This is a genomic window from Candidatus Cybelea sp., assembly GCA_036489315.1.
Classification (GTDB): Bacteria; Vulcanimicrobiota; Vulcanimicrobiia; order Vulcanimicrobiales; family Vulcanimicrobiaceae; genus Cybelea.
The window spans coordinates 1-105,240 of the sequence record DASXFZ010000021.1 but is presented as its reverse complement, the minus strand read 5'-3'; the positions used below and the strand labels follow the sequence as shown (position 1 = coordinate 105,240).

Sequence of the window (105,240 nt, the reverse complement as noted above, 5' to 3'; positions counted from 1 at the left end):
CGACCAGGTGCGCCGCGACCCCCAGCGGGCCGTGGCCGGCGCCGCCGCCGCCATGCGGAATTGTAAAGGTCTTGTGCGTGTTGAGGTGCATGAGGTCGAAGCCCATATCGCCCGGCCGCGTGTAACCCATGATCGCGTTTGCGTTCGCGCCGTCGTAGTACATCAGGCCGCCGGCTTCGTGCACCGCGGCGGTGATCTGCGCGATCTCGTCTTCGAAGAGCCCGAGCGTATTGGGATTGGTCATCATGCAGACCGCGGTATCGGGGCCGAGGACCGCCCGAATCTCGCTGACGCCGACGCGGCCGCGCTCGTTGCTCGGCAGCGAGATCACCTTGAAGCCGCACATCGCCGCGGACGCCGGATTCGTACCGTGCGCCGTGTCGGGCACGATCACTTTGTCGCGCTGCGCTTCGCCGCGTTCCTTGAAGTACTTCTTCGCGATCAGCAGCGCGCCGAGCTCCGCGTGCGCGCCCGCCGACGGATTGAGCGAGAACGCCGCCATCCCGAAGAGTGAGCTGAGCGACCGTTCGAGCTCGTACATGATCTGCAGCGCGCCCTGTGCGAGCGCATCGGGAACGAACGGGTGCAGCTGCGCGAACTCGCGTTTGGCGACGATGGCATCGTTCACGCGCGGGTTGTACTTCATCGTGCACGAGCCGAGCGGATAGAAACCCAGATCGATGCCGAACGTGCGGTGCGAGAGCCGCGTGTAGTGGCGCACGACGTCGAGCTCGCTGTTGTCGGGCAACGGCAGATTCTCGCGCACGACGGATTTCGGCAGAAAGGCGTCGAGCGCTTTGCCTTCCTCGAGATAGCGGTTCGCGCGCCCCTCTTGGCCGAGCTCGAAGATCAGCGGCTCGGTCTTGCTAGATGTGAGCGTGGACATTGATTGCTCCGTCGAGGGCCGCGGCGAGGGCGTTGATATCGGCGGTGGTCGTCAGCTCGGTCGCGGTCATCAGAATGCACGAGCCAAGCTCCGGATAGAAGCGCCCGAGATCGACCCCGCCGAGAATCCCCAGCTCTTGGAGCGATTCGAGCACTTCGCCGGCCGGCCGGCCGACGTCGGCGACGAACTCGTTGAAGAACGACGTAGCGTACTTGAGCGTCACGCCGTCGACGTTGGCGACGGCGCTGGCGAGTTCGCGCGAACGCGCCAGATTGAGCGCGGCGGCATCGCGCAGGCCGGTCTTCCCCATCAGCGCCAGGTAGATCGTCGCGATCAGCGCGCAGTGGGCCTGATTCGTGCAGATGTTCGAGGACGCGCGCTCGCGGCGAATGTGCTGTTCGCGCGCCTGCAGCGTCAACACGTAGGCCGTGCGGCCGGCGTTGTCGACCGTCTTGCCCACGAGCCGCCCGGGGATGCGGCGCATGTGCTCTTTGGACGAGGCGATGAAGCCCGCGTATGGGCCGCCGTAGGCCTGCGCGACGCCGAAGCTCTGCGCTTCACCGGCCACGATCTGCGCGCCCCACGAAGCCGGCGGCTCGAGTGCGGCGAGTGAGAGCGCCTCGGCGACGACGGCGATCGGCACGGTGCCGTTGCTCGCCACCGCTTCCTGCGCGCCCGGCGTCAGCGTATCGACGCAGCCGAAGAAGTTCGGCGACTGCAGCGCGAGTGCGGCGTACTCTTTGCCGCCGACGGCAGTCTCAAGCGCGCCGAGATCGGTAACGCCATCTTCGGTAACGGCGATCTCATCGACGGCGACGTCGAGCCCTTCGCAATACGTTCGCAGCACCGCGCGGTAGTTCGGATGGATGGCTCGCGAGACGAGAATTCTTTGGCGCCCCGTCGCACCCAGCGCCATGATCGCTGCTTCGGCTAGCGCGGTGGCGCCGTCGTAGACCGAGGCATTGGCCAGCTCCATCCCGGTGAGCAGGCAGATGTAGGTCTGCCACTCGTAGATCGCCTGCAGATAGCCTTGCGAAACTTCGGCCTGATAGGGTGTGTAGGCGGTGAGAAACTCGCCGCGCATCGCCAGCGCCGCGATCGCCGGAGGAGCGTAATGGTTGTAGGAGCCGGCTCCGAGAAACGAGCGGTAACCGACGCCGGCGTTCTTCTCGGCGAAGCGGTCGAAGCGGCGTTGAATTTGATACTCGGGAAGCGCCGGAACGACCTCGAGTTTGGCTTTGAGTGCGATCTCGTCGGGAACGCGCAGCAGTGCGTCGAGCGACTCGGCGCCGACCGCTGCGAGCATCTCGTCGATGTCGCGTTGCGTGTGGGGTGCGTACATTCGAGTACGATGGTTGCGTCGCGAGGCCGTAGGGTCCTCCGTAAAGAAAGCGAGCGGCGTGGCGCGGCTCGGTATCGCACTGGTGGCGGCAGGCGTGTTGCTGCGGGCGGCGCTCTATTTTCCGCTCGCGCTCTTTCAGATCGATTCCGACGGCACGCTGGCGGGGCTCTGCGCGTTCCGCGTGGCAGCGGAAGCCTATCCGCTCTTCTTTCCCGGCTGCACGCGGCTGAGTGCCGCGAGCTGTTATGTCGCGGCAGGCTACTTCCACCTGTTGGGCGACGGCCGCGTCGGGTTGGCGCTCACCGGCCTGACCTGGGGTGCGCTCTACGTCGTCTTTTCCTGGCTCTTCCTGCGTGCATTGCTCGGCGACCGGCTCGGATGCGTCGCAATGATCTTTGTCGTCGTGCCGCCCGAGCAGTTCATGACGGTCACATACGTGCCATGGGCTTACGGTGAGATCATGGCGTCGTGCGCGGCGACGCTTTGGCTCGCGACGCTGTGGCGGCAAGAAGGGCGCGTCTGGCAGCGCGTCGCGTTTGGATTGAGCGCCGGCTTCGGCATTTGGATATCGCTGCAGACCCTGATGGTCTTGCTGCCGGCCTTCATTTGGATTGCCTGGCGGCGGCGTACGGCGACCGTACGCGAAGCTCTTGTCGCCGGGATCGGCTTTGTCGTCGGTGCGCTGCCGTTCATCATCGGCAATGCGGCAAACGGCGCGGCATCGGTGACGCACAACTGGGCATCGCAAGCAGCGCCAAATGGGGCGGTGGTCGTCGACAACGTCGTCTGGTTCGTGGTGACGCAAGTTCCCAAACTGCTCTTCCACGAACCGGCCGGCTGGTGGTCGCTTTCGACGCCGCTGATCCTCGGATATGCGATCGTCACGGCCGGCTTCATCATCGCGCGCAATCGCGACGGGAAATATGCGGAGGCGTGGCAACTAATCTGGCTCGTGTTCGCAGGAGTCTTCCTGCTGTATGTTACCTCGCAAGCGGGCTCGATGCGCGGCTGGACTGTGCGTTATATCGCGCCGCTCTATCTGATCGTTCCGATTGTGTGCGCGATGGGGGCTCAGACGTTGTGGAGTTTCCGGAAGTGGTTGGCGGTCGGGGCAGTCGTGCTCGTGACGCTGCCGAACCTTTGGCTCTACAGCCTGCCGGGAACGACAACGCGCGCCGAGCTCACGCAGGGGCTCAAGGACGACGAGCATTTACGCGCACTGCTCGCACGACGCGGCATCCGAATGATCTACGGCGACTATTTCTGGGTCTACCACATCAACTTCGATAGCCGCGAGCGCATCGCCGGGATTCCGTCTTGGGCGGGGGGCGATTATTTCCATTACGACCAGCAGCTCGGCAACGCGGAGGTTCGCTGGGCACTGCTCGGCGGCCGCGACGAAGTGCAAAACTGGGCGCGGGCCGTCGGCGCTCGGGGAACGCTAACCCCCGACGGCGGCCTTTGGGCGTTCGTCGCCGATCGGCCGGCGCGTGCCGACACGACGATCGCATCGCTCCGCCGCCTGTTCCACTAGGCGACTGATCTTGTTCGCGCCCTGAGCACATCGAACGTGTCACCCTGACCCTGTCGAAGCATCCGTGCCGACGACGAAATCTTCGCCCACCTCGGGATGAACCCGAATGCCATGATCGATGGATCGGGCCAGCAGTATATCGTGTTCGACGTTATCGACGACGCGGCGCATTCTTCACCGGAATTAGCGCCTGCCGGCCGCGGTGCGGCCGCTATTCGGCCGCGAGCAGCTCGTATTCGGTGGGGCTGAGGAGGTTGGCGGTTTCGCCGTTGTCGCGCAGGCGCACTTTGATCAGCCAGCCGGCGCCGTACGGCTCGCGGTTCACGGCGGCGGGATCGTCGTCGAGCGTACCGTTGATCTCGATGACTTCGCCGGAGATCGGGGTGAAGAGATCCGAGACGGCTTTGACCGACTCGACGACGCCGACGTTGCCGAACTGCTCGATCGTGGCGCCGACTTTCGGCAGCTCGACGAAGACGATATCGCCAAGCGAGCCTTGCGCGTAATCGGTGATGCCGATCGTCGCGGTGTCGCCGTCAAGGCGAACCCATTCGTGTTCCTTACTGTAGAGCAGATCCTCGGGCTGCGCCACGTTCTCTCCTTCTCGTTATTTGGGACGTTTATAAAAGGGCAACGGCACGACGGTTGCGTTGTGCAACGCGCCGCGAATTTCGACGCCAAGCGTCGTATTCGGGTGTGCGGAATCCCGCTCGACGAGCGCGGTCGCGATGTTCTTGTTCTCGACCGATGGCCCGATCGAACCGCTGCGAATCTCGCCGACCCGACGGCCATGATGCATTACGGGGTAGCCTTCGCGCGCCGGCGCGCGTCCGTGCATTACCAGGCCGACAATTCTCGGATAGTCGTCGCGGTCGATCTGCGCTTGCAGGGCTTCTTTTCCGATGAAATTTTCCTTGTTGAACTTGATCGCCCAGAGCTGGCCGGCTTGGACGGGCGTGATCTCTTCGGTGAGCTCGTGGCCGTAGAGCGGCATGCCGGCTTCGAGCCGCAGCACGTCGCGCGCGCCGAGGCCGCAGGGTTCGAGCCCCTCGCCCGCGTGCGCTTCCAGCAGCACTTGCCAGAGCTGCGAAGCGGAATCTCCGGCGACGAAGAGTTCGAAGCCGTCTTCACCGGTGTACCCGGTTCGCGCGATGACCGCCGGCACGCCGTTGACGGTACCGCGCGCGCTGAAGTAGTACCTCATCGCTGCGAGGCCGACATCGGGGACGTGCGGCTGCAGCATCTGCACGGAGAGCGGCCCTTGAATCGCGATCAGCGCGTCTTTACCATGCCGATTCTCCAGCGACACGCCGTATTCGGGAGCAAAGGCGTTGACGTGCTCCCACATTTTATCGGCGTTCGAGGCATTGACGACCAGCAGCCAGCGATCGTCGAGAGAATAAAAGATCGTGTCGTCGCGGGCGCCGCCGGCGTCGTTGCAAAAAATGTTGTAGCGCGCTTGCCAATCCTTCATCGTCACGACCGAGTTGATGGTCAGCGTATCGGCCCATTGCGCGACCGCACCGCCGGTGAGCCAGAACTGCCCCATGTGGGAAAGGTCGAAGAGGCCCGCGCGATGACGCACCGCGTCGTGCTCTTTGAGGATGCTCGTGTACTGGACCGGCATCTCGAAACCGCCGAACGGCACGAGCCGCGCGCCCGCGCGGGCGTGATCGTCGTAAAGAGCGGTTCGCTTTAACTCGTCGGTGGCCACGGCACCCCGTTTTCACGACAGCCCACGGTAAAAGCCTGCCGGGCAGGGGCCGGGTCAGGAGCGGTGCTTGTTTACGGTCGCGTAGGCGATGCGCTTCGCCTCTCCCTCGGACTTCCCGCGCTCTTCTTCCGATTCCACGATGTGCTGCGCCTGGCGGTCTTCCTTGGCGTTAAAGCGATGCTTCTCGGGGCTCTGCTTATTGACGGTTGCGTAGCCGATGCCCTCAGCCTCTTCCGGCGAGTGGCCGCGCGCCTCTTCGCTTTCCTTGATGTGCTCGACCTGACGATGCTCTTTTTCGCTGTAGCGATGCTTTTGTGGCATGCCCTGTTCGTACCCATCCTTCGACAGGCTCAGGATGACATTTCCTTCGACAAGCTCGCCCTTCGACAGCCCTTCGACTCGCTCAGGGTGACAACACGTTAGGCGGGGGGCGTGAAGTGGCCCGACTTCGCCGGCTTCTCCTTGGGGTAGCTGTTGAGGAAATCGAGCGTGGCGTGCGCGACGATCTCCGTGCCGCTGCGGACGTAGACCTCGCCGTAGACGATGCGCCGGCCGCCGCGCAGCACGCGCGCCTCGGCGACGAGATCGTGGGGCGGACCGGCCGGAGCGAGGAAGTTGCACTGCAGGGCGATCGTCGTCGTATCCTGCTCGCGGCCGTAGATCGAAGCGAGCGCAACATAGAAGACGGTGTCGCAGAGGCTGACGATCGCGCCCCCATGCACGGCGCCCGTGCCGTTGGTGATCTCGGGGCGGTACGGCATGCGCATCACGGCCTTGCCGTGCTCGACGCGTTCGAGCTTCAGATCGAGGAGTGCAACGAAGTTGCTCTTCTCCTTCTCCCAGGCATGGGGTGCGTGTGAGAAATCGATGCTCATTTCGTCGCCTTTCTTCGAGCTAAAAAGTATCCCCGCCGGATGCCAGCATCCGGCGCAGGTAGAGCGGCAGTGAAAAGAGCCGCCGGTGCGTTTGCGCGTCGTAGAAGAAGCTATCGCCGGCAAGCGCCGCGCAGTAGGTGTCGATGCGCGCAGCATCGAGCTGGGTGAGATCCACCCGATCGCTGCAGGCGAGAAAAGCCCAATCGGTATCGAACGCCGGCACGTGCGTGTAGAACGACGCGACGTACTTGTAGTGGCGTCGCAGCGTGCGCGACATCTTGCAGTGCAGCGCCGCGTTGTGCACGCCGGCCGTGCTCGCCTGCAATGCGTAGATGCCTCCTTCAAGCAAGCGCGATTTGATCAGCGCGAAGACCTCCTCGTTGAAGAGGGGATTGCTCGGCGAATCCTCGAGCGGCTCGGTGAGGTCGGAGAGGATCGCGCCGTAACGATCGCCGTGCTCGCGCATGTAAGCCAGCGCATCGCCGACGACGACGTGCGCGCGCGGATCGTCGAACGCACCGGCCGACCACTCCGGAAGAAATTCTTTGGAAAGCTCGATGACGCGGCCGTCGATGTCGACCATCGTACAGCGGGCGACCTCCGGGCAGCGCAGGACTTCGCGCAGCGTCGCGCCCTCGCCGCCGCCGAGGATCAGCACCTGCGAGCGATCGGCCGCGGCCGCCAGCGCGGGGTGGACGAGGCTCTCGTGATAGATGCGCTCGTCGACTTGGGAACTCTGTGTGTCGCCATCGATGACGAGCATCTTGCCGAAGACCGGCGAGCTCAGCACCGCGACCTGTTGAAACTCCGTGTGCCCCGAGAAGAACAGGTCATCGATCGCGTGACGATGCTGCTCGGTGGGCGCGAACTCTTCGACGTACCATTGCCAGTACTGCGTCTTGGGCATGCCCGCCCTAGATTGGCCGCCCAAAAGCAGAACCCCGCCGTTTCCGGCAGGGCTCTTTTCCGCTAACGAGATTCTGCTGCGCTATCGGTATCTTAAGCGTTCCAGCAGTTCACGCCGAAGTAGAGCGGCGTTTTCGGGGGAATCGCAAAGCCCTTCGGCACGGCGTACTGCGTGATCGTCACGGTGTTGCCTTTGGCGGTGAAGTCTCCCGGGAACGAGGACCAGATAAACTTTCCGCCCGCCTCCTCATTCAGCAGCGCGACGCCGCAGGTTTTGCCGGGAAGACCCTTGGAGTCGGTGACGATGTACTGCAGAACCGGCTTACCCCCACCGGTTATCGGCTTAATGATTTGGGTGCTGTGATTCACCGCTACTGCGTAGATGAAGGTTTTACCGCGAGCCAGATATTTCGGGAAGCTTTTGCCTTTCCAAGGCGTGATATCGCCGGTACCGGTGGCGTCGGCCAGCGTGATCGACGCCGTGCCTTTGGTGGTGTTGTGCCCGATCGTACCTTTGACGGTGATGCTTTCGTACGCCGCCAACGTGAAGGTCGCGCCGGTCGGCTTCAGCGTGATCTTCGGATCGCAGGAGCCTTTGAACAGCCACCAGTACTGCGGCGGACTTTTGGCGCAGGTCGTAATTTCGGGCTGAACGAGCGAATCGTTGAGCGCCGTGGGACTGAGCGCGCTTTGACCGAGCCCGCCCGCCGATGACGGCACGAGACCGTGGCTAGCGCATGCTGCTAGCGCCACGGTCGCCGCGATTGCGGCGATGCCGGCTCGAATCATATGTGAACGCATGAGAATCGTTTCTCCCTCACTGCTGAGAGCGGTAACCGTATTTTGTGCGTAAAGTAATTAGACGGCAGGCGCATTGCGCCTCCCAAATTACAACGCGATAAAAATGATTATTGTTACGCCGAAAGCGTTTCTGCGCTCGCGTTGCGATCGATGACGTGAGTAAACTCACCGTCGCTTTTTTCGATGCCGCGCTTGAGCTCGGTTGCCAGCACGCTCTTGGCAGCGAGGGTGCGAGCGGCGTAATCGCAAGCGAGCCAGGGGTCGGTATGCTCGCCACATGTATAAAAGTCCATCGCCGCGTAGCCCATTTCGGGCCAGGTGTGGATCGAAAGATGAGACTCGGCCAAAATGACCGTTCCAGAGACGCCCTGCGGCTCAAATCGGTGAAAGGCGCTCTCCATAATTGTAGCGCCGGCGGCCGTGGCGGCCGCGTTCATCATGGCGGCAATGCCGGTGATGTCGGAAAGTAATGCAGGATGACAGCCCGAGAGCTCGCACACGATGTGCCTGCCGAGTGCCTTCAATTTGTACAGGTCTCCTTGACCTTTGAGGAATCCCACCTCCGGACTTCGTCGGCTGGCGGCTGCGGTGCAACCGTTCCCCCGACCTATCGACGAGCTCTGCCGGCGCTTTTGTTCGGTGCGCGGGCGACTCGCCGCGATGGCGCGATGGGCGCGCCCTCCCTTTCAACCGTGGACCCCTAGCAGGTCTCGCCTTCGAGCCGGGCCGGGGACCTTGGTCCTACCCTAAAAAAGGACCGGCGCCAATCATACCCCCTACACCCCCCCGTGTAAAGGGCTTTTCCACGACGAATTCACAGGTATTTAACAGGTATTTAAAGGTAGCACTTCATTATCTTGACTATGTCCGTCCTGGGGGGTACGCTGAGATGGCCATGGCATTGAAGTTAGACGCTCCGGTGAAGCCGGCCCAGCTCATCGAGGATTACCGGCACGGGTTCCACGACACCGAAAACTACGTCTTTAAATCGGACAAGGGCCTGACCCGCGAAATCGTCGAGCGGATTAGCCGGATGAAGGACGAGCCCGCTTGGATGCTCGAGTTCCGGCTCAAAGCGTACGACCTCTTCCTCTCTAAGCCGATGCCGACGTGGGGCGACACCAAGCGCCTGAGCGAGATCGACTTCGCCGACATCCATTATTTCGTGAAGTCGACCGACCAGACGGAGCGCTCTTGGGACGACGTCCCGGAGGATATCAAGCGGACGTTCGATCGCTTGGGTATCCCCGAGGCCGAGCGCAAGTTCTTGTCCGGCGTCTCCGCCCAGTACGAGAGCGAGGTCGTCTATCACAACACGAGCAAGGCGCTCGACGAGCAAGGCGTGCTCTTCTGCGACATGGACACCGCCGTCAAAAAGTACCCCGATATCGTTCGGAAGTACTTCGCGACGGTGATTCCGCCCGGCGACAACAAGTTCGCCGCGCTGAATTCTGCGGTGTGGTCGGGAGGGTCGTTCATCTACGTGCCGCCGGGCGTCGAAGTGGCGATGCCTTTGCAGGCGTATTTCCGAATCAACGCCGAGAACATGGGCCAGTTCGAGCGCACGCTGATCATCGCCGACAAGGGCGCCAAGGTGCACTACATCGAGGGCTGCACCGCGCCGAAGTTTTCGACGTCTTCGCTGCACTCCGCGGTGGTCGAGCTGATCGCGATGGAGGGTGCGTCGATCCGCTACACGACGATTCAAAACTGGTATCGCAATATCTTCAATCTCGTCACCAAGCGCGCGATCGCGTACAAGGATGCCACCATCGAGTGGGTCGACGGCAACATCGGCTCGCGCCTGACGATGAAGTATCCCTCGATCTATCTGATGGGTGAGGGCGCGCGCGGCGAGATCCTGTCGATGGCGTTTGCCGGTGAGGGTCAGCACCAGGATGCGGGCGCGAAGGTTATCCACGCCGCTCCCCGGACGACGTCGGTAGTAACGAATAAATCGGTGAGCGCGCACGGTGGTAAAACGACCTATCGCGGGCTCGTCGAGGTGCATCCGGGCGCGGTCGGCGCGAAGACGCGCGTCCGCTGCGATGCATTGATCATGGATGAGGAGTCGTCGAGCGATACGAAGCCGACGATGAAGATTCACGAGCAGCGCTCGACCGTCGAGCACGAGGCGAGCGTCAGCAAAATCGGCGAAGAGCAGCTCTTCTACGCGATGTCTCGCGGTCTCTCAGAAGCCGATGCCACGGCGATGATCGTCAACGGCTTCTTCGACTTCTTCGTCAAGGAACTGCCGATGGAATATGCGGTCGAACTCAACCGCTTGGTGAAAATGGAGATGGAAGGCGCCGTAGGCTAGCGCGTTTCGCTCCCGCCCCATAACGCAAAGCGGCACTCTTACGAGGGCCGCTTTTGTTCGCTTCCCGGAAGAATATTGAGCACGGTCTCTTTCGCAACATTTTCTCAGCTTGCGCAGGGGAACGAGGGCTATGCTAGTCCACTCTCCCTGCTTTGCGAAAGGAACGGTAGGCAGTGCGCGTCGTTACCGGAATCGCGGCGGTTGCCGTGCTAACAGCCTGCCACGGAGCGGCGAACTCGTTGCCGGAAGCCTCGAACGCGACGTGCCGCCCGCACGCTGCGCCCAGCGCCACGAACATGTTGCAAAGCGCGATCACCTCGCCGCAGGTTGAAACGGCCGCGCGGTTAGGCCTCTGGCCGCGCCGCGGGCCCTCGGTGCGAATTTGCGGCGATGTGGGGCCGGGGTTTGCGCGTTGCCAAGCATGGCTGCGCACCGACGTTCAAGGTGCCGTTCGGCCAAACACTCCGGCCGGCTACGCGCCAAGTGACCTTAAGGCCGCCTACGAACTTACATCGGACAGCCTGAACGACGGCGGCGGCCAAACCGTCGCGATCGTCGACGCCTACGACGATCCGAACGTAGAATCGGATCTCAACGTTTACCGAAAGCAGTTCGGACTGCCGGCCTGTACCGTCTCCAGCGGCTGCTTCACCAAACATCAGTTCACATCGCAGACGAACGTGGGATGGGCGGGGGAAGATTCGGTCGACGTCGAGATGATTTCCGCGATCTGCCCGAACTGCAAGATTCTCTTGGTGGAGGCGGCGTCCGCCAGCATCGCCGATCTCAGCAGTGCCGAACAATACGCAACCGCCAACGCCGATTACGTCAGCAACAGCTGGAGCGGCAACGAGGGCAGCCAAACGTACGATGCCGACTATCGGTCCGACTGCGGAGCGATCGTAGCCTCGACCGGGGACCACTCGTTCAACTCCGTCGCGCAGTGGCCGGCGGTCCTGCCACGCGTCGTCGCCGTCGGCGGGACGAGCCTCACCTCGGTCAGCCCGCGTGTGGAAACCGCTTGGCAGCGTGCCGGGAGCGGCTGCAGCAAGATTTACGCCAAGCCCAGCTTTCAAAGCGCGTTGAACACCGGGTGCGCAATGCGCGCAGACGCCGACATCTCGGCCGATGCAGATCCTCAGACCGGGGTTGCGATCTACGACACCTTCCGGCACCGGGGCTGGCTGGTCTTCGGTGGAACCTCCGTCGCCACGCCGATCGTTGCTTCGATTTTCGCCCTGACGGGGAGCACGCGCACGAACCTTTTGGGAAACCTGTACGCGCACGCTGCGGCTCTGAACGACGTCGTATCGGGGAGCAACGGCGCGTGCGGACCACCCCTATGCGTTGCCGGACGCGGCTGGGATGGTCCCACGGGCCTCGGAACGGCAAACGGGACCCAGGCTTTCTAAGCCCACGTCAGGTTGCCTAGAGCGTCGTCGGGTAGAAGGTATCGATGATGTGCGTGTGCGATCCGGAGAGGATTCTCTTTGGCGCTACGTTTCCGCTCGCGTTGTGGGCAAAGACGATTATCGAGAACTTGAGGTTTGGAATATCGATGACGTTCGTGCCGTAGATACTCCCATTTGCATCCGTACCTAAGGTTGTTAGATCGACGATCGTCGTCTTGTTCCCCTTGATCGTGGCGGCCGGCGAGACATTGCCGTGGGCACCCGCCGCGAATATCTCGATACAGCCCGCGTTGGGAACCATAATGCGGTTGTGCGGGTCGAGCACGACGTCGGATATCCCTAGAAGCTTCGTATGGCTGCCGCCGATCGTCGCGATCGGGGCGACGTTGCCATTCGCTCCGGCGGCAAACTCCTCGACCGGAGCGGTCGAGTCGTGGCCGTTCGCAACGTAGAGATGGCCGCTTGAATCGAACGACATTCCTAAGGGCTGCACGAGTTCGGTCGCGACCCCAGCGATCGTTCGAATTGGAGCGGTATTGCCGCTGGCCCCGGCCGCGAAAACATAGATCGCCTTAGCGGTGTAGTCCGATACGTAAAGCTCGCCGTGAGCGTCCACGGCGAGGCCCTCGGTGTTTTGGATCGGCACGCTCGAGCCTCCAAGGACTTTCGGAGCGACGTTGCCGTTGGAGTTCTTAGGGAAGATCAGAATTCGATGATCGCCATAGTTACCGTTGGCGACGAAGAACGTCCCTGATGCGGAATCGATCGCCAGCGCATCCGGCTGATCCAGGTTCGTCTTCGAACCGCCAACGATCGCCGTTGGCGCAACGTTGCCGTTCGCGGCTAAGGGAAATCCGAGAATCTCGTTGGTTTCGTAGGAGACGACGTAGGTGAGCGAGGCGCTGTCCGGCTGCGGGGACGACGCCGCGGGCGTGGAATCAGGCGCGGTTGCCTGCGGAACGAATGCGCCGGCGTCAGGGCGGTTCGCCGTACAGGCGGCGAGCCCGGCGGTTATCGCGAGGATCGCAAGGCGGCGATGGCAAGGCAGTTGGTTCACGGTAGGGCTCCTCAAAGTGCTACAAGTGCTGTTGGGCACATCGTAGCGATGTGAGCGTCCGCAAACGCCCGCCGGGAGGCCCACCGCGCCAAGCGCCTAGGGACCGCCTACGTCTTCAGGACCTTCAGCACAGCCTCGATCGTACTCCAGTTTCGCGTCGTGACCGGCACGCCAAGCGCCTTGTCGATCCGGCCGAGATATGAAATCGTCTTCATATGGCGCCGGTAGACGCCGAAAATGAATTGCTTTTTCCATCCGACGATGCGCACGTACCAATCGTCGTTCGAAGGGATTCCGAACGGCATCGCGGGCAGCCGTCCCGGCGGCGATCCGAGGACGATGCTGACGAAGCGAACGTGATCCCCATCGACCGGGATTCGCTTGAACGGCGGGCGCGTCTCGAGGGCGAGCAGATCCGTACCCTCGCACAAGACCACTTGCGCGTCGAACGGCAAACGGCGGACGAACTCCGAACGAAATGTTTGCGCCGCGCCAGGGTTGCGAACGACGAACAGGCCCGTCGCGCCGACGTTGACGACGTCGAAGCGCTCTAACTCCTTGGCTAGGAGCGAAGGGCGAAACCTTCGATGTCCACCCACGTTCGCGCCGCGCACGAACGCCACGATTGCCATGCCGTCCCATTTCGGGCTGGGCGCCCTTAATCCGGCGGAGGGTCTTAGCTCGACCCAAGGAACGCCTACGGCAATGGACGATGCTCGAAGACTCGCTGCCGCGCTCAACGCGCTCGTGAAATCGCCGCAGTTCTCGAACACAAAGGTGCGGGGCGCCGCGCGCCAAGAACCGGCCGTCAATTGGCCCGCGACTAAGCAGCTCAACGAAGACTTCAACGCGGAGGTCGACGGATGCGAATCGTTCGTCATGAACGACGGCAGCGTCTGCGTTTGGAAGCCGGGGCAGTTCCGTTACGCGGCCCAAGGCCGGCTCTAACGATGTCGATGAACGCAACCTTCGTGCAGGTGGACAGCGCCGAGCTTTCTCGCTTCGTTGCCGCACCCGAGTTGGTGGAGTCGCTCTTCCAAGAAGATGCGGGCGTGCCCGATGCCTTCAGCAACTTGGCGCAAGCGATGCGGGATCGGATACGGACTATCGGTCCGCAGATGCTCGCCGACACGGCGGCGCGCTTGGGCAAGACCCCGGAGGAGTTAACCGCGGCCCTCGGGAGTGACGATCTTTTGAAACTCTTCGAGGCGCGCGCCGCCGCGCAGCCTCCGAACCCATCGGGCAAACGCGACGTCCTTTCGCTCGACAAGGCGTGGCACGGCGTGCACTACATCCTTTGCGGTGAACCCGAGCCCGGGCCGGCACTCTTGAGCCAGGCGGTTCTTGGCGGCAGCGCGCTCGGTGACGACGACGAAGGCTTCTCCGGTTACGGCCCGGCGCGCTATTTCACCGCGGAACAAGTAGCACAGCTCGCCGAGCAGCTGAGTGTCCCCGGCCTAGAAGCAGAGGCCGCGGGACGCTTCGATGCCGCGCGAATGGAGGAGCTCGATATTTATCCGGGCTGGAAGAGCTCCGACGCAGATTGGGTGACCGACGGCTTTCGGCGCCTCCGCGACTTCTATGCAGACGCGGCGAAAAAGGGGCGCGCGATCCTTACCTGCCTCGTTTAGCGCTCCGCCGGCTACTTGGCCTTGCTTATTGCATTTGCTGCGGGCACCGGGTCGGTTTCGAGATCGCCCGGAAGCGGGATGGGGGATACCGCCGGGCGCACTCGAAATTACAGACGATGATACGCTCCTTGGCTGTCGCAGGTGCAATCGCTCTGACAATCCTTACGCCGGCGATAACGATCGCGGCGCCGCCCACGGTAGTCGTGCCCGTGTACCGCGGAGCGGCTCCGCATCCGCAGGCGCGTTCTGAGGCGGGGCGTGCAACCGAGCGGAGTGTGTATCGGACTCCCGAGATCAATCTGCACCCAAGATCGCTCGAGCCGAATGGTGGAACGCTCTATCCCAGCTGGCGTGGAACATCGGAGCCGAGCCGCAGCTATGTTTTATATCAGCCGCCGCCGTGGCTCCAAGCGGGGTGTCTCGCAAACAACTTCGCCCCGTCGGCCGCACCGGCGAGCGCGTATGCGCCTCCTGCGAACACAACGATCGGATCGCTCGTCGATAACCAATCGAAGGATCTCTTCTCAGCGACGCCTTCGCATCGCGCCAACTTAGCGTCGAGTGCCGGCGCGACGGCGGCGACGAATACGCCGGGGTTCAGTCTGCAGTTTGTGCCGTCGCAGTGCGCACCGGCTAGCTCGATTACGTTCTAGCAAACTCTTTATTATGCGTGCGTTAAGGCGTTAAGGCGCGGCGGGAGCGTTGCCTCCGGCGGCGTAGGGAAGGGGCAGCGAACCTCGACTGAAAGGAGCAGCCCTTGAACCTCAAGCACGTGACGATCCTCGCGATGCTCGCCGGCGCACTCGCAGGATGTCAGGCGATCGCCGCAACGAGCCCTTCGCAGCCGGGGACGAGCGTCGCGCAAAACATTCCAGTCGGAGCGGCAAAAAAGTTTACAACGAAGTACGTCCAGCTCGTTATTTTTGAAAATCAATCCTACGACGAAGTGATCGGCAATCAGCACGCGCCCTATATCACGAGCCTCTCGAAGACGTGGGCGAACATGACGCAGAGCTTTGCGATCACCCACCCCAGCGAACCGAACTACCTTGCGCTCTTTAGCGGTTCGACCCAGGGCGTCAACGGCGATCAGTGCCCCGTCAGCTTCGGCGTCGACAACCTCGGCAGCGAGCTGCTCGCGGCCGGAATCTCGTTCCGCGGTTACGCCGAGAGCATGCCTTCCCTGGGCTTCACGGGATGCCAAGCCGTGCCCGACAAACTCCCGAGCCGCTGGCTGTATATGCGCAAACACGTGCCGTGGCCCGACTTCACCAATCTGCCCGCGTCGGTTAGCTATGTCTACAAGAAGCCGCTGACGAAGGTGCCCGCGCAGTTTGTCTGGATCACGCCGAACATGTGCAACGACATACACGACTGCTCGATCGCGACCAGCGACAAGTGGGCTTCGAAGAATCTGCCCAAGCTGATCGATTGGGATACGGCCAACAACGGACTGCTGATCCTGACCTTCGATGAAAACGACGGCAGCCCGGGCAACCAAATTCCCACGATTCTGATCGGCAACGTCAAGGCGGGACAGTTCAGCCAAACCGTAAACCATTACAGCGTGTTGCGAACGATCGAGGATATCTTCGGTGTCAAAGCGCTCGGATCGGCCGCGTCGGCCTCGCCGATCAAGGGCGTCGTCAAATAGGAGGCTGTCTCGACTAGCATCTCTATGCGAGCGATCCGAATGCGGTCGCTCGCATTTCTTTTTAGCGGGCTCGTCGTAACGACGGCGCTCATCGGCTGCGGTTACGCCAGTACGCGCCACGACGTCGTTTACAACGGGACCTCGCTCGCGATCGACGGCCGGCAGGTGGCGCTGTCAGCGGCGCAGTTCCACTATTGGCAGCTTCCGGCACCCCAGCTTTGGCCGGAGGTTTTCCGCCGCATCAAGGCGGCGGGGTACAACGCCGTCGCGCTCGACCTGTACTGGGGCTACCACTCCGCGCGGCCGGGAACGTACGACTTCAGCGGCGTTCGCGATCTCGACACCCTCTTCGACGAAGCGGCGCGGGCCGGTTTGTATATCGTCGTGCAGTCGGGGCCATACATCGATGCGGGTGCCGATGCGAGCGGGCTTCCGGATTGGATGCTGGCGCGCACGGCCAGCCGCAGCCGGCTGCGCGCGCGCTATCTTCGCGAGTCTCGTGAGTGGTTCGCGCGCATCGATGCGATCGCCGCGCGCCATCAGCTGGCCAACGGTACGGGCAGCGTGATCCTCGACGAGATCGGCGAGCGCGACGCGCCACGTACCGCACGTTTGGAGCGCGTTGTGCGCGAGGACGGAGTCACGGTTCCGTTTGGAACGACGCTATTCGCCGAGGCGTATCGGGGAACTCCCTGGGGATGGACGAGCGCCGGCCCCTCCGACGCTTGGGCGCCCTCGCCCAAACAGGTGGAGTTTCCGGCGATTACCGGCTGGCGCCGGCATTCCGACGAGACGAGATCGAACCCTCGTTCAACGATCAGGCGTGGCCGCCGTTGCTGGTCTCGCGACCGTTCGATCGCGACGACCTGCAAAACGGCTTGCCGGTAAGCGGAAATTTCTTCGGTGTCGACGATTACGGGTTCCATCACGGCGCCGTCTGGTATCGCGGGCACTTTACTGCGACCGGCACCGAGCGCGCGTTCGTCGTTGACGCGATCGCCGGACGCGGCGGCGCGTGCGGTGCGTGGCTCAACGGCGCGTCTCTCGGAAGCGCAGCGGCCGATATCGACGGGTTGATTCGCGTTTCGCTGCCGGTCGAACCCACGATGCTGCGGCGCGGCAAAGCAAACGCGATCGCGGTGCTCTTCGAGAACGCGCCGCACGACGAAGACTTTAACCGCGACAGCACGCGCGTGCCGCCGCGCGGTATCTTGCGCGCGCGGCTCGTCGGCGGCGCGGGGAGGATCGCCTGGCGAATTCTCGGCAATGGCGAGTTTAACAGCGACCCCGTGCGCGGACCGCTCGATGCGGGCGGACTTGCCGGCGAGATCGCCGGATGGCAGGATCCGGCATTCGACGATCGTTCGTGGGCAAAGGCGACGCTGCCGGCGCGCGCCGGCCGCGCGGGCGTCACGTGGTATCGCGTACGGGTGCCGCTCGACGTCACCCTCCCAGGCGACACGTTCGCGGCGGTGCGGGTCGACGACGCCCCCCGCGCCGACTATCGCGCCTCCATCTTCGTCAACGGCTGGCTGGTGGCGCACTACGCAAGCAGCACCAGGCGGTCCCACACCTTCCCGCTACCGACCGGTATCGTCGATCCACACGCCGAGAACACGATCGCAATCGCGCTCTGGAGCCTCGACGACGCCGGCAGCCTCGGGCGCGTTGCGCTGACAACCGTCCGCGCGTTTGTCGATCCCCGGTCGCCGATTCCGGACGTGCCGGAGGTGCGGGCGCTCAACGGAGTCGCACGGCTGCAGCTGGCCGTGGCCAGCGACGCGACCAATCCCGCGCCGCACTTCGTCTACCGGGGCGCCGGCGCCGCGCCGACGATCCGCGTACGCCCCGGCGACACGATCGAGATCGCGCTGCGCAACCAGCTGCCGCGTTCGACCAGCACGGCGAATAACGTCAACCTGCACTTTCACGGCCTCAACGTGGCGCCCGCGCCGCCGGGCGACGATGTCATGACGACCCTCGCCCCGCCCGGGACCTTGCTGCGCTACCGCGTGCGCGTACCGGTTACGCAGCCGCCGGGACTCTACTGGTATCATCCGCACGCACATGGTGAAACGTATTGGCAGGTAACCAGCGGCATGGCGGGCGCGATCGTCGTGGCGGGGTTGCGCGAACGAGTACCGTTGCTGCAAGCAACGCGCGAACGAACGATTATCGTGCGCGACGTCCAGAGGGTCCCGAACATCATGGCGATCCCCTGGTACGCGCGCAAGATGACGCCGCGCTTGGCTCACGCGGTCGATGCCGACGACAACCCTGGGCCGAACGCGTCGTGCCTCCCCGAGCCAGGCCTGCACCTGACGCTCAATGGACTTTCCCAGCCGCAGATTGCGCTCGCGGACGGCGAACGGCAGCTCTTTCGCGTACTCAATGCGTCTGCGAGCCGTATCCTGGATCTCGCGGTCGACAACGAGCAAATCGGCGTTGTGGCGATCGACGGTTATCCGATCGCTTCGTATCCGGGGAATCCAACGATTCTGTGGATGCCGCACGTCGTCGTACCGCCGGGAGGACGCGCCGAGTTCGTCGTTACCGGCTTAAAGCTGCCGACGCTGCTGCGGACACGCTGTTACGAGAGCGGCGCCGGCGGGGACCGCGATCCGCAAGCGGTGCTCGCGGCGATTTCCAGCCAGGACTCGGATGCCGGCGGCGCTGCGCCCAACGATGCGCCGGAGCCGCCGGAAAAAGCTGCTTCAATAGCGGCGCCCCCGGCAAGACTGCGCCGCACGATCGTATTGACGGAGGACGCGGATGGCTTTTACATCGATGGCCGCGCGTTCCGGATGAACGCACCGGCCGCCGTCGTCGTACGCGCGGGTACGGTCGAGGAGTGGACGCTGCGCAACAAAACCGACGAGGTGCACGACATCCACATCCACCAGGTGCACTTCCTCGTCGAATCGATCGGCGGGAAGAGCGTTTACCCGCGTCTGTGGCGCGACACCGTGCTCGTACCGGTCCAAACGCGCGATGGGGTCAAAACCACGCCCGGCATCGCGCGCATTCTCGTCGACTTTCGCAACCCGGCGATTCGCGGCACGTTCGTCTTCCACTGCCACATGCTCGATCACGAAGACGGGGGCATGATGGCGAAGATCAAAGCGATTTGATGACAATCGAAGCAATCTAGATAGGATGCTCGCTTCGCCGAATGAAGAATCATCGCCGGAGGAGCATGGAAAACTCGCGCTTACAGGCCTTCGCAGCGATCGCGCTCGCCCTCGCCGCCGGGTGCGCGGCAGTGCGCCTCGCACCGCCGCTGCCGCTCGGTTCGGCGAATAAAGGGAGTACCGGCCTACGAGTGGGCTCGGCGCTGCTTCGTCGCTGTCTCGGTGGCGACTACCAGTGCGGGACGGTACAGGTCGATCTCGATCCGGCCGGTCGCGTCCCGGGCAAGATCAACATCGCCTTCGCGTGGCTGCCGCATTCGAATCGCTCCGCACGGTCCGGCGGCACGATCGTCGCCGTCGAAGGCGGTCCCGGCTATCCTTCGATCGGCTCCCGGTCACTGTACCGCGAGCTTTACGCGCCGCTGCTCCTCACGCGCGACTTGCTTCTCGTCGACAACCGCGGAACGGGTCGATCTGAGGCGATCGTCTGCCAACCGCTGCAACGCGTGCACCTCATGCAGCTGCGAAATGTTACCCGGTGCGGGCAGCAGCTCGGGCGCACCTCGGACCTGTATGGAACGGCAATCGCAGCCGACGATATGGCAACCATCCTGTCAACGCTGCGCATACGCAAGGTCGACCTTTACGGCGACTCATACGGTTCGTTTTTCGTCCAAGCCTTCGCGGGGCGGCATCCCGATCGCGTTCGCTCGATTGTGCTCGACGGCGCTTATCAGGTGACGGGCGGCAGCCCATGGTATCCCAGCACCGCCCGCGAGCTGCGAAGTGCCTTTAACGCAGCGTGTACTCGCTCACCAGTCTGCGCGGATTTGCGCGGCTCGTCAATCGATCGGATCGAAAGCCTGCTCGCACAGCTCCGCACCAATCGCGGCCGCATTACCCCGACGAATATTGCGTTCGTCATGGATAGCGCCGGGCTCGATCCGCTCGCGTATCGAGATCTCGACGCCGCAGCGCGCGCGTACGTAAACGCGCACGACACGCTGCCGCTCGAGCGGCTCGTCGCCGAGGCCTACGCCGAGGAAGAGGGCGCCGGCGGCCGAGCACGAGGCTACAGCCAAGGGCTCTTCGCCGCAGCGAGCTGCGCGGACAATCCGCAGGCCTACGACATGCGCCTGCAGCCGCCGGAGCGCGTCGCCGCTTGGCATCGGGCGCTCGAACGGAAACGCAAGAGCGATCCCGCGCTCTACGCTCCATTTTCTGTCGACGAATATCTCGGCATACCGATCGACTACGCGTACCTGCAGCTCTGCACCACGTGGCCGGTCGCCTCAAAGCAGCACCCGGCCGGTCAGCCGGTACCGCCCAATGCGCGCTTTCCAAACGTGCCGGTCCTCGTGCTTAACGGCGATCTCGATACGATCACCACGCCGGAGGAAGGCGCGCGTGCGGCGGCGCTCTTCGCGCGGGCGACGCACGTGATCGTCGCCAACACCGGACACGTTACGGCGCTCGACGACTTCTACGGCTGTGCGGCCGGCATCGTTCGCCGCTTCGGGCAAACCGGAAAGGTCGCCGCGCAGTGCGCCGCGCGCGTCCCCGCACTCCATCTCGTTCCGGCATTCTCTCGCACGCTCGATGAAGTCCATCCGGCCAGTCCATCGCACGGGAATCGCGCCCCCACACGAGAGTTGCGCGCAGCTGCGGCCGCGCTGCTTGCCGCTGCCGACGTTCTCGCGCGCTCGTACGAGTTCGGACTCACCTCGGGCTCGGGTTTGCGCGGCGGGTCGTACGCAGCGACTCCAAAGAATGCCACGGACCGGGCGATGCTTTCCAGCATTGGGTGGACCAAGGATCTGGCCGTTTCCGGCGCGGCCGACTTCGACGCGCGCGACGCAATGGCGCACGCTCATCTAACGGTATCAGGTGCTGCGGCCGGCAACCTCGACGCCGCATGGCCGACGGCCGGCAGCAGCGCCGCTGCGCGGGTCGACGGAACGATCGACGGCTATCACCTGGAAGCGACGATGCCCGCCCCCTAGTCACAAGACGAACGCGTCGTTTCAGGGCGTGGCGGCGCGAACATCGCGCCATGCATGTCGTATCGTAAGAGGTTCGGGAGCTTAGCGCAGCCGTAGAGCATTACCCCGCCAGTTCGCCGAGGTTCCCTTGCTAATGGTCACACCGAAGAGCTCGCCGAAGCCCGAAATCTTTTTGATCGGTTCGCTCCCGTGAGGATAACGCCAAATGCCGACCGTATTGCTCGTGACAACCGGCACAACGATTCTTCTGCCTTGAATCCAAAAGCCGCCGGTGCGTTCCCCAACCAAATTGAGATCTATCATTTTTATAACCTGTCCGGTGGCGCGGTCCACGCGATAAACGTAACCTGACTCTCCGTCGGCTACGGTAAGGTCGCGGCCATCCCACTGCACGCCGCCCGGCGCCGCGACCGGTACACTCAGCGTGATGTTGGACAACGACCCTTTCCCTTTACGCAGCGCCGCGAAGACGAAATTCGAAGACGGCCCTATCCCATCAACGAACAGGTCGCCCTTAGGATCGTATCCGCAGAACCACGCTTTGGCCATCGATGGATCCGTGTACGCCGCCGGCGAACCGCTCGCGTTGGGAAATACCAACACGTGACCCGAGAGACTCGTCACCGCCAAATCGCCGGTCGCCGGGCTGATGGAACAGTCGATCGGAAATTCGCCGGGGACGGAAAGCCGATTAAACGGCGTACTGCCGCCATGTGCGAACTCAAAGATTGCGCCGGCGCTCCCTGCGGTTATCCAGACGTTTTGGTTGCGATCCGTGCACATGCCGGCCGGCGTGCTCTCAAAGCCGGTCAGCACCCCGACCTTCCGTAACGAAGGATACGAATACAGATCGACGACGTCGGTCTCCTGATCGGAAACGTAGAGCAAGTCGCCTCCCCTTTCCCCCGGGAGTGCCGGCGACGCGCCGCCCATTGCCGGTCTCGGAAGGGAGTCCATTGCTGGGGCTTGCCCTTGCGCGCAGGCCGCGAGCATGACCACAATGCAAAAACTCAGGGCTTTCATTTAGGCCCTCCTCACCCGCGCAATCATTGCGCCAGGCAGTGCGAACCTCCTCGCCGCCCGAAGTCAGCTTGCGCGCACTCAAACGCTCCGCGGCGTTGGGGAGGCCCTGAGGGTTTTGTTTCAGCCCCTAAGGGAAAGACGCGGTAAAGCCTCATGCATAGGCGTCGGCCCCAATCGCATCGAGTGCCTCGATTAGCGGCCCGGCTCCACGTATAGCCAGGACTTCAATCGGCCGCGCATCGTTGAGAAAGGGCTCGTGCCCCACGAGCCACTGGGTCGCGACCCCGGGAGTAAAGACTTGGAACGCTCGCACCAGCACCGCATGTACATCGAGTATGCGGAACGACATTTCCGCGCTGATCTTTACCCCGCCGTTCCATCGTGGCAGCATTGCTGCGTCGACGTCGAGCAGCCCGGCCAACGCGTTATGGCCGTAGGCTTCGATCAGTCGCGAAAGCAGTGGGCGAACATCGCTTAGCGCTTGCGGATCTTTCGGCTTTGCAAGGGGATCGATCAAGGGGGTCCATCGCCGCCCGCCCATGCGATTATCGTAGCCGATGCTAGGACTTCAGTCAACGGATTTCGTTCACTAACACGTCCTTCGACAATCCTTCGACAAGCGCAGGATGACACGAGCACGGTCAGGGTGACGCGGGTTTACGCTGTGCTTCGTAAATCGAAAGCTGCGCAAACGCCGCAGAGAGCAGCGGGAGCTTCAGCCCCGCCGCCTCACCCCGCCGGCACATATCTCCCAGTATCGCGTCCGCCTCGAGGGCCGCGCCTTTCTGCAAGTCGCGATACATCGATGACGCGAGCGGCGAGCCCGCCTCCGTTAGCGTTGCGCGGCTGCTTTCGATCGCCTCGGGCCGCGGCGCGAACCCGGATGCGGTCGCGACCGCGACGCACTCGCCGTGCATGGTCAGCGCTAGCTGGCGGCCGCCCGGCGCCGCCGTAATCTCGCCGATCGTCCCGCGCAGTAGGCACGTGATGCCGCCGAGCGCGGCGATAAACACAAACTTCTCCCACATCTCGAGCAGAATATCGGAAGAGACGCGCGCGTCGAAGCCGGCGCCTTGTAGCGTACGATCGACTTGCTCGATCCGCTCCGAGTGCGAGCCGTCAAGCTCGCCGTAGACGAGCTTCTGTGTTCCGGTCAGCTGCACGATTCGCCCCTGCGCGTCGAGCGTGGTCGCGACGATGCAAACGCCGCCCAGCACGTGCGCTTCGCCGAACTTCGCTTTGAGCTCGTCCAGATGACGCATGCCGTTGAGCGTCGGCAAAATCAGCGTATCGGCACCAACCGCCGGCGCGATATCTTCGAGCGCGCCTTGAAGCGCATAGTTTTTGACCGTCAGGAGCACCAAATCGTATGGCTGGGAAAGCTCATCGCGGGTGACGACCTTGGGGTGTAGCGTCGCGTTGCCGTTGGGGCTGACGATCTCGAGGCCGCGCTCGCGTAGCTGCGCCGCGCGCTGCGGCCGCGCGAAAAACGTTACGTCGCGCCCCGCTTGCTCCAGACGGCCGCCGAAGTATCCACCGACGGCACCGGCGCCGACTACGAGCAGTCGCATTTTACACCGTGATTTCGTAGACGAAGGTCGGCGCGTCGAGGCTGTCGAGGCGCTGGCCGTCGACTTCAGCTTGCGGATACATTAGGAAAGCAACCGTGTCGCCGGTCGAGCCGGGAAGCGCGATGTCGTGGCCGTCGTTGTAGACCATGTAGTTGCCCTCCCACGATCCGAAGAGCAGGCGCCGGGCTTCGACGACCTTTGGGTCGCTCATGCTCAGGCTGCCCGGCGGCTCTTCGAGCACGACTTTGCGTACGTCCGCGGGATCGAGCGGTATCCAGCCGTAGCCGTTCACGAATGCTTCGGCGCGGCAGTGCTGCGCTTTGGTAATCGTCGTGCCATTCGCGCCGAGCGCCTTATAACCGAGTTCCGACGGCGCAACGCGAATGCCGTACAGATCGCGCGCCGGAATGCCGGACGCGCGCGCCAGGCCGACGGCTAAGCCGTTGATGTCGGCGCATTTTCCGGTGAAGTCGCCGCTCTCGAGCAAGAACGAGATATTACCGAGCCCGCAGCCACGCGTCTTGGGATTGCGCGACGTGTTCGCGACGATCCATTCGTAAATCTTGCGCAGTTTCTCGAGATCGCTCGTCGCACCGGCCGTCGCGGTGTCGGCGGTGCGTTTGACGATGCCATCGGTCGGAATGTACTTCGAGGGCGCGGTGTAGAGCGCGATCTCCGCTGCCGATAGCGTAACGTTGCGATCCGGCTTGGAGAGATCGACGCCGAGATTGCGCGTCGTAACGTGGGAGACGACGGTCAGATCGCCGCCGCCGTGCGTGCCTTTCGGCCACTGCGCGTAAACCATCTGCGTACCCCAGCTCGGGTCGGTGACGATCGCAACCTCGCCGGCGTTGCCGCGCCACGTGCTCGGCCCGGGCCGCATCCAGCTCGCTTCCTTAAACGAAGGAATTGGAACCCACGCCTTCGCGTTGCTGCCCTTGGGCAGTGTTATCACCGTCGTAACTTCGTACGAACGCCACGGGCCCGGTTCGATCTCGGGCGCGGCCGCGCGGGCGGAGCGCGCCATCAGGGGCGCAAGCGAGAGGGCCGCAGAGGCGAAGACGAATCCCTTTCGTTTCATAGCCTTCGCAAAAACGTGGATAGGGCGGCTTTGGTTTCACGGTTCATGGACCGCAGAGGCGCTGACCGGAGGGTTCGGGCGCGACGGCGTCGACGCTTCTAACTAAAAGGAGCGTCATGCCGTCGATAGCCCAAAACGTCGAGATCCTGCCGTTCGATGAAGCACGCGATTCCTGCGAAGGGGTGACCCGCTTGCTGCACGCGGCCTACCGCGGGCTGGCCGAGATGGGGCTCAACTACGTCGCAGCGACGCAGGATGCGAAAACGACGCGCGGGCGCATCGCGGCCGCGACGGCCTGCTGGGTGGCGCGCCGAGCGGGCAGCACCGTCGGCACGATCTGCTACTACGCCGAGTGTCCTTCCGCACATCATCCCGACTGGTACCGGCGAGGCGACGTGGGTTTCTTCGGCCAGTTCGGCGTCGAACCGTCGCTGCAGGGTTCCGGCATAGGCTCGCGGCTGCTCGCGGCAGCCGAAGCCCGCGCGATCGCCGGTGCGAAGAACGAATTTGCGTGCGATACCGCGGAGCCCGCGCAACAGCTCGTCGCGTACTATTTGCGGCACGGCTTTCGCATCGTTGCGCGGCATCGCTGGCCGCACGCCGTCTACGACAGTTTAATTCTGAGCAAACGGATCGGGCTCACGATCCGCCGCGCTACGAACGCAGATGCTTCGGAGATCCTACGGATCGCGCACTCGATGCCGTGGACGCAAGACGAGTATCTGCAGCATCAGCTCGCGGCGGGCTGCGTCGACGCCGCGTGCGACGCCAATCGCATCGTCGGCTTCGTCACGTGGAATCGCCAGTTCTTCGCGCGGCCGTTCGTGTGGTTGTGCGTAGTCGATCCGAAATACCGGCGCAGCGGCGTCGGGTCGCTGCTGTTCGCACACGTCGAGCGCGCCTGCGAAGGCGACCGCCTCTATTCATCGGCGAATCGCAGTCGAGCAGGGATGCACGGCTTCTTCGAACGGCGCGGCTACGTTCGCGCGGGAGAGGTCGACCTCGACCCGGGCGACCCGGAGGTTTTCTACTTCATCGACTTGTGATACGCGATCGCTAGAGAATCAGGTGCACGTCGCCGAACTCGTGGTAGAAGTACCCGTGTTCGCCGGCCTGGGAATAGGCCGACTCGAGCAATTCCGCGTCGGCGAAGGCCCGCAGCATATCGAGATGCGTCGCGCTGGGGCCGTGAAAGCCTGAGAGCAGCGCATCGACCGCCCGCGGACGGTACGCGGCGTCGATGAAGAGCTCCGTCCAGCCCGCAGAAGCGATCACGCCCTCTTTCGTCGCCGCGCTCTCCAGTGCACGGACGACCGTCGTTCCGACGGCGACAACCCGTCGTCCCTCGCGTCGTGCGGAATTCACACGCGTCGCCGTTTCGACGGGAACGATGAAGCGCTCCGTTCCCGGCCGCTCCGGCGCTTCGAAGCTTGCGATGCCGCAGTGCAGCGTAACGGTCGCGAACTCGACGCCGCGATCGCGCAGCCGGGCGACAACGCTCGGCGTGAAGGGCCGAGCGGCCGACGGCATCTCCGAAGACCCGGCGTTACGCGCAAAGAGCGTCTGGTAGTCGGCAAGCGGAAAGCGCCGATTGAGATACGCATAGGTAATCGGGGCGCCGAACTTACCGAGGTGTCGCTCCATCGGTGCGTCGAGCGCGAACGTCGCGTACCACAAGCGCGGGCGCTGCGGCTCGACCGGCGCGAGCATCGTCCCCGTCGCTCCGCCTGCAAGCGCGAGCACTTCACCGGCGACGACCGCGGCGCGCGGCTCCACCATCCACAGACGCGCGTCGATCTTCGTGCTGACGTGCAGCGGAACGGCGCTGCCGTCGGGCCGGTGCGCCAGGAGCGCCGCCGGCAGCGTCGCCGAATCGTTGACGACCAGAAGATCGCCCGCGCGTAGCAGCGACGGCAAATCGTAGAACCGCGCGTGCGATTGCGAGCCGTTACGGCGATCGGTAACGAGCAGCTTTACCGCATCGCGCGCGACGCCGCGATACTCCGGCGGCTCGGTCGCCTCGACCAGGCCGCCCGCAAGTGCCGCCGCAGCGGTCACGCGGGTACCAGATCCGAAGCGCGAACCCGGGCGTAGCCGCCCTCCATCCCAGCGACGGCGCGCAGGAGCGCGCGGGCGGAGTCGGCGGGATCGCGCAGTTCGTTTGGGTCGGCGTGAGGAATCGCGGCGCGGTGCATCGCGGTATTCATATCGCCGGGATCGAAGACGAGCACGCGCGTCGAGCGTCCCTTGAGTTCGACCGCGAGCACGCCCGAGACGTGTTCGAGAGCGGCCTTCGTAGCGCCATAGCCACCCCAGGTGGGGTAGGCTTCCACGCCGGCATCCGATGTCACGTTCACGATCGTGCTCAGTTCCGATCTAACCATCAGTTTGAGCGCGTGCTGCATCAGATGAATCGGCGCAAACACGTTGACCTCGAAAAGCGAGTCGAAGCTGCGGCGGTCGAGCCGGTCAATCTCGGGAAGCGGCGTCTTCCCGAGCGTTGACGCGTTATTCACGAGGAGGTCGAGCCGGCCATAGCGTTCGGCCGCCGCGATCATTGCGTGCACGTGATCGGAATCGGCCACGTCGCCGGCGATTGCGACGATTTCGCCGAACTCCGCCAGCTCCCGACGCGTCGCCTCGAGCTCGACCGGATCGCGCGCGTCGGCGATGACGCGCAGCCCTTTGACGAGCAGTTCGTGAGCGAGCGCCTTGCCCAACCCGCGCGAGCCGCCGGTGACGATCGCCACTTGTCCTGATTGAAACCATTCCATAACGAGGAAGAGTCTACAACCTAAAGTATAGTTGAGGTCAAGAGATGGAATACCTTACCGTCGGTGAAATTGCCAAACGCAGCGGCTTGCCGGTTTCCACCATTCACTTTTGGGAACGCAAAGGGTTGATCCGCAGCACCCGCAGCGACGGCAACCAGCGTCGGTTCGCCCGCGCCGAGTTGCGCCGCCTGGCAGTCGTCAAGATCGGCCAGCGCGCCGGCATTCCACTCGCGGAGATCCGCGACGTGCTCGATACGCTGCCGGCCGATCGCGCGGTCTCCGTGCGCAGCTGGTCCGCACTTTCGAAACACTGGAAGCAGAGCCTCGATGACCGGATCGAACGCTTGACCGCGCTGCGCGATCGGCTCGGACAATGCATCGGCTGCGGCTGCCTCTCGCTCAACAAATGCCGGCTGCAGAACCCGTACGACGAGCTCGCCGAAGAGGGTCCCGGCGCGCGCCTTCTCAATTTCGAAGAGTAGCGCCGTTCCCCCGGAAACCCAACCTGGCGAGAAGGTTTTAGGTCGACTATGAAGGTTCGCAGGCTCAATCACGCGGTGCTGCGCGTTCGCGACGTCGACCGCAGCCTCGAGTTCTACACCCCGGTGCTTGGTTTTGAGACCGTCGCGCGCATCGGACACGCAATGGCATTCCTGCGTGCGCCGGGCTCGGAGAATCACCACGATCTCGGGCTTGCGCGCGTCGGCCCAAATGCGCCGCCGCCCAACGAACGCGGAGTTGGGCTCTACCACCTCGCTTGGGAGGTCGACGAGGTCGAATCGCTGCGCGAAGCCCGCGACGCACTGCAGCAGCGCGGAGCGATTAGCGGCGCGAGCGACCACGGTGTGACGAAATCGATCTATGCATACGATCCCGACGGCAACGAGTTCGAATTGATGTGGATGGTCCCGCGCGAGCATTGGGGCGAGTACGAAAATGCCGCGCCAACGCGACCGCTCGACCTCGAGGCCGAGATCGAACGGTGGAGTAGGGCGACTTCGCATTAGAGGCAAGCTCCCAACGGGCGCGAAGTACCGCTCATTGTGGGATCGTTATGCAAGCGGTTCGCTTGGGCCATTTCCGCGCTAGTTTGCGCGATCGCGACGCCGGCACTTGCCGGCACGACGCCGGGAGGCCTCGCACCCTCGCAGGTTGCAAAACTGCACACCCAGCCGCTGCCGGTTGTCGTTCCCGGTTACGTGCCGGCCGGCTTCCGGCTCGCCCGCGTGGACGTGACGAACCTCAAATCGAAGCCGACCGCCGCGAACAGCTACGTCCTACGCTATCGGTCGAGCGACGGGCGAGAGTTCACGATCGATGTTGGCGACAGCGATTTCGGCGACGTAGCACCCGATACGTCGTCCTTTCGCCGGCCCTTCACGGCAAGCTCCAAAGCCATCGGCCCGACGACGTTTAGCCCCTCGAAGATTCTCGTACACGAGCAGGATGCGTGGATCTACGCCTCCGATTATCGGTCGTTGGGACAGCTGGGCAATTCCCGGGCAATGCTGATCTTTAGCACTTCAAATGTATCGCCGGACGAGATTCGCCGGATCTACTCTTCACTTCAGCCGCTCTCGCACTAACTCGTGAGCGCGCGCAGCAGCTGCGCGATCATGGCGGCGCTGCTCGTCGTCTCCGCCGTCTACGCCGTCAAGGACGTCATCGGCGGCACGATCTACCTCATCGACGAACCGTACGACGCGTACATGCGGCTTTTCGCGATGAGCCGGCTCATTCTCATCGCCCTTGCCGCTCTCATCGCGTGCAAGCCCGTCCTTAGCCGTTCGGATCGCCTGCTCTTCGGCGGGATCGTTGGGCTTTCGCTCGACGTCTATTGGCAGTACGTTCCGACCGGCAGCTTCCTGTTCTGGTTTTCGGCGGCGCTGGGCAACGGCGCGATCGGGTACGGGATCGCTCAGCTCGTCCGTTACGCGGCCGAGGATCACCCCAGCCCAACATTCAAGCGTCGGGCATCGATTTGGGCCGTCGCGATCGGGGTAACGATTGCCGTCGCCGGATTCTCCATCATTGCCCTCGGCTATGTAAGTATCGGAAGCTGGCGCGTTGACGACGCAGCGTTCGCCGCGGTCGCACCGTGGCTCGATCGGCTTCGCTGGTTGGCGATGCTCGCCGGGTGCGCGGCGATCGAGGCGTTTGCGGTCGCGTCGCTGCGGCGCACGCAGCCCGAGCGGCACGCGCATGCGCTGCTGGTGGTTGCGAGCTTCGCGCCGCTCGCGCTGGCGACCTCAGTTCACGCGCTCGTGCGAATCGCCGGAGCGCACGATCTTGCCGCCGCGCGTGACGTCGACGCACTTGGGAACGTCGTCACGGCTGCCGGGCTGGCGTATGGGGCTTTGTCGCGGCGACTCGTCGATGTCGAATTTTACGTTAGCGCCGCGCTCGCAGCGACGATCGCCGGAGCGGCGCTTACGCTGCTCGGCTTTCTGGGCGAGCATTTCTTCGTTCCGTGGGTCGCCGAATCGGTAGAACGTCTTCCCGTGTTCGCGCGCTACGGACCGGCAATGCAGATCGGCGCGCAGTTGGTAACGGCCTTCGCGGCCTACCTCGTCCTCACCAAAGTCTACGACGAAGCAGCCCCACGGGTGCGCAATGCAATCTTCCACCATCGTGAGGAACACTTGGCCGCCCTGCGTGAGTTCGCCGAGACGGTTACCACGCTGAGCGTGGGCGAAGTCGCGCCCGCGCTGATCGAGATCGTGGAGCGTCACGTGTGGGCGACCTTCGCCGGGCTCTACCGGCGCAGTGGCCGAGACTTTTCGCTTCTCGAAGGCGCCGGGGAACCGGCGCCGGCGCTGCGCCTCGCGCACGACAACCCGCGCGTTCCGGCGACTCTGAAACCTCACGTTAACGAGGACGGCAGCGCGGCGTTTGCGATGCCGCAGAATGAGCGAATCGCCGGCTTCCTGCTGGCAGGACCAAAGCGAGACACAACCGCCTACGCTCCCGACGAACTGCGCGCGCTCGCGCTCGCCGTTCGAGAAACGGGAATCGCCCTGTCGCGGATTACCAGGAAATCACCCTAACGCCGTTGCCTGCCGCATGCCCGAAGTAGCTCGGTAGAGGAAGGCAGCCGCGCAACGAGAAGTACCCCAGCAACCGGGGCGCCGGATTCGAGCGAACTTCTAAAAGCCCGCTCAGTCTTCGAATTCCGACACCTTGGCCGCGCCTTTTCTCAGAATACAACCTTCTTTGGGCGGCCGAAATGCGAGAGATTGCTCATGCAGTTAAATCACCTCGTCGTCCGGCTATTGGGTCCTTTGGCCATCGCGGCGATCTTGACCGCGTGCTCGGGCTTGGGACGTTCCGGGTCGATCGTACCTTCCACCACGCCGGCCGAATCGCCGGCGAACCGGGTACGGAGCGCGCACACTACTGAGTTCGTGTACGTCACCAATTCCGATGCCGGCACCGTTTCCGGCTACGCCGTTAACGCGAATACCGGCGCGTTAAAGAAGGTAAAGGGGTCGCCGTTTAGGACCGGCATCGATCCGCATGGAGTAGCGGCCGATCTGGACGGCCGGTATGTTTACGTGACCAACGCCCACTCCAGCAATGTGTCCGCCTACGTCATCAACGCGGGCAGCGGTGCGTTGACGCCGGTGAAGGGGTCACCGTTTGCGGCGGGCAGCGGGCCCGTAGCCGTGACGGTCGATCCGTCGGGCAGGTTCCTCTACGTCGCCAATGCAGTATCGAGCAATATTTCCGCCTACACGATCGATGCGGGCACCGGTGCTTTGAAGCCGGTCAAGCGGTCTCCGCTAGAGACAGGGCCGTTGCCGTACGCCGTCACCACCGATTCTGTGGGCGACTTCGCCTACGTTGCCAATGCTCTTTCCGACACGCTTTCCGCTTACACTATCGACGCGTATACCGGCGCCTTGGCGGCGGTGAAGGGCTCACCGTTCAAGGCGGGCCACTTCCCCCGTGGGGTGGGGGTCGATCTCGGATACGTCTACACGGCCAACCGTGCTTCCGCTAATGTCTCCGGCTACAAAGTCAACGAACGCAGCGGGGCCTTGCGGCCGGTGAAGGGATCGCCGTTTGCCGCCGGCACCTATCCGAGCGCGATTGCAATCGATCCGAGCAACGGGTGGGTCCTCGTGACCAGCACCGGCTCCGACACCGTCTCCGTTTACGCCGACAATGCGGTCACCGGCACGCTGACGCCGGTGAAGGGGTCGCCGTTTCGGACGGGCATCGAGCCGGAAGGAATAGCAATCGATTTCACCGGCCTCTTCGTGTATGTGACCAATAACGGAACGTCGACGATTTCCGCCTACAAACTCAACCCGATCAGCGGCACCTTGACCCGAGTAACCGGATCGCCTTTTAAAACGGGCCGCTCGCCGCAACAGGCGGCAGTCGTCCTCGAATAATAGATGGATACTCCGAGCGGACGTGCCGGTCGTGTGTCGTCGCGTAAAGATCGGCGTTTGCCGTCTTCACAAGCGCCTCCGGATTGGAGATCTTCCGGTACGAAGGCTCATTGGCTTCGAGTGTTACAAGCGACCTAGCCTTCTAAATAAAAGGTTATCAAAATCGAGGGGCTCTCACGCCTGGGTTTCCAGACGATGCCGTCGAGCCTTTGCCGTCGGGATTCGAACGGAATCGGCGAGCGACAGCAGCGCTAATATCTTCACGTTCCACCAAGTGGGATCGAACTCGAACCAGCGTAAACCGTGACGTGCGGAGTACGGAAATGCGTGGTGGTTGTTATGCCACCCCTCGCCCCAGGAGATCAGCGCGACCCACCAGCAGTTCGTCGACCGGTCGGCGGTGAGATACGTTCGATATCCGAGCGAGTGTGCGGCGCTATTGACCAGCCACGTTGCGTGATAGCTGACGACCAGCCGAACGAAGATGCCCCATATGACCCAGGTCCAGCCGCCGAACGCGAACAGCAATCCGGCAAGAGCGATCTGCAGCGGCAAGTGGAGATATTGCAGCAAGCGGTAGAATTTCTGCGCGTGAAGATCGGGTGCGTATCGCAGAACCTCGCCCTGCTCGGGAACCGCTTCGTTGACTTCGGTCAGCCAGCGAACGTGAGCCCAGCGGAACCCCACGTTGCGCCCGTGGGGATCGCCCGCGGCATCGGAATGCGCGTGATGCTTGCGGTGCGTCGCGACCCAGGTGATGGGATCCCCCTGCAGCGCCAGCGCGCCAAGGATCGCAAACGCGTACTCGAGCGGTTTGCGCATGCGTAGTCCGCGATGCGTCAGGGTGCGGTGGTAGCAGAGCGCGATGCCGAGGCCGCCCGTGAGGTACAGCACAACCGCGGCGACGATCGGCCCGCTCCAATTAAACGTGCCCGGCAAGAACGCCGCCAATGCGCCGATGTGGATGCTCCACAGCCCAGCGCGATTCGTCCACGCGCGAAGACGGGCGCTCACCGGATTAACGGTAGCTGGGGCGCGCTGCGAAGCAGTTCCGGCAATAGACGGGCCGGTCGCCGCGCGGTTGGAACGGAACCTCCGCTACGCCGCCGCACTGGCCGCAGGTCGCCTTGAACATTTCGCGCTGACCGTAGCCGCTCGTTCTCGAACCGCCGCCGGTAGCCGCCTTACGCGCCGCCCGGCAATCGCCGCACCGGCTGGGTTTGTTCGTGAATCCTTTGCTTGCAAAGAACTCTTGTTCGTTAGCGGTGAACTGGAATGAGCGTGAGCAGTCGACGCACGCAAGGGTTTCGTCAGTATACATTTTGGGTCTCCTTGGTTTTGGTTATTTAAGTTACTTTACCGGCGCCGGCGGCGCTGGAACGTCCGGCGGCGCAGCTGGGGCGCAACGGTGGGCGCCCGAGCACCCGCCGGCTCCATGAAGTCGTGCTCGCTGCGCTCGAGAGGCGTGCCGATCGCGCGTTCGATTCGCGCAAACGAGGCTGCCTCGTCGCGCGAAACGAACGTAATCGCGTCGCCCGCTTTTTGAGCCCGCCCCGTGCGTCCGATGCGATGAACGTAATCGGTAGGCTCGGCGGGGACGTCGTAGTTTATGACGTGTCCGAGATCCTCAACGTCGATCCCTCGCGCGGCGATGTCGGTGGCGACTAAGACACGATGCCGCCCTTTTCTGAAGGCCTCGAGGGCACGCGAGCGCTGCGCCTGCGAGCGATCGCCGTGAATCCGCTCCACATCGACGCGGTGCCGCATCAGCGCGCCGGCGACTCGCTCGGCTCGCGATTTGGTTCGTGTAAAGACGATTGCATTGAAGACGCGCCCATCTTTGAGCAGGTCCACGAGAAGATCGGTTTTCTTGTGCGGCTCCACTTCGTAGACCCACTGGGTTACCGTATGCACAGGCTTCGTCGATGGCGCAAGGTCGATGCGCACGGGGTCGCGGAGAAAGTCGCGTGCCAGCGCAAGCACCGCGCTATCGAGAGTCGCCGAGAAACACAGCGTCTGTCGGCCGGCTGGGAGTTTGGCGACGATGCGCTTCACGGCCGGCAAGAACCCCATATCGAGCATCCGGTCTGCTTCGTCGAGCACGAGGACTTCGACGTCGCCGAGACGAGCTTCGCCGCGCTGCATCAAATCGATCAGCCGCCCGGGCGTTGCGACGACGACATCGGCGCCCCGGCGCACGGCCTTTATTTGCGGCCCCATCGCCACGCCGCCGTAAATAGGCGTGATGCGTAAGCTTGTGTGCTTTGCCAACTGCCCTAGGTGCAGTGCAACTTGCTGGGCCAACTCGCGAGTCGGAGTCAAAATCAGGGCCGAGCCGCGGCCGGTTCGCCGCTCGAGCAGCTTTTGCAGAAGCGGAATCCCGAAAGCGGCGGATTTGCCGCTGCCGGTCGGCGCGCTCGCGAAGACGTCGCTGCCGGCGAGAGCAACGGGAATAGCCGCGCTCTGAATCGGCGTGGCCTCTACGTACGCAAGATCTTCGATGCCGCGAAGTATCGCTGCATCAAGGGGAAGTTCTGAAAAGGTGGAGATGTGGAAACCTATCTTTCGGTGGGCGCAACTTACGACCACTCGAAAGATCGCGCTTGGGGACTGCAAGGAGTCTCTCACAGATTCCCTACCTACGCAAGGCTCTACACCTCCGAGGCAAAAATGGTTGCAGCTCCGGCCCTCCGCCGGTGCGCGGCGCTGCAGCCCTCGCTCGACGGGCCTACCGCAGCAAAACGAAGCGGCCTCCATCGGTGAAGAGGATGACGAGCAGCATCGAGACCAGCGTTAGGTCGTAGGACCAGCCGAGGCCGCCCTTGCCCCAGAAGCCCGTCTTCCAGACGAAGATCTTCTTTTGAATCGCGCCCAACATGATGAGGATCAGCCCGATCGCGGCAAGTTGCTGCAGCACCCCGAAAATCAGGGCGGCCGCGCCGGCAAGTTCGGCGACCGCTATGACCATTGCCAGGGGCTTAGGCAGGCCGATGCTGCGCGCGCGGGCGTCGGGATCCTTTAAATCATTGTAGCCGCTGTCGGCGTAGGTTGCCGCGACCATCAATCTCAAAAAGAGCAGGCCGTAGTCGGTCAGGTGGGCGAGATGAAACATTCAACCTCCTCGAGCGGAGGCGATTCGAGGCGGGGGCCTGCCGGTCCGCGTTGCCGCCCTCTGCGCTAGGCAGAGAGCAGCAGGTCGGCGTTCTCGTCGACGAAGGTGGCGAGCTCCTGCAGCGGTTCTAAGTTCTTCGCGCCCGGTGAGCGCTCGGAATAGACGAGAAAGTGCTCGAGGCTGCCGATGGCGTCGCGCCAGCGCGGGTTGACGGGATCGCCCGCCGCGTGATGAAAGGCTGCCGCAACGTCATGCGTCGCGCGGGCAGCCGCGTAGGCCGCCGTCGGCGTCGCGGGCTTCATGCTGAGCAGCACGCTCGCGATATCGTCACAGATGTGGTCGCAAATGGTCTCGTATTGCACGGTTTGCACGGTCTTGAACTCCTATGGTTGCCGGCGCGCGAGAAGCAGTACGCCGGGGGTTACGAAAAGCGCGGCGACGCCGGTCAGCAGAAATGCGTCTGCATAAGAAAGCGCGGCTGCTTGAGCTTGGACGGTTGCCGCGAGCTGTGCGAGGCTGCCATGCTGCACGAACTGCGCAACGGGCAGCCGCGACAGCGCGGTCTGCGCGGCCAGAATCGTCTGATGAAACTGCATGCGGCGCTCGAGGAAGGCGACGACCGAGGCCGACGAGATCGAACCGCCGAGCTGAAAGAAGAGCACGATGAACGACGCAGCCTTGGCAGCGGCTTGCGGCGGCACCGCGCGCATCGTCGCCACCAACAGCGGCGTATAAACGAAGGCCGCACCGCTTCCGATGAAGATCAGCGGCACGGCGAAGGTCATGAAGCTGCTATCGGTACTGAGCGTTTGTGCCAGCCAAACCGAGCCGAGTCCGCAGACCGCCAGTCCACCGCCGATCGCCCAGCGCAGATCGAAGCGCGGGAGGCCGGCGAGGCGTGCTACCGGTATCGTCAAGAGGAGGACCGGCAGCGCGCGCGCGCCGATGAGCAGCCCGGCGTCGGTGCTGGTGAAGCCGAGGTTGTCGACGGTGAACTGGGGCAGCAGCAGCAGGCTCGGGAAGATGATCGCCGCATAGGCGGCTGCGATCGTCAGTGCTGCCGCAACCGCCGGTTTGGCGATGACGCGCAGGTCGACGATCGGCTGCGCAACGCGCAGTTCCCACCAGATGAAGGCCGCGGTTGCACCGGCGGCGAGCCACGTGCAAACGACGATCATCGAGTCGGAGAACCAATCGTCGTGCTGTCCTTGATCGAGGACGTACTGCAGGCAGCTGACCGCTACGACGAGCAGTCCGATGCCGGCGACGTCGACCGGCGCGCGCTCGCGCTTCCCGTCGTCGCGCATGTAGCGCCATAAGAGAAAGAACGCAAGGGCACCCGGAACCACGTTTACGTCGAAGATCCACGGCCACGAGAAGTTATCGACGAGAATGCCGCCGAGCGTTGGCCCAACCGAGGGACCGACGATCGTTCCGAGCGCGAAGATCGACTGGCTCGTCCCCAGCTGTTCGATCGGGAACGTTTCGCGCAGCACGACCTGCGCGGTCGCGAGCAGGCCGCCGCCGAACGCGCCTTGCAGCACCCGGAATAGAATTAACCCGACGAGCGAGGTTGCCATCCCGCAAAGCACCGATGCGAGCGTGAAGCCGGCGATCGACGCGAGAAAATAATTTTTACGGCCGAAGCGCAACTGCAGCCACGGCGTCATCGGAATCACGATGACGTTAGCGATGACGTAACCGGTGAGCACCCAGGTGCCCTCGTCGACCGTCGCGCCGAGGTTGCCTTGAATCGTGGGCAACGCGACGTTGACGATCGTGAGATCGACCGTCTGGAGCAGCGCCGCGAGCATCACCCCGATGACGACCAGGTAGCGGCGCACACCGTACTCCACCAGCGACGCGCCCCCACCTTGTGGGCTCTCGGAGCGCTTGCTTGGAGTCGGCGCGACGGGTCGCGCGGGAAGAAGAACCCGCGTTGCGGGGATAGTTTCAGCAACCGGCATTTAGGATTTTGGGTCTCTACGAGAGTGGCTTGCGCTCAGCGTACTGCGTGTGAGATACTATGACTAGAACCCGCCTTATCCTAGTACTAGCCGGTACACCCTGAAAGGGCTCGCGATGAATTCGACTCTTGAGCGCCGCTCCGAGCTGAGCGACTTTCTGCGGACGCGGCGCGCAAAAATTCTCCCCTCCGACGTCGGACTCGCCGACGGCGCGCGTCGTCGCACGCCGGGTTTGAGGCGCGAGGAGGTCGCGCTGCTCGCCAACATCGGGGCGACCTGGTACACGCGGCTCGAACAGGGCCTGCCGATCAACGTCTCTGCGGAGGTGCTCGACGGCATTTCGCACGCGCTGCGCCTGACCTCAGACGAGCGCCGCCATCTCTTCCTTCTCGCAGGCCTTGCGTTTACGCGCGCGCCGCTAGACGAAGAGCACGTAAGTGAACTCGTTCACCGCGTACTCGACGGACTGGATCCTTTGCCGGCGTACGTGCGCGGACGGCGCTGGGACGTACTCGCGTTCAACAGGAGCTTCGATGCGCTCACCGATTTCTCCAGCGCCGCAGGGCCGGCACGCAACCTGGTGTGGCGCATCTTCCTCGATCCCGAATCGCGCTGCCGCTACGGCGATCCGGAATGCACCATGCGGCGAACCGTCGCGCAGTTTCGCGCCGTCGCCGCGAAGTATCCGACCGACCCCCGTTTCGCCGAACTGATCGCGGATTTACAAACGAACTCTGCGGAGTTTCGCCGGCTCTGGGCCGAGCACGATGTTCTCGGTTCGACCGATGGGCTCAAGCGCTTCAATCACCCCGAGGTGGGTGAGCTCATTCTCGATCATACGACGCTCGAGCTCCCCGGTGACGGCGATATTCGGATGATCGTTTTAACGGCTGCGGCGGGATCCGACACCGAGCAAAAACTGAAGCTGCTCAGCGGCGATTTGGCACTACGCTAAATACTACGATGGAGGCGTATCAGCGTTCTAAGCGGCAAAGCGCTTATCGAACCGCGTTTGCGCTTCCTTGACCTCGTTCATGTGGTCGTGCGCCCATTGGGTGAGCGAGCCGAGCGGCCCGCAGAGGGTGCGCCCGAGCTCGGTTAACTCATATTCGACGCGGGGCGGAACCTCCGGGTAGATGGTCCGCTTCACCAGCCCGTCGCGCTCGAGGTCGCGCAGGGTCTGGGTGAGCATCTTCTGTGAAATTCCGCCGATCGAGCGGCGCAGTTCGTTGAAGCGGCGGTGCTCGGATTGCTCGAGGATGCCCATGATGAGAGTCGTCCATTTGTCCGCGATCCGGTCGAGTATCAGCCGCGAAGGACAAGCCGCTTGGTTGTAGACGGTGGCATCGGTCGGAAGCGGCGGCAGTTTAATAGTTTCCATTGGGTTCCTAGGCTACTTTAGAGTGCGTACTTGTATTAGGGATGCTAGTATGCAAAAGTTACTTGCATAACGGTAGCACACTTCGACGCTATCGGCAACTATAAGGAGCCAACCAGACCAACATGACGACCCAACTGCAAGAAAAAAGCGTCTACGCCCTCGATGCCGCCCACACGACCGTCGAGTTCGTGGTTCGCCACCTGATGATCACGAAGGTTCGCGGCCGCTTCACCGCCTTCGACGGGCACGTCGAGTTGGCGGCGGGCAACGATCTTCCCATTTCAGTCACGGCGACGATCGACGCCGGCTCGATCGACACGCGCGAGGAGCAGCGCGATGGGCACCTGCGCTCCGCCGACTTTTTCGACGTGGAGAAGTACCCCAAGCTGAGCTTCGAGAGCACGCGCATCGACGGCACGCCCGACGAGTTTATGATCGACGGTAAGCTCACGATTCACGGTGTCACCCGCGACGTTACGCTCGCCGCTACGTTCGAGGGGCGTATGAACGATCCGTGGGGCGGAACGCGCATCGGCTATAGCGCGAACACGACAATCAATCGCAAGGACTACGGCTTGACCTGGAACGCCGCGCTCGAGACCGGCGGCGTGGTCGTCGGTGACGAGGTTCGCATCGAGCTCAACGTCGAGGCGGTCCTCCAGCAGTAGCCAAAAATCCGCGCGTGCTCGGGACAACCCTTCGACACGCTCAGGGGGACCGCGAGGGCGCGCGCGTTTAGGGTGACGCTACGCTGAGGGCGATACGCTATCGAGTTCTTCGCAGTCTGCGGCGCTGAGTTTGAGCAGCGCCGCCGCGGCGTTTTCCTCCAAATGCGCGACTGACGAGGTACCGGGAATCGGCAGCATCACCGGTGACTTCGCGAGCAGCCACGCGATCGCAACCTGAGCGGGCAGAACGTCGAGCCGCCCGGCGATGCGTTCGAGCGGACCGCCGGGTTCGGCGAGATCGCCCGTTGCCAGCGGAAACCATGGGATGAATCCGATCTCTTCGCTAGTGCAGTACTCGAGTTCGTCTTCCGATTCACGGTCTACGAGATTGTAGCGATTCTGCACGGAGACGATCGTCGCCATCTCACGCGCGGCCTTGAGGTGTTTGACGTCGACGTTGGAGAGTCCGATGTGGCGAATCTTTCCCTTGAGTTGCAGTTCGACGAGCGCGCCGACCTGCTCCGCGAACGGCACCTTCGGATCGGGACGATGCAGTTGCAAGAGATCGATCGTATCGAGGCGCAAGCGTTTGAGGCTGCCGTCGACCGCCTCGCGCAGGTGCTGCGGCCGTCCGTCGGGCACCCACTCCCCCGGGCCCGGCCGCAATAGACCGGCTTTGGTTGCGATCACGAGATCGCGCGGATACGGATAGAGCGCCTCAGCGATCAACCGCTCCGAAACTTCGGGCCCGTACGAATCGGCGGTGTCGATCAGCGTAATCCCCAAGTCGAGCGCTGCCTTCAGAACCGCGATCGCCTCGCCGTGGTCGGGCGGCTCACCCCAGATGCCGTGGCCGGTGACGCGCATCGCGCCGAAACCCAGCCGCACGACGGGCAAGTCGCCGCCGAGTAAAAAGCTTCCACTGGCCGCAGCCGGACGTTCGTGCTGCATGGTTTTTGACGTACTCATGTGCCTGTGATGCCGGCGCGCTTGCCTTTGGTTTCAGAGGGGTGCCAAAGTGCTGTGCCGCAGAAGCTTGCATGCGGCAACCGCTCTCGCGCGGACTCTTGGGCCTCGTAACGCTCGTCGTCGTCATCATCTATTACCTGCCGATCGGGCACGTCGACTTCGCAGAGACATGGGGCGAGGCAACGTACGGGATTTACATTCCGCCGCGCAGCTCGGCGATCGCCAGCGTTCTCCGCGGCTCGCCGGGCGATCGTGCCGGCATCCGCGTCGGCGATGCACTGGTCGACCACGGCGACTACGCAGTCTCGTCGCGTATCCGTTCGCCGTATCCAGGCGAGCGAGAGAGGTTTACGCTGCGCCGGGGACCGCTCGTCTACAACGTGACGTTAACGGCGATTCCGGATCGGCGCTTCGGATTCTGGCAGCGGGTTGCCGGTGTGCTCGCCTATCTTCCGCCCACCGTCTTTTTGGTCGTCGCGTTTCTGCTCGTTTTCTTGCGACCGTCGGTGATGTCGTGGTCGCTCTACGTTTTTGCCGTCGGCTACTTCGGCACGTCGCCGCCCTACATGTATTGGTCGCACATCCTCAACGCCGGCGCATATCGCGCGCTGACGTTCGTCCTCACCGTCGTCTTTGGGGCGTGGAGCGTCCTGCCGCTGCTGCCGTTTCTCCTCCGCTTCCCAAATGGCGACGTGCTTGGCTGGCGCCGGCGGATCGATCCGTTCGTCTGGGGATTTCTGGGCCTTTCATTTCTCGCGTACGCCGCCGAATGGATCGTTTACGAAACGACGGAAACCGTGCCGAGCTGGGACATCGTTTTGGGCACGATCGTCCCGCTGCTTACCTTCATCGTCGCGGGACTGATTCTCGCGAAGAATCTCGCGACCGCGACCCCGAGCAATCGCCAACGCTTGGGATTCGTTGCGATCGGCACGTTCGCGTCTTTCCTTGCCTACGCCATCTATTACGTTCCGGGCGTCCCCTTTGCCGTGGGGCAGGTCGTCGGCTTCGGCGTCGTGCTGATGCCGATCTGCATCGCGTATGCAGTCTTTCGGTTGCGGGTGCTCGACGTCAACTTCGTCCTCAACCGCGCCCTCGTCTACGGTCTGCTGTCGCTGGCCGTCATTGCGTTCGTTTCAATCTTGGACTGGTTCTTCTCGCGCGTCATCGCGATCGGCCGGCTGGCCATCGGCGCCGAGCTGCTGGTGACGATCGCGATCGGCTTCTTGCTCGATCGGATCAACCACGCGGTCGAAGGCTTCGTCGAGTCGGTCTTCTTTCGTCACCGTCGGGTCGCCGAGAGGATTCTGCGCCGCGCCGCCTTGGCGTTGCCGTACGCGACCGAAGAGAGCGCGATCATCGACGGGCTCGTGCAGGTTCCGGTCGACGCGCTCGAGCTGGCCGCCGCGGCGCTCTACCGGCGTTCGGCCAACGGCGCGCGTTTCGAAGGCGTGGCCACATCGGCGCAGACGACGATCGCGCCGCCCGGTTTCGACGCCAACGACCTGCTCGTACGCATGCTGCTCGCCGACGAGAGCATCGTCTGGCTTGACGAGCTGCGGACGCACCTCGATCCACAGAACGCGGGCATCTACACGCTGGCCGTGCCCGTTACGGTGCGCCACGAACTTGTCAGTTTTACGCTGTACGGCGCGCATGCGAACGGAGCGCAGCTCGACCCCGATGAAGTCGTGCTGCTCGAAGAGCTCGCACGCGAAGCCGCCCGTGCGTACGACCACGTCGAGGCCGAACGCGTGAGAGAGCGCTACGCGCGGCTTACTCCGGCTCGTCCTTGACGCGGATCAGCGGCTCGAAGCGGCGGTCGGGAACGAACCAGATGATCGCGACGACGACGAAGATGATATCGGAGGCCAGCGGCGCGAAAAACGCGAGCGTCAGCGCGAGTACGTAGAGCACGATCGAGCCATAGCCCTTGACGTCCGTCTTGACGGCTTGGGCGAATGGTCCGTCACGGCCGTTGACGGTCAGCAGCGCCTGCTGAAGCAGGCTATAGGCGATGGCGCACATCAACAAGACGACCGCGTAGACGGCGGTTGGCCCCTTCGCGGTCGGATTGCGCCCCATCCAGGCCGTAGTGAACGGTACGAGCGAGAGCCAGAACAGGAGATACAGGTTCGTCCACATTGCCCGTCCATCGATACCACGGGTCGCGCGCAGCATGTGGTGGTGATTGTTCCAGTAGATTCCCACGAACGTAAAGCTCAGCGCATACGCGGCAAACGTCGGCCAGTCGTCGAGCACCGCCGAGAGACTGGTCGAGCTCGGCGGCCGAAGCTCGAGCACCATGATCGTGATGATGACGGCGATGACGCCGTCGCTGAAAGCTTCGAGGCGATCGCTTTCGGTGTAAAAGCGCTTCACGTCGTCAGAACGACGCGGAACCTGGCCTTTCCGCTCATCGTGCGCGCGTACGCCTCGGCAGCCCGCGCCAGCGGATAGGTTTCGATCGTCGGCCGAATGCCGGTCATCTGGGAGAACTCCAGCGTGTCCTCCGAGTCCGCCGGAGTGCCGGAGGCCCACCCGGCGACGCGCTTTCGTCCGGAGATCAGCTGGTTGGGCGAAACGTCGATCGAATCGGGCGACGCACCGACGATCAGCAGCACGCCATTGGGACCCAGCCCGTCGACGAGCCCGGCCATCGCCTTGCCGCTCGGCGCGGTCGTGAGAATTACTTGGGCGCCGCCGAGCTTTTGCAGCTCCTCGACAGCGTTGCTCGCGACGCTATCGATATATATCGAAGCGCCGAGCTTCGTCGCAAGCGTCGAGTTCTCGGAGCCGCGTCCGATGGCCGCAACTTTGTAACCAAGCTTTTGCGCGAACTGAATACCGAGGTGCCCGAGTCCGCCGATTCCTTGTATCGCCACGAGACTAGGCGGCAGCGCTCCGCTGCGGCGCAGCGCGTTGAAGGTCGTAATGCCGGCGCACATCAGCGGCGCCGCCTGCGCCGGATCGAGCGATTCGGGCATGTGCGCGAGGGCCTCGACCGGCGCGACCATATACTCCTGATAACCGCCGTCGTAGCTGACGCCGCAGATCTGCATGTTTTCGCAGTTCATGAAGTCGCCGCGCCGGCAGGGCGGGCAGGTCCCGTCGTGGCCGCCGTGCCAGCCGACGCCGACGCGCTCGCCTTTCTTCCAAGAAGTTACGCCGGCACCCAGCTCGTCGATCGTGCCCGCAATCTCGTGACCGGGAACGCGGGGATACGCAAGCGGCAAGATGCCTTCTTTGACGACCGCGTCGCTATGGCAGATACCGCACGCGAGCACGCGGATTCTCACCTGTCCGCAAGCGGGCTGCGGTATCTCCCGTTCGACGATTTCGAAATCGCCGCCGGGCCGAGAAACTTGGACCGCTTTCATTATCCAGCCCTCCGAGTCGCTAGCGCACTAGCTGACGCAGGCAATTATTGCCTGAATTACGGCTTTGGTTTCGTTGGGGTCGCGCACTTCGATCGTGTCGGCGCCGGCCTCCACGGCCGGGTAGTCGTTTCCGCCGGGGAAGACGGCGTCGCCGATAAAGAGCATCTCGGAGATCGGGATTTCCAGCACGTGGCGCAGCTTGCGAATTCCGTAGGCTTTGTCGATGCCCGGCCGCGTCACGTCGATCGAGGTCGTGCCGCCGAGCCGAACCGAGAACTCGGGGATCGTCGTATCGAGAATCGCCTTGATCGCTTTGCGCTTGGCGAAATCCGGATCCCATTTTTCCTTCGCATCGAGCGGCGCTTGCTGCCCGAGCGCCGAGTAGGTTATCTGAGTTCCGCGATCCTCGATGCGTTCGCCCCAGGTCTGCTGCGGCTGAAAGCCGGTCTGGGCGACGGCGCTCTCGAGGGCATTGTCGATCTTTTTCTTTTGTTCGTCCGTGAGGTCGTCGGAGTAGAGCTTGGTCCACTGCCCGTCATACCGAAAGAACTTCGTTCCCGAGGTCGGCTGGAGCGACAGGTTCGCGAAATCGCTGCCGGCCGGGATACGGTCAATGACCTGTTTTTGGAACTGCGGAAAGTCGCCGCCGGAGATAATCGCAACCTTAATCACGGCGAGCAGACGTTCGAGCAGCGAGGCCATTTCGTCGTCCAGGGCCGCCTTGCTCAGCGCGAGGGTACCATCCAAATCGAAGACGATAAGACGTTTCATACGCCGCGCCAGTTCGAGGAACCAAACGCGGAGTCTTACGTGGCGGTGCCTGGCGAGGTCCCAAGCAAACCGCCCGAGACGTCGGACGCCTGCTAGGCATTTGCGGCCGCTGCGCAAAGCATCCCGGATGATGCGTCCTCAATTTTATCGTTTCGCCCTACCCGCGTGCGCAGCCGCGGCGCTCGCCGCCGGCTGCGCGAACCAGCAGTCCGGCGGTACACCAAGCGTCGGCTCAGCGAATGCAGCGACGGCGCGCAGCGCGCTCGGATCGTGGATGAAGCCGTCCGCCAAAGGCCAGCCGCTCGTGTACGTCTCCTCGGTACTGACTAACGACGTCTACGTCTATTCCTATTCCACGCAGCAGCTGGTCGGCACGCTGACCGGATTCTCGACCCCCTACGGCCTCTGTTCCGATAAGAAAGGCCACGTCTGGGTCGTCAACGACGGCGCTTCTCAGATCGTCGAGTACGCACACGGCGGCACGACCCCGCTCGCAACGCTGAACGACAGCGCAGAGTATCCGGAAGGGTGCGCCGTCGACCCGAAGACCGGCAACCTCGCGGTGACGAACTTCTATAGCCAGAGCGGCGGCGGCAGCGTCGCGATCTACGCCGGCGCCAAAGGCACGGCGACGCTCTACACGGATCCGTCGATCGCGCAGTATCGTTTCTGCGGGTACGACGACAAAGGCAACCTCTTTGTCGACGGCGCCACGGGGAGCTCGGCGTTCGCGTTCGCCGAACTGCCCAAGGGAAGCGGCACCTTCACCGACATCACGCTTAATCGGAGCGTGGAGTGGCCGGGCGGCGTTCAGTGGGACGGCAAGTACGTCGCGGTGGGAGATACCGATGCGGGCGTAATCTATCGTGCCCAGCCGAGCGGCAAGGTGAAGGCGACCACCGATCTGGGCGGCTCCAACTACGTCAACCAGTTCTGGATCACCGGACCGGCTCGCAAGAAGCATCACAAGGACACGGTGCTCGCTGCAAGCCAAGACGCCGGCGTGCTCGGCTACTACAACTACCCGGCGGGCGGCGGAGCAACGCTCACGATCGACGTAAGCGAGCCGTTCGGCGTAACAGTCAGCAAGTGATCGCGCTCGTGGACGGCGGCTAAGGCTTCGGCAGCGCGATCCATCCGTTGTTCGCGCGTATCTGCCAGCCTTGCGCGTTACCGGTGCGGCTGCGATAGGTCCCGTCGCCGCCGGCGCAGCCGCCCCCGGCCCCGATTGCCTGGGCACAGAAGCTCACGAGGATATACTTGCCGTCGTACTTCATTTGCTGCGAGGTGCAGCCCGTCGCCCATTTCGGGTAGCTCGACATCCCCCAATCCGAGGCCAATACGACGTCCCACCCGACGATGCCGGCATGCGCCGTTTGCGCCTTGTAAAGGATGCAGTCGTTCAATCCGAAGATCATCGGATCGCGATTCGTCTGGGCGACACGCAGGACGCGGCTGCCAAACCGGGCTTGGTCCCCCTCCGACAACTGATAGGCGACGTGCGGCGCGCAGGCCGCAACGACCAGCAAGAGAACCGCTGCCGGCGCCTTCACAAGGTTGCGACTTCGGCGGAACAGCCCTAACCCTTCCCCGGTAGTTGCTGCGAAGGCCAAGGTAGAAGCCTCTCTTATGGGGCGAACGGCTTGACGTGACCGCAATCATCGTCGTCTTCCTCGCGATCATCGTGCTGGTCACGATCGCAAACCGCATCAACGTCGCCTATCCGATCGTGCTGGTGCTGGGCGGAATGGCGATCGGCTTTATCCCCGGCGTACCGATCCTTCCGCTGCCGCCGGACCTCGTGCTCGTCGTTTTCCTACCGCCGCTTCTCTACTGGGAGAGTGTGACGGCCCCGACCAGCGAGTTCCGCGCTGGGGCGCTGTGGATCTTCCAGATGGCCTTCGGCCTGGTCATCCTCACGACCATCGTCGTCGCCGTCGTCGCCCATTCGATCGTCCCCGGAATGCCGTGGGGAGTGGCATTCGTCCTGGGCGCGATCGTCGCTTCGACCGACGAGGTCGCCTTCGCGGCGATCGCCGACCAACTCAACGTCCCACGGCATATCATCGGAACGATCGAAGGCGAAAGCCTCGTCAACGACGCGACCTCACTCATCCTTTACGGAGTCGGCATTGCCGCCGTCGTCGGCGCGTCGTTCTCGTTTTGGCACGCCGCCGGCGCGCTTGCAGAAGAGATCGTCTTGTCGGTGCTGATCGGTCTGGCGGCGGCAGGGCTCGCGTACTTTGCCTGGCGCGCACTCAAAGACGAGACGCTGCAGGCGACGATCTCCATCGTCGTGCCGTTCATCTCGTACTTGCCCGCGTATTATCTCGGCGAGTCGGGCGTGCTCGCGACCGTCACCACGGGTCTGGCGGTCAGCCGCTTCTCGCCGACCGTGCTGCAGCCCCGGGCGCGCGAGATGCTTACCGGCTTCTGGGTAACGGTCGTCTTTCTGCTCAACGCCTTCATCTTCACCGAGGTCGGCATTCAGTTCCGTTCGATCATCGCCGGACTCGGTCACTACTCGCCCGTTCAACTGATCTTTTGGGGCACCGCCGTCGCGCTCGTCTGCATCGTGGTTCGGCTCGCGTGGACGTTCGCGCAAGGGCTCCTGCCGGCAACCAACGAGCCCGAACACGTCGAAGGCAAAGCCGACTGGTCGCACGTCAGTTTGCTTGCATGGACGGGCATGCGCGGCGGCGTCTCGCTCGCCGCAGCGTTGGCCATTCCGCTCGAGACGGCGGCCGGTCCATTTCCGTTTCGCGATCTGCTGATCTTCATCACGTTCGTCGTTTTGCTGGCGACGCTGATCGGGCAGGGCGGCACGCTGCCGTGGATCATACGCTGGTTGAAGATCAAAGACGACGGCGCAGCGCTGCGCGAGGAACGTCTAGCAATCGTCGTCACGGCGCGCGCGGGCCTGCACTGCATCGACCGGCTCGCCCAAGAGGGGACCTATCCACCCGACATCCTCGGGATTCATCGGTTTCGGCTGGAGGCGCGTTTGGGGGAGTTTACCTCGCCCATGGCCGGCAAAGAAGCCTCGAAAAACACCGCGCTGTTTCGCCAGTCCTACAACTTGATTATTGAAGCCGAACGAACCAGATTGATCGAGCTGCGCCGCCTTGGAAAGATCGACAATACCGTGCTGCGGCAAGTGCAGCGCCTGCTCGATTTAGAGACCCTCGAAGTCGAGATGCTCGGCTCGACCGGGCACTCCGAAATCGACGAGTGAGTTAAGGACGAGCCGTGCTTACTGCTGCGCCGCGGGCGGCCCCGCCGTGAGGGTAAGGTCGTATCGTTGGGTTTGGTCGGCGTAGACCGAGTAACCGGCGAGCGTCTTGGTGACGTACCCCGTCTTTTCCAGCGTGAACGTGTAGTCGTCGGGCTGGAGCGAAAAGGCGATGTAATGGCCGTGCGCGTCGGTCGTGACGGTGACCGCATCCGACGGCGAAGTGATCTTCACCTTAACGTCCGAAATCGGCGCGCCGGTCTGCGAGTCGGTAACGATTCCCGCAATGCCGCCGCTCGTTCCGGCGAGGGCCCACGTAGACTGGCTCGCGAACGCAACGAGCAAAGCCGCTGCAGCAAAGGAAACCCTAAGAAAAACTGTCCGTATCAAAATATCTCAATCCTGTTCCGCAAAGCGATTAGCAAGTCACATTGGGCATTACACGCCGCGACTGCGCCGGGTTGCGAACGCGCAGAGAACGCGGCTCGATCGTTCTGAGTACGGAGCAACCGTGCAGAGACCGCGCTGGCGCGTCGTTACGAAGAGGTCAGCTCGCCCCGCAAAGCGATCTCGGCGATCAGCGCCGCGCGGTTGTTGACTTGGTATGCACGAAACACGGCCTTGAGATGGTTGCGGATCGTATGCGGACTCAAGCCGAGGAACTGCGCGATCTCTTCGGTCGACATCTTACGGCAGAGCAAGTCGAGGACTTTACGCTGCATCGGCGGCAGCTTCACGACCGGCACCTCAGGCTTTCGCTGCTCGGCAATGCTGCGTGCAAGCCACGAGCGGGGGTATGGCTCGAGCTTATCCTCGGCGAGGTGTCCCCAGCGTTCTTTCTTGGTCGCTTCCAGCAGGCGCAGCGCCGTTCGGCCGGCGCGCCAGTCGTAGCCGATGCGATCGAAGACGACCCACGCTTTGCGCAGTGCCTCTTCAGCCCCCGGTTCCCCGCTCTTCAGCCTGACCACACCTTCACAGTTGTTGGCAAAGGCCTCGCAGCGTTGATCAAACGCGAAGAGGTGCACGGCCGAGCGAATACGGTCGAGGCTCTTGTAGCGCGCCAAGTAGAAGTGCGCCTTCTCCGTGTTGTACTCGGCCATGGCTTCGGCGAGCAGGAGCAGGCCGACGCGCTCGTCGCCGGCCATCTCGTTCCAATCGATGCGATCGGCGATTGCCTCGGCCTTAGCGACTTCGTTGGCCGCCCAGTTGTGTTCGCCGACGATCCGTGCGAAGTACGAGCGATCCACCAGGACCATTGCCTCGAAGGCCAGGCTCGCTTCGGTGCGCTCGGCGGCGCGGAGATAACGGAAACACCCAAGCAGATCGCCGCGCAGAGCGCAGGACCAGCCGACCGCTTTGAGTGCGTGGAAGTGCTGGTCGGCGAAATCCGGAGGCCACTCAATATTCTGATCGACTTCGGCTCGCGCCAAGTCGACGGCCTCGGGAAATACAAGCTCGCGACCCAGCAGCGCGAGATTCTGAACGGCGTGAAACCACTCTTCGAGGTGTTCTTCGCGATGCTTGCCGATGAGCTTGATCGCGCGCATCAAGCTCTCGATCTCTTCGCGGTAGCGTTCTTCGTGGCTGCAGATAAACGATTCAAGCAGCTCGTGGCGGATCCGCGCGGCAAGCCCTTTGTCGACCGCCATCTCCGCGGCCCAGCGGCGTGCTTCGTCGAGCCGCTTTTCGAGCATGTAGCGGCGCGCGAGCTGATAGGCGAGGGCCGCTCGATCTGCCGGCGCGCTGACGAGGCGCTTGGCCATGTCGAAGTGATGATCGGCGCGTTCGAAGTCGCGCATTCGAGCGTATCCGGTCGCCAGCTGCAGCGCCCACTCCGCGCGCTCGCGCCGCGCGTTTGCGCGCGGCGGCCGGCGGATGAGAAATGCGACCGCGCGGTTCTCGTCGCGCTTGAGCAGGACTCGCGCGGCGAGAAGCTGCGCATCGTAGGGAGGGGTCGCGCCGGCGTCGATCGCCGCGTCGTACACGTCGCCCGCGGCAAGGAACTGAGCCCGATTGAAGAGGGCGCGCATCTCCGCAAACCAGCGCTCCGAGGCTAGCTGCTTTCTGGCCATGGCCAAATAGATTAGTCCGACGACCGCCCCGGCCCCGCCACCGGACGAATCTATCGCTGCCGGCTTTTAGCCGCCTCCGCCTTGGCCGGGCATCGAGCCTCCGCCATCGGTCGGCATCGACCCGCCTCCGTCATCGGGGCTCGATGTCTGAACGTATCCGGCTGATTGGAGATAGCCGCTGCCGCCGTCGTAGCCGCCGAAAAGGCCCATGAGTGCGAATGTCAGGGCGTGGAAGAACACAACCACCGCAAAAATATCCTTTCCGCCGCGTGCCGGCGAATACGGCATAGCAGCTAGCCTACTTAGCTAGCTAATTGAAATTATCGGACGCTAGGTGGGTTCGGCACAGGGTCGACGAAACAATTAGGGCTTAAGCCCTAGTGCTGTCTTCGGTATGGCTAGAACGCTTTGCTCTGAAAGCCTTGCATCAGCATGAAGCGCAGCGTGGTCGGCCCGTACGGTATGATCGGACGCAGGCCGATGTCGCTGTTCGCCAGCGGCGCGGCGATGCCGGCCCCGTAGAGCAGATACGGGCGCGAGTTGGCATCGAAGAGATTGTCGGCCGAGATCTGGATCGCCGTTCCGCTGGCTCCGAGCGGCTGCCGGTATGTCGCCGTACCGGTGATGAAGGCCGGAACGTCGTACGTATTATTCGAGCCATAGTACGTCAGGCCGAGCTCGAGATACTGGCCGTACTGCCCGCGCCGATGGACCGCGGCATACATTTGTGAGTACGCCTCGCTCTTGTTCGAGATGCCGTTGAACCCGGTCGAGGTCCCGAAGTAGTTGATCCCCGAGACGACACCGAGGTTCTGCGTGTACGGACCAGCGGGCCCATAGTAGAAGCCCGGCGGTACGTTGTACGCGTAGGCGCGCTGCAGCGCGCCCGCGAGCGTAAAGCCGTAGCCGCGCGGCGGATCGTCGTTGTAGGTCGCTTCAAGGCCGGTGTAACGGCTCTGCGCGAGGTTCTCGTTCGTATTGATGAAAACCGGGACGCCCTGATAGCTTTCACCGCTCGGGTAGACGACGCCCACGAACTGATTGCGGATGTTCGTCAGGTACAGGTCGGTCGAGAGAATGCCGTAGGGCGCGAGGCGGGCGTCGCCGCCGACGTCGTAGCCGAACGAGGTTTCGGGCAAGAGGCCGCCCGCGTTCCTCGTAATCGTCACCGAACTCGCCCCGGGCGTGTAGACCTGTGCCGGAGTCTGGTTATAGACGCTGATCAGCGCGGGATAGGGCGGCGCGATCGCCGAGCCGGTCGAGAGGCGCAGGTTCACATCGCGCGAGGCGCGGTACGAGAGGCCGATCCGCGGATCGTCGTGCGTCGTGAAGCTGCTCTGAAAAATTGCGTCGTTGGTCGGAGTCGTACCCACCGCGTAGTTGCTGTCGAAAGTGCTGTAGTAGTTCGCCAGCGTCAGCTGGGTCTTGGCGCCGAAGTTGAGGATGCCGCGCAGCAGGTAGGTGGTAAAAACTTGGCGCGTGCCGCCGGGGACCGAGATCGAGAGGTTACCGTCGGCGTTCGTGGAGCTGCCGGTGACGCGGTAGACATTGGTGAGCGCCGTATTCGAGTCGACTGAGAACGACAACTGGTCGGTGCCCAGCGGATGGTCCCACTCGAACGAGGTGCCGTGCAGGTCGTCGTGCTCGACGGAGTTCGTGTAAGGGGTCGGGATCGTGACGTTAGCCGTTGTGCCGTTGAAGACCATCGGCGCAGCGCTCGTACCCAACAGCGCCGTGCCGTAGAGCGTCAGCGGCGTGCTGTAGTTCGAGGAGGGACTCGTCAGACTGGAGGCCGTGATCCTGCCGAGGATCGCGCTATAGTAGCGCGCGAGGAGCGTGTCGTTGCCGAGCGTCGTGCGGAGATCGGCCTCGAACATCGGTTCGTTGTCGAGCAGCTGCGTGTCGGGCAGCGTCGTCGTGTTATTCAGCAGTAGGCTCTGGCCCGCGGCAAACGGCAGATTTCGTCCATTGTAGCCGGCGGCCGGCGCAAACGTCGAGTCGAGCTGCGTGAACGCCGAAGCAGCTCCGTCGTAGCTGCCCTGGATTCCGATAAACCCCGCCGAAAACGAGGTCGCGCTCGAAAAATTATATTGCAGTTTCGCCAGCTCGCCGTGGACGAGGTAGTTCGAAGTTACGTTTTGACAGCAGGCCACCAGCGACGTGTAGGCGTTGGCCGGATTGCCGATCGCGAACTTGATGGGATAGACGCCGTGATAGCCGTTGATCGGGGTGCCGCTGGTCGTCGGCGCCGTCTTTTCGATGACGCCGTAGCCGCCGATGTTCGTTCCGACGGGTAGAAAGATCGTGCTCGGATAGCTCTGCAGCGGGCCCTCCGTACCATAGCTTACGTACCCGAAGAGATAGCCGAGGTGTCCGTTGGCGACGGTGTCGGAGATGCGGAAGCTCGCATACTGCCCCGAGGTGGTGTCGACGCCGAACATCGAGCTCTCGGTGAGATTCGGCGTCGGCTGTCCGGTTCGAAAGTTGAGCGTTCCGCCGATGCCGTAATCGATCTCAGGTGCGTAGGCCGTCGGACCTTTGACGACTTCGATGTCGTCAAAGAGCATCGAGTTCACGAGCATCGTCGGATAATCGCCGTGCGATCCGTTGATCAGCGGATGGCCGTCGATGAGGGTGGCCTTCTCGTAGTCGAGCGCACCGCGAAGATTCGGCGAGGTAATCGATCCGGGAGCGGCGGGGTTGGCGCTCGCAGGCCGAGCCGAAATGATTCCCGGCACTTGATCGAGCACGTGACCGATCTGCAGCTGGCCCTGCTCGCCGAATATCGTGTTGGAGAGATAGGTCACCGACGACGAGCTCGTATTCAAAGCACCCCGTTGCGCGGCTGAGACCGACGCGATCTGCTGCAGCGTCGAAAGCGATGCGGTCTCCATCGAGACGTCGACCTGAGCGCCGCTCGCGCCGACCGCAATGTCGGTGATCGTACGCGGAACGTATCCGGCTTTCTCGACCGTGACCGAATAGATGCCCGTCGAGAGCCCCGCAATCTGGAAATTGCCGCTCGAGTCGGTTTTCGTGCGAAGCTTGGCAGAAGGCGTCACGGTGACGTTTGCACCCACAAGCGGCGCGCCGCTCACGCCGGTCACGCGACCGCTCAGCGTGCCGGCGGTCTGCGCATCGCCGACGGCATGCGTCAACGTATAGAAAAGGGTGAAGCCGATCAAAAGCCGGAGTGTACGCAGCATGCCCAGACGTTCTGCGCGCCGGGTTGCAAAATTCCTGGCGGCGCTCGTCGTGATTTTCTCTCTCTTCTCCCCCATTTTCGCGCGTGCGCAGAGCCTCGTATTGAGCGGCAGCCTACGCAACAATGCGGGGCGGCCCGTCGCATCGGCCGTGGTCACCTTGTCCGATAGCACAAAGCGCCTGGTTGCTCGAAGCGACGCGCGCGGAAGATTCCATTTTACGATCTCTGCTCCAGGAACATATACGCTGGGCGTTGCCGCGAGCGGCTTTCTCCGCTATAAGCGCTTGATAAATATAGCGGGTTCACTCGACGTTGCGGTGACGCTCGAGCCCAGCACGCTCCCGGTCATAGGCTCGGTGATGGGCGTGGCACGCACGCCGTTCAACTCGACGCCGCTCGCGCAGCGCGTCTTTCCGCGCGAGGCCTATCGCGATCAAGGGCAGCCCTCGGTTACGAGCGTTCTCGATCAAACGCCGGGAGCTATAGTCGCACGCTCGACGGCGGCAAACGATGCGGCGCCAATCGCACCGGCAGCTCCGCTCGTTCGTGGAGGTCTACCATTCGAAACGCCGGTCTCGCTGGACGGATCGCTCGTTTCACTTCCCTCGAGCGGCAGCTTCGATCTCGCGCTCATTCCCACGTACGTTTTGCAGGAGGTCGAGGTACTGCAGGGTCCGGGCGATCCCGCCGGCGCGGGCGGCGGCGTCGGCGGAGCATTGAACTTGCGCACCGCCGAGCCGACGCTGCCGGTTCGCGCGATGCTGGAAGTCGAAGGCGATTCGCGCGGCGGACAGTTTTCGGACCTTGCGTACGACGGAACGCTTCCCGGCGGCAAGTTCGCGTTCGCGACGATGGCGTCGATCGACGGCTCTCCCGGCTCGCTGAGCGGCACGAGTTACGGAGTGCCCAGCGACGCGCTGCGTAAAGCGCTCTTGCTGAAGCTGCGAATGACGCCCGATCCCTTCCTCACCGTCACCGCGAACTTTCTGGGCGTCAACCTGCAGCGCGCGCTCGGCGGCGTCGATGCCGTTCTCTTCCCCAACGGCAGCGTCGGTGGACTGCTGCCGTCGCTCGATTCGACGCAGTTCGAAACTCTTCGCTTCGGGCAGATCCAAGCGCGGCTCGATCACGGCACCGACGGCTTCGATGCAAAACTCTACGGTCTCGATCTTGCGAACAGCGCGCAATCGGGCGCTGGGGGCATCACGTCGGCGACGCAAGAAAAGGAACGAGGCGCCGCGTTCGTTTGGCGGCACCAGGCCACGCGCAGCCTCTTCTCGCTCTCGTTGTCGGATAGCCGTGGAACCGCCGCGAGCAACGACGTCTACGCGATTCCAATCGCCTCGGGATCCGATCTCAACCTCTTGACGCTGCGCGGAACCGCAACGCTCCATCCGACCGATGCCGATCAACTCGACCTCTCGGCTGAAGGCGGCAGCCTCGCGCAGCACGCCGCTCCGAACGGAACCACGTTCAACTCCTACACGTGGGCGCCGACTGCGGTGCGCGCCGGCTACTCGCATTCGCTGGGCCGCGAACTTTCGCTGCGCGCGGCCGTCGGAGCGAGCGGGGTAACGCCGCCGGTGATGGCGCTCTCCGGCGGACCGGCGGTGCTGCAGCAATACGTCGGATTCCCAATGCGGGTCGTGGGATTCACCTCCGCCGTCGACCGCATGGAACGCGCAAACGGCGAAGACGTCGGCGCTGAGTGGCGGCTGCACGGCGAGACGACGACCTTTTCCGCCGACTGGTATCGGAGCAACACCTACAACGCCTACGTTCTCGAAAGCGAGCCGCAGAGCCAGGGGGCGATGCTCGAACGCTGGTTCAACGGACCGCCGATGGTCGACGAAGGCGTACAGTTTTCTCTCGTCCAGTTCAAGCCGGTCGGCATGGGATTCATCGCGCAGATGGCGTTTCCGCGAACGTACGTTTCCGGCCCGTTGCCGCCGGGCTTCTACGCAAACGGCAACCTCGCCGTGATTCCAGGGCAGAACGTATCGGGCGGCGCGTTCTTCACCGCCGGTGAGAACGATGTCGCTCCCATCCGCGTACCGTACGCCGTCGGCTACGGCGAGATCAGCTATAAGTGGCCGCGCGGTTCGCGTTTGTCGCTCGGCGCGTTGTATGAAGGAGCGAATAATCCGTACGCCGCGCCCGCCTTCGTCACGTTCAACTCCAATCTCGAGCTCTCATTAGGTCCCAAAGCGAAGTTTCAAATCTCGGTCGAGAACCTGACCAACGAGCTCGATAACCGCTTGCCGTTTGCCTTCCAGGGCATCGGCGTTCCGCTTGCCGCCGGCGGCGCCGGCTTGACGAACGCCAACGCACTGCAGCCGCGAACCTTTCGCTTCATGCTTCGCCAATCGTTTGGCGGCGGAGCGATCTACGAGCACTAGGCGCTCTCGGCCGCTTTAAGGCGAAGCGTTCGGCTCAGCCGGACCCTTATACGTAATCGCACCGTCGACGTCGATGAGGTACCGTTGCCCTCGCGCAATGACGATGCTGGGCAGATGCGGCTCGCGCGCGAGGACGTGAAAGACATCGGTGTCTTGCGGAACGTCGGCGAGAACCTCCTTGAAGACATTCGCGACGAGCCGGCCGCCGTTCGGGCCGACCGGTGAGGCAGTCCTGGCGAAAATAACGCCTTTGTGCATACGATGCGTTTCGAGGATCTGCGTGCCGTCCGCGGAGATCGCGTAACGAGTGTCGCCGCCGACAGGGTAGACGTTGAGTTTCGCCTGTGCGGGATAGAGATAGACGTAGAGCGTCCCGTCATCGTTGGGGAGGACCGCGACGTTGTACGCGTACCCCTCCACCGGAACGAAGGCTCCTTTCGCCGTAGCGATGGCATGCGCCGCAGCAACGAGGAAGCCCGTCTCGCTGCGCGGCGGCGCAAAGATTTTGGCCGTGAAGTGCCGCCCGTCGGTGATTTGCGCCTGCGCCCGGATCAGAAAGGACGTACCGACGGAATCGAGCGCGCCAAAATCGACCTCCCAACCCGAAGGCGTCTTGCGCGCGACGTAATTCTGCAGACCGGCACTGTCGCTTCCCAGCAGCGCGTGCGCCGCATCGGTGCCGTGCCAGGCGGCCTGATCGTAGGCATAGAGGTTGCGGCCGCGTTGCGTGATCGCCGCCAGCTGATCGGGCGTTGCCGGCGACTGTTGTGCGCCGGCGGCTCCCGCCGCCGCTGCGAGCCATGCGGTCAGAAAAATGAACCGCAAAAGAGCTTTATCCATGAGATCCTCTTAACGAAACGCGCCTGCGACGCCGCTGGTGACGCCGGAACCCGTGCGTTCTTCACCTCCGCGAGTAAGGTTCACTTCTACAAGCGACGAACTCCAAGCCTTCGGGAGGGACTCTTTGGCGATCGAGATTCAACGAGTTGTCAGCGAACGCGACTACGCGCGGCTGCATGAGCTTTTCGTGGCCTATGAGGACGATCTTATCCCGGAGCTGCGCCACGGCGACGTGCCGCCCATCGACGAGCTGCAGCGGATGTTCGGCGGCGAGGACGCGGCGTTTCTGGCCAACGGCGAGCAACGTGCGGCGGGCTGTATTGCCGTGATGCGCTTCGATCGGCGGACGGCCGTCATCCGCCACCTGTTCGTCGATCCGCAGGCGCGCGGCGCAGGTGCGGCGCGGGCGCTCGTCACTTCCGCCATCGAGTTTGCTAGAGATGCGGGGTGCGAGCGCGTCGTCCTCGATACGGCCAAAGAGCACCTGCCGGTTGCGTACCGGCTCTATCTTTCTTTGGGTTTCCGCGAGTCGGCACCATACACGACGGTGAACTATCGCTGCCCGACATTCATGGAGCTTAAGCTCGCGGAAGATCGCAAAGACGGCCGCTAAGCGATGCCGAGCACCGCGCGCGCGTGCGACCCGCCGTCGAAGCGTTCGGTCACGTTGAAGTCTTCGCTGAGCGCCCAGACGATGTAGAGTCCGCGACCGCGCTCGCTCAGAAGATCAGAGGGCAGCTTCGGGGCAAAGGTAAAGCCCGGCCCGCGGTCGAGCACGTGCAAGACCGGCGGCCCTTCATTCCAGTCGAAGATGATCTCGATCGGACCGGGTGCGTAGCGCACGACGTTGCCCAGCAGCTCGCCGAAGACCAGTTCGGCCGCATTGAGGCTGTCGCCCCGCACCCCGTTGTTTCGCAGCGCGTCGACGAACGAGTAGCGCGCACGATGCGCGATCGAGACGTCGTGGGCATCGAATGCCCACTTGAGCGTGTGCAGCCTGCCGTCGTCGGCGACGGCCTCCTCTACGGAGCCTCCAAGCTGCATCGTGAGCACGACGACGTCGTCGCTGCTCTCGCCCTTGAGCACCGCGCGGTAGAGGGCGTTGGCCGGATTCGACTCCTTGACGACGTCCGCCCGTTCGAGCGCAGCGACGAGCCGATCGTGCCCGCGAATGATGTCGCGGTCCGCTTCGATGAGCCCGTCGCTATAGAATACAACCAGGCAGCGCTGGGGAAGTTCCGCAACGCCGGCGGTTTCGCCGCGCACGCGCAGCCCGAGCGGAAGTCCGCTCGTGCCGAGCTCCGAGACCATCCCTTTCTCGTCGCGCAGCAGCGGCGGCGGATGGCCGGCGGACGCATGGGCCAGCGCGCGCGTAACCGGGTCGAAGACCCCCACAAAAGCGGTGACGAACGTATTGGGATACTCTGTTTTGAGCGTGCGATCCGCCGCATCGAGCATCGCGATCGGATCGGCATAGACCTGCGCCACGCCGCGGATGACCTGCCGCATAGACGCCATGATCACCGCCGCGGAGAGACCGCTTCCCGCGACGTCACCGATCGAGAGGACGATGCGTCCGTCGGCAAGCCGCAACGCATCGTACCAATCGCCGCCGAGCTGCTCGCGATCGCTGGCGGGAACGTAGATGCCGTCGAACGCGACGCCCGGAACTTGGGGCAGCGAGATCGGCAGCGCGGCCCGCTGAAACTCCGCGGCAATCTCGCGTTCGCGCTCGTAGAGCCGTGCGTTCTCGATGGCCACCGCCGCGCGTTTCGTCAGCTCCTCGAAGAGCGGAAGGTCTTCGTCACCGTAGCGGCGCGGCGTCTCGGCCCAAAACGCGACGAGCGAACCGATCGTACGGCCGTGGGTGCGCAGCGGGACCGTCATCGCCGATCGCGGCGCCAGCTCACGAATGACGGGCAGGAGGTTAGGGGCTGCAGATCGTTCGACGAGCTCCTCGCGGACTTCGCGCACGATATTCGCTCGCGTCGTTTGCAGGACGGCGACGATATCGGGCTCGACGTTGGGATTGTGGTTGTAACGGCCGAGAAGACGCTTTACGAGGCGCATCTTCTTCGAATCGGAATGAATGACCGCGAAGGTCTTGAGGCGGCCGGTTTCGTCGACGAGATCGATCGCGGCCCAATCGCCGAACTCCGGGACGATGATCGCGAGGAGCCGGTTGAGCGTCGTCTGCAGATCGAGCGATTCGGCCAGCACCTCGCCCGCCTTCGCGAGGAACGCAAAGCGCTGACCCTGTCGCTTGTAGTCGTCGATATCGGTGCAGATTCCGAGCCAGCCCTTCGCTTTCGGCGCCGCTAGCAGCGGCGAAACTTGCAGGGAAAACCAGCGGTTCTCGCCGTCGGCGCGGCGCAGCCGGAGTTCGAGCTCAAAGTGCGCGAGGCTCTTGACCCCTTCCCGCACGGCCTGGCGCGTTCGCCGAAAATCCTCGCGATAGACGGCCGCCGCCCACTGTTCCTCAGAGCTCTTTGCTTCGGCGCCGGCTGAGTTGGGCTGCCCGGTGTACTGATACCACTCGCGATTGAACCACGCGATACGGCCGGCCGGTGTTGCGGTCCATGCGATCTGCGGAATGTCGTCAATAGCAGGATTTGGGAGGGGCATAAGCAGCTATCGACCCTTTTTCGTTACGGGAGCGACTTTCATTCTTTGGAAGGCTCTGCCGGGTAGGGCCGACAATGGCACGTTGGTCATGGAAGGCCCGCCGAGCTCGTGGAAAATTGTGATGCTGCTCGCCGACAGCGCGCAGGCAGTAAACGGTAAGCTCTATATTCTCGGCGGCGGCTGGTCGATGACGGGGCCCGCGCCGACCCCGTCGGCAATCGCGATCAAATTCGAGGTGCCGTGGGAAGTCGCCAATCGCAAGCATCAGGTACGAATTGAGCTGCTCGACTCGGACGGCAACCAAGTTCTCGTCGCCGGGCCGCAAGGCCCGCAGCCGATGCTGATTGCGGCGGATCTCGAAGTCGGGCGTCCCCCGGGTCTGACGCCGGGCGCACCGCTCGATTCCCCGCTGGCGATCAATATCGGGCCGCTTCCGCTCGGCCCCGGACGTTACGAATGGCGCTGCACGATCGTCGATGCGAGCGTGAGTCAATCGTGTGCGTTTACGTTCCGCGAAACCCCCTTGACGGTGCGCGTCCCTCCGGCGGAGTAGGCGTTGCCGCTCGCGCCGCCTCGTGGGTAAAGGGCGACTTCTAACAGAACTCACGCGCGATGACGAAGCAAATCATTGCGAAGCTCTCGGAGATCGCCCCAGGCACTACCAAGCGTGTCGAGGTCGACTCCTGCGGTATTCTGCTTTGTAACGTCGCCGGCTCGATCTACGCGATCGAGGACGTCTGCACGCACGACGGCGGCCCGCTCGATCAGGGAACGCTCGAAGGCGAGTGCGTCGTCTGCCCCCGGCACGGCGCGACGTTCGACGTAAAAACCGGCGACGCGCTCACGCTGCCGGCCGTCGTGCCGGTCATGACCTATCCGGTTGAAGTCGTGGGCGACGACATCTTCGTCACTGTGGACTAATGCTATTCGGCTCCAAGCGCGAGGGGCGAGAAGGCGCGATCGCCACGGGACGCGACGTCGTAGAGATCGTCGCGATCCTCGCCGCGGGCGCCTGGGCCTTCTACGTCTTTGCCTACGAGAACCGAATCAAGCCGTCGTGGGCGAACCCGCAGGTCAACTTCTCTGCATCGCTGCAGCGCCTCGGTGAGCGCAACGGATTGATCGCGCTGCGGCTGCATCAGCGGCTGCACAACTTCGGTACGGTTCCGGCCCACTTTCTGGGTGTCGCGATCAACGTCTACGGGGAGCGCGTCAGCTACGCGAGCGCCCGGCGAGTCCCGCCCGCCCCGAGCACGACCTACACATACAAAGCGTTCTTCCAAACGACCCGCGAAGATCCGGTCTACAGCTTGGCCTACGTTACGAAGCTGGGCGATCCGCAAAGCACCCAGATCACGAAGCTCGATCCGGGCGACACGCTCGAGAACGACTACACGCTCTACGTTCCGCGCGGGCGTTACGATTTGCTGACCGTCGAGATCAGCGGGGTCTTTACGAAAAGCGAAGGTCCGGTCATCCCGACGCACATCGAGAGATCGCCGCAGGGCGCCGCCAAGCTTGTTACGTCGGACATCACCAAAGCGACCGTGGCCGACACGAATCCGGTCACCTCACTGAGCCTTTAGCGAATCGCCGCAAGAAGCCGCTACTCCTCGGGCCGAAGCGAGCGGGCGCCGATGGCGACGGCACGGTCATTTTGGGAACATACGGATCGATGGGCGAACCCACACGAGACGGCACGAAGGCGCCCTGCACCCGGCGAGGGTTCGTCGCCCGAGCCGTAAGCACAAGCGTCGCGCTGCCGTTGATTCTGCGGCCGCGCGAGGCCGCTGCAAGCGAGGAAGGCACAAACGAGATGCTCACGGCGCCCAATACTACCGAAACCACGATCGTCTTGAACGTCAACGGGGCGGAGCACCAGGTCGCCGTCGAGCCGCGCGTCACGCTGCTCGATGCGTTACGCGATCGTCTCGGGCTAACCGGCACGAAGAAAGGCTGCGATCACGGGCAGTGCGGCGCCTGCACGGTGATGGTCAACGGACGCCGGATCGACTCGTGCCTGACGCTCGCGGTGATGCACGAAGGCGATCGGATCGTTACGATCGAGGGGATCGCGCCAGAGGGCGAGCTTCATCCAGTGCAGACCGCCTTCATCAAACACGACGGTTTTCAATGCGGATACTGCACGCCGGGACAGATCGTCTCGGCGGTCGCGCTGCTCGCCGAGGGAGTGGCGGCCGAACGCGGCGCCATCCAAAAGGCGATGAGCGGAAATCTCTGTCGCTGCGGCTGCTATCCCCACATCGTCGACGCGGTCCTCGAGGTGCAAGCTCAGCGGTGAAGCCCTTCACGTACGTCCGCGCGCAGAGTCCGCCGACCGCGCTGAGCGCGGCCGGGCGCGAGTCCGGCGCGCGCTACATCGCGGGTGGAACCAACCTGCTCGATTTGATGAAGCTCGAGGTCGAGTCTCCGCCCCTTCTCGTGGACATCAATCCGCTTGCGCTGCGCGGGATCGAAGCGCGCGCGGGCGCGCTGTATATCGGCGCGCTGGCTCGCCTAACCGACGTTGCCGGGAACGCACAGGTTCGCCGGAACTTTCCACTGGTCGCCATTGCCTTGGAGGAGAGCGCGTCCCCGCAGCTGCGCAACATGGCGACGATCGGCGGAAACTTGATGCAGCGCACGCGCTGCGCCTACTTTCGTGATGTCGCGACGCCGTGCAACAAGCGGCGCCCGGGAAGCGGGTGCGGGGCGCTCGACGGCGAGAACCGCCGCCAAGCGGTGCTCGGCACGAGCCCGCACTGCATCGCCGTTTCACCTTCGGACCTTGCGGTCGCGCTCGCGGCGCTGGACGCGACGGTCCACCTCAGCGGCTCGAACGGAGATCGCGAGATCGAGCTGGCCGATTTCTACCGCCTTCCGGGCGACACGCCGCAGATCGAGACCGCGCTCGAACCGCACGAGCTGATCGCCGGCGTCTCGCTCCCGCTCCTTCCGTTCGCTTCGCGGTCGACCTACGTGAAGGTTCGCGACCGCGCACAATACGACTTCGCCTTGGCCTCGGCGGCGGTCGCGGTCGACCTGCGCGGAACGACGATCCGCGAGGCTCGAATTGCGCTCGGGGGAGTGGGCACAATCCCGTGGCGCTGCGCGCAGGCCGAGCGGCTTCTGGCCGGCGCGCCGGCGGACCGCGAGAGTTTCGAGCGCGCAGCGCAGGCCGCGATGTCGGGTGCGGGCGGACGAGGCGCGAACGACTATAAAATTCCGCTCGGCCGGCGCACGCTCATCCGCGCGCTCGAGAGTGCGGTGGCACTGTGAGCCAACCACTCATCGGCGCACCGCTCGATCGGGTCGAGGGGCCGCTGAAGGTTCGCGGCGAGGCCAAGTATACCATCGATATCGCTGTCGAAGATATGCTGCACGTGGTCGTGGTGCCCAGCACGATCGCCAGCGGACGAGTCGTGGAGGTTGACGATGCGGCAGCGCGCAGCGCCTCCGGAATCGTCGCGGTGATGACGCACCGCAACGCGCCGCGCGTCAACCAGTCGCGGACGGCGCCCCATGACACGAACCTCTTTCTTTTGCAGGGCGATATCATAGAGTTCGATCGTCAACCAGTCGCGCTGGTGATCGCAACGAGCTTCGAAGCCGCAACCTACGGCGCCTCACTCGTACGGGTGCGCTATGAATCCAAGCCACTCGAGATGCAGTTCGATTCAGCTCCGCGCTACGTTCCCGAAGACATCTTCGGCGAGCCAGCAAAGCATCAGCGCGGCGATCCGGCTCGGGCGCTCGCGAACGCGGCGGTCGCAGTGCATCAAACTTACCGCACGCCGACCGAACATCACAATCCCATCGAGACGCACAACACGGTCGCCCAGTGGCAAAACGGCGACCTGACACTGCACGATTCGAGCCAGTGGGCCTTCGGCGTGCGCCGCCGGATCGCGGCGGTCTTCGGAATCGACGCGGAGCGCGTTCGCGTCATCGTTCCCTATGTCGGGGGCGCCTTCGGCAGCAAGGGCACGATGTGGTCGCACGTAGCCCTGGCCGCAATGGCGGCCAAACTCGTCGATCGGCCGGTGAAGCTCGTCGTCACGCGCGCGCAAATGTTCGGCTGGATCGGGCATCGGCCGCAGACCGAGCAGCGGGTCTCGCTGGGCAGCGATCGCGATGGGCGTCTCGTCGCAGTAACGCACGACGTGCTCTCGGAGACGAGCCTCCACGACGAGTTCGTAGAAGCCTGCGGCGTCTTCAGTCGCGACCTTTACGCCGTGCCGAACTACGCGATGTCCCACGCGCTGCCGCGCTTGAACATCAGCAAGCCGACGTATCAGCGCAGCCCCGGCGAATCGACGGGCTCGTTCGCGCTCGAGTCGGCGCTCGACGAGCTGTCCTACGAGCTCGGCATCGACCCGCTGGAGCTTCGTCTGCGAAACTACGCGCAGCACGATCCGAATTCGGGCAAGCCCTATTCCAGTAAGCATTTGCGGCAGTGTTACGTTGCGGCCGCGCAGCGCTTCGAGTGGAGCCGCCGCAAGCCGCAGGTTCGCGCGACGCGGCGCGATGGAATGCTGGTCGGGCTCGGCATGGCGACCTCTTCGCGCTCGACGTTTCGTTCGGCGGCCAGCGTACGCGTGCAGCAGCACGAAGACGGCCGCGTCGTTATCGGCTGCGGGACGATCGAACAAGGCTGCGGCTCGCCAACGGTCTACGCGCAGCTGGCGGCTGAGATTCTCGAGATCCCTTACGAACGCGTGCAGTTCGAGTTCGGCGATACCCGCCTGCCGCCCGCGCCCCTCGCGGCCGGCTCGCAGACATCCGGCAGCGTCGGCTCGGCAATCGTCGTCGCGGCCACTCAACTGCGCGAGCGTCTCGCGGGCAACCGCGGGCGCGTGCCGCCCGGCGGCATCAGTTTTGAAATTGAGGAGAAACCCGAGGAGGAAGAGCCGTACGCGACCCAGAGTTTCGGCGCGGGATTCGTTGAGGTCGAGGTCGATCCCGATCTCGGCGAGGCGCGAGTCGTGCGCTACGTCGGGGCCTTCGACAGCGGCCGTATCCTCAACGCAAAGACGGCGCAGAGCCAGTTCGTCGGCGGCGTCGTCTGGGGCATCAGTATGGCGCTCTTCGAAAAGACGCGCTACGACCGGCGCACCGGGCGGGTCATGAACGCCGATCTCGCCGAGTATCTGGTGCCGACCAACGCCGATATCCCCAATCCCGAGATCATCATGATCGAAGAGGACGATCCGCACATCAATCCGGCGCACGTCAAAGGCATCGGCGAAGTCTCGATCACCGGAGCGGCTGCCGCGATCGCCAACGCCGTCTATCACGCGACCGGCGTGCGCGTGCGGGAGCTGCCGATCACACCGGACAAACTTCTTACGTAAGTCGAAAGGCCGCGTTTCGACGGGACGGCCTATACTTCCGTAGAAGGCCCTCCGCAATGGCGCGCCTTCTTTTGCGGACGCTGCTCTCGGTGCTGGTTATTCTGTTGCTGGTCGTTGCGAGCTATGCGCTCAACGTCACGATCGGCATGCACGCCCATCCGCGGGAGAACGGCTCAATCTCTGGCCTTCCGATTCACGCGCCGGTGACGATTTTGCGTGACGATCGCGGCGTACCGCACGTGGTTGCCGCGAGCCGGCACGACCTCTTCTTCAGCCAGGGCTACGTCGAAGGCGCAGACCGGCTCTTTCAAATGGACCTGCTGCGCCGTTTCATGCTCGGCCGGCTCGCCGAAGTCTTCGGCAGATCGGCGCTCGCGCAGGACGAGAGCCAACGCAACGTCCCGGTGCGCGAGATCGTGCAACGTCAGTACCAACGGCTCCCAGCGGCAGAGCGCGATCTGCTAAATGCCTTCAGCGACGGCGTCAACGCGGCGATGTCGCGCGAATCGCTGCCCGTCGAGTTCCGTATCCTCGCCTATCGGCCGCGTCCCTGGACACCGCAGGATTCGCTCGCGGTCGCGATGGCAACGGTGCTGGACCTCACCGATACGTGGAACGACATCGCCCCGCGCAACGCGGCCTACCGCAGCGGCGGTCTCGCGCGCCTGAACGCGTTCTTTCCGCTGACCGACCCGTGTTACAACGCGCCGGTGCTGCTGGGGCTTGCCGCCATGGCACCCGGGCCCGCCTGCCGGCGCAACGTCGCGCTCGCGCGCGAACTCGCCGATCCGCGCGCGCCGGTCGGCAGCAACGAATGGGCGGCCGGCGCAGCGCACACCGGCACCGGCCGCGCTTTGCTCGCCAACGATCCGCATCTCTCGCTGGAAATGCCGGGAGTGTGGTATCTGCTCGACCTGCGTGCGCCCGGGTTCCACGCCGCGGGCGCAACGCTTCCGGGCTGCCCCGGCATCGTTCTCGGGCATAACGAGCACGTAGCGTGGGGAGCGACGAACGGCACCGTGACCTCGCTCTCAGCGTATTTGCCACCGTCGCATCTCGACCCGGGCGGCTGGCAGAGCGAACGTTTTGAGGTGCGCTTCGGGCGCAGCGTCGAGGCGAAGTATTATCGGACTCGCGACCTCTTCGGCGCAAAAACGAAGCGCGACGGAGTCGTTATGGTCCGCTGGGACGCCTATACTCATCCCGATTCTCCGGCATCGGCGTTCCTCGAGCTCGATCAGGCCGCGACGATCGACGCGGCCGCCGCCGCTCTGAAGCGCTATCCGGGGCCGACGCAAAACTTCGTGCTGGCCGATACCAGCGGCCGCGCGGCGTACTATCTCGCCGGTCACATTCCCAACGATCCCGCGCGCGGGCGCTGGTTTCATCCGGCGGCCGATCTCGCGCAACGCTATCCGATCGTGCCCTTCAAGCGCCTGCCGAGCGTCGCCCCCTCGCGCAACGCCATCGTCTGGACCGCCAATAACCAGATGTACGGTCCGTCCTACCCGCTGCAGCTCAGCCCGCAGTTCGCTCCGCCCTATCGCGCCTACCGCATCGCGCAGCTGCTGCGCGAACGCCGCACGTACGACGTCGGCTACTTCACGCGAATGCAGCTCGACGTGCTCTCGCTCCCGGAGCGCGCGATGGCGCACGAGGTGGCCGCAGCCGTGCGTGCGCGAGACGCGCAGCTGGGTGCGGCTCTGGCTGGGTGGGACGGCGAGATGACCGGCTCGTCGTCGACGGCCACGGTCGCCGAAGCGTTGCGCGTCGCACTCACGCACCACCACACCGGGCGAATGCCGACCGTACTCGCCGACGTCGCGCAGACGCGCAAGGCGGTGCGCGGCATCGCTTTGCCGTCGCCGTCGCCTTGGCAGGTGGCTGGCGCCGATCCCGTACCGCACGCGCTCTCGGCTCTGGGAGTCTCTTTTCTCGACGGGGTAACGCTGCCCGGCAACGGCGACGCGTTCACGCTGCACATGCAGTCGCCGGGGTACTCGCAGAGTTTCCGCGCCGTGTGGGACATCGGTAACTGGGATGCGGGCGGCATCACGATCCCGCAGGGCGAGTCGGGCGAACCGGGCTCGGGACACTACACCGACCAGGCGCAGGCATATATCTCCGGGCGCCTATGGCCGCTGCCGTTCAGCGACGCGGCGGTCGCGCGCACCGCCGTCAACCATGAGACGCTGCTGCCGTGATGCCGCGCCGGCGCGGTCCCTGAGCCGGTCGCGCGGACGAGCCCAGGGCACGCGCTTTCGGTTTTCTACGAGCCTGAGTGCGCGGCTATCGCTTTGGCGATCTGCTCCTTCACCGCTTCGAGGTTGAACGATGCACCCGGCTGCATCGGCGGGAACTCGACCGCGGATTGCGCCGCCTTCGCCACCACCTCTTGCACGAGTACGAAGCGCCAGAACTGGTAGACGAAGAAATGGTAGTAGTTCAGCGATCCGGCGATTCCGGTTCGCTCGAACGGATCGAGCCGGAGATTGGTAAGCATCGGCCAGTCGACCTTCACCGTTCCGCCGAGCCAGCCGCCGGGCTGGTCGATGAAGCGGTACTTATAGTCGCCGACACGTACTGCTCCCAGCGTTCCTTCCGCGAAATAGAAGATCTCGCGACGCTTCGACGGCCCTGAGCCGGTGATCAGATCCATCTGATTGTAGCCGTCGAGGTGGACCTTATAGGTTCGCTCGCCGAGCTGTTTACCGGCCTTGAGCTCCTCGACGATGTTCGGATCCCCCGCGGCCGCGCAGAGCGTTGGGAACCAATCGAGTCCGGAGAAGATGTCGTTAACGACCTTCCCGGCCGGGACTTTGCCGGGCCAGCGTACGATACACGGTGCTCGGAAGCCGCCTTCGAGAACGGTGCCCTTACCGCCGGCAAACGGCGTTTGCCCACCGTCGGGCCAGGTGAAGTTCTCCGCACCGTTGTCGGTGGTGAACATGACGATCGTGTCGCCTTCGAGCCCTTCATCCTTGAGCTTCTGGAGAACGCCGCCGACGATGTCGTCGAGCTGCGCCATGCCGGCTTCGGATTCTGACCAGCCGTTCTCCGGCGTGCGCATCTTCTGGTATTTTTCGGAGAGATGGGTCACCACGTGCATACGCGTCGGATTGAGCCAAACGAAGAACGGCTTGTTCTCCGTCTTGGCCTTGTCGATGAACTTGAGCGTGCAGTCGAGGATCTCGTCGTCGACCGTCTCCATCCGTTGGGGATAGAGCGGGCCGCAGTCTTCGATCTTCTGCTTGCCGACTTTACCCCAGCGCGGCTCTACGGTCGCGTCGTCGGTGTCGGTCGCCCAGCTGTGGAGCAGGTTGCGCGGGCCGATCTTGTCTTTAAGTTCTTGAGGATAGTTTGGATGGGCCGGGTCCTCCATCGCGTCAAGGTGATAGAGGTAGCCGAAAAATTCGTCGAACCCGTGTACCGTCGGCAAGAAGCGATTGAGATCGCCGAGGTGGTTCTTGCCGAACTGGCCGGTGGCGTAACCCATCGACTTGAGCGCCGTGGCAATCGTCGGCGCCTCGTCGGGCATGCCGATCTGCGCGCCGGCCTGACCCACGGTCGTAAGCCCGGTTCGAATCGGCAGTTCGCCGGTGATGAAGTTTGCGCGGCCCGCGGTACAGCTCGCTTCCGCATAGTAGTCGGTAAAGCGCATTCCTTCGGACGCGAGACGGTCGAGGTTCGGAGTCCGGCTCGCCATGATTCCCTGATGGTAGGCCCCAACGTTAAACCAGCCAATGTCGTCGGCCATGATGGCGACGATGTTCGGCTGTGACTGACCGGGCATAAAACAGCCTCCTGAAATTATCAAACGCTGTGGTTGTGAAATTAGACCGGCCTCAAGCGTAACAAGAGCCCAAATCGTGAGCAATCCGAAAAGCGCAAACCCGGAAAATTCGGCCCGCTCCCGCCTGCCTGCTTAAGGAAGGCGAAGACTTATTGACAGTACGAGGAGGGGCCGTGTTCGGCCCCTCCTCGCTTTCCTGCTACCCCATACGTCTGTTCGGTGTTAGATTTTGACCTGCGCGTTGAAGTAGACATTGATCGGCGGAACGCCGCCGCCGATTGCACCCGAGGTGAGGTTGCTCGGCAAGTAGCTCTGGGTAAACGGCGTTCGCGCTTTGTTGGCGGCAAAGTCGTTGATGCCGGTGCCGTTATAGAAGTTCGCCGGATACAGCGTGCTGTTGAGCGAACCGCCTGCAGCGGTATATCCGCAAATCACGTTGCTGGGCGGATTTGCCGCCGTCCACGGTTCGGCCGATCCGCCGAAGCACGCATGGAAGAGCGAAGCGCCAAGGATCGTCAGCTTGATCCGCGGACTAACATCGTAGGAGACCTGCAGGTTGCCGACGATTTGACCCGGCTGATGCAGATTGTCGTAGTAGAACGAGCCGGTCTGCGGATCGGGGATGTAGAGATACGCGAACTGGCCCGTGCCGAGGCCGCTCATCGTGAGATAGTTGCACTGCAGCGGATTGGTGTGCGGTGACACCTTCGTGATACCGGTCGCGCGCGAGTTTAGCGTACAGGCGCGGGGATCCATGCCGGTCTCGTCCAGCGGGGTCCCGTAGAAGCCGCCGTTTTGGAACGTGAAGCTCGGTGTAATTGCGAGCTTGTCGTGCCGCCAGTTGAGGATGAGCGACGAGACAAAGGGGGCGATGTAGCTGCCCAGCAGCCCGTTGAGGCTCGGCGCGATGGCCGTGCTGTAGGGATTGTACCAAGCGCCCGTGTTGAGAAGTCCCTGCGGCGACTGATTATAGTAGGGATTGAGGATCGCATCGTAGGTCGTCCCATCGATCGTGACCGGCTTCGCGGAACACTTCACCCGGTCGCCGGCGCGGTAACAGGGGCTGCCGCCACCCATCTTGGTCAACGAATTGTAGTTCGCAATCACCTGATTGAGCACGGTGAGCGTGCTGGGGATCGTTCCACCCGTACTGAGCCCGACGTTCTGGAACAGCACCTTCGAGTCAGTGTAGGTGAAGGCGAACTGGCCGGAGAGGCCGTTACGACTGAAATCGCCTTTGTTGAACTGGAACTCGAAGCCCTCATTACGATTGACGCCGACGGGGACTTGCGTCACGAAGCCGGAGCCGATGAACGTCTGCTGCTGCCATCCCGAAACCCAAGTGTAAAATGGCGTAAGCTTAAAGCTCATGTCGGTTCCGCGGAAATGCTGCTCGTAAGAGAGATCGTACTGCCCTGACGAGATTCCGGGAATCGGGTGAAATGGTGAATAGAAGCCGAGATTCATCGTGTTGTTCCAGACCGACCGGTCGTCGCCCGACGAGCTGAGGTACTGGACCGACGCCGAGATCGGCGGCTGGGTGAAGCGGCCGGCCGATAGACGCCACACGACGTCGGGCGACTGCGTGTAGGTCATCGAGAAACGCGGCTGCCAGTAGTTGAGGCTGTACGAGCTGGGCGATGAAGCGGTGAAATTCGGCGCCGCGACGCCGTCCTGGGTCGTTCCGTTGGGATGGACCCAGCCGGTATGCGGGCCGTTCGGATGCAGCGCTGCCGCTTTATTGCAGTCCCCTTCCACGTACTGCGCCGCGGCAGGCGGCACCGCGCCCGGAGGCAGCGGTTGAACCAGAACCTCATTGTTCGCTGCGAGGACGCACGTATAGTTCGCCGTCATGTTCGCGTAGAAGGCATCGGCCGGTCCCGCCGAGTCGGGGAGTTGATAGGTGAAATTGTCGTAACGAATTGATGCGTTGAACAAAAATCGGTCGCTCGGCCTGAACTGATCGGATATCGATGCGTTCGTGAATTCCGGCTTGACGGTATTGAGCGAGCCGGTCGCGTTGCCTTGCCAGAGGCTGTCCCACGTCGCGCCGGCCTTGACTGCGGCGCTTCCCTTGGGAGCGAATCCCGCTGGGCCCGATGCCGCAAGGCTCGTCCAGGTTGGAGCTTGAGTCGCGCACTGGCTGCCGGTAACTACACAGTAGGTAGCACCGGCGGGTAATGCCAAACAGGGTACCGGCTTGCCGCTCGTCGGATCGAAGCAGCGATAACCGGCGCCGCTCTTAGCCATATACCCGATGGGCGAACAGGAATTGGAATAGTTAAAGCCCTGTATCGTGCAACCGGCGTAGGCCGAATTGTTGCTAAAGCGGTTGACGCTTGCAGTCGTGTAGTTGCCGCCGATGCTGATAAGGTTCTGGTCGTTGATCTGATCCTGAAAATCCAGCGCGCCTCCCGAGGTGTGAGTGATGAGGGTGTATTGCGCCGCCACGGGGGAAGGCAGCCATGCGTCGCTCGATCCGTAGGTCGGGTCGTCTTGCAGCCAGTCGGAGTAGAACGTATATCCGTACGCGCGGAGATACGCGGATTGGCTTAGGGCATAGGTGTATTGCAGCTTCGTGATGCCCGTATCGTTGAGAATGGTGTTGAGATTCTCGTCGTTGGCCGGAATCGGGCCGCCAAACGGATGCGCCGGAGTGTTCGGTGCCGTGTAGACGCCCGGAGCCTTTACGTTCGTGGCGCTCGTCGCAATCGGCGTACCGAACGGCACGTTATAGGCGACGTTGTCCGCATAAGGAAGATAGGTAAATGCGCAGCCGAGCTGCGCTGCCGGGCTACGCGGATTGCACACGGCTTGCGAACCGAATAAGGGCAAGAGCGACCCGATCTGTCCGCAGTTCGGATAGCATGGGCTTATACCGTTAAAGTTGGTCATGCTCGAGCACCCGTTGACGGTAAGGCCTGGGCCGACTTGGAGCGGGCCGCATCTTGCCGGGCCTCGCGCCGTCGTTCCGAAGTACGATTGAATGAACTGACTGTTACCCGGGCCGATGTCGTTTTGGCTCTGGTAGAAATAGTTGTTGAGTGCCGATGCGCTCCAGAGAAACTGCACGTCATCGCGCAGTCCATTGGCCTTCGGGATTCCCATGTGCAGGTTGATCACGTCCTCACGATCGCTGATCTGAGAAGGGCTCCCGGTGGTGCCGCTATAGAACTGCCAGCAACCCTGCTGCGGGATATCGAACTTCGCTCCTACGAGCGGACAAACCGGTTTGACTCCCTGGCAGGTGCTCGAAAGGCACTGAGCGCCGACGCTTAGGAGCTGATCGCTCCCGAAACCGTAACCGATGCCTGCGCCCAGCGTGTTGCCTGAGAATATTCCGCCGGGCGTCATGTAGCCGGCGCCGTTGGAGTTGTCGAAGAGACGGTAGTCCTGATTGTAGCCTAAGAGGCCAACGTAGTAGCTGAAGGTGCGATCCGGCGTCGAGCCTCCAATTTCTACGGACGCTTGATGGTAGAACACCGGCGAGCCGATACCGAGATTCGCGGTGGCAAATCCCGGGTACGCGCCCGTCTTGATCACTTGGTTGATAAACCCGGAAGTTCCGGCCGAAGCGACCGACGCCGGGCCGCCGCCGGTGTAGACTTGCAGCTCGGAAAGCCCGAGGCTCGACTCCGTCGACGAGTTGTAGTTATCGAAGGCACGATTAACCGGGATGCCGTCGTATTCGTATCCCGTGTAGTAGGAGTTCTGACCGCGAACGTAGGTCGCGTTGAAATTCCAGCCGATGCCGCCTTGCGACGTCTGCACGCCGGGAACCGACGCCAGCGCCGAATAGGCGTTGTTGAGATTGCCGCCGCCGCCGAGCGAGGCCGCTGCCGCGGCTTGCGCCGCGTTGACGCTATAGAGATCGCTTCCAACGCCCGACTTCACCAGCGAGGAGCCGGACTGCGCGGTTACGCGGCCGATGGTCACGAGCGCTTTGCTTAGCGTGTACGCGACCTGCTGGCTCTGATCCGCGAAGACCACGACGCCGGGAAAGGACGCCGCTTGATAGCCGGCTTTGGTGAGATTGAGCGTATAGGTGTCCGGCGCGAGCGAGAGAATGACGAAGTGCCCGGCTGCGTCGGTCGTGGCGCTTTTGCTCTGCGAAGGCGAAACGGCCTGCACTTGTGCTCCGGCGATCGGTGTGCCGTTCGTATCCTTGATCGTCCCCGCGATATTGCCCGTCACGCCGGCCAGTGCCCATGTTTCCTGGCAGGCGAAGAACCCGAGCAACGTCAGCGCGGCAACCAGCGTACGCGGCAACGAAAATCGTTTCATGCGTGTGGTTTCCTCCAGTGCAACGTTACGTGTGTTAATGCGGAACATTAGCCGCACACGCACGCGCCTTCAGCCTTCCAAACCTGCTTCCTATAAAGCTGAGTAAAGTGTCAGCACCGCAGTCACTCTTAAACGATGACGCGCGCAGCGAATTATCAAACGCCATCAAAAACAATGAAACGAATTACGCCATGCCGGCCGGCTAGCGTTGATGAATCGTTGATGACGCGGGTGCCTGCCTGGGTTTATACTCGCATGCATGGCGACGTTGCCGCTGCTGTCGATGTATGGATCGTACGCGGCGCCTCAGCCGCGCTTCGAAGCCGAGGTCCGGCGATTGTTGCGCCGCTCCGGCGACCCGTTCTTTTTGGCGACGAGCCCGCTGGCGCAAGCGCTCTGCCACGCAACCGGCATCCCGAACGCAAAGCACGCGCTGATCCGCGCGATCGACGGCGCGTTTGCGCAACGCTCGGGAGAGTCGCGATTGCGCGCGCTGCTGCACGCCCCAGTGGAGGGAACACCCGAAACCGACCTGCCCGACGCACTGCGCGTTTCGCGACGCCATCTGCTGCGGCGGCGCGCGAAGGCGGTCACGATTTTGGCCGCGCACATCCGGCGAATCGTCCGATGGTCGGCGCCTACGGCGCCTCCCGAAGAGGCGGGCTCGGTCCTGCAGCCGCTCGACGCAATCGGCGAACTGCTTTCGCTCGCGATTCGCGAGCGTGTCGAGATGGGCGCCTTTGACGAGCGGCTTACCGATCTCGAGCATTACGTCGATCCGGCGCTCTACGCCGTCTTCGCCGCGCAGGCGCGGCAGATCGCCGGACTCGACGCCGGTCCGGGCGCGCAGTCGCAGCTCGCCTTCGCCGCCACGGGCAGCGCGGAGACTCGCTTCGAGTTGGAGACGCTTGCCCTGCTGCGAGCGCGTCACGGCGGCAACGCCCGCACGCTCGAGGCCGTCTCGCGCAATCTGAAGCGTCTAGCGGGCGAACGTCCGTCGTGGCTTTTGCGGGCGCTGCTCGCGCAAGCGGAGTCGTCGCTTCGCCGAGGGTGTCTACAAGAAGCCGGCGCCCAGCTCGACGCGATCGATCGAAAAGGCGTTGCGAGCTTCGCGGCGTTCGAGCCGGTCTGCGCGAGCATGCTGCGCGGCGAGCTCGCGTTCGCGCAGGGCGACGACGCGCTGGCGGAGCGTTTTGCGTCGGCCGCATATTTGGTTTTGCGCGGGCGCCACTTCAATGCGTACAAGTGCCAAACGCTCGTCGCGCGCGCGCGCCTGCGCCTGGGCATACCGTGGGCGGCTCCGAACGATGCCGGATTGCTCGCCGCGCCCGCCTGGGATCGCATTGCGCTCGACGTCGAGCTCGCGCGCCATCTCGCGATGGCCGGCGACGCGGCGCGCGCGAAGAGTTTCGCGCGGGATTCGTTCCGAGTCGCAAGCGTCCGCGGCTACCAAACGCTCGCGGCGCGAGCGGCCGCGACCATCGGTGCGCTGCTTGGCGGCAAAGAGCGCCGAATGTGGTATCTGCGCGCGCTCGCTCTCGCGCTCCCGACCCGCGACCGTTCCGCAGTACTCGATCTCTTTGCGCTGGAGGCGACGCCGCTGGCCGCGACGCTGAGACTCGCAACGGCCCCCGCCGATTTCGTCGACATGCTGTACGACGGCCTGATCGCCGCCATACCGCCGTTGCGCGACGGCGGCCGCAGTGAGGCGCCGGCTGCGAACGCTTTTCTGCGAAACCTGGTCGTGAGGCTGCTTGACGCGCCCGCTCGGCCGCGCGGAGCGGCCGAAGCCGCGGCCGCCCTCATCGACGAAGCTCCGGCGTTTGCCCACGCCCTCGGCTACTTTGCCGCGAGCGCTTCGGAGCTGATTGCCACCGTCATGCAGGCCGTCGTGGGTTTCGGCGAACGTTCGAAGGTGCAATACCGCCTCGACGAGGCCTTGCATGAGGTCGAACGGCACGCGACGGTACGCGCCAACCCGTTACGATTCTTGGTCGGGTGAGCCGGCCTCGACGCGTTCCACGATGCGCTTGAAGCGCGCGTCTCCCGCAATCGCGACAAACCACGGCAGGCTCTTCAAGAACGCCAGCGTCGACTCGTGCCGCTCGCAGGCCGTTTCGAGATACGAGAGGGCGTCGGCGTAGCGCCGCAAGCCGCAGGCCACGATGGCGAGATTCCAGCAGACGACGTATCCCGTCTGGGCGAGGCTCTCCAGCACGCCGAAAACCTCTGCGGCTCGCCGGCTCTCTCCCGCATCGGCGTAGGCGCGGCCGAGCATCGGCAGACGAAAACTCGGATCTTCGCTTTGCTCTTGGGGCAGAAGCTCCAAATCCCCGATCGCCTTTTCGGGCTGCGCGTCGAGCAGGTAGGCTTGCGCGCGATACCGGCGCGCGATATAGAACGCCGGGCTCGTCTCCAGAATGTTCGACATCAATGCGATCGCTTCGGCATACCTTCCCGAATGAAGGAGCACCCGCGCAACGAGCAGCTGCAGGGAGAGCGACGACGGCTCGAGCGTAAGGGCGAGCTGCGCTTCGAGCAGCGCCCGCTCGAAGCGCCCGGTGCAGACGTGCACCCAGGCCGCGTTGGTGCGAACGAAGGTCGAGCCCGGATTGAGCCGTATTGCGAGCTCCGACTCGCGACAAGCGCTCTCCCAATCCCACTTCCAGAAGCAAAGCAGCCCGGAGCGCACGGCGTGCGCGACGGCGCTCGCCGGATCGATCGCCAGCGCCTTTTCGACGGCCTCGAGCGCCGCCGGAAACGTGAGATTGGGCGGCACGTGAGATTGGGCGGCACGTGCCAATAGGTGCCCAGGAACTGACGCGCGCGCGCGAGGCCGATCAGCGAGGGCACATAATCTCGATTCGATTGTAAGGAGCTTTCGAAAAACTCCGCCGCCCGGCGAATCGCGGGCGCCGTTCGCTGCTCCAGGAAATAGCTTCCTTGGCAGTAGGCGCGGAACGGTTCGAATTGTTCTCCGGAGACGATCGCACCAAGGCTCGCGGCGTCGGTCGTAAACGTCTCGTTCAGCGACGGCTCCATCACTTCGACCGGGACGGCGAAGCGATAGCCGGTGCGCGGAACGCAGAGAATGTGCGAGCGGTCCTTAGTCTTTTCGCCGAAGAGGCGCCGCAGCAGATAGATGTGCTGAACGAGATTTCCATCGCTCACCGCATCGTTCGGCCAGACCGTAACCGCCAGCGTCTCTTTGCTCACGACGCGCCCGCCGGCTGCAAGCAGCTGCGTGAGGATGAGCGCCAAGCGTTCCGCGACGGGGGTAACACTCGAACCGCGCAAGAGTACGCGGCGCATGGGGTCAAAGCAAAACTCACCGAACCGAAAGAGCCGAGCCTGCGGGAGCATCTATTACGATTGACGCCCGAACGACTGCCGGAGTTTCATCTGCAAACTTTGATAAGATTTGATTTCGGCGAAATGCTACAATCGTAGCCGTGAATAGATCCGAGTTTCTCAATGCCTGCTGCGCGGTTGCGGCGATCACCCCTGCGCAGGGCCTGCCGAAAAGCGTTGCCGGCGTCGCCATCGTGGATACGCCGCTTGCACTAGAGGCTACCTCGACCGCGCTCGCCGCCGAGCCGGCCGAAATCTTCAATCACTCGTTGCGTACATTTCTGTTCGCGGAGCTCATCGCGCGCGCGGACAAAATCGAACACGACGCCGAAAGCGTGTACGTGGCCTCGATCCTGCACGACGCGGGGCTCAGCGCAACCTACATGAGCCCGAGCCGCCGCTTCGAGGTCGACGGCGCGAACCTCGCGCGCGACCTCGCGAAACGGCACGGGCTCCCCACGACACGCGCGGAAACGATTTGGGATGCGATCGCCTTGCACGATCAAGGGAGCCTCGCACGCTGGAAATCGAACGAAGTCGTGCTCGTCAACGCGGGCGTTTCGGCGGACTTCGGCGCGTCGCTCGGTGCGCTGGCGCGCGACGATGTCGTCGCCGTATTGAAGGCGGCCCCTCGTACCAACTTCGTCCCCGCCTTTCTGCAGGCGGTTGCGGCGGTCGCCCAACGTAAGCCGCAGGCGACCGGAAACTGTTTTGTCGTCGACGTCGGCTACCGTATGGTGCCCGGCTTCCATCTCGAGAACTTTTGCGACGAGGTCAAGACCGATCCGTTCGCCGGGTATGCGTGACCCGCGGTGGATGGTCTTGCCTTCGTCCGTTCGCTGCTCGGCGCCGCTGCGATGCCGATGGCCGAACACGTCGACTTCGTGCTCGATGAGGTTGCCGCCGGCAGCGTCCGCGGCCGGGCGACGCCCAAGACGCGCCATGAGAATCCGTTCGGCGTCGCCCAGGGTGGATTTGCGAGCACCGTCTTGGATATTGCGTTAGGGCTCGTATCGATATCGGTTCTCGAAGGCGACGCGACGGGCGTGATGACGCTCGATCTCGACGTGCGGTTTCTTTCGCCCGATCCTTGCGAGGACCGGCACGATGCAGGTGAAGGCCGAGGTGATCCACGCGGGGCAGACGATCGTGGTCGGCGAGGCGCGGCTCGTCGACGCGGCCGGCACGTTATACGCCGGCGCACAATCGACCAGCATGGTTGGACGCCGGTAAGCCGCCGCGCGAAACAATCGCAAGCAGCCGGTGGTACCCTCAACAAAGCCGCTCGCGAGGATTGCTCTTGCCGCTTGCTCCGCCGCTAAAGACCTGGTATTGCCCACTCCAATATTACGTGGTACGATATATTACGTGGCACGTAATGAGAGAACGTCCGCACAAGCGAGCGCTAGTCGTTTCACCGAGCCCGCGCTTTTGATCTTGGCATCGCTCTCCGCGGGTACCAAGCACGGGTACGCGATCATCGCCGACGTCGAAGCGCATACCGGAAAGAGGCTCGGTCCGGGCACGCTCTACGGTGCGATTTCCCGGTTGGAAGGACTGGGATTCATTGAGGGGAGAGCCCTCGAAGAGCGCGGCCGGCGTCCGTACCGCATTACCGCCGCCGGCCGCCGCGCCTTCGCCGAGCAGATGAGCGAACTGCGGGAGTATCAGATGATGCTCCAAGGACTCGCGACGTAGGATGGAGGCACGCGTTGCCCGGGTGCTCGCGCAGATGCACTCCGCCGAATGGAAATCACGCTACGCCGAAGAGTTCGAAGCGTTGCTCGTCGATCTGCCCGCCTCGCCGTCGGTGATCGCCGACGTCGCCGGCAGCATCGTGACCTCACGCCGGCGCCCGGTCCTGATAAGCCTGGGAGTTCTGGCCATTTTCGCGGCTATGCTCTGGGGGCAACCCAGATACGAGATTCAGACCGCGATCACGATGGCCAAGCCCGCAGTCGGCCTCCTGGCGACCTGCCTTCCCCCCACACTCCGGGTGAGCAAATCGAAGTCACCCTGTGCTTTAGGCTAGCCCTTAAATAATTAGTTGACACCATGCGCAACACCGTTTATCATTCAACTAAAGATTTAGGAGATGTGAGGGCAGTGAGCGTCGTTGGGTTGATCGAGGAGCCTCGGCCGCGGGCCGGATCTTACGCGTACGGTTTTGGCGACTGCCGGTTCGACCCGGCACGGCGCCTGCTCTTTCGCGGGGAGGAGGTCACACCGATCCCCGAGCGTCTGGCGGTTCTGCTGAGCGAACTCGTCGCGGCCAACGGCGGCCTCGTCACCAAGGAGCGGCTGGCGGAGAGGATATGGCAGCAAGATGCCGTCACCGACGGCAACCTCGCGCAGCACGTCTACATGCTGCGCCGTCTGCTCGGCGAACGGGCGCGCGATCATTCCTATATTCTCTCGGTCTCCGGCGGATATCGTTTCGCGCTGCAGGTCGTCGAGATGCCGATCGCTCGCGAGGAGCCGATTCCCGACGCGGCGACGATCGGCGACGCGCTGCTGCGCAGCGGCGTCGATCCGTTTCGGAACTACTGTCAGGGCAGCTTCTTCATCGAGCAGCGGACGGCGCCGGCGATCAAACGCGCGATCGAGTTCTTCGACGCCGCGTTGCGCTCGAATCCGAACTACGTCCCCGCGCTGATCGGGCTCGCGCGTTCGCGCGCCCTGCTCGCCGAGTACTGGCACGCACCGCCGGGTCTCTCGTTTCCGCTTGCGAAGAAGGCGATCGCGCGCGCACTCGCCATCGACCCGACCTCGGCCGTCGCGCACGCCGTACGCTCCGGCCTCCTCTGCTTCTGCGACTGGGATTGGAAGGGCGCCCAAGAGGAGATCGACCTGGCGATTCGCTTAAATCCCGGATCGACGTTCGTTCGCAACAACGCTGCCTGGCTCTACGTCTGCACCGGTCGATACCACGACGCGCTCGCGCAAGCAGAATGTGCGCTCATGATGGAACCGTCGTCGCTTCCGCTGCAGCTGCTGCTCGCCCGCGTGATGCTGCACTCCCGCGATTATTCCAACGCCATCGCGATCATGACGAGCCTGCTCGAGACCGATGACACCTTTTACATCGCGCGACGGTACCGCGCGCAGGCGCACCTGCTTGCCGGCGACCCGGAGAAGGCCATGGCCGATTTGCTGCTGCTTCCGCAGGAACGCTCGGAGGATCTCAGCTTCCGCCTGCCGATGCTTGCTCGGGCCCATGCCGACATGGGTGAAACCCAGCGGTCGGAACAGGTCTTCGAAACGCTGCTGATGATGGCGCGTACCGATTACGTCGTCAGTTGGAATCTTGCGATCGTCGCTGCGGGGCTCGGCCGCGTGGAAGAGGCAATGGCCTACCTCGAAGCCGCCTACGAGCAGCACGAATCGACGCTGCCCTTCTTAAAGAGCCTCCCGTGGTTTGCGGCCGTCGCCGCAACGCAGCGCTACCGCACGCTCCTCATGAAAACCGGTCTGGTCCTCTAGGCATTCGAAACGATGTTGAGTACAGCGCTCTGTTTTGTCGGCTACTGGCTCGTAGTTCTCGCTTTTCGATGACGTAAGCGCGTTCGTCCGCCGGCGCTCGCACCTGCCGAGGCGGCGCTAAGCGCTGCCCCGAACTATCGCCGCAGCTATGGGTCATAATCGCCGCTCTCGCGCACGGTTTCGCCCGCCAACCAGCGTGACGATCGCGGCTTTGGGGCTCGTGCTGTCTGCCTGCGGTGGAGCTGGAAGTAACGCGCAGCCGGTGCCCGTCGGTGGGCTAGCAGAGCTGCCGGCGACGCACTATCGTCAGATCCACCACGTCGTCGTCGTGATCCAGGAGAACCGCTCGGTCGACAATCTATTTGCGGGGTTCCCAGGTGCGCGCACGCGGCCGTACGGTTTCAACCGGCTCGGGGAAAAAATCACGCTGAAGCCCGTTCCGCTCGAGGCAGCGTGGGATTTCCAGCACGATTCCACGAGTTTCCTAGCGTCGTGCGACGGCCAGGGCGTATACCCCGGGACGGACTGCAAGATGGACGGTTTCGACAGAGAATCCTGGGAATGTGGGAAGCCGGGCTATCCGAAGTGCCCCAACGCAAACCCTCCGTACAGCTACGTGCCGCGCTCCGAGACCAAACCATATTTCTTCATTGGCGAACACTACGTCTTTGCAGATGAGATGTTTCCCTCGAACTTCGATTCGAGCAGCTTCGTCTCTCACCAATACATCATCGCGGCTCAAGCCAGTTCGACCGTCAACTTTCCCATCGGTCCGTGGGGCTGCGAAGGGCCATCTACGATTCCGACGGTGACTCAGCAAAGGACGATCGGGAAGAGCGTCGCCCCATGCTTCAATAACCGGACCCTCGGCGACGAGCTCGACAAGGCGGGAGTTACATGGCGTTACTACACCTCCACGGTAACCGGCGGGGGCGGTACGTGGAGCGCCTATCAAGCCATCGAGCATATCTATAAGGGCCCCGACTGGAGCAAGGACGTTATCAGGCCGCAGACGCGGTTTTTCAGGGACGTCGCAAACGGTGTTTTGCCGGCCGTAAGCTGGGTAACTCCAACCTGCCGGAACTCCGATCACGCCGGGTGTCATTCAAATACCGGCCCCGCTTGGGTGGCATCGCTAGTCAATGCGATCGGCGAGTCGAAGTATTGGGATTCGACCGTTGTCTTCATTTTCTGGGACGACTACGGCGGTTGGTACGATCACGTTGCGCCCGGCATGGTTGACTACGATGGGCTGGGCATTCGAGTTCCGCTGCTGATCGTTTCGGCGTACGCCAAAGCGGGTTGCGTCTCGCATGTGCGTTACGAACACGGCAGCATTCTCAAATTCATCGAGGATCAATGGAGCCTGCCGCGACTCTCGGCAAGCGACACGCGCGCCAATCCCATTGCGGCAGGCTGCTTCGATTTCGCGCGGCCGCCGCGAAGCTTTACGACGATACCGTCGCCGCACGGAGTCGGAGACTTTCTGCGGCAACCGCTCGATCCGCGCCCGCCCGATACGGAGTAGCAGGCGCCGGTCAGCCTCGGGGCGCCGCAGCTTGGTTTGGGTCACAGTACGTCCCGAACGACGTTACAGATATATAGTCTATATAGCCGCTGCTGCGTCCCGGAGGGCCGGCGGCGGCGATCGCCATGCACCCGAGGAAGGAAGCGCGCGTGTTACAGCCCCAAAGCAAACACCCTTACGCCGTAAGGGCTTCGGTCTGGAGCCGACGGCCGGACTTGAACCGGCGACCTATTGTTTACGAAACAATATAAGCCCTGCTCAGGACTTATTTTATAAGGTTTTTTCGCAGATTTTCTCGGGGACAACGAAAGGGTTGTCCCTGGACCCGGGGGACAACTTTCGGCCTCTACGGGAGTCCCGCATCCAGGTGCTTTCCAAGCAGATCGAGAGCCCTCTCTTTGAAGTAAAGGGTCGCAGCAGTCTCCAGGTTAGCGAGATAGTCAGTGAGCTTGAAGGTGTCGAATGGAGGGCTAAGATAGAGCGCGGGCTCGCCCAAGGTTTCGTTGACCATCCATGCGTGTATTTCCAAATGCGTAAGATGTGCTGGACGCTCCGCAGTCCCAACGTCTGCAAGAGGCGTGCCTGCGAAGAACTCGCGCGTCGCGTTATCGTCACTCTCATACCTGTCGTAACGCCTCATGAGTATAGCTGCTCGATCGGAGACCGGGAATACTTCACCAGCGATCGCCATAAGGCTCTCACGTCCTGCTTCGATATGCTCGTCATCGAAAATGCCGCCGAGATCGTTAAAAGCCCCAAGACACTGCCGCCACGCGAGGACAGCCGCTAGATCGAGGAAGATCGCGAAGTCCTTGCGACATACGGAGCCTCTCCAAGGCGGGTATGCATCGCCCGGGAAGGCCGCTCTCGCCACGTGCTCGGGTACCGTGATACCGAGCGCAACCGTGTAAGCTCGCACGAACGCATTACGCTGCGTAAAAGACGGGTGCGAAGCAGGGTTCACTGCGATTGCTGAGAGCCTTTGCATGATCTGTTCAGGCGTATGCGCTTTTCTCCCGGAGCCGAAGGCTGCGCCAAACAGTCGTTTCATTCGCGCATCATACCATGCCTACCCTCGTACGCGGCGTCTACCGCTTCAAAAGTCAGGGCGCCGATTCGATCGTAAACAAGTCTCATGGCATATTCGCCCGAATCTCCAAAAATAAAGAGGCCGTATCCCCAAATGTCGTACAAGTTGACTCTAGATATAATGTCTCTTGATAATACAAGAATGCCGCTCTGTGTTTTGGATGTACCGTCCGCTGGGGCATTTTGCGCCTGACCATCGAACGTCAAATCGCTAATCGTACAGTCAGTAACGGAGCTGTGATTCTTGTCAAGCATGTAAGATTTCGAAGTGTCAACCGGCGAGAGCGCTCCGCTCCAATGTTGCTGGTCGAGTCTAATAACGCTGGCGCCTTTGCTGTGTCCTGTGATTGCGGTATATGCCTGGAGTAGCCGCAGAGGCGCCGAAATAAGATACGTGCCTTCAGGAAAGAAGACGATGCCGCCGCCCTGCTTTAAGCCGACCGGGCCAGGAATCATCGCTATGGTGTTTTGTATCGCAGCGGTATCATCCGTAGCGCCGTCCCCGACTGCGCCGTGGTCCATAACGTTGAATACGGGGAGAGAGTCGTAATACATACGTTTCGCCTTTCAGCTTAGTAAAACATCCCTATAAAGAGTTTGTCTCAGCGGCCAACGCTGAGAGCCGAGCCTATAGGTTCCGTGAGTCCTGTGATTGCTCCGATAGCATTGCCAAAGCGAGGATACTTCCAAAAGGTGACTTGCGAAGCGAACTGGTCCGGACCAATGAAGCGGCTCTTGTATATCGTGAACTGCCGAACGAGTTCTGCACCCTTTAGACTGGAGGCGCTTACAACGGTCCCGACGGTTCGATGAACGTGGATACGGTAGTCGATAATAGCAGAAGTGTTGCCGTTCGTTATGGACAGATATTTGCCGTCCCAGGCGAAGCCCTCAGTAGGGTCGATATGGCGCGAAAGTTTGATGTTCGTGAATGTAGACGTGCCCTTCGGAAGTTCTGCGATGTGATTAGGAGTGCCACGCATGAAGAAGTTTCCACTTCCATCGTACGTCCCGCCCAAATAGCCGTAGCCGTACGGATTGTTGTAAATAGTAGCTCCGGAGCCCTCATGCTTAAAAATATAGAGACTGTGAGTACCGTCCGGCTGAACGGCGAGGTTCTTAGTTCCAGGGTCTACCGAGCAGCTAATCGGGTGCCAATCTTGGCTCGATTGCGTAAACATCGCAATCGGTTGTGTGTCACCGTGCGCGAACTCAGAAACCTCCTGGAGGTAGCTATCGGTGACAAAGATATGCCCCGCTTTGTCGGAACACAGCCCCTCTGGACTGATGAAGCCGCTAAGTTGCCCCACCAACGTATTCGCCGGGTAGCTATAGACGTACACGTAGCCACCGGCCGTGGAGATATAGAGCAGCGCGTCTTTCTTTGCGTCCAACAACATCCACGAGCCAGTGCGAGCGTCCACTTGCGCTCGCTGAGGAGCCGTGCTATTCGCACTCGGCGCCAAAGAGCCGCAGCCTGTGAGGAGCATAGCAGTAAAAGCGGCGTAGGTAGCATGACGCCAGCGTCGTCCGTTCATCTATAACCTTCCATAAGTCTCGTGTCGCTCGGTTTCTGCTTGAGAGTTCGAGCGGCTAACCTACGACTCCGCTCGTTCAGATAACTCAGTTTACCTAGGAAATGTGCGGGGTTCAGCATAAAAACAACACTCAGCTCATAACAAATCCGTGCGAAGGTTCGACTTCCTTTTCTAAAGTCGCCGCGATAGTTGCCTTAGCGGTCTCAGGCAGCAACGAAGCAAGGGCGTCGATATCGCCCTCACTCAGTCGATAGTCTATATCGTGCGCGAAGTCATTGCGTATATCGGCAAATGCTCGGAGCAAGGTCCCTAAATCAGTCGAAATAAGTGTACGCTGCACACCCTCTTGAATCAGTTTGCCAAGCGCGTTATAGTTTTCTTGCTGCCTTCTTCAACAAAGTATCCGCAAAACTGAATGCCGAGCCAAAGCATTCCCTCGACTGTGGCGCCTGTAACAAGCGTTGCGACAAGGTCCTCAAACTGCTCGTCTTTGAACGCACCAGGCGGAAACGAGAGACCTCGCTGGAAGCGGCGCCACCAACGCTTAAGAACCGAATCGGCGCCTTCTATTTGTTCGTCCTCACCGATTGTGTGTTCGACATTTTACCAACTTTCTAGAACCACGGACGGTCCGCCGGGCAAGTGTAGCACCCAAAGCTACACTCGCAAGTCCCGGAGGGCCTTAACGCCAGCCTATCACCGCAAGGAGACCCCATGATGCCCACCGACCCTAAACCGCTCGGCCTTATTATCTGCATGCCAACACGCGGCGCCATTTCGATCGAAACTGAATCCTGTACCCGAGAGCACCTCGACGGGTACCCGCACCGCCTGCTAACCGTTGTGGGCGAGCCCGTCGTAGGAGCCCGCAACCAACTCGCCAGAGAAGCGCGCGAACTAGACGCAACCGCACTCGACTTCGACCCTCAGTACGTCCTCTGGGTAGACGATGACGCATGGTGGCCTGTCGGTAGAGTCGATCGTGCCGTCAAGGCTCTCGAAGAGAACGAGTGGGTCACAATGGTCGCCGGAGTTTACTCGAAGCGCGAGCCTTACTCCGACGCCGTAGCCGTGACCATGGAGACCAAGACCGACGGCGCAGGAGGAAAGCTTTATGGTTACTACTTCCCGCTCAAGTACGCGCCAGGAGAACTCACCAAACTACGATTCACGGGCGCACATTGGTTTCTAGTCCGCCGCGACTTTCTAAATCTCATGGGCGACGAGCCGTTTAAGCGCCGCACAGCCTTCCGAGAGACGCTCGCGGGCGACAAGGTCGCAGACCCTAACACGCTCGCGTCAGAGGACATTAGCTTCTGTGTGCGCCTCCGTGAAGCGGGCGGAACGATCGTCACTGAATGCTCGCTCCTCATCGGCCATGTGGACGTTACCACCGGCAAAGTGTACTTCGTCAACTCGCCGGCCCAGATCGCCAACCGCGCCGAAGCGCCTATCTATGCCAAAGGCTACAAGCAAACGCCCTATGACCACCGCACCTACGGCGAGGAGCACGCTGCGCTGATGCAGGCGTGAATGCCGCGATGGAACCGGGGGGCGGGCACCGAACCCCTCTTTTGTGCGCCAGAATTTCGACCCGATTGTGTTGCAAGCGTTACACGGCCCCGACGAGTTACTTAAAGCGAAGTCGAAACGAGCATTTCTACGGGGCCTGGAATGGAACGCGACGAGGACAAGTTTCTGTGCGGCGCTAGTCGATTCGCCGGCGGTCGTTTTTCATATTTGGCTTGGGAAACTAAGCCAGGAGCGCGCGGAGCAAGTTCGAGCCTTCCCTCAAGACGCTCTCAAGGCTCTGGCGGACTTCATTGCGTGGCTAGTTTTATTCTGCTACCGGCTTGCCAATGAAGTAAACCAGAGACCAACTACGTCGTCTTCACATTCTACGACGAACTTTTCCCCCAACGGCTTGGCTTTAGCAGAGCGGGTCTAGATTTCTTTCGCGATGCTGATAGGAAAATAACCTCGCTGAATCCGCTAGACCTCGATCGTATGTCGGAAGAGGAGCGTTGGACGGTGGAGCATCTGGCTTTCCTGCGTCCGACCGTCGCTACGCTTGCCAGACTCGCCGGGTTTGGAGAAGTGGAGAAACAGGAGGCTCTCGACATGCAGATGGACTTGGCTCCCACGTTAAACAGTGCAGTTCTCCATTTCGCGAACGCGATGGGTGTCAAAGCAAGGCCCCTGGTGCCGTTATAGTGTTCCTCGCTGCTCCCCCTAGGTTTACGCTTTAAGTGGGGACCGAAGAGTACGAGGCTCAGCTTTTCGAAGTCGTGCAAAGGCGAGCACGCGAGCAGCTTTACGCGCAGCAGGAAACGCTCCGGCTACTTTTCGACCGTGCCAGGGACGCAAACGAGGCGCAGCCCCTATTTCCGCCCGTCAGACTTGACCGGCTTACCGACGAAGAGGTTCAGGCGCTCTCGGACTTCTTCGATCAGGACGGTAGAGCGCGGGGAGCGCGTGACGCATTTGCGACGGCAGTCGTCATTTTCTTTGACTTAATGTTCAAGGAGTTGCGTACGTTTTACCGGCGGATTCCCCAACGTGCGCCGGTTACTGCGGGTGTGAACGGGATAGATCTCGGAACGATATTTCGCCACACTGCAAACAACGTGCGGCATTACCTAGATTGGCGTGTACCGCCGTCGCAACTCACAAACGCAGATCAGGCCGTCGCAGCCGCTACGACGATCGCGACACTTTTAGGAAGGGAACTGCCTACGCGAGACACCGTAGCGGTATATGCGAGTAACTGGGCATGGCCGGTCATCGCAAAGATAAGCGGCAGAACCTTCGAGGGCTTAGTTCAACTAGTTGAATGCTCGTTGGATGAGATGCTGTCAAACGCATGGGAGGCGGGCAGACGCCCCGATACCGCCTAGGTCTCGGCCCCCCTCCCTATCATTGAGACCCCCTCCCGGATGAATGGAGAACTTTGTCTACCGGCTTTGTGCTTGATCCGGAACGGCTTTGCAGGACGATGTGGACCCCCACTGGGCACAGCCATTTCCATTTTGAATCTCCCCCCGATTCAGAACCCTCGCTCAGTCCCCGCCAATCGCGCAGGAACGGCGATTAGAATCGGTCGGGATGAGCCCGCGGCCCAAGACACACGAAGAGGCCGGGACCGGAGTTTTGCCCGGTAGCTGAGTGGATTACAGACCTAGGATAGGCCCTCAGCGATCCGGGGTTGTAACCAAAACCGCCCGGAAGGAGGGCCCTCAGTCATGAACGCGGCTTTTGCAGTCTATGCCGCTGCTACGGCGGCCACGGCAGGCTTTGGATGGCGCTCTTTACTCGCTCGTACCTGCAGTTCGCGCTGAGGTTCAGGGCTGCAAGATTTATGATGATAGGTCTAGCTTCAACTGAGGATGCGCGGTCCGAATCGCTGCGGGTGCGTACTCAGATCGTCGGCTATCTTGTGCTCGTCATTGCCGCAGGATTGATATCCTTGCTGGTCCATATCCTGACAACCTAAGCACAAAGAGAGAACGGCCCCGCATACTGCCAGGGCATGTGCTTGACGGAAGGCGTTCGATCGAAACGGTGTGCTCAGGCCGCGCGCTGTAAGAGTCTTAGCACTCCCGTCGGGTTCCAAGTTTTGCCGGTGCGCGTGAGGACGCCGCGAGAGTCTAGTTCCGCAGCTATCGCCGGTAGGGACAACCCACCTGCACGAAGCTCGACGGCGATCACTGTAGCCTCTGCGTTCTCTTCGCGCGCGATCGTAGCTGTGCGCTCCGAGCCCTTGCGAGCCGCCTGAGCCGTGAGCTTGCGGCAAGCCGGGTTAGCAGCGCCGAGAAGCGTCCCACGAGCCTTAGCAGCCGCCAGAGCGTCACAGGTGCGCTGCGATATCTTGCGAGCTTCCTCCTCAGCGACAGCTGCGCGGATGTGGAGCATAAACGGATCCTTGTCCGGGTAGTCGCAAGCCCGAAAGTCCACTTGCTCCATAAGCCTTGAAATGAACGACACCGACCTGGCGAGTCGATCGAGCTTTGCTATGACCAACAGCGCGCGAGCAGCCTTCGTGCGCGCGATCGCCTTCCGCAGTATAGGGCGTTCGTTATTGCGCCCGGACTCGACCTCACGGAACTCCTGTAGTAAATCGTAGCCGTTGGACGAGCAGAACAGTGCGATCGCTGCCTGTTGTGCCTCAAGCCCAAGACCGCTGGCGCCTTGGCGTTGTGTGCTAACTCGAACATAAGACACGACCTTCGTCGTCGTGCGGTTACTTGGCTTCGTCATTTTGCGTCCCATTCAACTATCTTAGCACTGCTAGGACGTTCGTTCAAGCCCTGCAAAAGCACTATTACAGGATTACAGTGTACACCCGAAAACAGAAATAGAAGCTCGTGACTGCTGGACGCGGAGAAGGTTTACTCGCTCCGCGCGGCTTAGGGACGCAGTATGCCAGCCAAACCTCGTCGCTCTGTAACGCCAGGATTCATCAAAACCAGCTATGAGATAACCGAGGCCGCGAAGTATGCGATCGAGGACCTGCGTACCGCTTTGCGGCGGGATGGGTACACGGGCCTAGCGGAAGCGGCGCTGGTGGAAGCTCTGTTCCTGACCGCTAAACGCGACGGTGTAGACCGCGCCGTGCTCGACCGGGTCGTACGCAGTCGCAGGGGCGCCCTGGATCGCGTGGCCAAGGAGCGGCGCAGACCCTAGCGCCTGCCACACTCCAACGATCGCAGAGCGACTACAGGATTACAGGCTCCACCGTTTTCGAGCTGATTGCAGACCTTTGCCATTCGGTTTCCTAGCGCCAGCGACTCCAGAAGTCGCGGGCTTGCATTTGCCGATCGCGCCAGGCTTCGAACGGCCTGCAATCAGCCGCGAGCGAGGCGCCGAAGGCAACCACAACGGGGGATAGGTTGCAGCCAAATCACGAATAGATCGGCCGCCAGCGCGAGCTACCACGTCCGCGCATCGCTCTCTGGAATGCACCTCACAAGAGCCGCGCAACGGGGCGGCCCCAGCAGGCCGGGGTTTGATTTCAAAGGAGCACCGTGCCAACAAGCGAGCCGAGGCTGATGAGAGCGATCCCGAGAACTGAGCCGTTTGGCCGAATGTTTGGTCGCCTCTAAAAGCGACATAGCCCTTCCTTGCCTAAGTGTCCCGAACCATGGCGAACGTGTGTTCGCTTTGGCTGGCACTGCAGGCTTGCTTGCCAGCTCCATGCTGCAGCGGTGGTCTCTGCCGGGCCTCATGGTTACTCTTATATACCCGTACACGGACATTGGGCCAGGCTGTATGACCAGTGAGAGGCACCCACTTCTTTGGACGCGGACCAGGACGTCGTGGCTGCATGCCTGACGACCGGGGCCGAACATCAGACCCCGCTTGGCGGGGCACCGCCTGGCTAGGAATCGCATCAAAAAGATACTGCGGGAACGCCTGCTCGTGGCTTCTGGGCGTACGCTTGAGATTAAACTGGCGGAACACGGGCCGCATTGGATGCAGGAAGCGTGTGCCCCACACATCGTGACCGCTGCCATTAAGGAGCTCTTTCGCTTCGGCGACATCCGCGTCGTAGCAGGCCCGGATTTCCCTGAACCCTACCACTGTCCGTGTAACCTTTTTACTCTCGCTAGTCTGTCCGACGCGGACATCGCGACGGCTCTCGAACGTCGAATCTCGCTGCAAACGCTCTATGATCAGCACGCGCGCCGCGCGGCCGGTACAGAAGATACGATCGGGCGAGCCGGAGAGACGGCCGTGCGAACCGCCGTTGAGCGTTCCAATCGCTTTATTATTGGGCATGCCTGGGGGGACGTTAAAGACCAGCGTATAGTGGGCGCGTCCGACGGGCTGATCTACGATCCCCGACTGCCTGTGAATCAAGCCGGCATCCTTGTCGAGATAAAGAACTGGCGACGGTGGATTTATCATGATACGCAAGAACTCTGGAAACACATACGCAACGCCTACGCCATGGACACTGTGCCGCTTTTCTTCGCGCGGCGCATCTCCAAGCACACGTTCGATTACGTGTTTAAGCGTGTCGGCGGCCTCGGCGTCGAGATGCGGACGCAGTTTGCACCCCCAGATCTCGAAGACATTCTCGCCAGTGCCCGCGACGCCGACGGGCTTGATTACTTCGACCTGCGCTTCACGACTGATCCCGGACCGCGATTCTGCCAGCGCGTCTCGAAGCTCGCGAGTAACGTGGAATCGGCTAGGAGGCGTATGGACCTCGCGCTACCGATCGTTGAACCGTTTCTTGACCGCCTGGCCGACGAAGGGGTCCGCGGGAACGCTAGAGCCACCGTGTACTGGGGTCTGCAAGCCGCTCTTAACGCCGCGAACATTGACCCGTTGAGTCTCAACTTGGGCGCGCCGCTGAATCTCGAATGAGGGGGGTCCTGGCTCACACCCCTCTCGATTACCCTTCGACCCCCTCAAAAGGGCTCTTGACCCTCTCGAAATACAGGCGGACCCCTCTCGATCTGAAGACCCCTCTTGAACCGAAGAATCACCGTAGCTTAGGCGCCGAAGGATCTTGGGACGGTTGCATTCCGGGTGATGTACGGCCCCTCGCGCGCGCGTTCTCAATCACATCGCTGCATCAGGGCCTCCAAGCGCGCGACTTTGTCTCGATTTGAACCTGGGCGTGGCACTACAATCTTAGGACGACGCGAGCCACACCGTGCCACTCCTCGCGAGTCCTCGCCCAACCTAGCGTCGAAAATCGACCCGCGCATCCTCTCTGGTGAGAGTGACTTCGGATTCGGGAACGCGCCCGTAACCAACGCCCTTGCTTTGTGTCTGGCCCAGTGTACACGTGGCATATCGGCACGTCGAACGCGACCTTCGTCTAACCTAGACTCCACCGAAAAAACTCGTTATTCAGCACCGCTCTTCATCGGTCCGTTTTTGAAGTATCCGCGCTCAAGTGCAAAGTACCTGACTCTCCATTTGTGCTATGCGGAGTGAAAGCCGCAAGTGCGCTCGCTCTTACGAGCGACGACGAAGGCGATCGACTCTCGTCGACGAAGCGGACGGCTCAAATGCGATCACGACCGAGGAAGCGCAAGATCGGCACGTCAGTTTCCGTCGCAGGCCCTGCGTGGAATCCCACGGTAAGCGTCGAGGACAAGTACGGCAGGGTTCCAGGCAGTGGCACCTACGACACGGTAACGCGCAAGGGCAACACGTATCAGAGGTGGCGCGGTTGGGTTGAAAACTTGAAAGGCGTACAGGTTCGCAAGAGTGTCTATGACAAAACCGCGGCCGGGCTCCGACACAAGGTTAAAGCGTTGCTCGCCGCTCCGGCACAGGCGAACGCAAAGAACGTCACGATCGAGGACTTCTTCGAGAACCGCTTCCTCACCGATATGAAGTCACGTCTCAAGTACAATACTCTTTCGACGTACAAGACAGCGGTCAAGGAGTACATTGTGCCGGAGATAGGCCGTGCGCGCCTCGCCACTTTAAAGCCTGCTAACGTAGCCGCATGGCTTGACGGCCTAAAGGTCGGCGCACGATCGAAGCAGCTCGCCTTCGCTACCCTGCGACGAGGCTACAGCTACGCCGTGGAGGTGGGTTATTTCGAACGCAACCCACTTGCTGACATGAAAGGCCCTCGCGTACCCAAGACGGAGAAGCCGACACTAAACCTCACTGAACTCCGCAAACTCCTCACCGTCGCCAAAGCCTCGGAATGGTTCCCGCTTGTCTACCTCGCAACGACTACAGCCATGCGCGAAGGCGAAATACTCGGGCTAACCATCGGTAATCTACATTTGAACGACGGCTACCTATTGGTACGCCACAACCTAGCTCGAACCGAGAATGGGCTCGCGTTGGTCGAGCCCAAGACCACAACGTCTCGTCGTCGCGTGGATCTTTCGAAAGAAGCGGTTAAGCTGCTCCGTGATCACCTCAAGCGGCAGCGTGCCAACGATCTTGGCCTTGTATTTGCGTCGAAGAACGGGACGCCAATCGATGGCCCAAACCTGTTGAGGCGCGTCCTTCGACCGCTCCTCAAGGAAGCGGGTCTGCCCCCTGTGGATTTTCATTCATTGCGTCACACGGTGACCACACAGCTCGCTCAAGCGGGTACGCCCTTAAAAACGCTCCAGGCGTTGCTCGGCCACGCCAGCAGCAAGACCACGATCGACGTCTACAGCCATCATGCACCGTCCGAAGGCCGCGCCGCGGCAGACCTTATCGGCTCGATGGTCCGGAATCGACGTGGGACAAAACGGGGGACAACTGCCCGCCGAAAGACTTCTAAGACGGGCGCGAGGACAAAGAAAAAAGCCTTATGAATAAAGACCTTTTAGACTGGAGCCGACGGCCGGACTCGAACCGGCGACCTATTGTTTACGAAACAATTGCTCTACCAACTGAGCTACGTCGGCGCCGCAGCCGCCGCTCTTTCCACGGCTGGCTTGCCGTCGCCCTTCTTTTTTTACTTGCCGCCCCGATTCGGGCTCTAGCCGACCAGCAGCCGACCTACTTTGGGAAACCCGATGCCGCCGAGAGCGCCTGGGTCAGCCAGATGTCCGCCTACGTCATGGCGCACTATCCGACGGCCGCCGACGCCGAGAAGGCGGGCTACGTACGCTACACGTCCCCCGATGAAACCGGCGCAATCAGCTATGCGAACAAGCAGTGGGAGTCGAAAGACTACGAGCATCCAAGCCAACTCTGGTACGACAAGAGCGGAAAGCTGATGGGCGCCGACTACTCCGTGCTCACGAGCACGAGCCCGTCACGCCCGAACTTGTGGGGGATCAACCCCGGCCGCTGGTATCAGTTCAACGCCCACGTGCACTGGGTGCAGCGCGATCCGGCAACCGGACAGATAAAATACGATCAGTGGGCGTGGGACGGCGACTTCAACTCGTTCCCCGGCGCCGACGCAAACAATCCGAGCGCCAGCACGATCGTCGCGATGAAAAAAGTCGCGAATGCAAGCGACGTCGTGACGATCTTCAACTTTCCCAGTCTTTGGGATCTCATTGTGTGGGTCGTTCCCAATCCGCTGGGGGCTTTTGCCTGGCATAACCCCGACGTCAAGCCATAGGCCCCGCTACGGGTCGGTATCGTGGAAGGTGCCCCGCTTCGCCGTCTCGTCGAGCTCGAGATCGTCGAGCAGATAGTAGACGATCTTGCGATCGTCGAAGCCGACCTTCGCTAACGAGCGTCCGGCGATCTCCACGACTTCGTGGATGTGCCCGGTTCGGCCGGCGTAGAGATAATTGACCTCGGTATAGCTCGGATCGCCGGGTTTGGGGTGGGGAACGGCCTTGACGCCGCGCAGCGGCGTCCGGTGACGATGCATGGCGGCGAGGTTCGACGCGCGTGCCTGCGAAGCTTCGCCTCATGATGATCGAATATCGGGGCAAGCTGCCCAAAGTCTCTGGCTCGGCGTTCGTGGCGCCCAACGCTATCTTGATCGGCGACGTTGAGGTCGGCGACGAATCGAGCATCTGGTTCGGTGCCGTCTTGCGCGGCGACAACGGACCGATCAGGATCGGGCGGCGAACCTCGATTCAAGACAACGCGGTCGTGCACGTTAGCGAGGGCGGCGGCACGTACGTCGGCGACGACGTAACCGTCGGGCACTGCGCGGTGATGGAGGACTGTACGATCGAACGCTACGCGCTGATCGGCAGCAACGCGACGCTGCTCAACGGCTGCACGATCGGGGAAGGCGCGCTGATCGCCGCCGGCAGCGTCGTCGGCCAGAAGGCGGCGATTCCGCCGCGCGTCGTTGCGGCCGGCGCGCCGGCGGTGGTAAAGAAAGCGGTCGAGGGTGAGGCGGCGACGTGGATCGAGGTCTCGGCCGAAGAGTACGTCAAGCTCTCGCGCATGTACCTCGCGCAGAGCCTCGGTACGCCCGAGGATCAAGATTTAACGATGTAGCGTCGTCCAGATCAAAAAAGCATTGAGCGCTATGATCCCCACCGTCGCGCATGCGGCCAGCGCCGTCACCCATGGTGCGTTGGCCATCTCGCCCATCACGCTCTTGCGCGAACCCAAGAGCACGAGCGCGATCACCGGAACCGGAAGTACGAAACTTAGCACGACCTGACTGAGCACGAGCGTCTGCGTGACGTTGACGCCGGCGGCCGAGACCGCGACGGCCGGTGCCATCGTGACCAGCCGGCGCAGCCAGAGCGGGATCGTAAATCCGACGAAGCTCTGCATAATTACCTGCCCGGCCATCGTGCCGACGACCGAGCTCGCGATGCCCGACGCCATCAGCGAGATCAAAAAGACGACCGCCGCCAGATTCCCCAGCAAGGGCGTCAGCGTTCGATACGCCGTCGTGATGTCGGCAACGGCCGTGTTTCCCGTCGCATGAAAGACCCCCGCCGCCATGTACATCATCGATAGATTGACGAGCCCCGCGATCGTCAGCGCGACGATCACGTCGACGTAAGAGAAGCGCACGATGCGCGCGGCCTCGCGGCGCGTTCGCGGGACGATGCGGCCCTGCGTCAGCGCGGAGTGCAGGTAGATCGCGTGGGGCATCACCGTCGCGCCGACGATTCCAACCGCGAGCAGCACGCTCGTCGGGCCGCCGATCCATGGCACGACCGAGTGGTAGAGCACCTGGTGCCAGTTCGGCCTCGTCAAGATCGTCTCAACGATGTAGCAGACCGCGATCACGCCGACGAACGAACCGATCAGCGTCTCCATCGCCCGGAAGCCGAAGCGATGCAACGCCAGAATCGCGTAGGTAACGGCACCGGTCACCAGCGCACCGGCAACCATCGGAATTCCAAAGAGCAGATAGAGCGCGACGATGGCGCCCAAGAACTCGGCGAGGTCGGTCGCCATCGCTCCGAACTCGTTGACGAGCCACATCGCGTAAACGATCGGTTGCGGGGCGTGATCGCGCGAAAGCTCGGCGAGATTCTTTCCCGTCGCGATGCCCATTTTGGCGGACAGCGCCTGAAAGAGCATCGCCATCAGATTGGCAAGCACGACGACCCAGAGCAGCCGGTATCCAAACGCCGCACCGCCCTGAATGTTGGTGGCAAAATTTCCCGGATCCATGTAGGCGATCGATGCAACGAACGCCGGGCCCGCAAACGGCAAGAGCGCGCGCAATCCGCGCCGATCGCCGGCGAGCGCCTCTCGCGCCGCGGCAACGACGTGCGGGCTCTCCGAACCCACGCCGAAGCTACGTTGCAATACGCACCATCTCGGCGTGACGCCGCTGCAGGGCGATCGTGCGCTTTCCGCAGCGCAGACGAAGCCGCTTCGCATCGGCGGCCACGACGCGTACGGCCGTTCCGGGAAGAAGCCCGGCCGCGGCCAGCGTCTTCACGCCTTCTTCATCGCGGTCGTCGAGGCTGACGATGCGCGCCCTGCCCCCAGCGCTAAGTGCGGCCAGCGTCGGCAGCGGCTCGCGCGTAGCGTACGCGTCTTCGTACGGTATCGGGTGGCCGTGTGGATCGCTAGCCGGGCGCCCCAGCAAGTCGGCGATTCGCAGCGCGACGTCGTCGGAGATCACGTGCTCGATGCGCTCCGCCTCGGCGTGCACGCGCTCGAGCGGAACGTGCAGCGAGCGATGCAAAAACGTCTCGAGCAAACGGTGGCGCCGCACCATCGCAATTGCGAGCGCCCGGCCTCGCCGGGTCAGCGCGAGCGGATCCGAGGGAGCGCGCGCAGGTTCGATCAAGCCGTCGCTCTCGAGGACCCGTTTCGCTTTGCTGACCGAGACGCGGCTGACGTCGAGATACCGCGCGACCGCCGCCGCGCGCACCGGAGCGCCGCCGCCGATTTGGTAGATCGCTTTGACGTAGTCTTCCCGAGCGCGCATCGGCGATCGATCGGAACCGACCGTAAGGAGGTCGACCTTGCCCTTGTTAGCCATGGTTAACGCTAACCATGGTTAACAACTTGGCGCCGCCCCCCAAAGCTCCTCCCCGTCAGAACGGGGTCTGTTTAGCTACAGCCTATTTCTTCTAAACGCGAGCGTCGGGCCGGTTACGTTCTGACGAGGACCGTCTGACCGAGGGCCGCAGCCGGATGCGGAAGGCCCGAGGCAGACGATAGGAGGGCCACACGGATGTGGCCCGACGAATGTGTCCGAGTCGGAATGTAACCGGCGCGACGCTCGCGTTTCCCCCTAACTCGGGTAGTGCGACTCGTCGGCGTACGGCAAGAAGAGCGTAAACTCGGGACGGAAGCGCAGGTTGACCGTGCCGGTCGGGCCGTTGCGATGCTTGGCGATGATGAACTCGGTCAGATCCGGTTCCGCCGTCTCGGGATTGTAGTAGCCGTCGCGATAAAGGAAGGCTACGACGTCGGCCTCCTGTTCGATCGAGCCGGAATCGCGCAGATCCGAGAGCAGCGGCCGCTTCGTTCCCGCGCGCGCTTCGACTGCCCGATTGAGCTGCGCGAGCGCAATGATCGGCACCTCGAGATCCTTGGCCGTCACCTTGAGCGTGCGGCAGATCTCCGAGAGCTCCTCATTGCGATTGACGTTTCGCGTAAGCACGCCCGGCCGCAGCAGCTGCAGGTAGTCGACGAAGACGGCTCCCAGCCCGACCGTAGACTTTAAACGCCGGCAGCGGCTGCGCACATCGTTGACGGTGAGCGCGCCCAGATCGTCGAGATAGATCGGCAGGTCGTTGATCGCACCCATCGCGTTTGAGATCAGCTCCCACTGGCCGTCTTTGATATTGCCGCGGCGCATATGGTTCATCGAGATGCGCGCTTCCGAACAGATCAGGCGCTGAATCAGCTCGTTGTTCGACATTTCGAGTGAGAAGAACGCGACCGGCGCACCTTCTTGCCGCGCGGCGGCGACGGCCATGTTGAGGGCGAAGGAGCTCTTCCCCATGCCCGGCCGGGCCGCAACGATCACGAAGTTGCCGGGCTGGAAACCGGTCGTCATCTCGTCGATATCGCGGAAACCGGAGGTGAGCCCGGTCCGATCTCCGCGCATGTGGTAGAGCCGGTCGATGTGGTCGAAGGCGCCCTTCATCAGGCGGCTGACCGGCATGAATTCGGTGACGCCGCGGCGCTCGCCGATCGTATAAACGAGCTGCTCGGAACGGTCGAGCGCGCCCGCGACGTCTTCTTCGCCTTCGTAGCCGAGCCCGGTGATCTGGGTGCCCGCGTGGATCAGCGAGCGCAGCACCGATTTCTCGCGCACGATCGTTGCGTAATAGCGCGCCGAGGCAGCCGTCTGCACGGTATCCATCAGCCCGCTGATGTACGAGACGCCGCCGACTCGCTCGAGAACGTTGCGCCGCTTCAACTCTTCGGCGACGGTAATTTTGTCGACGGGTTCGCCTCGCTCGTAGAGCTCGACGAGCACCATGAAGATCGTTTCGTGGACGTGCGCGTAGAAGTCGTTCGGCCGGATGATCTCACCGACGGCGGCGAGCATCTCGCGGTCGACGAGTACGGATCCGATCAACGCCATCTCGGCCTCGAGATTGTGCGGCGGTATGCGATCGATCGTCGAATGAAGCGGCGCAACGGTCATGAGCGACCCGCTGTGCGTCGCGGCGCCGGTGAACGCCTTGTGGGTCGCTTGTGCATAACGAAAAGAATTACACGTGCCTGTGCCATGCGTCGTGGCACAGTGCTCGAGTCAGCGCCGGCGTTTCTTGGGCAAGTCGCGCAGCACTTGCGCGACGCTGGTTGCCGGAACGATCTCCAAGCCGCCGAGTGCCGCGTCTGTCTCGCGCAAATTCTCTCTAGGAACGAGCACGCGGCGCATGCCGGCTTGTCGCGCGGCATAAATTTTTTCAGGAATTCCCCCGACGCCGCGGATCTTGCCCTGTATAGTCAGCTCACCGGTCATCGCGACGTCTTGCGGAATGGGCGTTTTGGTCACCGCCGAGTAGAGCGCCAGAAAGAACGCGAGCCCAGCCGAGGGGCCGTCGATATTTCCGCCGCCGACGACGTTGATGTGCAGATCGAAGTCAGCAACATCGAAACCCGTAACCGCGCGTAGGACGCTGGTTGCGTTGAAGACCGAGTCTTTGGCCATCGAGCCCGCGGTGTCGTTGAAGCGAATCGTTCCTTTGCCCGGCTGCGACGCGGCGAAGGCGACCGCTTCGATCTCGATGATGCTTCCGAGATGGTGCAGCACGCCCAAACCGAAGGCCTTGCCGATCTCGCGGGTCGCGCGCCCTTTGACGAGCGTTTGCCGCACGAGCCGGCTCGCGCGCGCGACCGCGCGTACGTCCTCTTCGGTTATCGAAGGGTTCCTCGGCGTCTCGACGCGCTGTTTGCTTGGGTAAAGGCGGAAGAGCGCTTGACCGTAGGCATCGGCGACGATCTGCACGGCCTTGCGGCCTTCGATCGTAAACGACGAGATCAATTGGGCGACGCCGCGCGCCGCCTTTGCGCCCAGGCGGCGGATCGCGCCCGCAACGATCGAGCCGATCTGATGCTGGGTCAGCGGCGAGAAGTAAATCTCCGCGCAGCGCGAGCGAATTGCCGGGTCGATCTCGTCGGGTTCGCGCGTGGTCGCGCCGATCAGGATAAAATCGGCCGGTGCGCCCTCTCGGAACAGGCGCTTGACGTATTCGGGGACGTTCGGCGCGCTCTCGTCGTAGTACGACGATTCGAACACGACGCGCTTATCCTCGAGCACTTTGAGCAAGCGCATCTGCAGCTGCGGGTCCATCTCGCCGATCTCATCGATGAAGAGCACGCCGCCGTGCGCGCGGGTGACGAGTCCAAGCTTCGGCTCCGGAACGCCCGCCTCGGCGAACTCGCGCCGGCTGCCTTGATAGATCGGATCGTGCACGCTGCCGAGCAGCGGATTGATCGTCTCGCGCGGATCCCAGCGCAGCGTCGTTCCACTGGCTTCGACGAAGGGTGCGTCCTTGGCAAAGGGAGTGTACGGGCGGAGCTTCGCGACCTCGAGCACGAGGCGCGCGACCGTCGTCTTGCCGACGCCCGGCGGACCGTAGAGGATCGCGTGCTGGGGGTAGGGCGAGCTGATCTTTGCGAGTAGCGCGCGGATTGCGGCGTCCTGTCCGACGACGTCGCGCAGCGCCTGCGGCCGCAGCTGCTGCAGGGCGGAGGCGGCGAGCCCGCGTTCCGAGAGCGCCTGCAGCTCTTCGAGCTTAGCTTGCGACGCCGGTGTCTCGGGGCCGCCGGTCTCCCGCAACGCTTCGAGCTTGAGATCCTTGACGTACTCCTGATGGCGCTCGGCCATCTTTTCGTTGACCCGCCGCTCGATTGAATCTTCGGCGTGGCGCTGGGCGATGACGTCGGCCATCGCCTCTTCGATCTCGGAGATGACCTTGCGCTGCTGTGCGCGCGTCGTGGCGCGCTCCAGGGTCGGATCCTCGAAGACGAGGCGCTGCAGACCACAGAGGCGGTCGGGCAGGTTCTGCGAGCGCATCAGCTTCAACGCGTTGACCTTCCCGGCGCGCAGGACGAGTTTGTCCTGGCCGAGCACGGCGACCAGCATGTCGTAGAGCGCGCCGACGTAGCGGCTGAGCTCGCCTTGCGCACCGAACTTCCGCCGAAAGCGGGCCGTGTAGACCTGCTGCACGGACTAGGGGCGCCTGCTAAGCGGCGACGACGTCCACCATGGTCTTGGCGACGACGCCCTTATGCAGCTTTATCTCGACGGGATAGGATCCGAGCGCCTTGATCTGACTCGTCATTTCGATCTTGTGCTTGTCGATCTCGATGGAGAGGGCGCCGGCAATCGCCGACGCGACGTCGGCGTTGGTCACCGCTCCGAAGAGCTTGCCGTTGCCGCCGGCCTTTGCCCGGACCGCGAGTTTGGCCGACTCGATCCTGACGGCCAGCGCCTGCGCCTCCGCTAGCTCGAGAGCCGCCTTACGTTCGCGCGCCTTCTGCTGGGCGTCGAGCTGCGCCAGGGCGCCTTTGTCGGCCTCACCGGCGAGCTTTCGGGGGAGCAGGAAGTTGCGCGCGTAGCCGTCGGCGACGTCGACGAGGTCTCCCTTTTTACCGAGCGCTTTGACGTCGGCGAACAATACGAGCTTCACCCGGCTACTCGGAGCCGAAGGGAAGGAAGGCGATGAGGCGGGCGCGCTTCACGGCGACGGTCAGCATCCGCTGGTGCTTGGCGCAGTTGCCCGAGATCCGGCGCGGTACGATCTTCCCGCGCTCGGAGACGTACTTTCTGAGCCGGCCGGTATCGCGGTAGCTTACCGCGATGGCCCGCTCGGTGCAGAAACTGCACGGCTTACGCTTGGGCCGCCGGTCCTTGGCGGCGCGTTTGACTGACGTCCTTTTCGGTGGCATTGTGTCCTTTCGACTAGGTGGTTGCCGGTTTCGCTCGACCCCGGAAGGGGCGTTGAAACCCTAGCCAGGTGGGGCGACAACCTCGCTCCACCACCGGGACCTCCGAGCCGAACTCGGGGCGCCGGATTTCGGAACGTACGTTCGAACGGCCCAGCCCAAGCTCCTGGCCCCGGAGGGCCGATGCCGTGACGCTGGCCCGCGAATGGTGTATAGTAGTCTGGTTACCCAGGTTTCGAAGTCCGCGAGGTTCCTAAGGCGCCCAAGCGAGTCGGATCCGGAGAACAACCTCACCTCTACTAGGAGATTCGCTCGCTAAATGTATACAGACGAAATGCTCACGTGCGTGGACTGCGGACAGCAGTTCCCGTTTACCGCCGGAGAACAAGAGTTTTTCGCAATGAAGGGCTTTACGAATAAGCCGAGCCGCTGCACGGATTGCCGCGCAGCACGCAAGGCCGGACGCACTTCGAACGGCGGCGGTGGCGGCCGCAGCAGCCAGCGGGAATTGTTCAAGGCAACGTGCAGCCAGTGCGGCGGCGTGGCCGAGGTACCGTTCCAGCCGCGAGGCGACAAACCGGTGTACTGCCGGGACTGCTTTGCCAGCCGTAGCTCGTCGTACCGTTAATCAATAACGGAACCGACACACTCTGGGGAGAGCCCGCGAAGGCGGGCTCTTTTCAATACAAGCCCTCGCGAGGAGCCCTCGCGCGTGATGCGAACGGATGCAGCGATGAATCGAACGGCAAGGTACAGTACCGGCGCCGCGCTGGGACTTATTCATATTGGTGCGCTGGCAGCATTCGTGCCGGCGTTTTTTCATCCGTCCGCGATATTTGCCGGCGCGATTCTCGCGTGGGCTACCGGAGTTCTGGGAGTGACGCTCTGTTATCATCGCGTGCTGACGCATCGCAGTCTGCGCTTGCGCAAGCCCGTCGAATATCTCTTCGCGCTCTTGGGAACCCTGGCGCTGCAGGGCGATCCGATTCGCTGGGTCGCGATCCATCGCAAGCATCACGCGCACGCCGATGAGGACGAGGATCCGCACAACATCCACTTAGGTTTTCGCTGGGCGCACGTCGACTGGCTCTACCGTCAGAACGTCGCGATGCCGTCGGAAGAGGAGATCGCGCGCTACGCTCCCGATCTGTACGCCGATCCGTTCTACCGCACACTGCAGTGGCTGGGCAATCCGCTGCAGCTGGTCCTGGCCGGTCTGCTTTTCTGGTTCGGCGGGTGGAGCTGGGTCGTCTGGGGCGTCTTCGTTCGGCTGGTGATCGCCTACCACTCGACGTGGCTGGTCAACAGCGCCGCGCACATGCTCGGCTATCGCACCTACCGGACCACGGATTGCTCGACGAACTGCTGGTGGGTCGCCGTCTTATCGTGGGGCGAGGGGTGGCACAACAACCATCACGCCTTCCCGTTTTCGGCGCGCCACGGCCTGCGCTGGTTTGAGCTGGATATGACCTGGTGGCACGTCCGGGCCCTGGAACTCCTGCGCCTGGCCGATCGAGTTCGTATTCCGAGCGAGGTCATGCGCGCGAAGCTGGCGTATACGACGGTACGCCTAGAGCAGAAGTCATCCCGAGGAGTACCCGCATGAAGGAACTACGCGCCCGTTGGCAGCGCCCAGATTTTCAGGAACACCCGCTCGGCGCCGAGGTGACGGCCTACCTTAGCGCTCCCGCGCGGGAGCCCAAGCTCTAACCTAGCGGCTGCCGTAGCCGCCCCCGGCCTCGTCGAACGGCTGCACGCCGTCGGCGATGAGCACTATCACGACAAGCACCCGTTTCACCAACGGCTCGTTTCGGGTATTCTCGACCGCGCGCAGGTTCGTGCTTGGGTTGCAAATCGCTACTACTATCAGACGCAGATCCCGGTGAAGGATGCCGCGGTCCTTATGAATCTGCCCTCGGCGGCCCATCGGCGCGCCTGGATCTCGCGGCTGTACGATCACGATGGAACCGGGGATGGAGCCGACGGCGGAACCGCCGCCTGGATCGAGCTCGCCCGCGCGGTCGGAATCGATGAGGCCGACCTGCGCTCCGAACGCGAGGTTGCCGCCGGCACGCGGTTTGCCGTCGATGCCTACGTCGAGTTCGCGCGAACGCGCCCGTGGATCGAGGCGGTCGCCTCATCGCTGACCGAGCTCTTCGGACCGCCGGTCATGCAGCGCCGCGTGGCGGCCATCTTAGAGAAATACCCCTGGATCGATCGCGCCGGCCTCGCCTATTTCGAACGGCGGATTCCGCTGGCGAAGCGCGACTCCGAGCTGGCGTTGTCCTGGGTGCTGCAAGAAGCGCGCACGCCCGAGATCGAGCAGCGGTGCGTTGCCGCGTTGCGCTTCAAGTGCGACGTGCTCTGGTGCATCCTCGACGCCACCGCGCTCGCCTCCGGCGTCTTCGCGTGAAGGACGACGCGGTGCCGCGCTTCGGCAAAGGCGTTCGGCTGCGGCGCGACGCGAACGGATCGGCGATGCTGCTCGTTCCTGAGACGGCGCTCGAGCTTAATGAGAGCGCGGCCGCGGCGATCGAGCTGGTCGACGGCCAGCGCACGTTTCGCGAAATCGTCGACGCGATCACCGAGCGCTTCGAAGTAAACAGCGCGCTGGCGCGCGAGGACGTCGGCGATCTCTTCGGGCGTCTGGTCGAGCGGGGCTTCATCCGTGAATAGTCCCAGGCCGCTCTCGCTGCTTTGCGAGCTCACCTACCGCTGCAACCTGCAGTGCCCTTACTGTTACAATCCGCTCGATCTGCGCGCACATCGCGACGAGCTTTCCACGCAAGAGTGGCTTTGCGTGCTGCGCGACGCTGCCGCAATGGGGATCGTCCAGGTGCATTTTTCCGGCGGAGAGCCGACGCTGCGAACCGATCTCTGCGCGCTGGTCGAAGGAGCCGCAAGCCACGAGCTCTACAGCAACCTCATCACGCAGGGCACCTTCCTCGACGACGCGCTGCTCGACCGTCTGGTGGATTGCGGGCTCGATCACGTTCAGATCAGCATCCAAGCGCCGCAAACCGAACTCGCCGATCGGATCGCCGGCGCTGTCGTCCACGAACGGAAAGCCGAAGCGATAGACCGCGTGCTCGGGCGAGAGGTGGCGCTGACCTTGAACTGCGTGCTGCACCGTTTGAATCACGACACGATCGAAGACGTGATCGGCTACGCCGAGCGAGCCGGCGTTGCGCGGCTCGAGCTCGCAAACGTGCAGTTCTATGGCTGGGCTTTCCGCAACCGGCTCGCGTTGCTGCCGACGCCCGAACAGGTGCGCCACGGAGAGCAGGTCGTTGCGGCGGCGCGCGAACGCTTGCGCGGGCGGATGGAGATCGTCTACGTCCTTCCCGATTACTTCGGTGATTTTCCGAAGCCGTGCATGAACGGTTGGGGTCGCCAGTTCATGACCGTGACACCGAGCGGCGACGTACTTCCGTGTCCGGCCGCGGCCGCGATTACGAGCCTGCACTTCGAAAACGTTCGCGAGCGCGGGCTCGCGGCGATCTGGTCTGGTTCCGATTCGTTCGAACGGTTTCGCGGAACCGGCTGGATGCCCGAGCCCTGCCGCTCCTGCGAACGCAAGGAGATCGACTGGGGCGGCTGCCGCTGCCAAGCCTTTCTTTTGACGGGCGACGCCGCCGTGACCGACCCGGCGTGCTCGCTCAGCCCGCAGCATTCACTGATCGCGTCGGCGCGCGAGCATGCGGGAAAGGCGGATTTCGCCGCTCGCCGGCCGTGATCGTCCGGGTACTCGGCTCGGCCGCGGGCGGGGGCGTCCCGCAGTGGAACTGCGCCTGCGCGAACTGCGCCGCGGCGCGGACCGGACGGCGACCACGCCGGTCGCAATCCGGGCTCGCGGTAAGCGGCGACGGAGATCGCTGGCTCTTGCTCAACTGCTCCCCCGACATCGGCGCGCAGATCGAGTCGTTCGAAGCGCTTCAGCCGCGGCAAGCGCGCGGCACGCCGATCGCGGGAATGCTCTTTACCGACGCAAATGTCGATCACATCGGAGGCCTCGCGACGCTCCGTCAGGACGGCGAGCACCGCTTCATCCTTCGCTCGAGCGCCGCCGTGCGCGAAATCGCAACGAAGCAGTCCGCCTTTGCCCGCTTTGCGCAGCCGCCGCACCGTTGGCTCGACGTCTCGCTCGAGCAGCCGTTCGCACCTGCTGGTGCGGACGACCTCGTAGGCAACGAGCTCGAGATTCGCGCGATCCCCGTGCCCGGCACGACGCCGGGTTACGATGGTCGCCGCAGCTTGCCCGGCGCCGTCGTTGCGTACGAGATTTCCGATTTAGAAGGGACGAAGCGCCTGCTCTTTGCTCCGGTCTTCGCAAGCATCGATCGGAGGCTCGCGAAGGCGATCGCTTCCGCCGGCGTCGCCTTCCTGGACGGCACCTTCTTCAGCGACGACGAGCTAGTCTCACAGCGGCTCATGCCCAAGCATGCGAGCGAACTCGGACACCTCGCGATCGGCGTGCCCGGAGGAACGCTCGAGCAGCTGCGCGGCACACCTACGCGAGTTATCGTCACTCACGTCAATAATTCTAATCCAATTCTCAATCCCGACTCGGCCGCCGCGCGCAGCCTGCACGATGCCAATGTCGAGGTCGCGTACGACGGAATGGAATTACGCATCTAGTGCCGGAAGTTGGGCTTCGATGAGCTTGCTCGCCGTTCGCATCTTCCTGACGCTGGCGGCAGTCTGGACGCAGTTCCGCATGGGACCGGAGAATAACGCCGTGCTGCCCGGAACGCTGCACGCGTCGTGGCGGGTTGAAACCGGCGGCCAGATCTCGGCGAGCCCAACGGTAGCCGACGACACGCTCTACGTCGGCAACAACAGCGGCTCGCTCTACGCGCTCGACGTCAACAGTGGAAAGGTCTTGTGGAAAGCGCACGTTCCCAATCCGCTGATGAGCGCGCCGCTGATCTACGATGACCTCGTGATCGTCGGCGAAGGCGATCCGACGAGCCGCACCTCTTCTCCGTCGGAACCGGTGATGGTCGGTCAAGGACCGAGCGCGCTCATTGGTTTCGACCGCTACGGCGGCAGCGTTCGCTGGCAGACCATGCTGACCGGATCGGCGATGCCTACTCCCGCCATCATCGATGGGATCTTAGTCAACCACGACGGTGCGGGCTGGATCAACGGGCTGAATCCGTCGACCGGTGAGAAGCGCTACGCGCACTGGATCGGTTCGATGGCCTCCATGTCGGCGATTCTTCCCGTGGGCGGCGGCGATTTCGTGACGACCGGCGTCGGCACGAACGCAGCGTGGCGAATGCACGCCAACGGCGGCTCAGTCGTCTGGCGCAGTCAATTCCTGCGCGGTGCTTCAGGGATCGGCGACTGTCCGCCGGTCGGCAACGGCGAGCGCATCTTCTGCGATTACGTCGCCCCGGTCTCGCCCGACGCGTTTACCGTCATCGGCAACCTGAGCGTCGAGAGAGTCTACTCGCTCGACACCGTTACCGGTGCGCGGCTCTGGGACGTCGCGCTGGAGAGCGGCTCGCTCCCGATCCGCAACGAAGCGGCGATCCCGCTGCTCAACAACAACCGCCTCTATCTCGGCAGCTCGATTACGCCCTGGATGCACGCGCTCGACGCGTCGAGCGGGATGCTGGTCTGGGAGACCCCAACCCACGGCGTCGTCAAGGGCGGGGTCGTCGACGTCGACGACGTCATCTATTTCGGCGACCTCAGCGGTTATCTCTGGGCGCTGAATGCGAAAAACGGCCGCGTCGTTGGTTCGAAGTTCATGCACACCACCTTCAACGTCGGCTCGCCGATCGTCGTCGGCAAAACGCTGATCATCGGCAGTGATACCGGCAGCATCGTGGCGGTGCCGCTCGAATTG

Annotated in this window: 97 protein-coding genes, 1 tRNA gene and 1 pseudogene; 50 read left to right on the top strand and 49 right to left on the bottom strand. The window is 62.9% G+C overall.

What is annotated here, in order from left to right; genetic code table 11:
- Together VGG51_05395 and gcvPA are read right to left on the bottom strand one after the other, a co-directional pair.
- Positions 1-886 (bottom strand): aminotransferase class V-fold PLP-dependent enzyme (locus VGG51_05395; GenBank protein ID HEY1882458.1); only part of this gene is annotated, 886 nt, incomplete at its 3' end.
- Complete coding sequence (gene gcvPA, locus VGG51_05390) at positions 867-2,228, bottom strand: aminomethyl-transferring glycine dehydrogenase subunit GcvPA (GenBank protein HEY1882457.1); 1,362 nt, start codon at positions 2,226-2,228, stop codon at positions 867-869. The genes VGG51_05395 and gcvPA, both read right to left, overlap by 20 nt.
- Before the next feature lie 58 nt (positions 2,229-2,286).
- Here gcvPA and VGG51_05385 point away from each other — a divergent pair, with 58 nt between their 5' ends.
- Positions 2,287-3,762 carry a hypothetical protein gene (locus VGG51_05385; protein HEY1882456.1) on the top strand — a complete coding sequence of 492 codons (1,476 nt, stop codon included), beginning with the start codon at positions 2,287-2,289 and terminating at the stop codon, positions 3,760-3,762.
- A 211-nt stretch (positions 3,763-3,973) separates the two neighbouring features.
- Here VGG51_05385 and gcvH read toward each other — a convergent pair whose 3' ends face one another.
- From gcvH to speD, 7 genes are all read right to left on the bottom strand, one after another.
- On the bottom strand, positions 3,974-4,354 hold the full coding sequence (gene gcvH / locus VGG51_05380) for a glycine cleavage system protein GcvH (GenBank protein HEY1882455.1): 381 nt from the start codon (positions 4,352-4,354) through the stop codon (positions 3,974-3,976).
- Positions 4,355-4,369: 15 nt separating this feature from the next.
- The gene (gene gcvT, locus VGG51_05375; protein ID HEY1882454.1) at positions 4,370-5,476 is read right to left on the bottom strand and encodes a glycine cleavage system aminomethyltransferase GcvT; all 1,107 of its coding nucleotides are present in this window, start codon (positions 5,474-5,476) and stop codon (positions 4,370-4,372) included.
- A gap of 54 nt (positions 5,477-5,530) precedes the next feature.
- Entirely contained in the window at positions 5,531-5,797 is a 267-nt protein-coding gene (locus VGG51_05370) for a hypothetical protein (GenBank protein HEY1882453.1), read from the bottom strand.
- Between the two features lie 98 nt (positions 5,798-5,895).
- On the bottom strand, positions 5,896-6,351 hold the full coding sequence (locus VGG51_05365; GenBank protein ID HEY1882452.1) for a PaaI family thioesterase: 456 nt from the start codon (positions 6,349-6,351) through the stop codon (positions 5,896-5,898).
- Positions 6,352-6,370: 19 nt separating this feature from the next.
- Positions 6,371-7,258: a hypothetical protein gene (locus VGG51_05360; GenBank protein HEY1882451.1), complete on the bottom strand. Its 888-nt coding sequence runs from the start codon at positions 7,256-7,258 to the stop codon at positions 6,371-6,373.
- A 92-nt stretch (positions 7,259-7,350) separates the two neighbouring features.
- Positions 7,351-8,058 carry a hypothetical protein gene (locus VGG51_05355; GenBank protein ID HEY1882450.1) on the bottom strand — a complete coding sequence of 236 codons (708 nt, stop codon included), beginning with the start codon at positions 8,056-8,058 and terminating at the stop codon, positions 7,351-7,353.
- A gap of 113 nt (positions 8,059-8,171) precedes the next feature.
- Positions 8,172-8,582 (bottom strand): adenosylmethionine decarboxylase, encoded by a 411-nt coding sequence (speD, locus tag VGG51_05350; protein HEY1882449.1) that lies wholly within the window; start codon positions 8,580-8,582, stop codon positions 8,172-8,174.
- A 371-nt stretch (positions 8,583-8,953) separates the two neighbouring features.
- On the opposite strand from speD, the gene sufB reads away from it, so the two are divergent.
- Positions 8,954-10,378, top strand: a complete 1,425-nt coding sequence (sufB, locus tag VGG51_05345) for a Fe-S cluster assembly protein SufB (GenBank protein HEY1882448.1) — start codon at positions 8,954-8,956, stop codon at positions 10,376-10,378.
- 173 nt (positions 10,379-10,551) lie between these two features.
- The gene (locus VGG51_05340) at positions 10,552-11,790 is read left to right on the top strand and encodes a S8 family serine peptidase (GenBank protein HEY1882447.1); all 1,239 of its coding nucleotides are present in this window, start codon (positions 10,552-10,554) and stop codon (positions 11,788-11,790) included.
- A 16-nt stretch (positions 11,791-11,806) separates the two neighbouring features.
- Here VGG51_05340 and VGG51_05335 read toward each other — a convergent pair whose 3' ends face one another.
- Together VGG51_05335 and VGG51_05330 are read right to left on the bottom strand one after the other, a co-directional pair.
- Positions 11,807-12,847: a hypothetical protein gene (locus VGG51_05335; protein ID HEY1882446.1), complete on the bottom strand. Its 1,041-nt coding sequence runs from the start codon at positions 12,845-12,847 to the stop codon at positions 11,807-11,809.
- Between the two features lie 107 nt (positions 12,848-12,954).
- Complete coding sequence (locus VGG51_05330) at positions 12,955-13,479, bottom strand: hypothetical protein (protein ID HEY1882445.1); 525 nt, start codon at positions 13,477-13,479, stop codon at positions 12,955-12,957.
- 73 nt (positions 13,480-13,552) lie between these two features.
- Here VGG51_05330 and VGG51_05325 point away from each other — a divergent pair, with 73 nt between their 5' ends.
- The 7 genes from VGG51_05325 to VGG51_05295 all read left to right on the top strand — a co-directional run bounded on the left by VGG51_05325 (position 13,553) and on the right by VGG51_05295 (position 21,266).
- A complete protein-coding gene (locus VGG51_05325) occupies positions 13,553-13,795 on the top strand; it encodes a hypothetical protein (GenBank protein HEY1882444.1) in 243 nt (80 codons plus the stop codon).
- Between the two features lie 8 nt (positions 13,796-13,803).
- Positions 13,804-14,478 (top strand): YfbM family protein, encoded by a 675-nt coding sequence (locus VGG51_05320; GenBank protein HEY1882443.1) that lies wholly within the window; start codon positions 13,804-13,806, stop codon positions 14,476-14,478.
- Positions 14,479-14,606: 128 nt separating this feature from the next.
- Entirely contained in the window at positions 14,607-15,131 is a 525-nt protein-coding gene (locus VGG51_05315; GenBank protein HEY1882442.1) for a hypothetical protein, read from the top strand.
- A 104-nt stretch (positions 15,132-15,235) separates the two neighbouring features.
- Positions 15,236-16,132, top strand: a complete 897-nt coding sequence (locus VGG51_05310) for an alkaline phosphatase family protein (GenBank protein ID HEY1882441.1) — start codon at positions 15,236-15,238, stop codon at positions 16,130-16,132.
- 39 nt (positions 16,133-16,171) lie between these two features.
- The gene (locus VGG51_05305; GenBank protein ID HEY1882440.1) at positions 16,172-17,020 is read left to right on the top strand and encodes a beta-galactosidase; all 849 of its coding nucleotides are present in this window, start codon (positions 16,172-16,174) and stop codon (positions 17,018-17,020) included.
- The gene (locus VGG51_05300; GenBank protein HEY1882439.1) at positions 16,966-19,263 is read left to right on the top strand and encodes a beta galactosidase jelly roll domain-containing protein; all 2,298 of its coding nucleotides are present in this window, start codon (positions 16,966-16,968) and stop codon (positions 19,261-19,263) included. The genes VGG51_05305 and VGG51_05300 overlap by 55 nt, the downstream gene beginning before the upstream one ends.
- Before the next feature lie 65 nt (positions 19,264-19,328).
- Positions 19,329-21,266, top strand: coding sequence for an alpha/beta fold hydrolase (locus tag VGG51_05295; protein HEY1882438.1), 1,938 nt, complete (start codon positions 19,329-19,331; stop codon positions 21,264-21,266).
- An 81-nt stretch (positions 21,267-21,347) separates the two neighbouring features.
- Here VGG51_05295 and VGG51_05290 read toward each other — a convergent pair whose 3' ends face one another.
- The 4 genes from VGG51_05290 to VGG51_05275 form a co-directional block, all read right to left on the bottom strand.
- The gene (locus tag VGG51_05290) at positions 21,348-22,154 is read right to left on the bottom strand and encodes a hypothetical protein (protein HEY1882437.1); all 807 of its coding nucleotides are present in this window, start codon (positions 22,152-22,154) and stop codon (positions 21,348-21,350) included.
- Positions 22,155-22,440: 286 nt separating this feature from the next.
- Positions 22,441-22,806, bottom strand: coding sequence for a hypothetical protein (locus VGG51_05285; GenBank protein ID HEY1882436.1), 366 nt, complete (start codon positions 22,804-22,806; stop codon positions 22,441-22,443).
- 124 nt (positions 22,807-22,930) lie between these two features.
- Positions 22,931-23,860, bottom strand: coding sequence for a 2-dehydropantoate 2-reductase (panE, locus tag VGG51_05280; protein ID HEY1882435.1), 930 nt, complete (start codon positions 23,858-23,860; stop codon positions 22,931-22,933).
- Between the two features lies 1 nt (position 23,861).
- Positions 23,862-24,941, bottom strand: a complete 1,080-nt coding sequence (locus VGG51_05275; protein HEY1882434.1) for a transglutaminase-like domain-containing protein — start codon at positions 24,939-24,941, stop codon at positions 23,862-23,864.
- Positions 24,942-25,057: 116 nt separating this feature from the next.
- Here VGG51_05275 and VGG51_05270 point away from each other — a divergent pair, with 116 nt between their 5' ends.
- Positions 25,058-25,987, top strand: coding sequence for a GNAT family N-acetyltransferase (locus tag VGG51_05270; protein HEY1882433.1), 930 nt, complete (start codon positions 25,058-25,060; stop codon positions 25,985-25,987).
- A 10-nt stretch (positions 25,988-25,997) separates the two neighbouring features.
- Here VGG51_05270 and VGG51_05265 read toward each other — a convergent pair whose 3' ends face one another.
- Together VGG51_05265 and VGG51_05260 are read right to left on the bottom strand one after the other, a co-directional pair.
- Positions 25,998-26,999, bottom strand: coding sequence for an S-adenosylmethionine:tRNA ribosyltransferase-isomerase (locus VGG51_05265; GenBank protein HEY1882432.1), 1,002 nt, complete (start codon positions 26,997-26,999; stop codon positions 25,998-26,000).
- Positions 26,996-27,715, bottom strand: a complete 720-nt coding sequence (locus tag VGG51_05260; protein ID HEY1882431.1) for an SDR family oxidoreductase — start codon at positions 27,713-27,715, stop codon at positions 26,996-26,998. Before VGG51_05260 ends, VGG51_05265 begins: the two co-directional genes overlap by 4 nt.
- Before the next feature lie 44 nt (positions 27,716-27,759).
- Here VGG51_05260 and soxR point away from each other — a divergent pair, with 44 nt between their 5' ends.
- The 5 genes from soxR (at position 27,760) to VGG51_05235 (ending at position 32,115) form a co-directional block, all read left to right on the top strand.
- Positions 27,760-28,197: a redox-sensitive transcriptional activator SoxR gene (soxR, locus tag VGG51_05255; protein HEY1882430.1), complete on the top strand. Its 438-nt coding sequence runs from the start codon at positions 27,760-27,762 to the stop codon at positions 28,195-28,197.
- Positions 28,198-28,245: 48 nt separating this feature from the next.
- Positions 28,246-28,722 carry a VOC family protein gene (locus VGG51_05250; protein HEY1882429.1) on the top strand — a complete coding sequence of 159 codons (477 nt, stop codon included), beginning with the start codon at positions 28,246-28,248 and terminating at the stop codon, positions 28,720-28,722.
- Between the two features lie 36 nt (positions 28,723-28,758).
- On the top strand, positions 28,759-29,301 hold the full coding sequence (locus VGG51_05245; protein HEY1882428.1) for a hypothetical protein: 543 nt from the start codon (positions 28,759-28,761) through the stop codon (positions 29,299-29,301).
- A 3-nt stretch (positions 29,302-29,304) separates the two neighbouring features.
- Entirely contained in the window at positions 29,305-30,762 is a 1,458-nt protein-coding gene (locus VGG51_05240) for a hypothetical protein (protein ID HEY1882427.1), read from the top strand.
- A 195-nt stretch (positions 30,763-30,957) separates the two neighbouring features.
- The gene (locus tag VGG51_05235; GenBank protein HEY1882426.1) at positions 30,958-32,115 is read left to right on the top strand and encodes a beta-propeller fold lactonase family protein; all 1,158 of its coding nucleotides are present in this window, start codon (positions 30,958-30,960) and stop codon (positions 32,113-32,115) included.
- A 174-nt stretch (positions 32,116-32,289) separates the two neighbouring features.
- On the opposite strand, the gene VGG51_05230 is transcribed toward VGG51_05235, so the two are convergent.
- From VGG51_05230 to VGG51_05210, 5 genes are all read right to left on the bottom strand, one after another.
- Positions 32,290-33,129: a fatty acid desaturase gene (locus VGG51_05230; GenBank protein ID HEY1882425.1), complete on the bottom strand. Its 840-nt coding sequence runs from the start codon at positions 33,127-33,129 to the stop codon at positions 32,290-32,292.
- A gap of 342 nt (positions 33,130-33,471) precedes the next feature.
- Entirely contained in the window at positions 33,472-34,743 is a 1,272-nt protein-coding gene (locus VGG51_05225; GenBank protein ID HEY1882424.1) for a DEAD/DEAH box helicase, read from the bottom strand.
- Between the two features lie 100 nt (positions 34,744-34,843).
- On the bottom strand, positions 34,844-35,227 hold the full coding sequence (locus tag VGG51_05220) for a DoxX family protein (GenBank protein ID HEY1882423.1): 384 nt from the start codon (positions 35,225-35,227) through the stop codon (positions 34,844-34,846).
- 65 nt (positions 35,228-35,292) lie between these two features.
- Entirely contained in the window at positions 35,293-35,598 is a 306-nt protein-coding gene (locus tag VGG51_05215) for a hypothetical protein (GenBank protein ID HEY1882422.1), read from the bottom strand.
- A gap of 12 nt (positions 35,599-35,610) precedes the next feature.
- Positions 35,611-37,083 (bottom strand): DHA2 family efflux MFS transporter permease subunit, encoded by a 1,473-nt coding sequence (locus VGG51_05210; protein HEY1882421.1) that lies wholly within the window; start codon positions 37,081-37,083, stop codon positions 35,611-35,613.
- 226 nt (positions 37,084-37,309) lie between these two features.
- On the opposite strand from VGG51_05210, the gene VGG51_05205 reads away from it, so the two are divergent.
- Entirely contained in the window at positions 37,310-38,149 is an 840-nt protein-coding gene (locus VGG51_05205) for a helix-turn-helix transcriptional regulator (GenBank protein HEY1882420.1), read from the top strand.
- A 27-nt stretch (positions 38,150-38,176) separates the two neighbouring features.
- Here the strand turns inward: VGG51_05205 and VGG51_05200 are convergent, their stop codons facing one another.
- Positions 38,177-38,575: a helix-turn-helix domain-containing protein gene (locus VGG51_05200; protein HEY1882419.1), complete on the bottom strand. Its 399-nt coding sequence runs from the start codon at positions 38,573-38,575 to the stop codon at positions 38,177-38,179.
- Positions 38,576-38,697: 122 nt separating this feature from the next.
- Here VGG51_05200 and VGG51_05195 point away from each other — a divergent pair, with 122 nt between their 5' ends.
- Positions 38,698-39,243: a YceI family protein gene (locus VGG51_05195; GenBank protein HEY1882418.1), complete on the top strand. Its 546-nt coding sequence runs from the start codon at positions 38,698-38,700 to the stop codon at positions 39,241-39,243.
- Positions 39,244-39,321: 78 nt separating this feature from the next.
- Here the strand turns inward: VGG51_05195 and VGG51_05190 are convergent, their stop codons facing one another.
- Entirely contained in the window at positions 39,322-40,212 is an 891-nt protein-coding gene (locus VGG51_05190) for an aldo/keto reductase (GenBank protein ID HEY1882417.1), read from the bottom strand.
- A gap of 71 nt (positions 40,213-40,283) precedes the next feature.
- Here VGG51_05190 and VGG51_05185 point away from each other — a divergent pair, with 71 nt between their 5' ends.
- The gene (locus VGG51_05185; protein HEY1882416.1) at positions 40,284-42,008 is read left to right on the top strand and encodes a hypothetical protein; all 1,725 of its coding nucleotides are present in this window, start codon (positions 40,284-40,286) and stop codon (positions 42,006-42,008) included.
- Here the strand turns inward: VGG51_05185 and VGG51_05180 are convergent.
- The 3 genes from VGG51_05180 to VGG51_05170 are packed head-to-tail and all read right to left on the bottom strand — an operon-like array spanning position 41,989 to position 44,363.
- A complete protein-coding gene (locus VGG51_05180; protein HEY1882415.1) occupies positions 41,989-42,594 on the bottom strand; it encodes a TMEM175 family protein in 606 nt (201 codons plus the stop codon). The genes VGG51_05185 and VGG51_05180 overlap by 20 nt on opposite strands.
- A complete protein-coding gene (locus VGG51_05175; GenBank protein HEY1882414.1) occupies positions 42,591-43,592 on the bottom strand; it encodes an alcohol dehydrogenase in 1,002 nt (333 codons plus the stop codon). The genes VGG51_05180 and VGG51_05175 overlap by 4 nt, the downstream gene beginning before the upstream one ends.
- A 27-nt stretch (positions 43,593-43,619) precedes the next feature.
- The gene (locus VGG51_05170; protein HEY1882413.1) at positions 43,620-44,363 is read right to left on the bottom strand and encodes an HAD-IIB family hydrolase; all 744 of its coding nucleotides are present in this window, start codon (positions 44,361-44,363) and stop codon (positions 43,620-43,622) included.
- 127 nt (positions 44,364-44,490) lie between these two features.
- Between VGG51_05170 and VGG51_05165 the strand changes: the two genes are divergently transcribed.
- Positions 44,491-45,456, top strand: a complete 966-nt coding sequence (locus VGG51_05165) for a hypothetical protein (GenBank protein HEY1882412.1) — start codon at positions 44,491-44,493, stop codon at positions 45,454-45,456.
- A gap of 19 nt (positions 45,457-45,475) precedes the next feature.
- On the opposite strand, the gene VGG51_05160 is transcribed toward VGG51_05165, so the two are convergent.
- Positions 45,476-45,916, bottom strand: a complete 441-nt coding sequence (locus VGG51_05160; protein HEY1882411.1) for a hypothetical protein — start codon at positions 45,914-45,916, stop codon at positions 45,476-45,478.
- 95 nt (positions 45,917-46,011) lie between these two features.
- On the opposite strand from VGG51_05160, the gene VGG51_05155 reads away from it, so the two are divergent.
- Entirely contained in the window at positions 46,012-47,598 is a 1,587-nt protein-coding gene (locus VGG51_05155) for a Na+/H+ antiporter (protein ID HEY1882410.1), read from the top strand.
- 18 nt (positions 47,599-47,616) lie between these two features.
- Here the strand turns inward: VGG51_05155 and VGG51_05150 are convergent, their stop codons facing one another.
- From VGG51_05150 to VGG51_05135, 4 genes are all read right to left on the bottom strand, one after another.
- Positions 47,617-47,940, bottom strand: a complete 324-nt coding sequence (locus VGG51_05150) for a carboxypeptidase-like regulatory domain-containing protein (protein HEY1882409.1) — start codon at positions 47,938-47,940, stop codon at positions 47,617-47,619.
- A gap of 191 nt (positions 47,941-48,131) precedes the next feature.
- The gene (locus VGG51_05145; protein HEY1882408.1) at positions 48,132-49,667 is read right to left on the bottom strand and encodes a LuxR C-terminal-related transcriptional regulator; all 1,536 of its coding nucleotides are present in this window, start codon (positions 49,665-49,667) and stop codon (positions 48,132-48,134) included.
- A gap of 66 nt (positions 49,668-49,733) precedes the next feature.
- Positions 49,734-49,955, bottom strand: a complete 222-nt coding sequence (locus tag VGG51_05140; GenBank protein ID HEY1882407.1) for a hypothetical protein — start codon at positions 49,953-49,955, stop codon at positions 49,734-49,736.
- A gap of 110 nt (positions 49,956-50,065) precedes the next feature.
- Complete coding sequence (locus VGG51_05135) at positions 50,066-52,873, bottom strand: TonB-dependent receptor (protein ID HEY1882406.1); 2,808 nt, start codon at positions 52,871-52,873, stop codon at positions 50,066-50,068.
- Between VGG51_05135 and VGG51_05130 the strand changes: the two genes are divergently transcribed.
- Complete coding sequence (locus tag VGG51_05130) at positions 52,872-55,271, top strand: TonB-dependent receptor (protein ID HEY1882405.1); 2,400 nt, start codon at positions 52,872-52,874, stop codon at positions 55,269-55,271. The genes VGG51_05135 and VGG51_05130 overlap by 2 nt on opposite strands.
- A gap of 15 nt (positions 55,272-55,286) precedes the next feature.
- On the opposite strand, the gene VGG51_05125 is transcribed toward VGG51_05130, so the two are convergent.
- The gene (locus VGG51_05125; protein ID HEY1882404.1) at positions 55,287-56,111 is read right to left on the bottom strand and encodes a hypothetical protein; all 825 of its coding nucleotides are present in this window, start codon (positions 56,109-56,111) and stop codon (positions 55,287-55,289) included.
- Positions 56,112-56,235: 124 nt separating this feature from the next.
- Here VGG51_05125 and VGG51_05120 point away from each other — a divergent pair, with 124 nt between their 5' ends.
- Positions 56,236-56,724 (top strand): GNAT family N-acetyltransferase, encoded by a 489-nt coding sequence (locus VGG51_05120; GenBank protein ID HEY1882403.1) that lies wholly within the window; start codon positions 56,236-56,238, stop codon positions 56,722-56,724.
- Here the strand turns inward: VGG51_05120 and VGG51_05115 are convergent.
- Complete coding sequence (locus VGG51_05115) at positions 56,721-58,736, bottom strand: SpoIIE family protein phosphatase (GenBank protein ID HEY1882402.1); 2,016 nt, start codon at positions 58,734-58,736, stop codon at positions 56,721-56,723. The two genes, VGG51_05120 and VGG51_05115, sit on opposite strands and share 4 nt — an antisense overlap.
- 88 nt (positions 58,737-58,824) lie before the next feature.
- On the opposite strand from VGG51_05115, the gene VGG51_05110 reads away from it, so the two are divergent.
- The 7 genes from VGG51_05110 to VGG51_05080 all read left to right on the top strand — a co-directional run bounded on the left by VGG51_05110 (position 58,825) and on the right by VGG51_05080 (position 66,294).
- Complete coding sequence (locus tag VGG51_05110; GenBank protein HEY1882401.1) at positions 58,825-59,289, top strand: hypothetical protein; 465 nt, start codon at positions 58,825-58,827, stop codon at positions 59,287-59,289.
- A 59-nt stretch (positions 59,290-59,348) separates the two neighbouring features.
- Positions 59,349-59,657, top strand: a complete 309-nt coding sequence (locus VGG51_05105) for a non-heme iron oxygenase ferredoxin subunit (protein ID HEY1882400.1) — start codon at positions 59,349-59,351, stop codon at positions 59,655-59,657.
- Positions 59,657-60,322, top strand: a complete 666-nt coding sequence (locus VGG51_05100) for a hypothetical protein (protein ID HEY1882399.1) — start codon at positions 59,657-59,659, stop codon at positions 60,320-60,322. Before VGG51_05105 ends, VGG51_05100 begins: the two co-directional genes overlap by 1 nt.
- Positions 60,323-60,411: 89 nt before the next feature.
- Positions 60,412-61,038: a (2Fe-2S)-binding protein gene (locus VGG51_05095; GenBank protein ID HEY1882398.1), complete on the top strand. Its 627-nt coding sequence runs from the start codon at positions 60,412-60,414 to the stop codon at positions 61,036-61,038.
- Positions 61,035-62,015, top strand: coding sequence for a xanthine dehydrogenase family protein subunit M (locus VGG51_05090; protein HEY1882397.1), 981 nt, complete (start codon positions 61,035-61,037; stop codon positions 62,013-62,015). Before VGG51_05095 ends, VGG51_05090 begins: the two co-directional genes overlap by 4 nt.
- Entirely contained in the window at positions 62,012-64,090 is a 2,079-nt protein-coding gene (locus VGG51_05085) for a xanthine dehydrogenase family protein molybdopterin-binding subunit (GenBank protein ID HEY1882396.1), read from the top strand. Before VGG51_05090 ends, VGG51_05085 begins: the two co-directional genes overlap by 4 nt.
- Before the next feature lie 56 nt (positions 64,091-64,146).
- Entirely contained in the window at positions 64,147-66,294 is a 2,148-nt protein-coding gene (locus VGG51_05080; GenBank protein HEY1882395.1) for a penicillin acylase family protein, read from the top strand.
- A gap of 65 nt (positions 66,295-66,359) precedes the next feature.
- Here the strand turns inward: VGG51_05080 and VGG51_05075 are convergent, their stop codons facing one another.
- Together VGG51_05075 and VGG51_05070 are read right to left on the bottom strand one after the other, a co-directional pair.
- Positions 66,360-67,883 (bottom strand): arylsulfatase, encoded by a 1,524-nt coding sequence (locus VGG51_05075; GenBank protein ID HEY1882394.1) that lies wholly within the window; start codon positions 67,881-67,883, stop codon positions 66,360-66,362.
- A 222-nt stretch (positions 67,884-68,105) separates the two neighbouring features.
- On the bottom strand, positions 68,106-72,167 hold the full coding sequence (locus VGG51_05070) for a TonB-dependent receptor (protein HEY1882393.1): 4,062 nt from the start codon (positions 72,165-72,167) through the stop codon (positions 68,106-68,108).
- Between the two features lie 259 nt (positions 72,168-72,426).
- On the opposite strand from VGG51_05070, the gene VGG51_05065 reads away from it, so the two are divergent.
- Positions 72,427-74,169, top strand: coding sequence for a hypothetical protein (locus tag VGG51_05065; GenBank protein HEY1882392.1), 1,743 nt, complete (start codon positions 72,427-72,429; stop codon positions 74,167-74,169).
- On the opposite strand, the gene VGG51_05060 is transcribed toward VGG51_05065, so the two are convergent.
- Positions 74,149-74,946, bottom strand: a complete 798-nt coding sequence (locus VGG51_05060; protein ID HEY1882391.1) for a tetratricopeptide repeat protein — start codon at positions 74,944-74,946, stop codon at positions 74,149-74,151. The genes VGG51_05065 and VGG51_05060 overlap by 21 nt on opposite strands.
- Positions 74,947-75,110: 164 nt before the next feature.
- Here VGG51_05060 and VGG51_05055 point away from each other — a divergent pair, with 164 nt between their 5' ends.
- Both VGG51_05055 and VGG51_05050 read left to right on the top strand, forming a co-directional pair.
- Positions 75,111-75,617, top strand: a complete 507-nt coding sequence (locus VGG51_05055) for a hypothetical protein (GenBank protein HEY1882390.1) — start codon at positions 75,111-75,113, stop codon at positions 75,615-75,617.
- 2 nt (positions 75,618-75,619) lie between these two features.
- Complete coding sequence (locus tag VGG51_05050) at positions 75,620-76,324, top strand: HD domain-containing protein (GenBank protein HEY1882389.1); 705 nt, start codon at positions 75,620-75,622, stop codon at positions 76,322-76,324.
- A gap of 195 nt (positions 76,325-76,519) precedes the next feature.
- Here VGG51_05050 and VGG51_05045 read toward each other — a convergent pair whose 3' ends face one another.
- Positions 76,520-76,735 (bottom strand): hypothetical protein, encoded by a 216-nt coding sequence (locus tag VGG51_05045; protein HEY1882388.1) that lies wholly within the window; start codon positions 76,733-76,735, stop codon positions 76,520-76,522.
- A gap of 214 nt (positions 76,736-76,949) precedes the next feature.
- On the opposite strand from VGG51_05045, the gene VGG51_05040 reads away from it, so the two are divergent.
- From VGG51_05040 to VGG51_05025, 4 genes are all read left to right on the top strand, one after another.
- A complete protein-coding gene (locus VGG51_05040; protein ID HEY1882387.1) occupies positions 76,950-77,216 on the top strand; it encodes a PadR family transcriptional regulator in 267 nt (88 codons plus the stop codon).
- 1 nt (position 77,217) lies between these two features.
- Positions 77,218-77,550 (top strand): hypothetical protein, encoded by a 333-nt coding sequence (locus VGG51_05035; protein ID HEY1882386.1) that lies wholly within the window; start codon positions 77,218-77,220, stop codon positions 77,548-77,550.
- A gap of 65 nt (positions 77,551-77,615) precedes the next feature.
- Positions 77,616-79,001 (top strand): tetratricopeptide repeat protein, encoded by a 1,386-nt coding sequence (locus tag VGG51_05030; GenBank protein ID HEY1882385.1) that lies wholly within the window; start codon positions 77,616-77,618, stop codon positions 78,999-79,001.
- A 262-nt stretch (positions 79,002-79,263) separates the two neighbouring features.
- On the top strand, positions 79,264-80,529 hold the full coding sequence (locus tag VGG51_05025; GenBank protein ID HEY1882384.1) for an alkaline phosphatase family protein: 1,266 nt from the start codon (positions 79,264-79,266) through the stop codon (positions 80,527-80,529).
- Positions 80,530-80,875: 346 nt separating this feature from the next.
- Here the strand turns inward: VGG51_05025 and VGG51_05020 are convergent, their stop codons facing one another.
- The 3 genes from VGG51_05020 to VGG51_05010 are packed head-to-tail and all read right to left on the bottom strand — an operon-like array spanning position 80,876 to position 83,042.
- Positions 80,876-81,580 carry a hypothetical protein gene (locus VGG51_05020; protein ID HEY1882383.1) on the bottom strand — a complete coding sequence of 235 codons (705 nt, stop codon included), beginning with the start codon at positions 81,578-81,580 and terminating at the stop codon, positions 80,876-80,878.
- Complete coding sequence (locus tag VGG51_05015; GenBank protein HEY1882382.1) at positions 81,577-82,173, bottom strand: glycosyl hydrolase family 28-related protein; 597 nt, start codon at positions 82,171-82,173, stop codon at positions 81,577-81,579. The genes VGG51_05020 and VGG51_05015 overlap by 4 nt, the downstream gene beginning before the upstream one ends.
- 47 nt (positions 82,174-82,220) lie before the next feature.
- On the bottom strand, positions 82,221-83,042 hold the full coding sequence (locus VGG51_05010; GenBank protein ID HEY1882381.1) for a hypothetical protein: 822 nt from the start codon (positions 83,040-83,042) through the stop codon (positions 82,221-82,223).
- A 441-nt stretch (positions 83,043-83,483) separates the two neighbouring features.
- On the opposite strand from VGG51_05010, the gene VGG51_05005 reads away from it, so the two are divergent.
- From VGG51_05005 to VGG51_04990, 4 genes are all read left to right on the top strand, one after another.
- Positions 83,484-83,774, top strand: coding sequence for a hypothetical protein (locus tag VGG51_05005; GenBank protein ID HEY1882380.1), 291 nt, complete (start codon positions 83,484-83,486; stop codon positions 83,772-83,774).
- Positions 83,775-83,870: 96 nt separating this feature from the next.
- The gene (locus tag VGG51_05000; protein HEY1882379.1) at positions 83,871-84,689 is read left to right on the top strand and encodes a hypothetical protein; all 819 of its coding nucleotides are present in this window, start codon (positions 83,871-83,873) and stop codon (positions 84,687-84,689) included.
- Positions 84,690-88,655: 3,966 nt separating this feature from the next.
- A complete protein-coding gene (locus VGG51_04995) occupies positions 88,656-89,528 on the top strand; it encodes a hypothetical protein (protein HEY1882378.1) in 873 nt (290 codons plus the stop codon).
- Between the two features lie 830 nt (positions 89,529-90,358).
- On the top strand, positions 90,359-91,444 hold the full coding sequence (locus VGG51_04990; protein ID HEY1882377.1) for a site-specific integrase: 1,086 nt from the start codon (positions 90,359-90,361) through the stop codon (positions 91,442-91,444).
- Between the two features lie 17 nt (positions 91,445-91,461).
- On the opposite strand, the gene VGG51_04985 is transcribed toward VGG51_04990, so the two are convergent.
- Positions 91,462-91,537: transfer RNA gene (locus VGG51_04985), tRNA-Thr, on the bottom strand.
- 140 nt (positions 91,538-91,677) lie between these two features.
- Here VGG51_04985 and VGG51_04980 point away from each other — a divergent pair.
- Positions 91,678-92,205 (top strand): hypothetical protein, encoded by a 528-nt coding sequence (locus VGG51_04980; protein HEY1882376.1) that lies wholly within the window; start codon positions 91,678-91,680, stop codon positions 92,203-92,205.
- A 6-nt stretch (positions 92,206-92,211) separates the two neighbouring features.
- Here VGG51_04980 and VGG51_04975 read toward each other — a convergent pair whose 3' ends face one another.
- The gene (locus VGG51_04975) at positions 92,212-92,463 is read right to left on the bottom strand and encodes a hypothetical protein (protein ID HEY1882375.1); all 252 of its coding nucleotides are present in this window, start codon (positions 92,461-92,463) and stop codon (positions 92,212-92,214) included.
- 41 nt (positions 92,464-92,504) lie between these two features.
- Here VGG51_04975 and VGG51_04970 point away from each other — a divergent pair, with 41 nt between their 5' ends.
- On the top strand, positions 92,505-93,047 hold the full coding sequence (locus VGG51_04970; GenBank protein ID HEY1882374.1) for a gamma carbonic anhydrase family protein: 543 nt from the start codon (positions 92,505-92,507) through the stop codon (positions 93,045-93,047).
- On the opposite strand, the gene VGG51_04965 is transcribed toward VGG51_04970, so the two are convergent.
- The 6 genes from VGG51_04965 to rpsR all read right to left on the bottom strand — a co-directional run bounded on the left by VGG51_04965 (position 93,036) and on the right by rpsR (position 99,386).
- Positions 93,036-94,325, bottom strand: a complete 1,290-nt coding sequence (locus tag VGG51_04965) for an Nramp family divalent metal transporter (protein ID HEY1882373.1) — start codon at positions 94,323-94,325, stop codon at positions 93,036-93,038. The two genes, VGG51_04970 and VGG51_04965, sit on opposite strands and share 12 nt — an antisense overlap.
- Positions 94,315-95,010 carry a metal-dependent transcriptional regulator gene (locus tag VGG51_04960; protein ID HEY1882372.1) on the bottom strand — a complete coding sequence of 232 codons (696 nt, stop codon included), beginning with the start codon at positions 95,008-95,010 and terminating at the stop codon, positions 94,315-94,317. Before VGG51_04960 ends, VGG51_04965 begins: the two co-directional genes overlap by 11 nt.
- A 255-nt stretch (positions 95,011-95,265) precedes the next feature.
- Positions 95,266-96,633, bottom strand: a complete 1,368-nt coding sequence (dnaB, locus tag VGG51_04955) for a replicative DNA helicase (protein ID HEY1882371.1) — start codon at positions 96,631-96,633, stop codon at positions 95,266-95,268.
- 108 nt (positions 96,634-96,741) lie between these two features.
- Positions 96,742-98,664, bottom strand: a complete 1,923-nt coding sequence (lonC, locus tag VGG51_04950; protein HEY1882370.1) for a Lon family ATP-dependent protease — start codon at positions 98,662-98,664, stop codon at positions 96,742-96,744.
- A 16-nt stretch (positions 98,665-98,680) separates the two neighbouring features.
- A complete protein-coding gene (gene rplI / locus VGG51_04945) occupies positions 98,681-99,127 on the bottom strand; it encodes a 50S ribosomal protein L9 (GenBank protein ID HEY1882369.1) in 447 nt (148 codons plus the stop codon).
- A gap of 4 nt (positions 99,128-99,131) precedes the next feature.
- Positions 99,132-99,386, bottom strand: a complete 255-nt coding sequence (rpsR, locus tag VGG51_04940) for a 30S ribosomal protein S18 (protein ID HEY1882368.1) — start codon at positions 99,384-99,386, stop codon at positions 99,132-99,134.
- Positions 99,387-100,098: 712 nt separating this feature from the next.
- On the opposite strand from rpsR, the gene VGG51_04935 reads away from it, so the two are divergent.
- From VGG51_04935 to VGG51_04905, 7 genes and pseudogenes are all read left to right on the top strand, one after another.
- Positions 100,099-100,989 (top strand): fatty acid desaturase, encoded by an 891-nt coding sequence (locus tag VGG51_04935; GenBank protein HEY1882367.1) that lies wholly within the window; start codon positions 100,099-100,101, stop codon positions 100,987-100,989.
- Entirely contained in the window at positions 100,986-101,093 is a 108-nt protein-coding gene (gene pqqA / locus VGG51_04930; GenBank protein HEY1882366.1) for a pyrroloquinoline quinone precursor peptide PqqA, read from the top strand. The genes VGG51_04935 and pqqA overlap by 4 nt, the downstream gene beginning before the upstream one ends.
- A 94-nt stretch (positions 101,094-101,187) precedes the next feature.
- Positions 101,188-101,796, top strand: a pseudogene (gene pqqC / locus VGG51_04925) (pyrroloquinoline-quinone synthase PqqC).
- Entirely contained in the window at positions 101,793-102,059 is a 267-nt protein-coding gene (gene pqqD, locus VGG51_04920) for a pyrroloquinoline quinone biosynthesis peptide chaperone PqqD (protein HEY1882365.1), read from the top strand. Before pqqC ends, pqqD begins: the two are co-directional and overlap by 4 nt.
- The gene (gene pqqE / locus VGG51_04915; GenBank protein ID HEY1882364.1) at positions 102,052-103,119 is read left to right on the top strand and encodes a pyrroloquinoline quinone biosynthesis protein PqqE; all 1,068 of its coding nucleotides are present in this window, start codon (positions 102,052-102,054) and stop codon (positions 103,117-103,119) included. Before pqqD ends, pqqE begins: the two co-directional genes overlap by 8 nt.
- Entirely contained in the window at positions 103,116-104,021 is a 906-nt protein-coding gene (locus tag VGG51_04910; protein ID HEY1882363.1) for an MBL fold metallo-hydrolase, read from the top strand. The genes pqqE and VGG51_04910 overlap by 4 nt, the downstream gene beginning before the upstream one ends.
- 19 nt (positions 104,022-104,040) lie before the next feature.
- On the top strand, positions 104,041-105,240 hold a 1,200-nt coding region (locus VGG51_04905; protein ID HEY1882362.1), incomplete at its 3' end, for a PQQ-binding-like beta-propeller repeat protein.

Bases quoted from the DNA above. Each gene is read 5' to 3' on its own strand.
- VGG51_05100 (HEY1882399.1), top strand. From the start codon at position 59,657: ATGCTATTCGGCTCCAAGCGCGAGGGGCGAGAAGGCGCGATCGCCACG.
- VGG51_05355 (HEY1882450.1), bottom strand. From the start codon at position 8,058: ATGCGTTCACATATGATTCGAGCCGGCATCGCCGCAATCGCGGCGACC.
- panE (HEY1882435.1), bottom strand. From the start codon at position 23,860: ATGCGACTGCTCGTAGTCGGCGCCGGTGCCGTCGGTGGATACTTCGGC.
- VGG51_05295 (HEY1882438.1), top strand. From the start codon at position 19,329: ATGGAAAACTCGCGCTTACAGGCCTTCGCAGCGATCGCGCTCGCCCTC.
- VGG51_05000 (HEY1882379.1), top strand. From the start codon at position 83,871: ATGATGCCCACCGACCCTAAACCGCTCGGCCTTATTATCTGCATGCCA.
- VGG51_05270 (HEY1882433.1), top strand. From the start codon at position 25,058: ATGCCGTCGATAGCCCAAAACGTCGAGATCCTGCCGTTCGATGAAGCA.
- VGG51_05185 (HEY1882416.1), top strand. From the start codon at position 40,284: ATGCGGCAACCGCTCTCGCGCGGACTCTTGGGCCTCGTAACGCTCGTC.
- VGG51_04970 (HEY1882374.1), top strand. From the start codon at position 92,505: ATGATGATCGAATATCGGGGCAAGCTGCCCAAAGTCTCTGGCTCGGCG.
- VGG51_05370 (HEY1882453.1), bottom strand. From the start codon at position 5,797: ATGCCACAAAAGCATCGCTACAGCGAAAAAGAGCATCGTCAGGTCGAG.
- VGG51_05220 (HEY1882423.1), bottom strand. From the start codon at position 35,227: ATGTTTCATCTCGCCCACCTGACCGACTACGGCCTGCTCTTTTTGAGA.
- VGG51_05175 (HEY1882414.1), bottom strand. From the start codon at position 43,592: ATGAAAGCGGTCCAAGTTTCTCGGCCCGGCGGCGATTTCGAAATCGTC.
- VGG51_04935 (HEY1882367.1), top strand. From the start codon at position 100,099: ATGCGAACGGATGCAGCGATGAATCGAACGGCAAGGTACAGTACCGGC.
- VGG51_05275 (HEY1882434.1), bottom strand. From the start codon at position 24,941: ATGAAACGAAAGGGATTCGTCTTCGCCTCTGCGGCCCTCTCGCTTGCG.
- VGG51_05170 (HEY1882413.1), bottom strand. From the start codon at position 44,363: ATGAAACGTCTTATCGTCTTCGATTTGGATGGTACCCTCGCGCTGAGC.
- VGG51_05110 (HEY1882401.1), top strand. From the start codon at position 58,825: ATGGAAGGCCCGCCGAGCTCGTGGAAAATTGTGATGCTGCTCGCCGAC.
- sufB (HEY1882448.1), top strand. From the start codon at position 8,954: ATGGCATTGAAGTTAGACGCTCCGGTGAAGCCGGCCCAGCTCATCGAG.
- VGG51_05015 (HEY1882382.1), bottom strand. From the start codon at position 82,173: ATGTATTACGACTCTCTCCCCGTATTCAACGTTATGGACCACGGCGCA.
- VGG51_05115 (HEY1882402.1), bottom strand. From the start codon at position 58,736: ATGCCCCTCCCAAATCCTGCTATTGACGACATTCCGCAGATCGCATGG.
- VGG51_05200 (HEY1882419.1), bottom strand. From the start codon at position 38,575: ATGGAAACTATTAAACTGCCGCCGCTTCCGACCGATGCCACCGTCTAC.
- VGG51_05205 (HEY1882420.1), top strand. From the start codon at position 37,310: ATGAATTCGACTCTTGAGCGCCGCTCCGAGCTGAGCGACTTTCTGCGG.
- dnaB (HEY1882371.1), bottom strand. From the start codon at position 96,633: ATGACCGTTGCGCCGCTTCATTCGACGATCGATCGCATACCGCCGCAC.
- VGG51_05195 (HEY1882418.1), top strand. From the start codon at position 38,698: ATGACGACCCAACTGCAAGAAAAAAGCGTCTACGCCCTCGATGCCGCC.
- VGG51_05035 (HEY1882386.1), top strand. From the start codon at position 77,218: ATGGAGGCACGCGTTGCCCGGGTGCTCGCGCAGATGCACTCCGCCGAA.
- VGG51_04975 (HEY1882375.1), bottom strand. From the start codon at position 92,463: ATGCATCGTCACCGGACGCCGCTGCGCGGCGTCAAGGCCGTTCCCCAC.
- VGG51_05105 (HEY1882400.1), top strand. From the start codon at position 59,349: ATGACGAAGCAAATCATTGCGAAGCTCTCGGAGATCGCCCCAGGCACT.
- VGG51_05130 (HEY1882405.1), top strand. From the start codon at position 52,872: ATGCCCAGACGTTCTGCGCGCCGGGTTGCAAAATTCCTGGCGGCGCTC.
- VGG51_05020 (HEY1882383.1), bottom strand. From the start codon at position 81,580: ATGAAACGACTGTTTGGCGCAGCCTTCGGCTCCGGGAGAAAAGCGCAT.
- VGG51_05190 (HEY1882417.1), bottom strand. From the start codon at position 40,212: ATGAGTACGTCAAAAACCATGCAGCACGAACGTCCGGCTGCGGCCAGT.
- VGG51_05260 (HEY1882431.1), bottom strand. From the start codon at position 27,715: ATGGAATGGTTTCAATCAGGACAAGTGGCGATCGTCACCGGCGGCTCG.
- VGG51_05140 (HEY1882407.1), bottom strand. From the start codon at position 49,955: ATGCCGTATTCGCCGGCACGCGGCGGAAAGGATATTTTTGCGGTGGTT.
- VGG51_04980 (HEY1882376.1), top strand. From the start codon at position 91,678: ATGTCCGCCTACGTCATGGCGCACTATCCGACGGCCGCCGACGCCGAG.
- VGG51_05360 (HEY1882451.1), bottom strand. From the start codon at position 7,258: ATGCCCAAGACGCAGTACTGGCAATGGTACGTCGAAGAGTTCGCGCCC.
- VGG51_05305 (HEY1882440.1), top strand. From the start codon at position 16,172: ATGCGGTCGCTCGCATTTCTTTTTAGCGGGCTCGTCGTAACGACGGCG.
- VGG51_05095 (HEY1882398.1), top strand. From the start codon at position 60,412: ATGGGCGAACCCACACGAGACGGCACGAAGGCGCCCTGCACCCGGCGA.
- VGG51_04960 (HEY1882372.1), bottom strand. From the start codon at position 95,010: ATGGCTAACAAGGGCAAGGTCGACCTCCTTACGGTCGGTTCCGATCGA.
- VGG51_05080 (HEY1882395.1), top strand. From the start codon at position 64,147: ATGGCGCGCCTTCTTTTGCGGACGCTGCTCTCGGTGCTGGTTATTCTG.
- soxR (HEY1882430.1), top strand. From the start codon at position 27,760: ATGGAATACCTTACCGTCGGTGAAATTGCCAAACGCAGCGGCTTGCCG.
- VGG51_05320 (HEY1882443.1), top strand. From the start codon at position 13,804: ATGAACGCAACCTTCGTGCAGGTGGACAGCGCCGAGCTTTCTCGCTTC.
- VGG51_05075 (HEY1882394.1), bottom strand. From the start codon at position 67,883: ATGCCCGGTCAGTCACAGCCGAACATCGTCGCCATCATGGCCGACGAC.
- VGG51_05365 (HEY1882452.1), bottom strand. From the start codon at position 6,351: ATGAGCATCGATTTCTCACACGCACCCCATGCCTGGGAGAAGGAGAAG.
- VGG51_05165 (HEY1882412.1), top strand. From the start codon at position 44,491: ATGATGCGTCCTCAATTTTATCGTTTCGCCCTACCCGCGTGCGCAGCC.
- rpsR (HEY1882368.1), bottom strand. From the start codon at position 99,386: ATGCCACCGAAAAGGACGTCAGTCAAACGCGCCGCCAAGGACCGGCGG.
- VGG51_05070 (HEY1882393.1), bottom strand. From the start codon at position 72,167: ATGAAACGATTTTCGTTGCCGCGTACGCTGGTTGCCGCGCTGACGTTG.
- VGG51_05135 (HEY1882406.1), bottom strand. From the start codon at position 52,873: ATGCTGCGTACACTCCGGCTTTTGATCGGCTTCACCCTTTTCTATACG.
- VGG51_05045 (HEY1882388.1), bottom strand. From the start codon at position 76,735: ATGCTGGTCGATTGTGCGCCGGCGTATAACGTGCCGGCCGCGTCGACG.
- gcvPA (HEY1882457.1), bottom strand. From the start codon at position 2,228: ATGTACGCACCCCACACGCAACGCGACATCGACGAGATGCTCGCAGCG.
- pqqA (HEY1882366.1), top strand. From the start codon at position 100,986: ATGAAGGAACTACGCGCCCGTTGGCAGCGCCCAGATTTTCAGGAACAC.
- VGG51_05125 (HEY1882404.1), bottom strand. From the start codon at position 56,111: ATGGATAAAGCTCTTTTGCGGTTCATTTTTCTGACCGCATGGCTCGCA.
- VGG51_05145 (HEY1882408.1), bottom strand. From the start codon at position 49,667: ATGGCCAGAAAGCAGCTAGCCTCGGAGCGCTGGTTTGCGGAGATGCGC.
- VGG51_05235 (HEY1882426.1), top strand. From the start codon at position 30,958: ATGCAGTTAAATCACCTCGTCGTCCGGCTATTGGGTCCTTTGGCCATC.
- VGG51_05065 (HEY1882392.1), top strand. From the start codon at position 72,427: ATGGCGACGTTGCCGCTGCTGTCGATGTATGGATCGTACGCGGCGCCT.
- VGG51_05330 (HEY1882445.1), bottom strand. From the start codon at position 13,479: ATGGCAATCGTGGCGTTCGTGCGCGGCGCGAACGTGGGTGGACATCGA.
- VGG51_05250 (HEY1882429.1), top strand. From the start codon at position 28,246: ATGAAGGTTCGCAGGCTCAATCACGCGGTGCTGCGCGTTCGCGACGTC.
- VGG51_05325 (HEY1882444.1), top strand. From the start codon at position 13,553: ATGGACGATGCTCGAAGACTCGCTGCCGCGCTCAACGCGCTCGTGAAA.